The sequence below is a fragment of the Variovorax sp. 05N34 genome, from assembly GCF_056397405.1.
The window spans coordinates 223,256-335,266 of the sequence record NZ_JBFTNI010000001.1 but is presented as its reverse complement, the minus strand read 5'-3'; the positions used below and the strand labels follow the sequence as shown (position 1 = coordinate 335,266).

Sequence of the window (112,011 nt, the reverse complement as noted above, 5' to 3'; positions counted from 1 at the left end):
CCAATCGCAAGCACCAGCAGAAGAAAGCATGAGGCTGTGGTCCGGTGCGTGCGGCTTCCCGGTGAGCTGTAAGGCAATTGAATCCTCTGAAACCTCAGGTCGAGGGATCGTCGGCGCATCCTAGCCAACTTTCGCGTCCCGGTCTTGCGCATCGGCGCGACTGCGAACGGCTTGACAGGGACTGTGCACAGAGCCCGCCCTCCGCAGCGTACCTCCTTCGACCGCGTACGCCCTTCGAATTACCGCGCATGGCCGATAGGCAAGCAGCCGGCCCCCCACCACACTGCGCCTCACGTCGAACCCGGAGACGCAGGAGAAATGGCAATGATCCGAGCTTGCTGGCGCGCGGCAGCGTTGTGGCTCTTGCTCGCTTGCGCCTTGCTGGCGGCTTGCTCCAAGGGACCGCAGCCGGGCGAAGTCCTCGACGAGGCGCGGCTCGCCGGCAGGGACGCGGCTTCGTTTCCCCAGGCCGGCGAGGACTACTTCCATGACATGGACGGCGGCATCTCGCTGACGCCGGAAGAGATCAAGGGACGCAACATGTGGCTGGTCTGGAGCGGCGGAAACGACCGCTTCTGGAGCCAGATGACCGACTACACCTTCGGCGCGTTCGACCTGCTGAAGATCATCAGCTCGCATCCGAGCCAAGGCTATTCGCGCGCCAACCGGTGGAAGTACTTCGGGCTTGTGAACGAACCCTGCTTCGAGAACGCCGCCGGCCCCGACAAGGACCGGCGCGGCCTGTGGCTCGACGTCCGCAGCAAGGGCTGCGCGCCCGATCCATTCGAGAACGAAAGCAAGTACCCGGGCGTGGCCGTCGGATCGCGCGGCAAATCGCTCGGCGATGGCACGACGCAGCCTGTCGGTTCCTACTACGGATGGGCGACGGGCATTGCGGGTCTGCGTCTTTTTCCCAATCCGGCGTTCGATGAGAAGGCGGCCAAGGAGTGGGATGCGGAGAAGTACTACACCGACCCGAACTACTACAACCGCAAGGATCTCGTGCGGCCGTACCGCGTCGGCATGTCGTGCGGCTTCTGCCATCTGGGGCCGAGCCCCGTCAAGCCGCCGGCGGACCCGAACAACCCAAAGTTCGAGAACCTGAGTTCATCGGTCGGCGCGCAGTACATGTGGGTGGACCGACTCTTCATCCACAACTCGAACAAGCCGGAAGGGCGGACAAACTACATGTTCCAACTGGCCCATACGTACCGGCCGGGCACCATGGACACATCGCTGGTGTCCACCGACAGCATCAACAATCCTCGCACCATGAATGCGGTGTATGAATTCATGCCTCGCATGGGACTCGCCAGCCGCCTCGGGCAGGAAAAGCTCAGCGGCGGCGAACTCAATAACAGGCAGTTCAACGATTTCGTGACTGAAGGGCCGTTGACGGACTTCTTCTCCAAGGCCAACGACAGCGTCCACACGCCGCGCGTTCTCAAGGACGGTGCCGATTCGGTGGGCCTTCTGGGTGCGCTCAATCGGGTGTACCTCAACATCGGCCTTTTCAGCGAGGAATGGCTGCTTCATTTCAATCCGGTCGCCGGCGGCAAGACCATCACGCCGATCAAGATCGCCTCCGCGCAGAAGAACTCGAGCTACTGGCAGGCGACGGAAGCGGGTACCTTCGACACCGCCTTGTTCTTCCTGAAGGCAGCGCGGCCCGATCACCTGAAGGACGCACCGGGCGGAGACAAGTACCTCACCGCCGACACCGCCACGGTGGACCGCGGCAAGATCGCCTTTGCCGACACCTGCGCGCGATGCCACTCCAGCAAGGGACCGCCGCCACCGGCATCGCTCGACCTGACGCCTGCGCGTTGCGCGGGGCCCGGCTATGTCGAATGCTTCAAGCGCTACTGGGGCTGGACACAGACGGACGACTACAAGGCGCAGATGCGAAAGATCGTCCAGACGCCGGACTTTCTCGATGGCAACTATCTCTCGTCCGACCAGCGCGTGCCCGTGACACTGCTGAGGACCAACGCCTGCAGCCCGCTCGCCACCAATGCGCTGCAGGGGAATATCTGGGACAACTTCTCGTCGCAGACCTACAAGAGCCTGCCGTCCGTGGGCACCATCACCGTGAGCGACCCTTTCACCGGCGAGCCCAGGCCCTATGTCATGCCCGCGGGCGGCCGCGGCTTCACACGCGTACCTTCGCTGATCAGTATCTGGTCGACCGCGCCTTTCCTGCTCAACAACACAGTGGGTGAAGCCGATGCGGAGAACAATCCATCGGTCGAGGTCCGCATGAAGGTCTTCGACCAATCGATCGAGCAGATGCTGTGGCCGGAGAAGCGCAAGGGCGATTCGGTGCTGGGCGCGAAGGTGCTGGGCACGATCGACCGCACGACCGAACGCAGCACGCTCACGATCCCGGCCGGCTTTGTGCCGGAGCCGCTGCAGCCCATGCAGGGATCGCTGCATCGCTGGCTACCGTGGCTCTTCAAGGAGGGGGGCGACATCGAGCTCGGCCCCATTCCACAGGGCGTGCCGGTGAACTTGCTTGCGAATATCAAGCTGCGCGCCGAGGCCGACACTGTTGGCGAGACTGCCGGACACGTGAAAGACGCGGGTGAGCTGCTCGTTGCCCTCAAGCAGACACTCGCGACGGCACCTGCGGGCGCCACCGACGAAGAGCTCCGCAAGCACTTCGCGGCCGTCAAGGAGCCGATGCTCGCGTTGAGCAAGTGCCCCGACTTCGTCGTCAACCGGGGGCACTATTTCGGCACGGCGCAGTTCAATCGCCAGGACGGCTTGAGCGCCGACGAAAAAGTTTTCGGCCATGAACCGGAACTGAGCGACGAAGACAAGCACGCGCTGATCTCGTTCCTGAAGACCTTCTGATCGCCGTCCGCCGATCGCGTCCATGCCCGGAGCCGAAACGAACGACTGGGACTATGTCATCGTCGGATCGGGTGCGGGTGGCGGCACGTTGGCGGCACGGCTTGCCGAAGCCGGCATGCGCGTCTTCGTGATCGAGGCCGGCGGTGATCCGCGCAGCGGCGATGAGCGCCTTCCGGATGACTACGATGTGCCGGGCTTTCATGCTTTCGCGTGCGAGAACGCAGCCATGAGCTGGAACTTTCATGTTCGGCACTACGCGGACGACATCCAGCAGGCCAAGGACTGGAAATATTCGCCGGGGCAGGGCGTTCTTTATCCGCGCGCGGCGGGCCTTGGCGGCTGCACGTCGCACAACGCGATGATCTTCATGCTGCCGCACGCTTCGGACTGGAACCACATCGCCAAGCTGACGGGCGACTTGTCCTGGCGAGCATCTTCGATGCGGCGGTATGCCTGGCGCGTCGAGGACTGCCGGCATCGCCCCGTCTGGCGTGCGTTGCGGCACCTGGGGCTCGATCCCACCGGGCACGGCTGGCAGGGGTGGCTCCGCACCGAGAAGGCCATTCCCATGACCGTGCTCGGCGATGACGGCCTTGTGCGCGTGTTGCGCGACACGGCGCACGCCTTCGCGAGCAGCCTGCCGAGCCCATTGCTGAGTACCCTCCGATGGGTTCGCGGCGGCCTGGGCGACCCCAACTCGCGGCGCCTGCGCGGCGGCAGCTTCGAAGGCATCTGCTACACCCCGCTCGCAACTTCCAACCATCGGCGCGTGGGCGTGCGGGAGCGGCTTCTCGGCGTGGCGCAAAGGCATCCCGACCGGCTGCACCTCGAACTCGGCGCGCTGGCGACACGAATCCTCTTTGATGCGGACGGCGGCGCTCGCGGCGTGGAATACCTGAAGGGCGATCGGCTGTATCGCGCGCATGCCAAGCCGAGCGAAGAAGCCGGCGAGCGGCGGGAGGTGATGGCGCGGCGCGAAGTGATCCTCTGCGGCGGCGCTTTCAACACGCCGCAACTGCTCATGCTGTCGGGCATTGGGCCGGCGTCGGAACTGACGGTGCATGGCATCGAGGTGCGCGTCGACCTGCCCGGCGTCGGGCGCAATCTGCAGGACCGGTACGAAGTCGCCATCACCCATCGCATGCGCGATCCCTGGGAAGTGCTGAAGGGCGCCCGCTTCGATCGGGACGACACCTTGTGGCGGCACTGGAACCAGGGCGACTCGGGCATGTACGCATCGAACGGCATCGCACTGGGGGTGGTTCAGCGGTCGAAGGGCGCAAAGGGCAGGGGGCATGAACCGGACCTCTTCTGCATGGCGTTGCTGGCGCGCTTCGAAGGCTATTTCAGCGGCTTCTCGAATTGGATTCGCGACAACCACGACTGTCTGACCTGGGCGGTGTTGAAGGCACATACGCGCAATCGCGCAGGCACCGTGCACCTTCGCTCGGCCGATGCGCGCGACACGCCTCTGGTTGACTTCCACTACTTCGACAAAAGCAGCGACGAAGCCGGCGAAGACCTGAAGGCCATGCTGGAGGCGATCCGCTTCGTGCGGCGCATGACGGAGCCATTGCTCAAGAGCGGATGGATCGCGGAAGAGATCGCGCCGGGGCCGGACGTGCAGAGCGACGAGGTGCTGTCCAACTACGTGCGCAATACCGCGTGGGGACACCACGCCTCCTGCTCATGCCCCATTGGCCCGGAAAGCGAAGGCGGTGTCGTGGACAGTGCCTTCGCAGTGCATGGCGTGAAGCGGCTGCGCGTTGTCGATGCGTCTGTGTTCCCACGCATACCGGGCTTCTTCGTCGTGGCCGCCGTCTACATGGTCGCCGAAAAGGCTGCGGACGCGCTGTTACATCAAGCAGCGCGCACACCCCTTTCGGCAAATTGACGACCCTGGACGATTGGCTGACACTTTCTGAACAGAGGGGCTTCCCCGGAGGAGAACGCGCATGGCTTATGACGCCCAGCAACTGCTCGATATGTCGCAGCAGCAACTCGACGATCTCTTTCGCGAGAGCCCGGCGGGCGACATTCCGACGGGCGAGGCGGAGGGCACAGCGATCATTGCCCCGGGTACCGACGTTTCGGAGCTGATCGCGAAGATCATCAACTTCTTCACCTGGCAGGGCAAAGTGTTCGACCCGGACAAGGGCGAACTGATCAACAAGGTCACGGCCTTCGGCCTGGAAGCCGTCGTCGCCAAGGTGTCAAAAGGCGACAGCTGGCTCGATGGCAAGGAGTGCATAGTCATCGATTACTCGCACACCTCACTGGTGGCGCACTGGATCCGCGACGAGATCAGGCTGATCTCACCGAACTTTTATCTCGGCAAGGTCTACTGGGACAAGAACAGGTTGTTCGACTTCTGTCTTCAGTTCTGATGCGGTGACTCCCCAATCGCACTTCATGGTGATCGCGCCGCTCGCGGCAGGTCGAGAGTCCGAGTTGAAGGCATTGCTGGAGAGCATGAACGCGTTGCCCGGCATGGCGGACCCTGCGAACACCCTGGTGCCATTCGGCGGCTTCGAGCGCTTGCACTTCGCGCGATTTGCGCTGCTCGACAACACGACGATGGCGGACCTCGAAGTCTTCGGGCTTGAGCGGCCGGGCGTGCCGAACTACCTGGTCTTCCTTGGCGAATGCGATGGCCCTGCGCAAGCGCAACTCGCCGAATTCGCTGTCATCGCGGGCGACGGGTTGCGCCGCATCTTCGCCCACTGTGCAGATTTCGATCCCGGCCGAGATCTCTTGACATGGCTCTTGGCACACGATGTGCCCGTGGCCGCAAGCTATGTGAACCGCATCGGCCGCACCGTGCAGCAGATTCATCAGAACAGCGCATTGCAACGCGCGTTGTCCGCGCAGGTGCCGCGCGACGGCACTGCCCAAACCGATCCGCAAGGCACGCGACGGGCATTGCTGGCCTATGTGCAAGAGGAACAACTGGAGGGCCGCATTCTGCTGAACTCCGCCGAGCGAACGCCATTCGACTGGCAACTTCGCAACTGCATCCACGCCATCGGCATCCCGTTGGTCGGGCTCATTCTGCTGCCGCTGGTGCTCGTGCTGTCGCCCTTTGTGATCGTGATGCTGCGCCGCGCAGAGAAGGCTGATCCCGAGTTCTGCCCGCGCCCTGACAGGGCAGCCGTGCTTGAAATGCAGGCGCTCGAAGACCATGACCTCACCAACAGCTTCACGGCCCTCGGGCCGGTCAAGCCCGGATGGTTCCGGCGCTGGCTGACGCAACTCGTGCTGCTGTTGATCAACTACGCCTGCCGGCACATCTTCGGGCGAGGCCATCTGGCACGCGTGCAAACGATCCATTTCGCGCGCTGGGTGTTCATCGACGACAAGCGGCGCGTGCTGTTCGCGAGCAACTACGACGGCAGCCACGAGAGCTACATGGACGACTTCATCAACAAGGCGGCATGGGGACTCAACCTGATCTTCAGCAACGGATTCGGCTGGCCGCGCACCGACTGGCTGGTGATGGGCGGCGCGCGGCACGAACTTCGCTTCAAGTACTACCAGCGCCGGCACCAGTTGCCGACACAGGTCTGGTACAAGGCCTACCCCGGGCTCACTCTCACTGATCTCGACCGCAACCAGCGCATTCGCGACGGCTTCGAAATGACGACCATGAGCGACGCGCAAGCGCTCGCATGGCTGAGGCTTCTATGACGGCGCGCCCTGCAAGATCGGTCGACTACGGCGATGTCCAGGGCCTTGTGCGGTTTGGCTATGGACGCCTCACGCAGGCGTGTTTTCTGCTGCTGCGCGTGACGAACGCCGAGGCCGCGCGCGCATGGCTGGCCGCCGCGCCCGTCACCAGTGCGACGCGACGCGATTCGCCGCCGGAGACGGCGCTGCAGATCGCATTCACCAGTGCCGGCTTGCGTGCACTCGGTGTGGGCGAAGACATCATCGAAGGCTTCTCGTCCGAGTTCATCGTCGGCATGAACAGCGATTCCAGCCGCGCGCGCCGCCTCGGCGATGTCGGTGCGAATGATCCGGCGCACTGGCATTGGGGCGGCACCGACGACACGATGCCGCATGTGATGGTGATGCTCTACGCATTGCCTGGCGGGCTGATCGACTGGGGCGGCATCGCCATGGCTGGCGCGGAGGAAGGCTTCGAGCAGTTGGCCATCCTCGACACCTCCGACATGGACGGCGTCGAGCCCTTCGGATTTGTCGACGGTATCTCGGAACCCACGGTCGATTGGCAACGCGAGCGTGCGCCACGCGACCACGAGCGCCAGGACTACACCAATCTCTCGTGCCTCGGCGAATACCTGCTCGGCTATCCAAATGAGTACGGGAGCTTCACCGATCGGCCTTTGCTCGACGCACAGCGCGACCCCGACGCGGTGCTCGCGCGCGCCGAAGACGATCCGGACAAGGCGGACCTCGGCCTCAACGGCAGCTACCTGGTGCTTCGCCAACTGGAGCAAGACGTCGGCGGCTTCTGGCGTTTCATCGACCGCGAAGCGCAAGGCGATCCTGTAGCGCGCAAGCAGTTGGCCGAAGCGATGGTGGGACGAACGATGGAAGGCGAGCCGCTGATGGGCCGCCCCGATGAAGCCATCGACGGCGAGAGCGATCCTCTCAATACCTTCACCTACCGCGATGACATCAGGGGCGTGCGCTGTCCGGTCGGTGCGCACATCCGGCGCAGCAATCCCCGCAACGCCGATCTTCCGCCGGGAGAGCCGGGATTCATTTCGTGGGCGGTGCGCACGCTCGGCTTCGATGCCGACGCGCTTGCCAACGACCTCGTGTCGTCGACGCGTTTTCATCGGCTGCTGCGCCGCGGCCGCGAGTACGGCCCTGGCATGACGCTGGACGATGCCCTCGCGGGCCGCAGTGCGGGTGAGGGCATCGGCCTGCACTTCATCTGCCTTGGCGCGAACATCGCACGTCAGTTCGAGTTCGTGCAGTCCGCATGGTTGTCGGGCGTCCGGTTCGACGGCCTTGCCGACGAGAGCGATCCGCTCATCGGAAGCCATCTGCCGCGCGTTGACGGCACCGCCGCCGGCAGCTTTTCCATGCCAGTGCCTTCCGGCCCATCGCGGCGGGTGTGCGGACTGCCGCAGTTCGTCACCGTGCTCGGCGGCGCCTACTTCTTCCTGCCGGGACTGCGCGCGCTGCGGTACATCTCGAGGATCGAACCATGAACTCGAACGTGAGCCGCCCCACGCCTCGGGCCAATACGGGGTCCGCCTGGCGCAATCTGGTGAGCGATGCGGGCATGGCGATGATCCGCATCGAACGCCGCTTCGATCCCTTTGTGCGGCCGGCCTTCGATGCGCTCCTGCGTGACCCGCTCGCGCGCTTGGCCACCTCCCTGATCAACAGCCGTCGCACGGACGAAGGGCTCCAGATTGCGGAAGAACGGCTGTTGCCGGACGAGGAGAGCTTCACGGATTCGATCGTCAAGAGCTTCACGCGGCAAATGACCGACCTCTGGAAACCCGGCGGCTTCGAGCGCGGCGGCAACACCAAGACGCAAGGCATCGTGCGCGGCGAATTCATCGTGCACGACGACATACCGGAGCACATGAAGCGCGGCATCTACGCAAATGCGCAGACGTTTCCTGCGTGGGTGCGCTTTTCAGGGCCCGGCCCCTACATCACGCCGGACATCGACGACGTGGGCTTCATGAGCATCAGTATCAAGCTGATGGGCGTCCCCGGACCGAAGCTGATGGACGACGAGAAGCACACGCTGGACATGTTCGCGGTCTCGACCCCGACCTTTGTCACGCCCGACGCCAGGTGCAATGCGGCATTGCAGATCGAGAGCGTGAAGAACGCGCAGATCTTCTATTTCGTCAACTTGCGTGAGTCGCACATGCTCGATCTGATCATGCAGTCGCTGTTCATCAAGACCCAGAGCAGTCCCTTCGAGGCGCCGTATTTCAGTTGCGTGCCTTACCTGATGGGCGAAGGGCAGGCGATGCAGTATTCGATATGGCCGAAGACCCCAAAGCGCACGCCCATACCGCGCCTGCCGTTTCGCCCGCCCGACGACTATCTGCGCAAGGCCATGGTGGCTTCGCTCACGGAAGGCGACGTCGAACTCGATGTCCGCGTGCAGATGCAGACCGATCCGCACCTCATGCCGATCGAGAACGCCGGCGTGCTGTGGCCCGAGAAGCTGTCTCCGCGCGTCAGCGTCGCGACGCTGCGGCTGCCGCGCCAGAAGTTCGACTCGCGCGCGCAGATGGAATTCGCCAAACGGCTGTCATACAACCCATGGCACACCATTCCCGACCATCGCCCGCTTGGCAACCAGAGCCGGGCGCGAAAGCGGATGTACTGGGCGTTGTCGACACTGCGGCACAACATGAACGCGATGCCGCACTATGAGCCTGACGGGGACGAGGTGTTCGATTAAAGGAACGCGCGCAGGGACCCTCAGCCGAGCTTGAAGATACGCTGCGCGTTGCCCGAGCGCACCGCGGCGGTCTGCTCGGCCGGCAGCCTTGCCGTGTTGGCGAATGCGCCCTTGGTGTCGTGCACCTGATGCGGCCAATCGGTACCGAACATCACGTGTTCGGCGCCGACCACCGAGATCAGGTACTGCAGCGCGCCCAGGTTGTAGGTGATGCTGTCGTAGTAGATGTGGCGCAGGTAGTCGGTCGGTTTGCGCTTCATCTGGCGACGGCTTGGGATCTCGACCTCGTCGCCCTTCTCGAAGCGGCCGACGAGGTAGGGCAGGGTGCCGCCACCGTGCGAAGCGATGATCTTCAGATTGGGATACTGGTCGAAGAAGCCTTCGAAGATCATGCGCGTGATCGCCAGCGTGGTGTCGAACATGAAGCCTACCGACCAGCTCAGGTCGAACTTGGTCATGTCCATCATGTCGACGCCGGGCGGGTCCGTCGGGTGCACGAGCACCGGCAGGCCACGCTTGTCGATCTCGGCCCATATGGGTGCGAAGAGCGGATCGGTCAGGCTTCGGCCCGCGATGTTCGCCAGAACCATGACGCCGACGGCGCCGGCCGTGCGGTTGTCGCAAGTGCGCTGCAGCTCTTCGATGGCACGCTGTGGATATTCCCAAGGCAGCGACGTGAACCAGCGGATGCGATCGGGGTACGTGGTCTGCGCCTCGGCCATCGTGTCGTTCGACTCCACCGCTGCCCGGCAGCTGATCTCTTCGTTGCCCCAATAGACATTGGGGCAGGTGAGCGACACCACCGACACGTCGATGCCTGCCGCATCCATGTGCTTGATGCGCAGGTCATAGTCGAAGTGCCCGCGCTGCGGAAGCACGACCGGGGTGTCGCCTCGGAAGATCTCCTGCTGGCCATCGGGCCGCATCTTGATGTTGTAGATCCCGCCCTCTTTCTTGAGCAGTTCGAGCCACCGGGTGGTGAACATGTGGGTGTGAACGTCGATGACTGTCATGGTCTTGTATCTCCAGTGTTCAGGAAGGCCCGCAGGCGCGGGCTTTGTGGTCGGTCGAAAAAATCGTTGGGCGGTGCGGTCTCGATGATCTGGCCTTGGTCCATGAAGATCAGGCGGTCGGCGACGCGGCGCGCGAAGCCCATCTCGTGCGTGACGATCAGCATCGTCATGCCTTCACTCGCCAGGCCCTCCATGGTTTGCAAGACTTCGTTCACCATCTCGGGGTCGAGTGAAGCGGTGGGCTCGTCGAAGAGCACCACCTGAGGCTTCGTGCACAGCGTGCGTGCAATGGCAACGCGCTGCTGCTGCCCGCCGGAGAGCTGTGCCGGATGCTTGTGCGCATGGTCGCGCAGACCGACGCGTTCAAGGTAGTGCATGGCGCGCGCATGCGCCTCCTTGCGGCTGACACCCATGCCCCACACAGGGCCGACCGTGAGATTCTGGAGGGCGGTCATGTGCGGGAAGAGATTGAACTGCTGGAACACCATCCCCACGCGCCGGTTCACGGCAAGCCGCGCGCTGCGCGTGATCTCGTCGGCGCCGACCTCGACACCGCAAACATGCAGATGCCCTTCCTGGAACGGCTCCAGCAGGTTGATGGTGCGCACCAGCGTCGACTTACCCGAGCCCGATGGGCCGCAGATCACGATGCGTTCGCCGGCCATCACTTGCAGGTCGATGTCGCGCAGCGCGTGGTAGTCGCCGTACCACTTGTTGATGCCCGTCATCCTCACCATGGCGGTGGCGGTTGCTTCGCTGGAGGCTCTGGAAGGCGCGGGTGGCATGTTCGTCATCGAGGATTCAATCGCTGTCAGCGCGAGCCTTCGAGGCGTTGGCTGTAGCGCGAGAGGCCCCAGCAGACGGCAAGATAGGCGAGCGCGAGAAAGACATGGCCCGAAGTCAGGATGTTGGCGTCGCCCACCCAACCGGGTGACTTGGCACCGGTCTCGACCGCGCCGAGCAGATCGTTGACGCCGATCACCGACAGAAGCGTGGTCTCCTTGATGATCGCAATCATGATGTTGACCAGCGCCGGCACCACCGCCGTCACCGCCTGGGGCAGCACGATGAGGCGCAACGCCATGAAGTCGCTGAGACCCACGGTCGTCGCTGCTTCGAACTGCCCGCGTCCGATCGATTGCAGCCCGCCGCGAAAGACTTCCGCCGCCATCGCTGCATTGAACAGCGCGAAAGCGGCGAGGGCGCGCGAGAAAAGATCGACGTCCAGGCCTCTGGGCAAGAACATCGGCAGCAATGTCGCCGCGATGAACAGCACGACCAGCAAGGGCACTGAGCGCATGGATTCGACGAACGCCGCACAGAGCCATCGAACCACGGGCAATCGGGAGCGGCGGCCGAGCGCGAGCGCGAGCCCCATTGGCAGGGCAGTGGCAAAGGTGGCGAGCGTCACGACCAAAGTGAGCAGCAGGCCGCCCCAGCGCGTCGGCGGCACGAAGGGCAGAACGCCGCCGCCGAGCAACAGCAAGAAGAAGATCACCGGCAGCAACACGAAGCCGATCAACACGCGCTGCAGGCTGGCACCGCGCGCGCGACGGATCACCCAGGTCCAGAACAAAGCGAACCCTGCGAAGCAGGCCCACGCGCGCCAAAGCTGGTCCGACGGATAGTCGCCCACCAGCCAGGGCTTCCATCGCGCAGTCACGAAGGCCCAGCAGGCGCCGCGGCTGTCGGGGCAAGCGTCGCTCGAAGTGCCTGTCCAATGGGCATTCACCACGGCCCAGTCAAGAAAGCGCCATGCCATGAGGATGACCCCCAATAGCAACAGCAGCGAGATCAATCCCATGGCCGGCCCCGGAAACCAGATCCTGCGCCATCGCATGAGCGCGGTCGTCGTGGCCGCCGGAAGCGGCCGCGCGGCGATCAGTGCGCCACGCACATAGCGGCTCGTGTCAACGTGCATGGCGTTTCATCAAGCGGCGGTTTGCCAGGTTCACCAGAAAGGCAATGGCGAGATTGATGGCCGCATACAGAAGGACCACCAGCGCCATTGCCTCGAGCGCTTGGCCGGTCTGGCTCAGCACCGTTCCGCCGACGATCTGCATGACGTCCGGATAGCCGATGGCGGCGGCGAGCGACGATGCCTTCGCGAGCGTCTGGTATTGCCCGGCAGCCGGAGGCAGTGCCACGCGCAACGCTTGCGGCAGAACCACCAGCAAGGCGGCACGCGCGCCGCTCAGTCCCACCGTGGCAGCGGCCTCCGATTGCCCGCGCGGGACCGACAGGATGCCCGCACGAAAGATTTCCGCAAGAAAAGTGCTGTTGTAGATCGACAGGCCCAGCGTCAGCGCGATGAGTTCGGGCAAGAGCGCAAAGCCGCCGCTGACGTTGAAGCCCTCCACCACGGGCATGTCCCAGCTCAACCCGTTCGCGCCCGACATCATCAGGTGCGGCAGGAACAGTCCGCGGTTGTTCAGCAATGCAGGGCCGAGGTGCAGGCTCTCGCCCACGTCCGGCAGCAGCGCAATCGCCGAGAAGTACCAGAAGAAGATCTGCAGCAGCATCGGGATGTTGCGAAACACCTCGACGTAAGTTGTCGAAGTCCCGCGCACCAGCGGATGCGTGCTGAGCCGTCCGAATGCAATGAAGAGTGCGATGAGCGTGCTGAACACGATGGCCAGCGTCACGACCAGCAGCGTGTTGAGCGTCGCCACCAGGATGGCGTGGCCGTAGGTCGATGCCGGCCCGAACGGGACGAGCGCCTGCGCAATCTCGAAGCCCGCTTCGGTGCGCAGGAAGCCCCAGCCGATCGAGACGCCGAGCGTGTGCGCATTGGTGAGGAAGTTCGAGACGCCGCGCCACGCCAGCCATCCGATCACGGCCAGCAACGAAAGCTGCAGGACATACCCCGGCAGCCGTTCGATGAGAACGGCGCGGGACATCTTGCGAGCTTGTCTCTTCAACGGACTGGAATCGCCATCATCAGGCCGCCGTTGGCGACCAGTGCATTGCGGCCACGGTCAAGGCGCAGGGCGGTTTTCGGGCCGACGTTGCGATCCCACACGTCACCGTAGTTGCCCACGGCCTTGATCGCCTTGTAGGCCCAGTCCGGGTTCACGCCGAGCTTGACGCCGAAGTCGCCCGTCGTGCCCAGAAGGCGCTGAACGTCCGGGCTTTGCGAGTTGCGCTGCTCGTCGACGTTGGCTTGCGTGATGCCGAGTTCTTCCGCCGCCACCAGCGCATTCATGGTGAAGCGCACGAGGGCTTCCCACCGCGGCTGTCCTTGCGCCACGATCGGCCCGATGGGCTCGTTGGAAACGGTCTCGGCCAGCACCTTGAACTCATCGCGATTCGGCAGCTTGGCGAGCCGCGCCGCCAGGCCCGAGCGGTCGTTGATGGCCGCGTCGCAGCGCTTGCCGACGAAAGCGTCCCACGCCTGCTCCTGCGAGGCGAAGGTCACGATCTTGTACTTGAGCTTGTGCGCGCGGAAGTAGTCCGCCACGATGAGTTCCGACGTGCTGCCCTGCGCCGTGCAGATCGTGGCGTTGTTCAGGTCGGCGATCTTGCTGGCCTTGGACTTGGTCGTGACGGCAAAGCCCTGGCCGTCGAAGAACATCACCTTCGGGAACTTGAGGCCACTCACGTCGCGGCTTTGCGTCCATGTAAAGCGGTGCGTGAGCACGTCGACAGCACCGGTGGGCAGTCCGGCAAAGGCCGTCTTGAGGTCCATCGGCACGAGCTGGATCTTCGTGTCGTCGCCCAGCGTCGCGGCGGCGATGGCCTTGCACAGGTCGACGTCGAAGCCTTCGCGCTTGCCGGCGTTGTCTTCGGCCGAGAAACCCGGCGCGGCCAGCGTGACGCCGCACTTGACGACGCCATGCGCCTTCACGTCGTCGAGCACGTCGGCCCGCGCGATGCCTGTGAGCGCCCCCAGCGCGGCGAGGGCGAGCAATGTCTTTCGTGCAGTCGAGAGGGATCTTGGCTTGCGCATGTGTCTCTGTGGTTGTTTGGATCGCGGTGCAGCGTATCACCGGTCGTCGATGTATCCGACCCACAGAAACCCTGCCGGAGCAGACCGGAGACCCTCCACATTCGCATCGGCGAGGTCCTACGCGGCTCGCCGCGGCGCGTGTCTAGACTGCGAGGCCACATTCACGCAAAGCCAGAGGCGAAAGACATGCACGCGCTGACAGTGGGGGGAATCGACCTGCTTTCCTTCCTGGGCCCCGACACGCTGGTCGGGGCCTTGATCTATCTTGTTCTGTTCATGGTGGGCGCGTCGATCCTGTCGCGCGGACTGACGCTGGCCGTGCACAAGGCGATGACGCGGCGCGAATACATCGACCGCACCACGATCAACTTCGTGCAGCAATTGGCAACTGCGCTGATCTGGGTGCTGGCACTGATCCTGTATGCGCATCTCATTCCTGCGCTGCGGGCCATGGGCACTGCGCTGCTGGCCGGTGCCAGCGTGGCTTCCGTCGTCATCGGCCTGGCCGCACAAAGCACGCTGGGAAACCTGGTGGCGGGCGTCGCCATCACCATCTACCGCCCGTTTCGTCTGGGTGACACGCTGCAGGTCACCGCGCCGAGCGGCACCGAGGTCGGCGAGGTGGAGATCATCTCGCTGGGCTACACCACGCTGAGGACTTGGGACGGACGGATGGTGGTGCTTCCGAACAGCGTCGCCGCGAGCCAAGTGACGATCAACCTGACGGCCAACACCCCGCATTTTCCGATGAAGGTTGAGATCGGAATCGGCCGCGATGCGGACATCGACGCGGCCTGCACGCGGGCGCTTGCGGTTGCGACCGACACACTCGGGCCCGATGCGGTGGGCTCCTGCGTACTGACCCGCATCGACGGCACCACCGCGCAACTCGAACTGCGCTTTCGCACGGACGACGACAAGAGCATCGCCGCGACGCGATCGAAGCTGTTGACCCGTCTCGCGGGGAGCTTCGGCAGCGATCCTGCGTGGGGTCCGGCGCCGGGGCCGACCTTCTCCTGAGCCGCGCCTCGACGCGAGAGCTCAGGCGCTTGCCGGAAAGCGGATGCCGGGCTCGCCGGCGCGCCACTGCGGATACTTTTGCATCACCCGCGCAAAGATCGGCGCGTTCAACCGTGCCGCAAGCCACTCGCGCAGAGGCGGCCAGGGCTGTGCGTCGAACCACGCCAGATCGACTTGCGCGAACTGACGCACGAAAGGTGCGATCGCGATGTCCGCCAAGCCGGGTTGCTCGCCATGCAGGCAGCGCGACGTCTGCAAGCGCACATCGAGCCGCATTAGAAAAGCAGTGCCTTGCATGCGGTGCGTCTCGGCATCGCCGCCCGGCTGCCGCTGCGGATACTTGTAGCCATCCAGATGCCGCTTGAAATCGCCGTCGCATTCGGCGATGAGACTCAGCGTGGCCTCGAGCGCCTCTGCGCTTTCCGGCAACCATCCTTGCGGATCGTTTCGCCGCAAGGCCCAGAGCATGATGTCCAGGCTTTGGTCGATGACACGGCCATCCACATCGACCAGCACCGGCACCGTTCCCTTGGGCGAAGCCGCGAGCAACTCGGAAGGCTTGTCGCGCAGTACCACTTCGCGCAGCTCGCACGTTTGGCCGCTTGCCGCGATGGCCATGCGCGCACGCATGGCATAGGGGCAGCGGCGGAACGAGTACAGGACGGGGAGGGCCGCGCGAGGTGGCGCGTCCCCGGCGTTCAGATCAACCGGCGAATCGTCTTCTTGCGCCATACGAAGCGGTAGTAGCAAGCCTGCATCGTCAGCATCGCCGTGAAGGCGGCCGGATATGCGATCCAGATGCCGTTAAGGCCGAATCGATGGCTCATCCACCATGCCACCGGAACCTCGATCAGCGCGATGCAGAAGATCGAGATGCTCGTCGGCACAAGCACCGAGCCGCTTGCCCGCATGATCCCCGACAGCGCGGAGCCCATGCCGAAGATCACCGTGCTCCAAAGCATGATGTGCAGCAGCGTCTGCGCCACCTCGATCACCGGTTCGCTGGTGATGAAGAAGCCCATCAGCGGGCGCGAGAACAGATAGCCGAGCACCACCAGCGATCCCGTGAGCACGAGATTCATCTGCAGCGCCGTACGCGTGATGGCTCCGAGGCGATTGACCTGCCCCGCGCCGATAGCTTGCGCGCCGAGGATGGACGCAGTGATCGCGATCGATATCGCCGGAAACTGCACGTACGCCACCACCTGGTTCACCGCACCATAGGCCGCCGTTGCATGCGAGCCGTACGAATTGACGAAGGAAAGCAGGGCGATCTCGGCCAGCGACACGACGATCATCTGCACTCCCGTCGGCACGCCGACCTTGAGCACAGCCTTGAGCAGCGCAGGCCGCACGCGCAGGTGACGCATGAAGTCGGCATCGGGCGCAAGCGGACTCTTCTTGCGCCGCAAGTGAAAAGCGAGCCATGCCGTCGCGACCACGAACGAGATCACCGTGGCACACGCGCCGCTCGCCACGCCAAGCTGGGGCAGACCGAACCAGCCGCGGATGAGCGCGGGGGTGATCACCAGGCCGAGCAAGGTCGAGATCATCAGCGTATAGAGCGGCGTCACCGTGTCGCCCACGCCGCGCAGCATGGCGGTCGACAGCAGGAACACGAAGAGCCCGGGCATCGCGATCAGGATGATTCGCGCGTAGCTGGTGGCGTCGGCGAGGATGTCGGGCGGCGTGCCCAGCAGGCGCAGCATCGGCTCGGTGAACGCGCCGCCGAACAGGGCCACGCAAAGGCCGAACAGCACGCCCACGGTGAGCGTCGTGCCAGCCACGGCCCGAGCCTTGTCGGGCTCGCGCGCGCCCCAGGCTTGGCCGATCAGCACCGACGCACCAGCGCCCAGGCCGATGGTGAAGGCGATGAAGAAGAACATCACCGGAAAGAAGCCCGACACCGCCGCGAGCGCGCCGACGCCGATCATCTGTCCGAGATAGACGTTATTCAGCGTACCCGACAGAGATTGCAGGATGTTGCTCAACAACATCGGCGCAAGAAAGATCAGGAAAGTCTTCCACAGCGGGCGCGACGCCATGGCGGCCGCCCGTGGATTGGCATGCGATGCGATCGGCGGCGGCACCGGATCGGACACCGACGCGGGAGGCGCGGCGATTTCGCCGGCGTGCTGGATGTCGTCCGCATCCATGGCAGTGGTTCCGGCGGTCTGGATCGGCGGCTTCATGGGGCGCTCCATGCCGCGGCGGCGAGTTTGTTCAGGTGCGTTCGCAAATCGCCGGGCCAGGGGTCGATGAGCTCGTCGAATCGCTCGCGCTCGCCCGCAAAGAGCGCGCGGGTGGCTTCCTCGAAGCCGGGCAGGTCGCCTGCGATGGCGGTCATGAATCGATAGGTGGCTTCGCGCGCGGCGCGCGTCGCATCGCGATCGGCGTGGACGTGGCGCGCCTCGTCCACGAGACGGCGCAGGGCCACCGAGGCTCCGCCGGGTTGGCGCGCGAGCCAGTCCCAATGGCGCGGCAACAGCGTGACTTCGCGTGCCACCACGCCGAGCTTTGGCCGGCCGACGCTGCGTGCGGACTGCTCGTCTGCCGAGGACGTTTGTGAACCAACCACGGCTTCGTCGCGCAGATCGAGGTCCAGGCGTTCGCCCGTGGCGTCATCGAAAACAAAGGGCGGCGTCGAGTCTGCGCGCTTGTTCTGTTTGCGCAACTGGGCAATGACCTGCGAGCGCGGGCCGGAGGCGACGCACCGGAAACCCGCAAAAGCCGTGAGATGGGATTCAGGGGGAGATTCGGAAGCGGATGATTTCATGGGCGCGAATAATACCCGGGCAAAAAAGATCCTGCAATCTACCCGGATGAAACCTTACAAGTCAGGGCGCGCGCCGCACGTTGCGCCACCAGCGGCGCGTGTCGTTCCTCACGCGCCGGCCCGCCCGCCAAGGCGCGCTTTGCCGCACGAGCGAAAGCAGGTTGTCCTTCCATGTCTTCCAGCGCGGATACCAGCGCGCGAACCAAGGAATGCGCATCAGCGCCGGTTCGACCAACTGAAACAGCCGAGCCAGGATCGCGGTCCCCGTTACCTTGGCGGCAAGCAGCAGAAGCAGCGCACTCTTGGCGTGCCCCTCGGCCAGCAGGAACAAGCCCAGCAGCTTGACCGGGAACAGCAGCAGCATCGGCGAAAAGAAAACCAGCACCGCACCCCATGGCGGCAATCGCCGCACCGAGTTTTCCGCGCGCGCCCAGATCGGCAGCCGAGCGAACTGCGCCACAAGCCTTGCGAGCGGATCCCAGCCCCATTCCTCGAACAGTAGCACCGGCACGAGCACGATGATGAGGAGCGTCTGCGGGAGATTTTTGAGGAAGCGCATTGCGGACCATTTTGGCCGCGCACCTGCCGCCGAACAACAACTACTGAGAGCCCGCCCACGCCTTTCGGACCCTCTGCCAGCGCGTAAACTTCTGCCCTTTATTCGCAAGGCGCCCGATGGCGGTGCCGGACTCGGGGACGTTCTTCAGACATGCAAAAGATCATTCGCCAGCTCGCGGCCGAGATCAAGGTTGGTGAGCACCAGGTGAAGGCTGCCGTCGACCTGCTCGACGGTGGCGCCACCGTGCCTTTCATCGCGCGCTACCGCAAGGAGGCCACGGACGGCCTCGACGACATCCAGCTGCGTGAACTGGAGGTGCGCCTTTCCTACCTGCGCGAACTCGAAGACCGACGTGCCGCGGTGTTGAAGAGCATCGACGAACAGGGCAAGCTCACGCCCGAATTGCGCGCCGCGATCGATGCCGTACCGACCAAGCAGGAGCTCGAAGATCTGTATCTTCCCTTCAAGCCCAAGCGCCGCACCAAGGGGCAGATGGCGCGCGAAGCAGGCATCGAGCCGCTGGCGGACAAGCTCTTTGCCGATCCGGCCTTGAATCCGGCCGAAGAGGCCGCTGCATTCGTGAAGCCGGCCGCCGACGGCCTCGATTTCTCGACGGTGCAACTGGTGCTCGATGGGGTCCGAGACATCCTGTCCGAGCGCTGGGCCGAAGATGCGGTGCTTGTGCAACGCCTGCGCGAGTGGCTCTGGTCCGAAGGTCTCTTCAAGTCGAGCCTGATGGCGGGCAAGGACGAGAGCAACGCGGACATCGCCAAGTTTCGCGATTACTTCGACTACGACGAGCCGATCGGCCGCGTGCCGTCGCACCGCGCGCTGGCGGTGTTCCGTGGACGCACACAAGAAATTCTGGACGCAAAGCTCGTGCTGCCGGTCGAGCCCGAGCCCGGCAAGCCTTCGATTGCGGAAGGCAAGATCGCGCTGCATCTGGGCTGGAGCCATGCGGGCCGTCCGGCCGATGACCTGATCCGCAAGTGCGTTGCGTGGACCTGGCGCGTCAAGCTCGCGCTGTCGACCGAGCGCGACCTGTTCACCCGGCTGCGTGAAGAAGCCGAAAAGGTGGCCATCAAGGTCTTTGCCGACAACCTGCGCGACCTGCTGCTTGCCGCGCCGGCCGGCCAGCGCGTAGTGATGGGGCTCGATCCGGGCATCCGCACCGGCGTCAAGGTTGCGGTGGTCGACGCCACCGGCAAGCTCGTGGAGACGGCGACAGTGTTTCCGCACGAGCCGCGCAAGGACTGGGAAGGCTCGCTGCATACGCTGGGCAAACTGTGTGCCAAGCACAGCGTCAATCTCATCGCCATCGGCAACGGCACCGCAAGCCGCGAAACCGACAAGCTCGCCGCCGATCTCATCAAGCTGCTCGCGAAGATGAGTGCACAAGCCGGCGTCGAGCCGCAGAACGTCGAAAAGGTGGTGGTGAGCGAAGCCGGCGCCTCGGTCTATTCGGCCAGCGAATTCGCGTCGCTGGAAATGCCGGACGTCGACGTGAGCCTGCGCGGCGCGGCCAGCATTGCACGGCGCTTGCAGGACCCCTTGGCCGAACTGGTGAAGATCGATCCCAAGTCCATCGGTGTGGGCCAGTACCAGCACGATGTGAACCAGAGCGAACTCGCGCGCACGCTGCACGCGGTCGTCGAAGATTGCGTGAACTCGGTCGGCGTCGACCTGAACACCGCCAGCGTGCCTCTGCTGTCGCGTGTGTCCGGCCTGTCGGGGAGCGTCGCCAAGGCAGTGGTGCGCTGGCGCGAGGCCAACGGCGCATTCGCGAGCCGTCAGCAACTGCTGGACGTGAGTGGCTTTGGCGCCAAGACCTTCGAACAAAGCGCGGGCTTCCTGCGCATTCGCGGCGGCGCGAATCCGCTGGACATGACCGGCGTGCATCCGGAAACCTATGCGGTGGTCGAGAAGATGATCGAGAAGACAGGCAAGCCTGTGGCCGAATTGATGGGCCGCGCGGAGATGCTGAAGACGCTCAAGCCGGAGCTTTTCGCGAACGAGAAATTCGGCGTCATCACGGTCAAGGACATCCTCGGCGAACTCGAGAAGCCAGGCCGCGACCCGCGCCCGGACTTCAAGGTGGCGCGCTTCAATGACGGCGTCGAGGACATCAAGGATCTGGTCGAAGGCATGGTGCTCGAAGGCACCGTGAGCAACGTGGCGCAGTTTGGTGCCTTCGTGGACCTGGGTGTGCACCAGGATGGGCTTGTGCACGTCAGCCAGCTTTCGCACAAGTTCGTGAACGACGCGCGCGAGGTCGTGAAGACGGGCGACATCGTCAAGGTCAAGGTGATGGAGGTCGACGTGGCCCGCAAGCGCATCGGGCTTTCGATGAAGCTCGATGCGGCGCCTGCGCGGCGCGATGGTCCGCGCGAAAACCGCTTTGAAGGCGCTGGGCGAGGGCAACAAGGTCCGCGCCGCGACAACTCGCCGCAGCCGGCGGGGCAGATGGCGTCGGCCTTTGCCAAGCTGCAAGGCCTTCGCAAGTAGGCCTCATGTCGCCAATGCTTGCGGGCGCACGATTCTTGCCAGTGCACGGATCATGAAAGCGCTTCGCATCTATGCAGGACCGGCCGCCCGCGAACACATCACGGCGCACGGACTGCGGGCGAAGGATGTGCGAACCATTCCCGGCGCGGCGGGCGGACCCAAGGGCCTCATCCTGGGGCCCATCGATCGTTTCCTTTTCGGCGATTGGCTCTCGAAGTCCACGCAGCCGATCGATCTGGTCGGGGCGTCGATCGGCGCCTGGAGGCTCGCCAATGCGTGCCTCACCGATGCGAAGACAGCGTTCGAGCAGTTCGAGCACGGCTACATCCATCAGCATTTCGAAGTGCCCGAGGGCGAAAAGCGATTGAGCGCCAAGCAGATCAGCGCGCTCTTCGGCGAGGGTCTGCGCGGCTTCTATGGCGGTCGCGCCCACGAGGTGCTGGGCCACTCGCGCTACAGCCTGCACGTGATCACTTCACGAGGACGGCACATCCTTGGCCGGGAGGGGCCCGCGCGCACCCCTGTCGGGTACCTGGGCGCATTCATCACCAACAGCGTGCGACGCAAGAGCCTGGGCGCATGGCTGGAGCGCGTGGTGTTCTCCACGCCGGGCGCCAAGCTGCCTTTTGCAACGCAGGATTTCCGCACGCGCCAGGTCGACCTGATCGAAGACAACTTCGAATTGGCGCTGCAGGCCTCGTGCTCGATCCCGTTCATGCTCGAAGCAGTGCACGACATTCCGGGTGCGCCGCCCGGCGCTTATTGGGATGGCGGCATCACCGATTACCACCTGCATCTGAACTACGCGAACGCGGATGGCGTGGTGTTGTATCCGCATTTCCAGAAGGCGGTGGTTCCGGGCTGGCTCGACAAGGGACTCAAGTGGCGCCACAAGGCCACCGGCTTTCTCGATCGCACGGTGGTGCTTGCGCCCGCACCTGAATGGGTCCGGTCGCTGCCGAACGGAAAGTTGCCGGATCGCAACGATTTCGTGCGCTACGGCAATGATGCGGCCGGCCGAATCGAAGCCTGGAGCACTGCGGCCAAGGAATCGCAGCGGCTGGCGGATGAGCTTGCCGAGTGGCTGCACGCGGACAGCGCAGGCGAGGTTCTGCCCCTTTAGGTTGTGCCGCTTTCGCTTTGATAGGCAGGGCCGCGCGACGGGGCTAAAGTGCCGGAACACCGGAGACACACCCTATGACCGTGACCCGAATTGTCGGATTGATCCTGATCGTTGCGGGCATCGCCGCGCTGGGCATAGACCGGTTCAGCTTCACCAGGGAAACCCATCAACTCAAGCTCGGTCCGCTCCAGTTGTCGGTAAAGGAAAAGCAGGAAGTCGAATTCCCGATCTGGGTTGGCGTGGGTGCCGTCGTGCTCGGGGGCGTGCTGCTGGTTTTCGGCGGCAAGAAACCCTGATCCGCCAGCTAGCCGAAATCCTGTTCGCGCAATTCAATCGGCTGGCCGTGCGGCGTGCGGTCGGCGGCGTGGTCCCAGGCGTCGCGGTAACGCGCCAGTTCGCCCGGCGAACTCGCGCCCTTGCTCGCTACCAATGTCTCCAGCGCCGCGAGCCAGTGGTGGTAGTAGGTGTCGCCCACGTCTGCATCGCCAGCGGCCTGAGCGGCGCTGATCTGGCTTGCCAGCACATCGGCCCACTCGGGCCAGGTGAACAGGCCGCGCTGATGGAGCGACACCGCCATCGCGAAGGCGTGCGCCTCCCACGGTTCGCGGAACACCGGCTCGATGCCATCCTTCGTCGGCATTCCCGGCAATAGCTGCGCTGCCGTGTTCATTCGGCGGCCTCTGGATCTAGATAGCTTTCCCATGCATCCACGGAAACGCTGAGCCCGGGTGCCGCCTTCGGGCCCCAGAGCGTGTGTCCATTGAAGACCACGGTGTAGAGCCATTGCGGCTGCTCGCCCAGACCTTGCGCGTGCGCATCCGCGAAGACATGCATGCCGTGCAGATGTTCGATGGTGCCGACCTTGCCCTGCGCATAGCCGGGCAAGCGGGTGTGATGCTCGACATGGCCGGCGCGCGTCCGAACCCGTTGGCCGATGGAGAAGCGCGCAGGCGCACTGGCGGGGCGCTCTGCCGATGTGCCTCGCGCCAGCGCGGCCGGGACATCGGCGGCCTGCAGCACGCGCTTGACGGGTTGCGGCGGGTGCAGCATGCGCCCACTGGAGAGTTCGTCAGGCAGTACCTGCGACCGCTCGGCCATGAGCTTTTCGAGCGCTTCCAGCCATATCTGGTAGTAGCTCAACCGGGCGTAGTTCGGCAGCGTTTCGCGAGCGCTGCGGCTCGCGTCGATGTTCCATGAACCCGTGCCGCCCATCGCCAGCGTCAGCGCCAGCACGCGCGCTTCCCAGTCCGCGTGGAAGATTTCGTCCTCGGGTTCGGGCACGATCGCGCCCGGCATGTCGCGGCCGCCGATGTCTGCGTGACTGATGTAGGTCATCGTGCGGCCTCCGGCGTGCGCGCCAAGCCGGTGCCGATCATCGAGTCTCGCGTCACCAGTTCGGCCAATGCCTCTTCGCTCCAGCCGTCGGTGCCCGGGGGGCGTTGCGGAACCACGAGATAGCGCACCTCCGCGGTCGAATCCCACACGCGGATGGTCGTCGACTCGGGCAGATGGACACCGAACTCCGACAGCACGCCACGAGGATCCTTGACCGCACGCGATCGATAGGGCGCGCTCTTGTACCAGGTCGGCGGCAGACCGAGCACGGGCCATGGATAGCAACTGCACAGCGTGCAAACCACCATGTGATGACGGTCGTCCGTATTGGCCACCGCGACCATGTGCTCGCCTTGCCGCCCCGTGTAGCCGAGCGAGGCGATCGCGGCGGTGGCGTCTTTCAGCAGCCAGTCGTGGAAGGCTGGATCGCTCCAGGCTTTTGCGACGACACGGGCGCCGTTGCGCGGGCCAATCCGGGTCTTGTAGGTGTCGATGAGCACATCGAGCGCATTGGGATCGATGTAGCCCTTTTGCGTGAGCACGGACTCGAGCGCGCGCACCCGAAGGTCCATCTCGCCCAATTCGCTGTGGTCGCCGTCGTGATCATGCGTGTGATCATGCGTGTGATCGTGCGTGTGATCGGGGTGGTGGTCGTGTGCCATGGCCGCATGCTAGCGCCACACGGCCGTGGGTGCTCTACATCGACTCTTCCAGCATCTGCCGATAGTCCTCTCGCGTGGCGAGCCGCGGGTTGGTCTTGTGGCAGTGGTCCGCCATGGCGCCGTCGATCACCTGCTCGAAGATCGCGGGGGTCACCCCGACTTCGGCCAGCCCTTTGGGCAGTTCGAGCCGCCCGCACATGTCGCGGATCGCCTCGCCCAGGTCGCCGGCTGAATCCAGGTGCATGGCCTGCGCCATGCGCAGCAGACGCTGGTCCTTCTGCACCGAATCGGCGCCGGCATTGAAGTGGATCACTGCGGGGAGGAAGAGGGCGTTCAGCGTTCCATGGTGCAGGCGCGGGTCGATACCGCCGAGGCTGTGGCTCAGCGAATGCACGCAGCCCAGGCCCTTCTGGAAGGCCATGGCGCCTTGCATCGACGCGCTCATCAGGTTCAGGCGCGCTTCGCGATCGCTGCCGTCCTTGGTGGCCCGTTCGATATGGCCCCAGGCGCGCTCGAGCCCGTCGAGCGCAATCCCGTCTGCCGGCGGATTGAAGGCGGCCGACATGAAAGTCTCCATGCAGTGCGCGATGGCGTCCATGCCCGTGGCGGCGGTCAGCCTTGGCGGCAGCCCCAGCGTGAGTTCGGGGTCGCAGATGGCCGCCTTCGGCATCAGGAACCAGCTGTGGAAGCCCAGCTTGCGGTGATCGTCGACGATCACGATGGCGCCGCGCGCCACTTCGCTGCCGGTGCCGCTGGTCGTGGGGATGGCGATCAGCGGCGCAACGCGATCGGTGATCCTGGCCGAGCCGCCTTCGATGGTGGCGTAGGTCTTGAGCGGGCCTTCATGCGTGGCGGCGATGGCGACGCCCTTCGCGCAATCGATGGCGGAACCGCCTCCGACAGCGATCAAGCCATCGCAGTTGTGGGCGCGATATTGCGCCGCGGCGGCGCGCACCGCGGCTTCCGTCGGGTTGGAAGGCGTCTGGTCGAACACGGTGGCAGGCAAGTCGCCGAGCGCATCGAGCGCCTTCTGTAGGATGCCGGCCGCGCGCACGCCGGCGTCGGTCACCACCAGCGGGCGTTGGATGCCGATGCGCTCGCATTCGCTGCGAAGCAGGCGGACGGCGCCGAATTCGAACTGGATCTGGGTGAGGTACTGGATGAGGGCCATGGGACTTCGGTGTAGTGCAGGCGGTGCGGACAGTGCGGACGGTACGATGCGAGCCCTCGAATCTATCAAGCACATCGCACCTTGCACACTCAAAAAACCCTTGCGCTTGACGCGACCGGGACAGTCGGCGGGCATTGACCGGATGATTGCGCTCACTCCCAAGATGGCCAGCGTGGTCGACCGCATGGCGCGCGCCGGCCGGCCGCCGCTGCACGCCTTGATACCGGCGGAGGCCAAGGCCGTCTACGAAAAAGGCGCTGGCGTGCTCGAAGTACCCAAGCCGCAGCTTGCGCGCGTCGACGATTTCACCATGCCCGCACGCGACGGCTATGCCTTGCCGGCACGCCTGTATGCGCCGTCGGACGCGGTATTGCCGGTGCTGCTGTTCTTTCATGGCGGCGGTTTCACCGTCGGCAGCATTGCCACGCATGACACCTTGTGCCGCGTGTTGAGCCAGAAAAGCGGCTGCGCCGTCGTTTCGGTCGACTACCGCCTGGCGCCGGAACACAAGTTTCCGATTGCATCGAACGACGCGTGGGACGCGCTCGCGCATCTCGCAAACAACGCGGTGCAGTGGGGTCTCGACGGCGCTCGCATCGCGGTCGGCGGCGACAGCGCAGGCGGCACGCTGGCGGCGGTGTGCGCCATTCTTGCGCGCGACGCGGGGATCCCGCTCGCACTGCAATTGCTTTTCTACCCCGGCACGGCCGCGCATCAGGACACGCCGTCGCACAAGAAATACGCTCAAGGCCCGTTGTTGGGCGAGGCACTCATCAGCTATTTCTTCAGCCAGTACGTCAATTCGCCCGCCGATCGCGACGACTGGCGCTTCGCACCGCTGAACGCCGAAGACGTCGAAGGCGTGGCGCCTGCGTGGATCGGTCTGGCCGAATACGATCCGGTCGTCGATGAAGGCGTTGCCTACGCCGACAAACTGCGCGCAGCCGGTGTGCCCGTCGACCTGGAAATCTATCGCGGCGTCATCCACGAATTCGTCAAGATGGGCCGCGCCATCCCCGAAGCGCTGCAGGCGCATGCCGACGCAGCGCGCGCCCTCAAAGAAGCCTTGCAACCATGACCCAAGCAGAACACCTCAAGAAATCCGACTTTCGTTTCTTCCACCGCCTGCGCGTTCGCTGGGCCGAGGTGGACATGCAGAAAATCGTCTTCAACGCGCACTACCTGATGTACTTCGACACCGCCATTGCGGACTATTGGCGTGCGATGGCCTTGCCGTATGAAGAGGCGATGCAATCGCTCGGCGGCGACCTCTACGTGCGCAAGGCAACGGTCGAGTTCAACGCCTCGGCGCGCGTGGACGATCTGCTCGACGTCGGCATGAAGTGCGTTCGCGTGGGCAATTCGTCAATCCTGTTCGCCGGCGGGCTCTTCCGGGGCGACGAACTGCTGGTGACTTGCGAGTTGGTCTATGTCTATGCCGACCCTGCCACGCAGACTTCGAAGCCGGTGCCGCCCCTGCTGCGCGAAATTCTCATGGGCTTCGAGGCGGGCGAGCCGATGCGCGAGGTTGCAACCGGCAACTGGGATGCGGTCGGGGAGGGCGCGGGCAAGGTCCGGCGCGAAGTCTTCATCGAGGAGCAGCGCATTCCGAAGGAGCTCGAATGGGATGAGCACGACGCCAGCGCGGTGCACGCCGTAGCGCGCAATCGGCTCGGCCAGACAATCGCGACCGGGCGCCTCGTGTCGGAGTCACCCGGCGTAGGCCGCATCGGCCGCATGGCGGTGCACCGCACGCTTCGGGGCGGCGGACACGGTGAGGCCGTGCTGCGCGCGCTCGAAGCCGCCGCGGCAGCGCGAGGTGAACGTGAGGTGGCCCTGCATGCGCAGCGCAGTGCGGAAGGCTTCTACGTGCGCCTGGGCTATGCGCCGTCGGGAGAGCCCTTCGAAGAGGCCGGCATCGCGCACATCGAGATGCGACGCAAGCTCTGAGCCTCGCCCGGTTCGCTGCAATTCGCTGCGATTCGCTGTGACTCGCCGGGATTACCCGATGGCCCGCGCCGCGGGCGCCGCTCAAGATGGCCGCTCCTCATCTACCCGGAGACACAGCGATGGCCAACTTTGTTCTCGTCCACGGCGCCTGGCACGGCGGTTGGTGCTACCGGCAAACGGCGGATGCACTTCGCGCGGCCGGACACGCGGTCTTCACGCCCACGCACACCGGCGTCGGTGAGCGGACGCACCAGTCAGCGGAAAACATCACGCTGGAGACTCACATCCGCGACGTTTGCGGCTGCATCGAGTGGGAAGAGTTGAGCGACGTCATCCTCGTCGGCCACTCATATGGCGGCATGGTCATCACGGGTGTGGCGGACCGCATGAGCGAGAAGATCCGATCTCTCGTCTACCTCGATGCCTTCGTGCCCGAGCATGGCGACTCCTTGACCGGCCTTCTGAGCAAGGCATTGGCGCCCGAGGTTGCCGGGCTGTTTCTGGGGTCCTTCCGCGGCACCGCTTTGCAGCACCACAGCGGACTGATGCAGCCGATTCCTGCCGAAATGTTCAATATTGCCCCCGCAAACCGCGCTCGCGTCGACCGGCTCTGCCGCCCGCAGGCGCTCGCGACTTTCGAGATGCCGCTGCTGCTCACGGGCGGCATCGACACGATCAAGGACCGCCTCTACATCCTCGCGGACAACTGGGACCCGAGTCCCTTCCGCTATTTCGCGGCCAAGACGGAGAAGGCGCCCGGCTGGCGGCTGGTGAAGATGCCGGTCAGCCACGACGTCATGGTCGACATGCCCGAGGAGCTTGCTGCTGAACTGCTCAAGCTTGCCTGAACCGAGTGGCGCACGAGGCCCCGCAAGTGAGTTATCGCTCCTGCAGCATTGTGGAAAAGAGAACGCAGCACGCACCAAGGTGGCGTGCTGCGCCGCATCGGCGCTGCGCACGAAAAGCGTGCTTCTCCCAATGAGGAAAGCGCTTTGTGCACTGCACCAAAAACTGAAAGTCAAGACTTTCTTTTCCCCGCAGCCGGTGCATGACTCTGTGGATAACCCCCTGAGCATCTTTCCGGAGCCGCATCCCGCTTGGCTTCCACTGCGATGCTCATCGAACGGGCAGTTGCTTCCGGGGCTGAAGTTTTTTTCTGTCGCGAGGGGATTGGCAGAAGGGCCGGCTGTGGTAATGCGGCGGCCGGGGCAAGGCGCTAAATGTCTTCGACCAGCGGATAGGGCAGCGGCTCGACGGTAAGCGCCGGCCCCTCGGCCGAGCGTGCATGCAGGCCGCCGGCGTCGATGGCGGCGATCTGGATCGAGATCAGCCCGGCCCACCCGCCATCTGGCGCGGGCGCGGCCTGCGCCACAGTGCCGACGGGTTGCTCCGCGTCGCTGGCGGCGAAGACTTCCTGGCCGGCAGCAATCTCGTCGCTGGCCTGCACGAGATAAGTGCGCCGCTTCAATGTGCCGCGAAACTGGCTGCGCGCCACCACTTCCTGCCCCGGATAGCAGCCCTTCTTGAAGTTCACGCCGCCGACCGACTCATAGTTGATCATCTGCGGCACGAACGCTTCGACCACGGGCGCGGTGAGGGTCACGATGCCGCTTCGCACTTCGCTCCACTGCCAGAGCGCGGGATCGAGCACGGCGCCTTGAGGCGCGGCCTGGCCGGCCGGCGCGATCCACAGCGCGCGCGGAACGCCATCGGAGGGGTAGAGGGTGACGGCATGCGCCTCGCCGACGGCAACGGACCGTCCCGGAAGCCCGGCCGGATCCACGCCGTTCGCGGTCAAGGCGGTGCCGGCAAGGCCGTAAAGCGCGTAGTCGCCGGTCGCGTCCGTCAGCTTTGCCTTGGCGCGCAGCACGAACATCGACAGCCGCTTGAGCGTCGCGGCGAGGATGTCGCGGCTGCATATCAGCAGGACGCGCTCGGGTTGCGGCCGGATGCCGATGAAGCTCGCGATGGCGCGGCCCTTGGCCGTGCAAAGTGCCGCAAGACGCGCCTCCGAGGCATCGAGCAAGGCGAAGTCCTGGGTGAGCTGGCCATGCAGGAAGCTGGCGGCATCGGGGCCCTCGGCGCGGATCACACCAAGGTGAGAAAGGGCGGTGGCGCCATTCAAAACGACTGAGGTCATCGCTGAATTATCATGGCCGGCTCCGTTCCGTTCGGTCCGCAGGGCTTCCTCTTATTTCTGTCTGATCGCTTCCTTCGTCGGAATCCGTGCGTCGCTTCTTTCTCACCATTTTTCTGCTGGCATCCTTTGTCGCGCTGGGTCTCGGCGCGGCGGGGCTTTGGTGGCTCAATCAGCCGCTGCGTTTGCCGGCGCCGAGCGTCGATCTGTCGATCGAGCCTGGCACCACGCCCAAGGGCATCGCCCAAGCCGTCGTCGATACGGGCGTCGACGTACCGCCCCAACTGCTCTATTTGTGGTTTCGCTTTTCCGGTCAAGACCGGCAAATGCGCGCCGGCAGCTACGAATTGGACCGGGGCATCACGCCCCGAACGCTGCTCAGCGTGCTCGTGCGCGGCGAAGAGGCAACGCGAAGCCTTGTGCTCGTCGAAGGCTGGAACTTCCGTCAGGTACGCGCTGCATTGGCAAAGGCGGACCAGTTGAAGCCCGACACGCTGGGTCAATCCGACGAGGAAATCATGGCGCGCCTCGGCAGGGCGGGGATGCACCCGGAGGGGCGCTTCTTCCCTGACACCTACACCTATTCCAAAGGATCGACGGACTTCGCGTTGCTCCAGAGGGCCATGCGCGCGATGGACAAGAAGCTCGACGCCGCGTGGGCCGCTCGTTCACCGAATATCTCCGTCAAAACGCCCGATGAGGCGCTGATCCTCGCCAGCATTGTCGAAAAGGAGACAGGCAAGGCCCAGGACCGCGCCGAGGTTGCCGCGGTCTTTCACAACCGGCTGCGCATCGGAATGCCGCTGCAGACCGATCCCACCGTCATCTATGGCATGGGCACGCGCTTCGACGGCAATCTGCGCAAGAAGGATTTGCAGACGGACACCCCGTGGAACACCTACACGCACAACGGCCTGCCGCCGACCCCGATCGCAATGCCGGGCAAGGCTGCTTTGCTTGCCGCGGTACAGCCGGCGCAGAGCAAGTCGCTGTATTTCGTTTCCCGCGGGGACGGAACCAGCCAGTTCAGCGGCTCACTCGATGAGCACAACAGGGCGGTGAACCGCTATCAGCGCGGCGCTACCGATCCGAACCAGCGGAGTGGTCAATGAAGGGGCTTTTCCTCACACTCGAAGGCATCGACGGTGCCGGCAAATCGAGCCACATCGATGCGCTCGAAGCGCTCTTCAAGGCGCAGGGGCGGCAGGTCACTCGCACGCGCGAGCCCGGCGGCACCCCATTGGCCGAAACGCTGCGCACGCAGATCCTCGATCAGCCGATGGATGCGCTGACCGAAACGCTGCTGGTGTTCGCGGCGCGGCGCGACCATGTCGTGCGAGTCATCGTGCCGGCTCTGGCGCGAGGCGACGTGGTGCTTTGCGATCGCTTCACCGATGCGACATTCGCCTACCAGGGGGCCGGGCGAGGGTTTGATCCGCTCGTGCTTTCAGTCCTTGAAGAATGGGTGCAGTCGCAGCCCGCGTCCCTAGACGGCGCGCTGCTTCAGCCCGACATCACGCTGTGGTTCGACCTGGCGCCTGAAACCGCCGCCGAGCGCCTGGCCGGAGCACGCGTGCCGGACAAGTTCGAGTCGCAGCCGGTCGAGTTCTTTCGCCGTGTGGCGGCTGGCTACGCCGAACGCGCAGAGCGTGCGCCGCGCTTCGCCCGCATCGATGCCGCGCAACCCCGTGAACGCGTGTGGCAGCAGATCGAGCAGGAACTGGCACGGCGTGGTCTTGTCAGCCCACCGATCGAAAGTGCGCCTTGAACGCGGACACCCTGTCTCCCTGGTTGCGCAAACCCTTGGCCGAACTGCTGCGCCAACGCGGACATGCGTGGCTGCTGCAAGGTCCGTCGGGCCTCGGCCAATATGAACTGGGCCTCGCGCTGGCTGCCGCATGGCTGTGCGAGAACCCGGACGAAACGCACGGACGCGGCGCCTGCGGCCATTGCCCAAGCTGCCACGCCATTCAGGTTCGAACGCACGCCGACCTGTGCATGCTCATGCCCGAGGTCGCCATGCAGGAACTCGGCTGGCCGCTCGATGAAAAGGCGCAGTCCGACATCGACGACAAGAAGCGAAAGCCAAGCCGCGAGATTCGCGTCGAAGCCATGCGCGATGCCGTCGGCTTTGCGCAGCGCACGAGTGCGCGGGGCCGCGGAAAGGTCGTGTTCGTGTATCCGGCCGAGCGCATGAACACCATCACCGCCAACGCGCTGCTGAAAACCCTGGAAGAGCCTGTCGGCGATGTGCGCTTCGTGCTCGCGAGCGAGGCGGCCTGGCAGCTGCTGCCGACCATCCGCAGCCGCTGCCTCGGCTTCACGCTGCCGTGGCCGGAAGAGGGCGAGGCGCGGGACTGGCTGGTCGAGCAGGGCATACCCGCGGGCGACGCCGTCGCGTTACTGCGCGCTGCAGGCGGCCGCCCGAGCGATGCCTTGCGACTGGCGAGCCAGGGGCAGTCGCCCCAGGCCTGGGGGATGTTGCCGAAGGCCATGTCGCGCGGAGATGTCAGCGCCCTGGCCGACCGCGCACCGGCGCAAGCCATTGGGGCGCTCCAAAAACTCTGCCATGACCTGATGGCTGCGGACAGTGGTGCCGCACCGCGGTTTTTCGACGCGGCAGACTTGCCGCTGCCGCCGTCGCGGATGGCTTTGGCCCGCTGGTCGAGGTCGCTCGCGAATGCGGCAAAAACCGCAGAACATCCTTTCAATGCGGGACTCATGATCGAGGCGCTTGTGAGCGAGGCGCGAACCACCCTAAACTCGGCACGCCGCCGCCCATGAACACACCAGCCACACCCGCCCCGTCCGCGCCTGTCAGGCCCAGCGTCATCCAGCTCGCCATCAAGGAAAAAGGGGCGCTCTACGCGGCCTACATTCCCTTGTTCGCTGAAGGCGGGATCTTCATTCCGACGTCGCGGGAATACCGGCTCGGCGACGACGTCTATGTGCTCCTCACGCTGCCCGACGATCCGCAGCGCTATCCGATTGCAGGCAAAGTGGCGTGGATCACCCCGGCCCGTGCCGCCGGAAACCGGGCGCCGGGCGTGGGCATCCGTTTTCCGTCGGATGAGAAGTCGCGACAGTTGAAGTTGCGCATCGAAGAGGCGCTCGGCGGCACGATGGCATCCGACCGGCCAACCCAAACCATCTGATCCGGGCCCCGCTCTTTCCCGACGCGGACAGCGGACCGTACGCGGCGCCCCACGCGCCGCAATCCAACATTCCGATTCCGCGATGTTTACCGATTCCCACTGCCACCTCACCTTTCCCGAATTCGCGGACCAGATGCCGCAGATCCGCGCCGCCATGGCTGCCGCGCAGGTCGATCGGGCGCTCTGCATCTGCACCACGCTCGAAGAATTCGACGACGTGCAGGCCCTCGCGGCTGGTTATGACAACTTCTGGGCGTCCGTAGGCGTCCATCCGGACAACGAAGACATCGCCGAGCCCACGGTCGAGGATCTCGTGCGGCGATCGGCGCTGCCGAAAGTCGTCGCCATCGGCGAAACCGGACTCGACTACTACCAGATGGAAGAACGCAAGGGTGGCCGCAGCATTGCCGATCTCGAATGGCAGCGCGACCGGTTCCGCGTGCACATTCGCGCTGCCCAGCAGACGCGCAAGCCACTCATCATCCACACGCGCGAAGCGTCGGCGGACACTTTGGCCATCCTGAAGGAAGAGGGCGAGGATGGCGGCGCCAAGGCCGCGGGCGGTGTCTTCCATTGCTTTACCGAAACCGCAGAAGTGGCTCGTGCTGCGCTCGACCTCGGCTTCTACATTTCCTTCTCGGGCATCCTGACCTTCAAGAAGGCGCAGGACCTGCGGGACGTGGCGGCCTTCGTGCCGCTCGACCGCATGCTGATCGAAACCGACAGCCCGTATCTCGCGCCCGTGCCGTACCGCGGCAAGACCAACAACCCCTCGTATGTGCCCTATGTGGCGCAACAAATCGCTGAACTGCGCAAGCTGCCTGTCGAGGCCATTGCCAAGGCCACCAGCGACAACTTCGAGACCCTGTTTGCCGGGGTAAAAACATGAAGAAATACTTCAAGAATCTCATCTATCTCATTGTCATTGCTATATCTTTTTCTTCTCATGCTGATTCGTTCAGCGATTTTTTCAGAGCCGTCCGCTCTGACAACGCGGGCGGCGTCAAGAGCTTGCTGAACAGGGGTTTCGATCCGAACACGCGTGACGAGCACGGTCAGACCGGCCTTTTGATCGCGATGCGCGAGCCTTCACCCAAGGTGATCCAGGTGCTGCTGGAGTGGCCCAAGACCGACGTCGAAGCACGCAATTCAAAGGACGAAAGCCCTTTGATGCTGGCCGCTATCAAGGGCCAACAAGATGTGGTCATGAAGCTGATCGAGCGAGACGCGGACATCAACAAGCCTGGTTGGACGCCTCTGCACTACGCAGCGACCAACGGGCACGTCGAAATCATGAAGCTGCTGCTGGACAAGGATGCCTTCATCAATGCGCAGTCGCCGAATGGCACCACGCCGCTGATGATGGCTTCGATGTATGGCTCGGCTGCGGCGGTCAAACTGCTGCTCGACGAGGGCGCCGACCCGCTGATGAAAAACGAGCAAGGCATGACGGCGGCCGATTTCGCAAAGAAGGCCAACCGGACTGACGCCCTGCAGATGCTGTCCGCGGCCACGCAGCCGAAGAAGCCTGCTGACGGCAAATGGTGAGCGCTGCGCGCTCCTATGCTTTTCGCTCCTCTCGTCGCGCCAGTCAACTGGAGCAGGCGAGGCAGATGCGCCGCCATCGCCGTGCTGATGAACCACGTCGCGGCGAAGACGAATGCCAGCAGCCAACCGATGAATCGTGCGTTGGACTTTCCGCTGTCCTCAGTCCGAGTCGGATTCAGTTGGGGCGTCTCGTGTTCAGGCTGGGCCACGCTCGCCCTGGGCACTTTCGGCAAACAAGCATCGAGCGGCACGCCCACTACCAGGTGCAGCGCGGCCCAGGCAAGACAGGCTCCTCGCCAGCCGAACTGTGTCTCCAGGAAAGCCGTGAGCGGCCAACCAACGGTGCTGGCGAAGCCTGCCAGCAGGGTGATGCCTGTGATTGCGCCGCGCGAATCATGTCCGTAGGTGCGCACGAGCGCGGCAAACCCGGCCCAGATCCCGAGCCATGGGCGCGGCGAGCATCGCCAAGAGGTAATAGGAGGATGCCCAAGCCAGCGTCTGAGCGGTCCCGAGGGCCGCAACGATCCGGCGCTGTGTCATTTCGGCCATCTCTCCGGAGACCTCTCCACGTTAGATGGCCCGTTGATTGACCCTTTTGGAAAGCTCTTCCGCGCTTTCCTTGCGCTCGCTGTACCGGTCCACCAGATAGGGGCCGATATCGCGCGTGAGCAGCGTGAACTTGAAAAGCTCCTCCATCACGTCGACCACGCGATCGTAGTAGCTGGAGGGCTTCATGCGGCCCGACTCGTCGAATTCGAGAAAAGCCTTGGCCACGGACGACTGATTCGGGATGGTCAGCATGCGCATCCATCTGCCGAGCACGCGCATCTGGTTGACCGCGTTGAAGGACTGGGAGCCGCCCGAGACTTGCATTACCGCGAGCGTCTTGCCTTGCGTGGGCCTCACCGCGCCCATTGCGAGCGGGATCCAGTCGATCTGCGACTTCATGATGCCGGTCATTGCACCGTGCCGCTCGGGTGAGGTCCAGACCATTCCCTCGGCCCACTCAGCAAGTTTGCGCAGCTCTTGCACCTTCGGATCCGTGTCGGGAGCACCGTCAGGAAGGGGCAGGCCCATGGGGTTGAACACTTTCACTTCGCCGCCCATGGCCTCGAGCAGGCGCGCGGCCTCGTAGGTCAGCAAGCGGCTGTACGAGCGTTCGCGCAAGGAGCCGTAGAGCAAAAGAAATCGCGGCCGATGCAGCGATGGTTCATGCGCTTTCAGGCGGTCTGGTGTGGGAACGTCGAACAGTTCGGTGCGGAGCGCGGGGAAGGTGGGAGGGTTTTCAAACACGGTGCATGTGGTCGTCGGCGACGAGTATTTCGTCGGGGGTGGTGATGGTTGGCTTTTCAGCTTCACGAAAGCTCAGCGCGCCGTGAATCGCGACGCCGATGCTGGCGCCTACGAGTTCGGCGGCCACGAAAGCAGGCACGCTGGACGGCGCGATTCCGGCAAAGCTGTTGCTGAACATCCGGCCGAACGCCGCTGCGGGATTGGCAAACGAAGTCGATGCCGTGAACCAGTACGCCGCACCGATGTAGCAGGCCACCATGGCCGCCACCCGGCTCGGCGGCGCGCGCAGGATCACCAGCAGCAACCCCGCGGTCGCGACCGCTTCGGCAATCCACTGGCCCGTGCCGCTGCGGACCTTGGTCGACAACTGAAAAATGCTGGCGTCGAACATGGCGTGCGCAAGCCACGCGCCGAGCATCGCGCCAAGAAGTTGGACGACGATGTAGGGCATGACGAGGCCGCGCCGCATTGCGCCGCGGCCTGCCATCACCAGGGACACCGCCGGGTTGAAATGGGCACCGCTCACGGGACCGAACACCTCGATGAGGATGTAGAGGCCGCCGACGGTGGCGAGAGTGTTCGCCAGCAGTGCAATGGCAAGATTGCCGCCTGCCAGCCGCTCGGCCATTATTCCCGAGCCGATGACAACGGTCAGCAGAAGGGCAGTGCCGAGGGCTTCGGCCAGCAGTTTGCGCAAGACTTCGCTCACGTCGGGCCCTAAGTCCTTGAGATCATTTCGAGGGCTTTCTGCAACTCGACGTTGCTCATGTCGTCGAGTGGCAGTTGCAGCAATTGCAGCATGCGATAGCCGATGGCTTGGCGCGTGAGTTCAAAAGCCATGCGCTTGCCCTCGTCGCCGCCCGCTGCGTTCGAAGGATCCGGGTATCCCCAGTGCATCTTGACGGGGCTGCCCGGCCAGTAGGGACAAGTCTCCGCCGCGGCGCTGTCGCACACGGTGATGACGATGCGCATCTTTGGCGCGTCTGGCGCCGTGAACTCGTCCCAGCTTTTGCTTCGGTAGCCTGCGGTGTCGACGCCCGCCTTGCCCAACACCTCCAGTGCGAACGGATTGAGTTGGCCGCTCGGCGCACTGCCGGCGCTGAATGCGCGAACGTCCTTGTTCAAGGCTTGGGCCCATTGATTGAGCATGCCTTCGCTCAATACGCTCCGAGCGGAGTTGTGCGTGCAGAGGATGAGAACGTGCGTCGTCATGAAGCGCTCAGCACTTGCAGGCGTCGGCCGCCGTCTCGACCGCGCAATCTTGTCCCTGGCAGCAGTTTTCGGTGAGGTAGGCAAGCAGCGCGTTCATGTTCTCGTACGCTGCGCGATAGACGACGTTGCGGCTTGCGCGTTCCTGCGTCGCAAGGCCTGAATTCGCCAGTTCCTTGAGATGAAACGACAAGGTCGCGGGCGGCACGTCGAGCGCCGCCTGGATGACTCCCGGCGTGAGGCCGCCGTGACCCGCAGCCACCAAGGCGCGAAAAACTTCCAGGCGCACCGGATGTGCGAGGGCGGCAAGGGCGCGGACGACTTCATTCGATTCCATTATTCGAGAATACTGGAATCGTCATCTTCTGGTCAAGGCCTACTTGCGCGCGACCAAGACAAAATGGACACCTCCGGCGCATACTCAAAACCAGTTTCCTGGCATGAAAGGAGTTCTTCCGTGATCACAACTGAAGTTCATTTGCCCGAACTCGCCCTGTTGGCAGGGACCCGCGGGGCATTGGGAGCCGGGGTCGGCCTGCTGCTTTCCGACAAGCTCAATGAAGAGCAGCGCAAAAGCATCGGATGGACGCTGGTGGCCGTCGGATTGCTGACCACCATCCCTCTTGCGGCGATGCTGCTGGGTCGTCGCCGATGAATCGACGCGTGACTTGAAAGAGCCGGACAACCATGCAGAGCAACGCCACGTCACGCCGTGGATTCGTCACTGGCAATCTGGCGTTTGCGCTTGGTGCGCTGTCACGGCTGAGTTCGAGTGTTGCTGCCGAAAACTCCAAGAACGATGAGGATTGGGGCGAACCAAAGGGAGGCGCAGTCATCGATCGGGCAGCCCTTCAGAAAGTCTTGGCCGATGCTCGCTCGGTCGCCGCCCTCAGGAGCGTTGTCGTTGTCAAGAACGGGGCTCTTGTTGCGGAGCAATACCTTGGCGGCGTGACCGCTGCAGACTTGCAGGGGGTGAACTCGGTCACCAAGAGCGTCGCTTCGATGCTCGTCGGAATCGCGATTCACCAGGGAAGGATCAAGGGTCTTTCGGAGACGGTCGCGACTCTCCTGCCTTCAGCAGCAGCGAAAGCGCCGGGCGCGCCTGCGCTCTCGATCACGCTCGAACAAATTCTCACCGGCACCTCCGGTCTGGTTTACGACTATCGAACCGCAATACGTGCCTTGGACACGGCAGACGACCCCGTCGCCTTTGCATTGAGCCTTCCATTCGATCCGCAAACGGTAGGAAAGTGGGTCTACAACGATGCTGCGGTTTCCTTGCTGTCCCCAATCCTTGTTCAAGCGCAAGGCATGCCGGTGGACCAGTTTGCGCAGCGCGATCTGTTCGGTCCGTTGGGCATCGAGCGGGTTGGGGCAGCGCGCGACAGAGCCGGAAACTTCATGAGCTACCGAGGCCTGCGCTTGCGAGCACGCGATCTTGCAAAAATTGGATGGGTGATGGCCAATGACGGGCGATGGGGCGACAAGCAGATCGTGCCCTCAGACTGGGTCAAGACCAGCACGACCTTTCAAGTTTCCACCACATGGAGTGCGAGGCCCATACAGAAGGCCGGCTACGGCTGTCTGTGGTTTACGGGCAATCTGAGCGGTCGCCCGGTTGCGTGGGCCTGGGGCTATGGCGCTCAGTTTGCGCTTGTCGTACCTTCTCTTCGACTCGCCGTGATGACCACGGCGAGCAATCCCCCTCCCGGTGAACTGAGCGCGCAAACCAATGCCGTCATGGCTGTCGTCGCCCAGATCGTGGCCGTCGCCGGATGAAGCGAGCTACTTGGCTGCTGGCATGCCGGGGGTGTTGGGCGGAGCAGGATATTGGGCAGCGTTGTCCTTTGAATTCTTCTTCATGCGGGTATTGGCCTTTGTCTGTCCGGCCGCTGCTGCCTTGCCCGAGCCCAAGTCGTCGTTCTCGGCCGAGTTGATTTCGTCGCCGCCGATCTTCTTGTCGCCGCCGTGCTTTTTTGCATTGTCCTTCGCCTGCGCGCGTTGCTGCGGCTTGCTGTTGGTGATGACCTGCTCCTGCGATGAAGCGCCCGGCGGGTTCTGGGCGTACGCACCACCGGTCGCCGCAAACGCGGCGAGCATGATTGCAAGAGTTTTGTTCATTGCGTGCTCCTTGATGAATGTTGACTGGACCAGACTCTCGCCGCGACCGCGCCAATGTTCGATCACAAGCGAGTCCATTCTTCATCCGCCCTCATGGCGGGTAAATCCCGGCCACCACCTAGCAACACGTACGTGCCCGCAGGGATAGCCCGGCCGGCGCTTCTTTTCGACAATCGACACGCCTCGTGCCTGACAACAAGGTAGTTTCCTTTGGTCCCAGGCGAGCTGGGGCTTTCGGCCGCCTTGGGGTGGCCGACTTTTTGCCAGACTCCCAATGGGACAAACGCGCTACTAGCTGCCGGGCTTGCCCGCCGCTTCGTCGTCGATCGCCTTCTGCACGGCCTTGTAGAAGGCTTCGCGCGCGGCGCTCTCGGCGCGGCTTGTCGCGACCGGCCAGTCACCGTTGGACGCAATCACCAGTCTGCGCTTCGGGTCGACGAAGATCCCCTGGCCGAAGATGCCGCGCGCCGCGAAGCTGCCGTCGTCGTAGGTCCACCACTGGAAGCCATAGCCGCGGCCGGGCTGGCCGATGTCCGCGCGGCGTGTGGTCGCTTCGGCCAGCCAGCCGTCCGCGACCACCGGCTGCCCGTTGACACGCGCACCATCGAGGATGAACTGGCCGAAGCGCGCGAAGTCGCGCGTCGCCGCCTGGATGCAGCAACCGCTGATTTCCTGCCCGGTGCTGCTCAGAAGCCATGTCGCCTTTTGCTCCATGCCGGCCGGCACCCAGATTTTTTCCGAGAGATAGCTAGCCAGCGGCTTGCCAATGGCCCGGGCCAGCAGCACGCCCACGAGGTTGGTTTCGCCCGTGCTGTAGTTCCAATGGGTGCCGGGCGGCGCGGCACGCGGCAGTCGGCGCAGGTAGCTCACGAGCGCATCGACGCCGGGCTCGGGCTTGTGGTTGTTGAAGCGCGCGACGTCGGAGTCCGGATCGGCGTAGTCTTCGTTCCAGCGAACGCCGGAGGTCATCGTCAGCAATTGGCGGATGCTGACGACGTCATACGCCGAACCCTTCATCTCCTGGATGTAGTCGCTGACCTTGTCATCGAGGCTGCGGATCTTGCCCTCACGGACTGCGGCGCCGAGCAGGGTGGAGGTGATCGATTTGGCAACCGAGAAGCTCGTCCATCGTCCCTCGCGGTCGAAGCCCAGTCCGTAGCGCTCCAGGCGAAGTTTGCCGTCGTGCAGGATGACGACCGCAGCGCTCCTTTGCTCCGCCATGAAGGCATTGACGTCGAGCGGCAGCGTCAGTGGCGCGCCTGGCGGAAGAGGCGAGGGCGTGGGGCCGGCGTCCACGACGTGTGCCTTGGCGAGCACCGGCAGACGGTCGAGCGCACGGAATGCAGCATCGCGCTGCGGCTGGCTCCAGAACAGCAGGTCGCGGTCGGTCGGCATCGTGGCGATCAACGCGCGGGTTTCCTTGTCGAGGCTGAACCAGCCCGCTGCACCGGCGACGGCAACCACGGCCACTGTTCCGAGGACGATCCTTCCAAACTTCATGCTGCAAATCCCTTGTTGATGCGTCGAGCCTGCGCATTGAACACCCAAACACAATCCGAATCACCTTTTCCGAAGTTCTCGTGATGGAAAATGTCGGCTTTCTCAACCGATGCCATGCCGATTCCTATGCCGAAGCTCGACGATCCTCTCCACGACGCCGAGATCGGCTCCCGCGACAGCACCATTGACACCACGCGCATCGACGACGTGCGCATCGGCGCCGTGCGTCCGCTGATGACGCCCGCGCTTCTGCAGGAGAGGGTGCCGGTGCTGGACGAGACGCTTGCGCTGGTGGAGGACAGCCGGTCGGCCATCGCCGACATCCTGCATGGACGCGACGACAGGTTGATCGTCGTGGTCGGACCCTGCTCGATCCATGACCATGACCAGGCCATCGAATACGCCCACCACTTGAAGAAGGCGGCCGACGATCTTGAAGACGATCTCTTGATTGTCATGCGCACGTATTTCGAGAAGCCGCGAACCACCGTCGGCTGGAAGGGTTACATCAACGACCCGCATCTGGATGGCAGCTTCGCGATCAACGAGGGCCTGGAGCGCGCGCGGCGCCTGCTGCGTGAACTGACGCTGCTGGGGCTGCCGACCGGCACCGAGTTTCTCGACCTGTTGAGCCCTCAATTCATCGCCGATCTCATCGCTTGGGGCGCCATCGGCGCTCGCACCACCGAAAGCCAGAGCCACCGCCAGCTCGCCTCGGGGCTCAGTTGCCCGGTCGGCTTCAAGAACGGAACCGACGGCAGCATCAAGGTGGCCGCCGACGCCATCCTCGCTGCAAGGGCGCCGCATGCCTTCATGGGCATGACCAAGATGGGAATGGCGGCGATTTTCGAGACGCGCGGCAACGACGACTGCCATGTGATCCTGCGCGGCGGCAAATCGCCGAACTATTCGGCCGCCGACGTGGCTGCGAGCTGCGAGGCGCTGCGCGCCAGTGGTCTGAGGGAGCAGGTCATGATCGACGTGTCTCACGGCAACAGCAGCAAGCAGCATCAGCGCCAGATCGTCGTGACGCAAGACGTAGCGCAGCAGATCTCCGAAGGCGATCGGCGCATCACCGGCATCATGATCGAAAGCAATCTGGAGGAAGGGCGGCAGGACCTCGTCACCGGCGTCCCGCTCAAGCATGGCGTCTCGATCACCGATGCCTGCATCAGCTTCGCGCAGACCGTTCCGGTGCTGGACCAACTGGCAAGCGCGGTCCGCAGCCGACGACTCACGTCGAGGTGACGTCTTCGAGTGTCGAGAAAAGCACCTGGAAGATTTCCCGGGTGGTCACCGAACCCTGTGCGTCTTTCTTGAGCTGGATGAGCTGCTGGGCGTCGGGCAATCCGGCGGGTATGACCATTGTTCCGCCGGGCTTCAGTTGATAGATGAGGGCCGGCGGAATCAGCTCAGGGGCCGCCGTCACCATGATCTTGTCGAAGGGCGCGCGCTCGGGCCAGCCCTGGCATCCATTTCCGATCCTGATCTGGACGTTGTCGTAGCCTTCGTCGGCGAGCCGTTGTTCCGCTTGTTCGGCCAGTTCCTCGATGATTTCAACAGAGTAAACCCGGTGCGCCAGTTCCGCCAAGATGGCCGATTGGTAGCCCAGGCCAGTGCCGATTTCGAGCACGGTGTCGGTCGGTTGTACGCCGAGCAGGTCGGTCATCACCGCGACGATGAACGGTTGCGAAATCGTCTTGTGAAAGCCGATCGGCAAAGGGGAGTCGACGTAGGCGTAAGGCTGAAGCTCAATGGGCACGAAGGCGTGGCGCGGCACCGTTGCCAAGGCCTTCATGACTCGCGGTGCCAGCGCAGCCTTGCCCAGGTACGTGGTCGAGAAGATCGTCTTGGCGGCGATCTCGGCCATCATTCGCTGCCGCAGCATCGTGAAGTCCGTCTCGCTCATGATCCCGTCATTTGAGCAAAGCACTTCGGCAACTTCAACCCGGAAACCCTGATGCACGCATGCCTTCGCGCGTGCATCGGGCCGACCTCGGCCGGCCGCGGCCGATGAATCGGCGAATGCCGCCGCCTTCAGGCCACGGGTTTGCCCGAGACAGCCGCGCTGTCGACCGGGTTCATGGTCTCGGCCGTTTGGCCCTGGCCCAGTTCCGCACCCGTGGTGGGGTCGCCATCTCTCTGCGACTGCGTGCGCGCGGCCATCTGCTGCACCGTCGACATTTCCTCCTCGCCCAGCGAGACCGTCGCCATGCCATCGCCGCCGTCTACCGGCGAGGATTCCTGCGTCATCGGCACGTAGTTCCACTGCCCGCCCTGGTTCCAGGGACCGCGCATGCCATCGCCGCCGTTCGACATGCGGTAGTACACGCTGGTGAAGCGCGGATCGCCCGGCAGCTTGCCCGGCGGGAAGTTGGGTTCGATGGAATAGAGCGCTTTTTCGAACGACTTCTGGTGCGCGATTTCGCGCGTCATCAGGAAGGTGAGGGCGTCGCGCACGCCAGGGTCATCGGTGAGATTGATGAGGCGCTCGTACACGATCTTGGCGCGTGCCTCGGCGGCGATGTTCGAACGCAGGTCCGCGGTTGGTTCGCCGATGGTGTCGATGTAGGCGGCCGTCCACGGAACGCCTGCAGAGTTGACCAGCGGCGGGCCACCGCCATAGAGCACCTGCGTCACGTGGCTGTCATTGCCGTTTGCGGTGATGGTGCGGTAGAGCTCGCCTTGCTCTTCGACTCCCTCTGCCAGTTGGCCCTTTGCGCCCTTGTTGAGCATGCCGACGATGGTGCCGATGATTTCGAGGTGGCTCAGCTCCTCGGTGGAGATATCGAAGAGCATGTCCTTGCGGCCTGGATCGCCATCGCCCAATGCCTGCGTGAAATAGCGGCACGCCGCAGCCAATTCGCCTTGCGGCCCGCCGAACTGCTCCAGCATGAGGTTGGCGAGACCGGGATTGCTCTCGCTCACTCGAACCGTGTATTGCAGTCGCTTGTTGTGTGAAAACATGAAAGCTCCTTGCTTTGGAGGGGGTGGAAAAAACGTTTGATGCCGGACCGCTTTCGAGAGCAGGCGAGCGATCGGCGGCGGACTGTCAGGGCTTGGCACTGCCGCCGTCGCGGCTCATGCTCTGGGCGTGCTGAAGATGGCCGTCGACCACCGGCAGCATCTTCTCGGCGAGGTTCTTCACGTCGCTGTCTTTCGCGTTCTTGCTGATTTTTTCAAGCTGGTCATGCACTTTGCGGTGATCGGAGACGCCGGCCTTCTTCATGTATTGCCGGTCGAACTCCGCGCCATGCAGGCTCGACATCGCCTTGGACTCCGTCTTGTGGATCACGTCCGGCCCATCGGGCAGCTTCACGCCCTTGGTTTCAGCTACCTGCTGGACTTCTTTCAGGCCGGTGGTGTGGTCGTCGATCATCATTTGCGCGAACTGCTTGACTTGCGGGCTCTGCGCGTTCTGCAAGGCGACCTTGCCGGCCGCGACTTCGTTGATGTTGGCTTGCGCCATATCTTTGAGCGCGTTGGTGTCCGTGCGCGAAAGCTTGTTGGAGGACAACGACGATGACGCGTCGGATGAGCGCGCGGGCTGCGCATGGATGGGTTGTGGAGCCAAGGCCGCTTGCGCGACGAAGGCCGTGATCAAGGCGAGAGCCGCTGGTCGAATCATGGTGAGCACTCCAATGGTTGGCAGGCGAAGTGGCGCCTTGTTTGGTGGATGGGAACTGCCGGTGTGCAACGAGCGTGCCATCCGCCAAAACGCGCCTGGTCGCTGGAGAGAGGCTCCAGGAGCCCATCGGACAGCGATGTCTTCGCAAGGAATGCCGCAAATCTTGCGGGCAGCTGTGCATGAAATGCCGGTGTCTCTGAAGCTGTCTCCACGCTGAAATTCGATAGCCGCTGCGTTCGCCGGTGGCGCTGCGGGTTCGTCTCCTACGTGCTGGGTGATTGCATCGAAGCAAGGTCTGCAAGTGCTGTGGACCAAAGGACTTGCCATGCCTGAAGATGCGGAGATCCCGATCCCTGAGAACGCGGAGTCGTTGCGCGCGCAGTTGCAAGCGCTGGCCGAACGCGTGGGTGTCCTTGTGCCTGGCGCGCCGCTTTCGGACGAACTCGTCGCGTTTGCGGAAGGCGCGATTGCACTGGAACGACAGAGGTCGGGCCGGACAACGCAGCGCAATGGGCATTGATGGCTCTGGTGAGTCGCCGTCGATTCGAAGAATGCAATGTATATTATGTAAACTCAAACCGGCGTGATTCAACGTGTCCAAACGGCTCATCATCCAGAGCCTGAAGACTCCTTCTCCAAGACTCCCTTCTCCGCAACACCGCAGATAGCCGGCCACGCTTCAGCGCGCAACATGTCACCGCGTGTGGAATCGCGGCCGCGCTGAATGTGAGTCTCTGAAGGATTCAAGCCAGAGCAACACCGTCGCCGTAATCCAGCCTGCGAGCGACCAAAGCACAAAGGCCAGCAGAATCGACACGAGCAGCAACTGCGAGTCAACCAGCTCGTAAGGAATCAGCCTTGCGGTGGTAGCGTTGCTCGGCACCGGCGCGTAAGGCGCGACGGGCGCTGGATACAAGAGCGGCACGCCGAACAAGACCAGCGCGAGACCGGCCCCGACCATGAAGGCACGCCTGAAAAACCGCTGATAGCGCCGACGTCGTCTATGCACAAGCTCTCGCGCATCCATTTGCTGCTCCTTATCGGAGGCATTCCGCCGAACAGCCAATTTCGAGTCGACAGTCAGAGCCTGTGTGTAAGACGCATCCTCACGATGCCGTCCGCCAACCTACACTGGAGCACGCGCGCTGGCGACAAGCGCTCAGCAGATCGAGCGTCGTTTGATCGATATCCGTCTCCGGCACTTCGATGGTTACTGTGAGCGGCCCGGCAACGCCGAACTCCTCTGCCCCGAAGTCGAGTTTTCCCAGGACGTGGACAGCGCCACTGAGCGTCTGCCCGTCGTGCCCGTAGAAGATCGTGAGATCCGGCCCGGGAGCCCAGCAGATCAGGTCGCCGACTTCATAGCCTTGGTCGGTGCGCATGCCGGTCCCCGAGATGGCGCCTGGCAACGGCCCGAATTTCTCTCGCTTGAACAGATCGTGCATCGTGATCGTCAGGGGCAGCATGGCGACGAACTCCTCGGCCGTCTTGTTGTCCGCCAACGTGGCCGGAATCACCTTGTCGTTCAGCTTCAGATGAATCTTCATGATTGACCTCTTCGAATTGAATGGGCGCGTCGATGGACGAACGCCCTTCTGCGGCACACCGCTTCGGGTGCGCCACTGACATTTGCAAGCCGTGGGAACGGTTTTGCGGCCTCTGCCGCGCTCGTCAAACGCTTCAGCTGGTCACGCGCCCCAACTGAAGCTCACGCAGGCGCTTGATGTCGCGTGCAGGCGGCAAGCCGAAGAAACGGCTGTATTCGCGATTGAACTGCGACTGGCTTTCATACCCCACCCGGTGCCCTGCCGTGGCGGCGTCCACGTCTTCGCTGATCATGATTCGTCGCGACTCCTGCAGGCGCAGCTGCTTCTGGAACTGCAGCGGGCTCATCGCGGTCACCGCCTTGAAATGCTGATGCAGCGATGACACGCTCATGTGGACTTCGTCCGCGAGGTCTTCCACGCGAAGCGGCTCCTGGAAGCGACGCGAGAGCACGCCGATCGCCTGGGCGATGCGCTGGCTGTGGCCGTCGACGACCGCCATCTGGGCCAGCCGCCAGCCATCCGGCGATTTCATCACCCGGTACAAGATTTCCCGCGTGATGAGCGGCGCCAACGCGGGGATGTCTTCGGGAGAGTCGAGCAGCCTGGTCAGCCGCAGCACCGGGTCCAGCAGCGTGGTCGACAACTCGCCAGTGAAGATGCCTCGCTGGGACGCCCGCTTCGGAAGCGCCTCACCCAGCCTCATCTCCAGCGCGAGCGCTGCGATGTCCTTGACGTCAAAGCTCAGGCGCAGGCCCAGGTACGGTGCTTCGGGCGATGCATCGACCACCTGCCCTGCCACCGGCAGGTTCTGCGCCACGACGAGATATTGGCTGCTGTCGTAGACGTAGACCTCGTCGCTCAGCAAAACGCGCTTGCTACCTTGCGCCAGAACGCAAAACGCCGGCTCGTGCATGGAGTGAACGGGATGCTGCACTTGCGACGCCCGGCCCAGCATCAGGCGCGGTATGGCCGTTTGATGGCCGCCGTCAGTGACCGTGATGCGGTCGATCATGGCGGCAAGTTCGGCCCTCATCACGGTGGTTTGCAGTTGATCGTCAGGCCGATCGCTGCGCAATGCATTGTGGGTGGATGTCAGCATGGACCGAAGCTTAGGCATCTTGACGGCGCTTGTCTCCACTTGCAGGAGTCAGCCGGAGAATCGGGCAAACATCTTCAATAATTCTGCAAGGCGGGCTTGCATCACGGCACCTTCCGGTATGAGACTGGACGACTCACACGGAGGACTGCCATGACCAACCCCACCGCACTCCAGGCCACCGTCGAAGCGATCGCCCAGAAGGGCAAAGGCATTCTTGCCGCCGACGAAAGCGGCCCGACGATTGCCAAGCGTTTCAAGACGATCGGCGTCGATTCAACCGAGGAGAACCGGCGTGCATACCGAAGCCTGCTCCTTTCGACGCCGGGACTCGGCCAGTACATCAGCGGCGTCATCCTCTATGAGGAAACGCTGACCCAGCTTTCAGACGATAGCGAGCCGCTGCCTCGGCTTGCGGCGAGACAAGGCATCGTGCCCGGGATCAAGGTCGACGCGGGCAAGATCCCGCTCGCGCTTTCGCCCGGCGACGAGATCACCCAAGGGCTGGACGGGCTCGCCGAACGCCTCGAAAGCTACAAGCAACATGGCGCACGATTCGCAAAGTGGCGCGCCGTCTACAACATCAGCGACACCCTCCCCGGCCGCGCAGCCGTCAAAGCCAATGCCGAGGCTCTGGCGCGCTATGCGGCGGTCTGCCAGGAGCTCGATGTGGTGCCGATCGTCGAACCCGAAGTGCTGATCGACGGCAGTCACACCCTGGCGCGCTGCGCCGAGGTCACGCAAACGGTTCTGCGCGAAGTCTTCCATGCGCTGGATCGCCATGGCGTGGCGCTCGAACACATGTTCCTCAAGCCGAGCATGGTGATTCCGGGCAAGTCCCAGGCGCGGCAATCGAAGTGCGACGAAGTCGCGGCGCACACCCTGCGCGTACTGCGGCGCACCGTGCCGGCCGCGGTGCCGACCATCAACTTCCTGTCCGGCGGACAATCTCCCGCCGAGGCGACAGCAAATCTCGACGCGCTGAATCGACTGGGGCCGCACCCGTGGCTCCTGAGCTATTCGTACGGACGCGCATTGCAGGACCCGGCGCTCCAGGCGTGGCAGGGCCGCCCTGCCAATGTCGGCGCGGCACAGCAGGCATTGCTCAAGCGCGCACGGCTGAATTCCGCCGCGAGCCAGGGGGCATACAGCGCAGATATGGAAGATGCAGCCGGCGCGCCAGCGCATCGTTGAATCTTTACCGTTGACCATTTGATCGTCGATTGCGATTGCGATTGCGGTTGCGATCTACCAAGACATGTCTTAGCATCCGGCAGCCGGAAAACTACGACGCGTCTTGGTACCTTGCATGAGCAGAACCCAACCTCCTCCCGATTCAGCACACTGCGCCATCCGCCTGCGTGGGGCCGTCACCCTTCTGGCCCGGCGCTTGCGCCCTTCGCCGCAGCAAGGCGGCCTCAGCGCGGCAAAGCTGAGTGCAATTGGCCAGCTCTACCGCGCCGGCGCAATGACGCCGACCGATCTCGCAGCGCGTGAAGGCGTCAAGCTTCAATCTCTCACGAGGCTGCTGGCAGAGCTCGAAGAAGACGGCTGGATCGCCCGCAAGGCTCATGCATCCGACGGGCGCCAATCGCTGCTGAGCCTGACCCGGACGGGCTCGAAGCGACTCGCAGCCGCCGTGCACGCGGGCGAAGCTTCGCTGGCCAAGGTCATCGGCACCACGCTCGGAGATCACGAACGCGCCGTGCTGCTGGAGGCTTGCACGTTGATCGAAAGCATCTCCGAGGTGCTCGCCGCTGAGACACACGACGCGGAGGCCGCATGAGCTGGTTTTCGATGGACGCCGAAAAGCGCCACCATGGGCTGCAGCTCGCCGCCGCGGTCGTGCTCGCCTATTTCGTTTCGAGCCTGGCCGGTCTGCCCGAGCACTTCTGGGCAGTCATGAGCACGCTCATCGTGATGCGGCCGAATTCGGCATCCACATTCGACGCCGGCTGGGATCGCGCCAAGGGCACGCTGATCGGTGTGACTGGCGGGCTGATTGGTGTCTACCTGCAGCACATGGGCGCCCATGCGCTGGCGACGACGCTCACGGTGGTCGTGCTGCTGTCTTTCGCCAGTGCCGCGAGCCCTGGGCTGCGCAGCGCTCCAGTCGCCGCGTTGATCATTCTTGCGGCGGGAGGCCTGCCGGGCCATTCGCCGTTGCAAGTGGCATTGCTGCGGGTGGCGCAGATTCTCATCGGCGTGGCCGTCGCGATGGCGATCGCCATGGCCTCTTCGAGGTACCGTGCCGGCGACCGTCTTCGAGCAGGTTGCGCGACGTTGCTTCGACGCTTGGCGCATCTCCTGCAGCAAGCGGATGCGCGCGCGGCGCGCAACGAGTCCGACGCGGAGAAAGCAGGCGCGGCTGTTCGCGCGGCGCTCGATCGGCTGACGACACTTGCAGCTAGCGCCGATCGGGCATCACGGTTCTTCAAACGCGCGGATGTTGCGGCCGACGGGCGGCACCACAGGAACATCGTCGGCTTGACCGGCCGCATCGTGCAGGACATCTCGCTGCTCAACCGCGTGCTGCGCGTCAAGGGTGAGCAGCAGCCGCTTCGTTGCGCGGGCGAAGCGGCGCAGGCCGTCAGCGCCGGGCTCGCAAGCGTCGCGGACGTTCTCGCCGGGCGCGGCCAGCCCGATCTGGCCGCCTTGCGCGCTACGACCCGCGCGCGCGGCGAAGATGCTCCCGACGCATTGCTCGCCGCCCCGTTGCGTCTTCTGCTCGAAGATATGCAACGTCTCGCCCGAGTGGCCGAGCAGCAACAGACCTGACCCGCTGCGTGCGGGCTGCCCCCGCCGGAGTTGTGCCGCCATTCTGTGGATAACACTGTGTGAAGTCGCGGGAGTCGCCTACGGGTCGCGTGTATCCACGCGGGTTCCCACCGCATTGCCTCCTGAATGAGCAGCGGGACAACAGGAGATTGGCAAGGCGTCGTCAGTTTGATCGCTAAGCTACATCCGTGCACCAGATCGCGCAAATCGCGCAAAAAACCAACCCCGATTTCCTGCCATGTCCAGCCCTCTTCCCGTTCTTTCGCTTCTTGAAACCCGTGTGCTTGGCGTGCTCGCTGAAAAGCAGCGGACGGTGCCCGACAGCTATCCGCTCACCCTCAACGCGCTGGTCGCGGGCTGCAACCAGAAGACCAGTCGCAACCCAATCCTCGAGATCACGGATTCGGACGCCCAGAGTGCGATCGAAAGCCTGAAGGGCCTTAGCCTCGTGCAGGAAACCAGCGGCGGCCGCGTGTTTCGCTACGCGCACAACATCGATGGCGTGTTGAGGATTCCATCGCAATCGATCATCCTGCTGGCCGTGCTGATGCTGCGCGGACCGCAGACCGCGGGAGAGCTTCGCATCGCCTCAGACCGCATGCACAACTTTGCCGACATCTCGTCCGTTGAAGGCTTCCTGGATGAAATGGCCGAGCGGCCTGCTGGCAGTCTTGTCGTGAAATTGCCGCGCCTGCCCGGCTCGCGCGAAAGCCGCTGGACCCATCTCCTCGGCGGCGAGCCTGCGGATGTCTTGGCCTCGCCAGCAGCTTCCACGGGCGCCGACGAGATCTCGTTGAGCGAAGTCGCCGCGCTCAAGGCCCATGTCGCGCGGCTGGAGACCGAGCTCTCGAAAATGAAAACCGTGGTGACGCGGATATGTTCGGAATTGGGCATGTCGGAAATGCCCGATATGCCCCATATGCCCCATATGCCCGATACGCCCCATACACCTGATGCCTCTTGAGGCACCACGGCAGCTTCAACGTACGTCGCGTCGCGCCAGCAGTACGTTTCCGCCCGTGGTGTTGAACGAGATGGTCGGCGCGCTGAAGTCACTCAGCGGCGCCCCCAGGCCTATTTCGCCGCTGCCATGCAACACGCATTCGTCGCGCCGCAGTGCGATCTCGCCGCTGGCGCCAGCCGTGCCATGAAAGCGCACCCAGGTGCCGTACGTGCTGACATCCACGAGCACGCAGCTGCCATTGCGCGATTCGATGCGTGCATGCAGGCGTGAAACGCGGGGATCGTTGACCACGAATTGCGCCTCGTCGACCCGGCCCAGGTGAATGGGCAACTCTTCGGCCCGAAACATCGAGCGCACGTCGAGCCAAGCCAGCTCGATCTGCCCGAAGGATGAATCGGCGGCTCGCGCCGACTGAACCAGCGAAGCCGGCATCGTCAGGAACTCGGAGACCTCGTCCTGCCAGTCGATCCTGTGAACGATCGGCATCTCGTTCTTGCCGCGAATGTTGATGGGGCCGAGGCTGCGATGACGGACTTCGCCGCCATGGAATTGATCGATGACGGATTCGGTCGCCCAGATCTGGCCGGGGCCTGCGAGATCGCTCAGGCGCGATGCCAGGTTGACGGCGTCGCCATAGCAATCGCCATCGACCTGCACGATTTCCCCGCTCGCGACGCCGATCTGAAGCTCCATGCGCAGAGGCGCAGGCCAGGTTTGCAGCCGCTTCTGATGATTGCGCTGCATTTCAAGCGCGGCACGGGTGGCCGTGATCCCGTTTCCGAACACGGCCAGCACGCCGTCGCCGAGCGTCTTCACGACCCGGCCACTGTGGGATTCACACACACCGCCAATCCATTGGGTCAGCCGAGTCACCGTCTCGGTCGCGCGCGCGTTTCCCATGGCCTCGAAGACCCGGGTACTCCCCGTCAAGTCAGCAAATACGACAGTGGATTCGGCGCCCATGTGTGCAGTTTTTGGTAGCTCTCGCTTCCGGATTATGGCAAAGGAGCAAAAAAAGACGGCCTTCCGGAGCCAAATCGCGCGACTTCAGCTTGAACCTGTTGCTTTTTCATTTTGGCGGGCCCTGGTTGCAACTGTTGCATTTAGACAAGTAACACTTCCGTACTCTTATTGGACCAAAGCTTGAAGTGAATCGTGAAGTATGTTGTTTTTAAACGCGAAATGTCGTTTCGCCTCTTGTGCGTGAAAGGGGGCCGCCGTAACGTACTCACTCATCAAGGCTCTCGGCACCCGCCTTTACGCAATGGTCTCCCTCAGCAGGTTCTTCCGCATTCTGTCTCTCCCAGGTTTCGGCTCGCGTCGTTCCGCGGACCGTCAGATGGGTCGGATTCGCACCGCCATGCTGTCGCTCCTGCAGGTTCACGGGGGGCACTCGGTGCAACGTGTTGCACAGCGCGTGCGCTTCGCGGGCGACCTCGAGGCGCTTTGGTATCTGCGCCAGGATGTGCTGACGGCGCTGAGCGCGGTCGACGGTGAAGTCGCAGCGCGACGCCAGATGCGCCAGATCAATCGCCTGTTCAAGGGCGGCCTCCCGCACACGATGGGTCCGAGGACCCACCAGCGCATCACCACCTGAGCCGAGCGACGCCCAGCGCTCGAGGTTCAACGTCAACGCTCAATGAGCGTGGCGATGTCCCCAGACCATGAAGACATCGCGCCCGTCGGCGGCAATTTCCACCTCTGCGCCGACCGGCAGCAGAACCTTGGTCGGCACGTGACCAAAAGGTAGCCCGGTCAACACCGGCGCCTTGATCAACTCCCGCAATCTCGCCGTCACGGTCTGCATGCCGAAGCCGCGATCGTGCGGCACCTTTCGGACGCCCGTGAACTGTCCAAGGATCACCGCTTTCTGGCGCGCGAGAACGCCGGCGTGGCGCAACTGATCGAGCATGCGTTCGATGCGATAAGGATGCTCGTTGACGTCTTCCAGGAACAGCACGCCCTTGTCGATCGTCGGGAAATATGGCGTTCCGAGCAGGCTGGTCAGCACGCAGAGATTGCCTCCCCACAGCACCGCGCCGTGAATGCCGCGAAACGAGCCCACGTCGGCCGCGTCGCGCGCCGGCATCCGCCAGCCGGTGCCTTCGCCCTGGCCGCACAGCAGATCGTCGAAGCAGGCTTCCATGATGTCGTCCGCGCCTGCTTCCGCGCCGAAATCTTCGCCGATTGCCGGGCCGGCCCAGGTCACGCTGCCGGTCTTCGCCAGCAGCGCGCTCTGGAAGGCAGTGAAATCGCTGAGTCCGACGAACTCGGTGCCTCGGTGAATGGCCCTGGCAACGGCCTTGTACGGAATCGCGTCGAGGATGCGTGTCAGCCCATACCCGCCACGTGAGATGAGCGCCACGTCGGCGCCGCTGGCCGCAGCACGCGAGATGGAGGCCAGCCGAACGGTATCGTCGCCGGCAAAGCGCTGATGGGTGGCAAGCGCGGCTTCGTCGATCTCGACCTCGTGGCCCAATGCCTGGAGGCGCTTGACGCCCCGCTTGAAAGCGGCCTTGTCGCGCACCACACTGGACGGCGAATAGATATAGATGTGTTTTTTCACGGGGCGAAGTATCCCATCGCATCCTTGGCGATTTGTGCCGCCTGCGCTGCCGAAGGGCCCGAGACACGTCTTTGAACGGCCCCCAGCGCTCGGAGGCCGGCCTCATAGCCGCGGTCAGCGAACGGTGCTCGCCATGCATCGGCGGCCTGGGCGCCTTCGTCGGGCGCGCAAAGCACCTTGGCAAAACGCCCGGGAGCCGCATCGACGAGAAGCGAGGCCAGCCCGGACGCGCCCGCGCTATGCACCAGCACGAGCGGTCTGGCGTCGAGTTGGTCGATCCATTCGAGCAGCACATCGCGGTGCCACTCCAGCCGATGGATCGCCTCGCGCTTGGGCTTGTCGCTCTTGCCGAAGCCGATGAGATCCGGCGCCAGGACGCGAAGCTGACCGAGACTGGCAAGGTGCCGAAAGAAGTAGCTCCATTCACCCGGCCCGTGCAGGCACAGGAGCGCGAATGGTCCCTCGGTGGGGCCTTCGTCGAGGTAGTGCATCCTCCATCCCTGCAGGCTCGGGAGGTCGCACACGTAGTGCGATTCGAAGGGGTAGTCAGCCAGCGCGCTGAAACGTTCGGCTGGCGTGCGCAAGGCGTCGTCGCGCAACGGTTCGGCTGCTTCGCGCAGCGCGCCGCGGCGACCGCGAAAAAACCCTTGCAGAAGCTCCTGGCATTGCGCCGCCATCACCCCGCCTTTGACGGCAGTGTGGTGATTCAGTTGCGATTGCGCGAACAGATCAAGCACCGAGCCCGCCGCGCCGGTCTTCGGATCGCTCGCGCCGAACACGACACGCTTCAGCCTCGCATGCAACATGGCGCCGGCGCACATCGCGCAGGGCTCGAGCGTCACGAAGAGCTCGCAGCCATCGAGGCGATAGTTTCCGAGCGCCTCCCCTGCCGCGCGCAGCGCATTGATTTCAGCGTGCGCGCTGGGGTCGTGCAGCGCGACGGGGGCGTTGCGTCCGCTGGCGATGAGCACGCCGTCCTTGATCACCACCGCGCCGACCGGTACTTCGCCGGCGTCCGCGGCCTGCCTCGCCTCCGCGAGCGCCGATTCCATCCAATGCGCGTCAGTTGTCATCCGGCATGGAACGCGGCTGCTGCGCCGCTTCGATGGATTGCTTGATCTGCTGCTGAATCTGCTGGCTCTGGGCACGAACGTCGCCGGTCGGCGCGGCCCCAGTCGCCGCGGCGGCGCCGGCCGGCAAAACGGGAGCGGCGACCACGTTCAACTGCTTTTTCACGAGCACCCCGGCAATGAGCAGCGCCATCAGAAGTCCGATGAGTCCAAGGGCGCGCATCTCAGATCTCCTCCGCCTTCATTCCGTCGGCCACGGCCATGCCGAGACGCTTCATCCATCCGGCGAGCGCCCTTTCGTCGGACGAGCCCACGCTGTATTGCGCGTGCATGGCCGGATGCGACTCCTTGCGATGCTGATTGAGCTTGAGCTTGCACTGGAGCGCAGTCACGCGCAGTTCGAACCCCACGATGCCGTTGAGCATCTTGTTCTGGAACTCCTCGCCCAGGTCGCGCCACTGCTGCGCATACGCCGGCTCGTGCTGGCCGATCAGGCGCTTGAGGAGCGCATCCTTTTCGGCAGGTAACTCGATCAGGCTTGCCTCGACCGTGCAGTGCACGGCCAGGTAGTTCCAGGTCGGAACTCGCGCAAGGTCGGGATACACAGAAGGCGACATGTAGGCGTGCGGGCCGAGGAAAGTCACCACGGCCCTGGGCCTTTCATGCAGGTAGCGCCAGTGCGGGTTGGGCTTGGCGCAATGCCCCAGCAGCACCAGTTCGCCGGAGGGTCTTTCGTCCGCCACCAGCGGCAGATGGCTGACAAAGGGCAATCCTTCGTCGTCGGTCGAAATCAGGCTGGCAAAGGCGTGCGCGCGCATCAACTCCAAGGCGATTGCGCGATCGGTGGCATTGAACTGCGGAGGCATGTACATGGTTCGGACCCTGCGGAAGCGGAGAAAGGAACGCCCGATTGTCCCCGAGCAGCCTCGTTGCGCGCACCATCCGCGAAAATGGTCGCCATGAGTGTTTGCAGATTTCCGGCAGCGGCCGCCCTCCTCCTCTTTTTCGCGGCTGGCATCACAGGCTGTTCCACCACGGTCCATCAATCGCTTGGCGAAGCGCGCATCGAATCGCTGATCGCCCGCATGACCGTCGAAGAAAAAGTCGGCCAGCTCAGCCTCTACGCGCCCGCCGGCGTGGACATCGTGGCCAACCCGCAAGCCGCAAAACAAAGCGTCGACCAGCAACTGGCCGACATCCGCGCCGGCCGCGTGACGGGCCTCTTCAACGACGAAGGCCTTGAAGGCAAACGGCAAGCGCAGCAAGCTGCCGTCAATGAATCGCGCCTGGGCATTCCGCTGATCTTCGGCGCGGACATCATCCATGGCTTTCGCACCGTGTTTCCGGTCCCGCTGGCCGAATCGGCGAGCTGGGAGCCGGCGCTGGCAGAGCGCACGGCGCGGGCTTCGGCGCAAGAAGCCAGTGCCGATGGCTTCCGATGGACTTTTGCACCGATGGTCGACATCGCGCGCGACGCGCGCTGGGGCCGCGGCGTCGAAGGCGCTGGCGAAGACGTTTACCTCGGCCGCCAGTTCGCGGCATCGCGGGTGCATGGCTTTCAGGGTGCCGATCTGTCGCGCGCGGACTCGATGCTCGCCACGCCCAAGCATTTCGCCGGCTACGGCGCCGCCGAGGGTGGACTGGACTACAACACCGTCGACCTGTCGGACCGAACATTGCGCGAGGTCTATCTGCCGCCTTTTCGGGCGGCCATCGACGCCGGCGCGCTGTCGATCATGAGCGCCTTCAACGAGATCGGCGGCATTCCGTCGAACGCCAATCCATCCTTGCTGACGGGCGTGCTGCGCGACGAATGGCGTTTTCAGGGCTTCGTCGTGTCGGACTACACGGCCGACGAAGAGCTCATCGCGCATGGCTTTGCCGCGGATGGGCGGGAAGCGGCGCGGCGCGCATTCCTCGCCGGCACCGACGTCAGCATGCAGAGCGGCTTGTACATGAAGTACCTCCCGGCGCTCGTGGCGGCGGGCGAGGTGCCGAAGTCGCGGCTGGACGAAGCAGTCCGCCGTGTGCTGCGCGTCAAGACGAAGCTCGGATTGTTCGACCAGCCCTTCCGTGGCCTGGACGACAAACCGACAGGCCCCCGCTTCGACATGGCTGCACATCAGGCGTTGGCGCGCGAAGCGGCGACCCGCTCCATCGTGATGCTCAAGAACGAGGGCGATCTGCTGCCGCTGCCCAAATCCGGCAAGAAGATCGCCTTGATCGGGCCCTTCGCCGGCACGTCGGACCTGTTCGGCCCATGGCGCATTTTTCCGGATCAGGCGCCGCCGGTCGGCATTGAAGATGCACTGCGCAGCCGCCTGTCTTCGCCCGATTCGCTGACGGTGGTGCGAGGTTCGGACGTGGACGCGCCCCTCGAAGGCGGCATTGCCGCGGCAGTGGCAGCCGCCAAGGATGCGGATGTCGTCGTGCTGTCGATTGGTGAAAACGAACAAATGTCCGGCGAATCGCGGTCACGGTCGGACATCGAAATCCCCAAGGCCCAGCAGGATCTCGCGGATGCCGTGGCTGCGACAGGCAAGCCCGTGGTGATCCTCCTGCGCAATGGCCGGGCACTCGCACTCGAAGGCGCTGTGCGGGGCGCCAATGCGATCGTCGTCACCTGGTTCCTGGGCTCCCAGACCGGACCCGCCATCGCTGACGTGCTCTTCGGCGATGCAAATCCGTCCGGCCGCCTGCCCGTGAGCTTTCCGCAGACACCGGGCCAGGTGCCCTACTACTACAGCCACAAGCGCACTGGCCGGCCGCAGCTCGCCAACGCGCCAGCGCAGATGTACAAGGCTCGCTACCTGGACGCCACCAACGACGCGCTCTACCCCTTTGGCTATGGGCTGGGCTATGCGCGAGTGCGCTATGACTCGCTCGAACTCAAATCAGGGCGCATGAATTGGAATGGCAAGCTCGATCTGCGCGCGCGCGTGACGAACACCGGCGCACGCGACGCGGACGAAGTCGTGCAGCTCTACATTGGCGCCCGGGCCGCGAGCGTGACGCGACCTGTGCGCGAACTCAAGGGTTTTCGCAAGGTGCGGATCAAGCCCGGTCAAACGGTCGATGTGGATTTCACTTTGTCTCGCGCCGACTTGATGTTCATCGGTCAGGACCTGAAGCCGACCGTCGAGTCCGGTTCATTCGACTTGTGGGTGGGCCCCTCGGCCACCCAGGGCCTCAAGAGCAGCTTCGCGCTGGCTCCGGACCCGGAATCTCAATCGCAATGGCAGTCCCAAGTGGAATCAGATTGATCTCGGCGAGCACGCGGTTGGCTGCCACCTGATCACCGATCGCCACGTGCAGGGCCGCAAGTCTCCCGCTCGCCGGAGCGATATGGACGTGCTCCATCTTCATCGCCTCCAGCGTCACGATCGCCTGGCCGGCCTTGACCTGCTGCCCCGCCTCGGCCGATATCGCCACCACGCGACCATTCATCGATGCCCGCAGCTTGCCGTCTCCGCCGGCGTCGCCCTGCCGGACCGAGGCGGCGCGCGTCTTGTCTTCGATACGGAACGACAGACCGCGATAGCCGATCAGGAGCGCCGGTCCGCCTCGATGGTAAGCAACACCTTCGACCACGCCATCGCAGATGAAGCGCACGGCCTCATCGCTGAGAGACATGAGTTCGACCTCGTAGCTTTTTTCGTTGAAGGTGACTTCGAAGCGCTGTTGAGAGCCGACCAAGCTCGCATTGCAAGGTTTTCCGTCGATCTCGAAGCGCAAAGAATTTGGCAGGCTGTGCCACATGCGACGTTCATTCGACGGGGGACGATGCTCCACGCTTGTCTCACAAAGCAGCACGGCAGCAAGCGCAGGGGCGCGCTCGCGCGCGACAGCGTCGATGGCAAGCAATTCTTCAATGTGCTGGCCGATGAACGCCGTCGTGGCTTGGCCGCTCGCGAATGCCGGATGGGAAATGCAACGCCGCAAAAAGGCCTGGTTGGTCGTCACACCGAGCGCCACCATGTCTTCCAGACCCGACGCAAGCTTGCGTCGCGCCTCATCGCGCGTGCGGCCGTGGCTGATGATCTTCGCGATCATGGAGTCGTAGAACGGCGGTATCTCGACGCCGTCATGCAATGCGTCTTCGACACGCAACCGCTTCGGCGTTCTCCAGAGAGCGACCGTCCCGCTTTGCGGCATGAAGCCTTTGTCGGCGTCTTCCGCGCACAGCCGCACTTCGATGGCATGGCCGTCGAATCGGACTTGCTCTTGCGAAATCGGCAGTGCCTCGCCCGCAGCGATGCGCAGCTGCAATTCCACCAGATCGAGTCCGGTCACGGCCTCGGTCACGCGGTGCTCGACCTGTAGCCGCGTGTTCATCTCCATGAAGTAGAAATTGCTTTCGCGGTCAAGCAGGAATTCAAGCGTGCCTGCGCCTTCGTAGCCGATCGCCTTTACCGCTGCCAGTGCAGCCGCACCCATGCGTTCGCGAAGCTCGGCGTCCACCGCGGGTGACGGCGCTTCTTCGATCAATTTCTGATGACGGCGCTGCACGGAACAATCGCGTTCGCCAAGATGAATCGCATTGCCGTGGCGATCCGCAAGAACCTGGATTTCGATGTGGCGCGGCTCGACAATGGCGCGCTCAAGGAGCACATCCGCATTACCGAAGGCGCTCTGCGCTTCCGACCGCGCGCTGCGCAGCAGGCCTGAAAACTCGTCCGCGGACGGGACGAGCCTCATGCCCCGACCTCCCCCGCCCGCCACTGCCTTGATCATGACGGGAAAGCCGATGCGTGCCGCTTCCCGTCCGAGGCAATCTTCGCCCTGATCATCGCCCTGGTAGCCCGTGATGCACGGCACGCCGGCTGCCTGCATCAACGCCTTGGCGGCGGCCTTGTTGCCCATCGAGGCGATCACCTCGGCCGATGGGCCGATGAACACCAGCCCTGCATCCTTGCAAGCTTGCGCAAAGTCTTCGTTCTCCGCAAGAAATCCGTAGCCCGGATGCACCGCATCGGCACCCGTGCGTTTCGCGGCTTCGATGATGGAAGGAATGTTCAGGTAGGACTGCGCCGGAAGCGGCTCGCCAATGCAGACGGCCTGGTCAGCCTCTCGCACGTGGCGAGCGAGCCTGTCTGCGGTCGAATAGACCGCCACCGTGCGATAGCCGAGAGCGCGAGCGCTTCGAATCACGCGCAATGCAATTTCGCCTCGATTGGCGATGAGCACCTTGTGGAAAGGCGTGGCGTGCGAAATGGATGCGGGTGCTGTCATGAATGGTTTCAGGACTCAGCCTGCTCAAGGACGGGCCACGGAAAACTGCATCTGTTGCGGCTGGCGCAATTCGGCTTCACGGCAGATTGAAAGCACCGTCGACAGCACGGCCCGCGTATCGCGGGGGTCGATCACGCCATCGTCGAGCACACGCGCGCTGGTCGTGAAGACGCTCATCTGGCTGTCGAAGCGCTCGATGATGCGGCGCTCTAGATCATCCAGCTTTGCCTGGTCGACTTCGCCCTTGCGCTTCATCGCCGCCTCGGTGACGATGACCATCGTCCGCGCTGCCTGCTCGCCGCCCATCACTGCAGTCTTGGCATTCGGCCACGAAAAGCAGAACCGCGGATGAAAGCCGCGCCCGCACATGCCGTAGTTGCCGGCGCCAAAGGAAGCGCCGCAATAGATGGTGATCTGCGGCACCGTCGCGTTGGTCACGGCCTGGATCATCTTCGAGCCGTGCTTGATCATGCCGCCCTCTTCATAGTCCTTGCCCACCATGAAGCCGGTCGTGTTGTTGAGATAGAGGATCGGCGTCTTGGACTGGCAGCAAGCCTGAATGAAGTGGGTTGCCTTCGTCGCGCCGGCCAGATCGATCGGGCCGTTGTTGGTCACGACACCCAATGGAACGCCCTCGATCTTGATGTGCCCGACGACCGTAGCGCTGCCATAGTTCTCGCCGAATTCGAGAAAGTCCGAATCGTCCGCGATGCGCGAAATCACCTGCTTCATGTCGACGGGCCGCTTCGGGTCCATCGGCATGATGCCGAGCAGTTCTTCGGGGTCATGGCGTGGCGGCTTGAAGCGTCGCGGCGGCTCCTGCGGCAAATCGCGGTTCCAGTCGATGTTGGCGAGGATTTCGCGTGCAATGCGGATGGCGTCGCGGTCGTCCTCCGCAAGGTAGTCGCCAAGGCCGGAAATCGAGGTGTGCATCACCGCGCCGCCGAGTTCTTCCTCGGTCGCGATTTCGCCCGTGGCGGCTTTGAGCAACGGCGGCCCGGCCAGAAAAGCCCGCGAACGGTCGCGCACCATCACGATGTAGTCGGACAAGCCTGTTTGGTAGGCGCCTCCCGCCGTCGAAGATCCGTGCGTCACGGTGATCACGGGCAAGCCTGCTGCAGACATGCGCGCGAGATTGCGAAACAGGCTTCCGCCGGTGATGAATTCCTCGACCTTGTAGGTCATCAGATTGGCGCCCGCGCTTTCCACGAGTTGAACGTATGGAAGCTTGTTTTCGAGTGCGAGTTCCTGCACGCGCAACTGCTTCGGTATGCCCATCGGCTGCAGCGCACCGGCGTCGATGCCCGAATCCGACGCATTGACCATGACACGCACGCCCGACACCCAGCCGATGCCCGCGATCACGCCGCCGCCCGCGACACTTTTCTCCAGATCGGCGTTGTCCAGCCCCAGGCCCGCGAGCGATGAAATCTCGAGAAACGGCGTGCCCGGATCGAGCAGAAGGGAGAGCCGTTCGCGTGGCAGCAACTGACCGCGCTTTTCGAAGCGCTCGCGGGACTTCGCCGATGCGGCGATGGTGCGCTGCTCGCAGGCACGCACGCGCTCGATCAGCGCCTTCATGCCCTCGGCATTCGCCTTGAAGGACCCGCTGCCGCACGCAATGGTGGATTCAATGGTGGCCATTCGCCAAGCTTAGGCAACGGCACCTGCCCAGTCTTGTGCGAATTGGCTGCATCAGCTTCAAGCGCGCAAACGGACCGGAGCTTGGAGATCAATGCCACCCGGCCAGCGCCTTCATCGTGCCGGTCGATACCAGCGCGGATAGAACTGCGCCACGCGCGGCCCGTCGGTCGCCAATGCGTGGCAGCCGTCGAGCTGAAATGGCTTCTCCGTGTCCGAAACGGCGAGGGTGTTTCCCGCGAGGGTCTGCACCACCCCGGTCGCCATGGTCCGAAGCAATTCCGACATGTGCGTGCAGCCGCGAATGCCCCCGAAGAGCTTGGAGATGTGACGGTTGAATCCAGCGCCGACGCGCACGCCGATCAGATCTGCATAGTGGGGCGCGATGTCGCCGCAGGCGTCGGGAAACGGCGAATCTTCGGTTGCCGCCACGGCGTCGACAATGAGCGCCGAATCGTCGACCGTCAGCCGCAGCCACATCGAGTGGATCGCCTCGCCGCCGGGTCGTTCGCCGCCCGGAAACTTGAAACTCTGATCGCGAACGTCGCGAAGATGGCCTTCGATGTCCCATAGGCCGTCGTTGCGGCGATACCCACGGATGGTGATAGTGCGGCCGTGGGCGGGAAGGCGCTCGGCGGTAGGTGGAGGCAATGACATGGCAAAAACAAGAATAGCGGCGAACCAAGGCCGGGTCATCATGCCGCAGTGCCTCGCTGGGTGTTTTCGCGCCGGGTGCTTGCCCCCACGCAGCGACTTGGCGCAAGCGTCTGCCGCGCTCCTCGCCTAAGCTTGTTCCTTTCGCAGCCACAGAGTCGCTCGCCACCCATGACCGCGTCCACGCCCATGCCCACGTCACCTCCTGTGCAGAAGACTGTTCGCATCGGAGGCGCCTCCGGCTTCTGGGGGGACAGCATGGTGGCTGCGCCCCAACTGGTGAAACTCGGCCGGCTCGACTATCTGGTCTTCGACTATCTCGCCGAGACCACGATGGCGATCCTCGCCGCGGCGCGCGCCAACAAGCCAGAATTGGGCTATGCGACGGATTTCCTCGACATCGCGATGAAGTCGGTGCTGAAGGACGTCAAGCGCCAAGGTATCAAGGTCGTGAGCAACGCCGGCGGCATCAATCCGCACGGCTGCGCGACTGCACTCCAGGCGCTGGCGGAAGCCGAAGGCGTGACGCTGCGCATCGCGGTGATCGAGGGCGACGACGTGAGCGCACGGATGCCGGAGGTGCGCGACGCCGGCACCAAAGACATGTTCACTGATGAATCGCTGCCCGAGAAAGCATTGAGCGCCAATGCCTATTTGGGCGCACTTCCGATCGCCGCCGCGCTGGCAGCCGGTGCCGACGTGGTCATCACCGGGCGCTGCGTCGACAGTGCCGTCACGTTGGGCCCGCTCATGCACGAGTTCGGCTGGCGCGCGGACGACTACAACCTGCTCGCTTCGGGAAGCCTCGCGGGCCACATCATCGAATGCGGCTGCCAGGCAACCGGCGGACTTCACACCGATTGGAAAGACATTCCGGATTGGGCCCACATCGGCTATCCCATCGCCGAATGCCATGCCGACGGAAGCTTTGTCGTGACGAAGCCGGAAGGCACCGGCGGCAAGGTGATCCGTGCTTGTGTGGCTGAGCAGTTGCTGTACGAGATTGGTGACCCGGGCGAATACATGCTGCCTGACGTGACTTGCGACTTCCGCGAAGTGACTATCGAGCAGCAAGGCGCCGACCGCGTGTACGTGAGCCCGGCACGCGGCCGTGCACCATCTCCCCACTACAAAGTGTCGGCCACACAACTCGATGGCTTCCGCTGCGCCGCAAGCATGGTGATCATCGGTATCGACGCCGAGAAGAAGGCGGTGCGCACCGCTGAATCCTTCATCGAACGAACCAGCGAAATCCTCGTCGACATGGGCCTGCCGCCGTTCACGTCGACGTATATCGAAGTGATCGGTGCCGAGTCGCTCTACGGGCCGCACGCACGCACTCGCCACGTGCGCGAAGTCATGATGCGGGTGGTCGCGAACCATCCCCAGAAGGCGGCGCTGGCCATGTTCGCGCGCGAAATTGCGCCATCGGGCACATCGTGGTCACCCGGCACCACAGGCCCCGGAGGCGGCCGACCGGCGGTGTCGCCGTTGATCAAGCCCTTTGCTTTCTTGCTCGCCAAGAAGGCAGTGCCGGTATCTTTCGTGCTGGACGGTCAGTCGTACTCGGTAACGGTACCGATGAATACGGACGATGTGGGCGCGACTGCCACTTGCGAGCCTCCGCCCTTCGAGGGCGACGGTGGCCAGCAAGTCGAAGTGCGATTGATTGAGCTCGCCTGGGCGCGCAGCGGCGACAAGGGCAACCTGTCGAACATCGGGCTCGTGGCGCGCCGGCCCGAATGGTTGCCCCTCATCTGGTGCCGCATCACGCCTGAGGCGGTGAGCGCGTATTTTGCGCATCTGGTGCATGGAAAAATCGAGCGTTTCTATCTGCCGGGCATCGCCGGGATGAACTTGCTGCTCCACGATGCGCTCGACGGCGGCGGCCCTTCATCGATGCGGATGGACCCGCTGGGGAAGGGTATGGCGCAGATGTTGTTGGACATGACTGTGCCCATACCGATCAGTGAGGCTGGCAAGCTGGTCTGAGCACGGTGACATCAGCCTAGTAGACCCAGTCTGTCGCCGCTTGCTCAGTGCAAGGTGCCAGGTCGTAGCTGCGACCGTGGTCAAGCTGGGTATCAACTGTGTCTCGGCTTCGGCTCACTCCCACTCAATCGTCGCCGGCGGCTTGCTGCTCACGTCATAGGTCACGCGATTAATCCCGCGCACCTCGTTGATGATCCGCCCCGACACCTTCTTCAGCAGCGCATAGGGCAGCTCCGCCCAGTCCGCCGTCATGAAGTCGCTGGTCTGCACAGCGCGCAGCGCCACGACGTAGTCGTAGGTGCGGCCGTCGCCCATCACACCCACACTCTTCACCGGCAGGAAGACAGTGAAAGCCTGGCTCGTGAGGTCATACCAGCTCTTGCCGCTGCTCGGGTCCGTGAAATTGCGCAGTTCTTCGATGAAGATCGCGTCGGCACGGCGGAGCAGGTCCGCGTATTCCTTCTTCACCTCGCCCAGAATACGCACGCCCAAGCCAGGCCCCGGGAAGGGGTGGCGATAGACCATTTCAGGCGGCAGGCCGAGCGCCACTCCAAGCTCGCGCACTTCGTCCTTGAACAGATCGCGCAAAGGTTCCAGCAGCTTCAGCCCCAATTGCTCCGGCAGGCCCCCTACGTTGTGGTGGCTCTTGATCGTCACGGCCTTCTTGCTCTTGGCGCCGCCGGACTCGATCACATCCGGATAGATGGTGCCTTGTGCCAGCCACTTGGCGCCTTTCGCGCCGGCGCTTGTGAGCTTGGCGGCTTCCTGCTTGAAGACGGTGACGAACTCGCCGCCGATGATCTTGCGCTTGGCTTCGGGATCGCTGACGCCCTTCAGCTTGCCCAGGAAGAGCTCACTCGCGTCCACGCGAAGCACCTTGGCGTGCAGTTTGCCGACGAACATGTCCATCACCATGTCGCCTTCGTTCAGCCGCAAGAGGCCATGGTCGACGAAGACGCAGGTGAGCTGGTCGCCGATCGCGCGGTGAATCAGCGCAGCCGCCACTGACGAATCGACGCCGCCTGAAAGCCCGAGGATGACCTCCTCGTCGCCCACCTGCTTGCGAATGGCTTCGACAGCTTCGGCGATGTGATCGCGCATGACCCAGTCAGGTTTGGCGCCGCAGATGCCGAGCACGAAGCGATCGAGGATCGCCTTTCCCTGTTGGGTGTGCGTGACTTCGGGATGGAACTGCAAGGCGTAGAAATGCCGGTCTTCGTCAGCCATGCCGGCGATCGGGCAGCTTTCGGTCGACGCCATCAGCTTGAAGCCGGGCGGCAGCTCGGTGACCTTGTCGCCGTGGCTCATCCAGACGTTGAGCATGCCGTGCCCTTCGTCGGTCGTGAAGTCGGCGATGTTCTCGAGCAGCTCGGTATGGCCGCGCGCACGAACGGCCGCAAAGCCGAATTCGCGTTTGTGGCCGCCCTCGACCTTGCCACCCAACTGATGCGCCATGGTTTGCATGCCGTAGCAGATGCCCAGCACCGGCACGCCGAGTTCAAACACTGCCTGCGGGGCCTTGTCCGTCGTCTCTTCGTAGACGCTGGCGTGGCTGCCCGAAAGAATGATGCCCTTCAGGCTGCCGTCCTTGGCGTAGTCGCGAATCCATTCGTCGGAGACGTCGCATGGATGAACTTCGCTCAGCACGTGGGCCTCGCGCACGCGACGGGCAATCAGCTGAGTGACTTGCGAGCCGAAATCGAGGATCAGGATCTTCTGGTGTTGCATGGCTGACCGATCACTCGGCGCGGTAGTTGGGCGCTTCCTTCGTGATCTGCACGTCGTGTACGTGGCTCTCGCGAATGCCTGCGGTGGTGATTTCGACGAACTCGGCCTTGCTCTTCATTTCCTCGATGGTGGCGCAGCCGCAATAGCCCATGCTCGCGCGCAATCCGCCGGACATCTGATAAACGATGGAGACCATCGAGCCCTTGTAAGGAACGCGTCCCTCGATGCCTTCGGGCACGAGCTTGTCCGCGTTGGGGTTGCCGGTGCTCGACTCCTGGAAGTACCGGTCGGCGCTGCCCTGCTGCATTGCGCCGATCGAGCCCATTCCCCGGTAGCTCTTGTAGCTGCGGCCCTGGAACAACACGATCTCGCCAGGAGCTTCCTCGGTGCCGGCGAACACGCCGCCCATCATGACCGTGCTCGCGCCGGCAGCGATGGCCTTTGCGATGTCGCCCGAATAGCGGATGCCGCCATCGGCGATCAGCGGAATGCCGGTTCCTTGCAGTGCCGTCGCGACGCTGTCCACGGCCATGATCTGCGGCACGCCCACCCCGGCCACGATCCGCGTGGTGCAGATGGACCCTGGGCCGATCCCGACCTTGACCGCATCGGCGCCGGCGTCAGCCAGCGCGCGAGCTGCGTCGCCCGTCGCGATATTGCCGCCGATCACGTCGACCTGCGGATAGTTCTTCTTGACCCAGCGCACGCGCTCGATCACCCCCGCGCTGTGGCCGTGGGCCGTGTCGACGACGATCGCATCGACACCGGCCTTGACGAGCGCTTCGACACGCTCCTCGGTCCCTGCCCCCACGCCGACGGCCGCGCCAACCCGCAAGCGGCCGCTGGCGTCGCGCGCCGCGTTCGGGAAGCTGGTTTGCTTGGTGATGTCCTTGACGGTGATCAGGCCCTTAAGCTCCCAGGAGTCATTGATCACGAGCAGGCGTTCAAGCTTGTACTTGTTGAGCAGCGCCTTGGCGTCGGCAAGCGTGGTGCCGTCGGGCACCGTGATGAGCTTGTCGCGCCGCGTCATGATTTCGCTGACGGGAGCGTCGTACCGGTTCTCGAAGCGCAGATCGCGTCCGGTCACGATGCCGACCACCTTGCCTGCATCGCACACCGGGAATCCGGAAATTCCGAGTTGTTCCGACAGCGCCATAACCTGGCGCACGGTGTGGCTCGGCGTGATCACCACCGGGTCGCGCAGCACGCCCGATTCATAGCGCTTCACCTTCGCGACCTGCGCGGCCTGTTCCGCAGCGGTGAAGTTCTTGTGGACGATGCCGATGCCCCCTTCTTGCGCCATGGCGATCGCGAGGCGAGCCTCCGTCACGGTGTCCATTGCAGCGGAAACCAGGGGGAGATTGAGGGTGATGTTTCGGGAGAGCCGGGTGGCGAGGGAAGTGTCCTTGGGCAGGACCTGGGAGAACGCTGGCACCAGCAACACGTCGTCGAAGGTGAGCGCTTTGCCGAGAAGGCGCATGGGTGAAGCTCCAAAAGACGGATTGTAACGATGGCTCGGCGACCCCGATGACGTGGGGAAATGCGCTTTCCCGCACGCATTGAGGGCAGAAAAGAAGTCGCAAGCGCCATCTATGTTGCTAAAACGCCAGCTTCAAGGTTGCAAAACGTAAGGCAGCGCTAAACTGCCCGCCATGAAATTCGCGCACCTCGTCGTCCTAGGCTCGATCTTCCTTCTGCCAGTGGGTGCCCAGGCCCAATGGCAATGGATCGACAAGGACAACAAGAAGGTCTTCAGCGACCAGCCGCCCCCGATCGACATCCCCGAAAAGAACATCCTTCACAAGCCGAACGTGCCGTCGAAGCGCGCAAATGCGGCTGCGCCGGCAACGCCAGTCGAAGCCCCCGCTGCAAGCGCATCCGTGCCGGCCGCCAGCGCGAAGCCATCGGGCATCGACAAGGATCTTGAAGAAAAAACGCGCAAGGCCGAAGAGGCCGAAAAGGCCAAGCAAGCGGCGGAGATGCAGAGGATTGCGCAGGCCAAGGCTGAAAACTGCAATCGGGCGCGGCAGGGCAAGGCAACGATGGACAGCGGTATCCGCGTGGCGCGGGTCAATGCTCAGGGCGAGCGCGAAATCATGGACGACAGAGCGCGCGCGGCCGAACAACAGCGCCTGCAATCCGTCATTGAATCGGACTGCAAGTAGCGGTTTCTGTTTCTCGTTTCTACGCTTCTACGTTTCTAGTAGCCCGCTTTGCCACCCTTGCGACGGCGAGCAAAGAGGCCTGTTCCGCGTGCGCCCTGCTGCTTGAAGCGCTCGCGCCGCGCGATCTTGGGATCGACGGTCAGCGGACGGCACAGCTCGACGCGATCGAGGTTTGCCAGGACTTGGGTCCATTCCGCTTGCCGGCCCCAGATCCCCGGAGTGGCCGCCTTCCAGTCGAATTGCGGAAACGCGGCGGAAAGGCCGGTTGCAAGCACCGCATCTTCGATCGAGGACCCTTCAGGAACGCTCACAACCTCTTCGAACACCTCGCGCGGAGCGGGCGAACAAACTACCGTGACTTGCAGCGGCATCAGGCGGTGCCGTAGATGTGTTCGGCGCGCTTCACAAAGGCTTCCACGAGGTTGGAGGCAATCTTGTCGAACACGGGTCCCACCAAAGCCTGCAGCGCAAAGTTGTTGAAGCCATAGCTGAGGTTGAGTTCGACGCGGCATGCGCGCTCGCCCTCTTCGCCGACAGGTGTGAATTTCCAGACGCCGTCGAGATTGGAGAATGGCCCGTCCACGAGTTTCAGATGCACTTCCCGGCCCGGCACGTGAGTGTTGCGGGTCGTGAAGTTTTGGTGAAATCCACTGAACGCGAGGCCAACCTGGGCAGTCATGCCGAACTCGTCCTGCTCCATGACTTTCGAGCGATCGCACCACGGTAGAAACTCCGGATACTTCGCGACGTCGGTGACCAGGGCGTACATCTCGTCGGCGCTGTACCAGATCAGAACGGACTTGTGGACTGTTTTCATAGAATCGGCACAGCGTGCGCGACGGATTGTATTGAAGCCATGCAGACCTCACTTGATTCACCATGGCCACCAAGAAAAAGCAAGACACATCTTCCCGCATCGCGGACAACAAGAAAGCTGCCTACAACTACTTCTTCGAGGAGCGCTTCGAAGCAGGAATGGTGCTCGAAGGATGGGAAGTCAAGTCGCTGCGCGAAGGCAAGGTGCAATTGACCGACGGCTATGTCGTGATTCGCGATGGCGAACTCTTCGTGATCGGCTGCCAGATCAATCCCCTGCGCTCGGCTTCGACGCACGTCACGCCCGACTCGGTCCGTACCAAGAAGCTCCTGTTGCACAAGGAACAGATCCGCCGCCTGATTGGCAAAGTCGAGCAAAAGGGCTATACGCTTGTGCCGCTCAACCTCCACTGGAAAGCCGGCAAGGTGAAATGTGAAATCGCACTGGCCAAAGGCAAGGCCGAACATGACAAGCGCGACACCATCAAGGACCGCGAAGGCAAACGCGAGGTCGAACGCGCCATGAAGAGCCGAAGCCGCTGAAGGAACCCGCATGGCGATCCAACCCCTCGATGCTTCGCGTGTCAATCCGCTTGAAGGCGGCCCGAGCTTTTCACTGGGCAACCGGATATCGCGCGCCATCTGGAATCTGACTTGGGCAGTGCTTGCATCGTGGACGCCGCCGCAGATGCGCTTCTGGCGGCGCTTTTTGCTGAAGCTCTTTGGCGCCCGGTTGGGCGAACTCTCCGACGTGCGGGGCAGCGCGCGGGTCTGGTACCCCCCTCACCTGCATCTTGCGGACCGCGCGCTCCTGGCTGAACGGGTGACTTGCTACAACATGGCTCCCATTTCGCTCGGCGTTGGAGCGCTGGTCTCGCAAGGCGCACATCTTTGCGCCGGCAGCCATGACATCACTTCGGAAAATTTTCAGCTGACGGCCCAGCCGATCACCATCGGCGCGCGGGCTTGGATTGCAGCCGAAGCCTTCGTCGGACCCGGTGTGGAGGTGGGTGAAGGCGCGGTCCTGGGGGCTCGCAGCGTTGCATTCCGGTCGTTGGATCCATGGACCGTCTATGGCGGAAATCCGGCCAAGGCGATCAAACGGCGCGTCATGCGCGACGGCACTGGCGGCGATCCTGGCGGCACCCCCTGATCTCGTTCATTTATTTTGAGGCGGTTGGAATAAACACGACCGCGGCGGCGTTCATGAGGCAATCGACCACGATCGGTTGAGTCGCCTCCAGGAAACATTCCATGCCGCCAATCAATTTGCCGCTTGCTGTGCTGGTTGCCTACGTCACGCTGATGAGCGGCTACCTGGCTGTCCAGAGTCCGGACCGTGTGGCTCCGATCTGCCGCGCGATTCAGCACTGAACGCCTGTCGTCATGGATTCCAGCGCCATCGTCGAACAGATCCCGAGCCTGCGTCGATATGCGCGTGCGCTAACCGGCGACGGCTGGGCGGCCGACGACCTGGTGCAGGACACGCTCGAGCGCGCTTGCAGCAAGTGGCGCTTGTGGATCGTCGGAACCGACTTGCGCGCCTGGCTCTTCACGATCATGCATAACGTATTCGCGAGCCAGATCCGACGCGCACCGCCTCGCGCTTCGGTCGATGTCGACGAGCTTGTTCACGAATTGCGCGGCGCTGAGTCGCACCGCGACCAGGCCCTCGATCTCCAGCGTTGTCTGCTGTTGCTTCCGGAGGACCAGCGCGCTGTGCTTCTGCTCGTGGCGCTCGAAGATCTTTCCTATGCGCAGGTGGCCAAAGTGCTTGGCGTTCCGGTCGGCACCGTCATGTCGCGCCTTTCACGCGCACGCAGTCGCCTGCAGGATCTGATGGATGGGACGTCGACACCAGCCAATCGCCCGGGCCTGCGCCGCCTCAAGTAACCGGCCATTGCCATGAAAACGCCTACTCCGCCCGTCGACGATGATCTGCACGCCTGGGAAGCTCAGCGCGAAGCGTTGCGCCAGTTGCATCGCGAGGTTCTCGACGAACCGGTGCCGCCGGCCTTGCTGGCAGCGGCCGGCCTTGCTGCCCGGCATCACGCCCGTCAGAACCGCTGGATGCAATGGGGCGGGATGGCCGCCGGGATCGCCCTCGCCTTTGCCGCGGGTTGGCTGGCCAACAATCAATGGACATCGCCGACCGGCGCGCCGTTGGCTCGGGGGCCGGCGACGCGGGAATTCGTCCACGCGGCCGCTGTGGCTCATGCTGTCTACACGCCCGAAAAACGTCACCCAGTCGAAGTGGCCGCTGCGGACCAGCAGCACCTCGCGCAATGGCTTTCGAAGCGCCTGGATCGGCCCATCAAGGTACCGGATCTGTCGGCAGAGGGCTATACGCTCGTGGGTGGACGCCTGTTGCCGGGCAACGAAGGCGCGCGAGCGCAGTTCATGTTCGAACGAGCCACGGGGGAGCGAATCACGCTCTACATCGGCAGTCTCGCCACCTCATCCAAGGCCGCGCGCTCGGACGAGACTGCATTCCGATATTCGGCGGATGGTCCGGTGCCCAGCTTCTACTGGATCGACCATGGGTTTGGCTACGCGCTGACCGGACCGCTGTCCCACGATGCATTGCTCGGTATCGCCACGGTGGTCTACCAGCAATTGGAAAAGGCCGGCGGATAGACTGTCCACTCGAACTCGTTTTTTTTAACCGAAGGAGAAAACTCTATGAAACTGCTCAGCGCCTCGATCCTCGCCGTTGCCCTGCTCGCCGGATGCGGGAGCATGTCGCCGGCACCGGACACGCCGACACGCACTGCCGACGGAGTGCTGATCGGCCCGACCGGCATGACGCTGTACACCTTCGACCGAGATGCCGTCGGGAGCGGCAAATCCGCCTGCAACGGCCCATGCGCCACAGCCTGGCCGCCGCTCCCCGTCGCAGAAAATGCCAAGCCGATCGGCCCCTACACGATCATCGTGCGCGATGACGGCAAGAAGCAGTGGGCCTACAAGGGCGCGCCGCTGTACTACTGGTCCAAGGACACGAAGGCTGGAGACAAGACGGGCGACGGTTTCAACAAAGTCTGGAAAGTGGCTCGCCCGTAATCCGAGCGACCCAATAGAAAAAGCCGGCCTGAAGCGCCGGCTTTTTTGCTTTTCGATTCAGGCCGCAGCGCGATCAGCAGCGGCCCTTCTTTGCTTGACCCGGTGGGCAGTGATACGCGTCATCGTAGCGGTCGTGATCATGACCACGATCGTGTTCGTGATCATGGTGCCCGTGGTCACGGTCCTTCTTGTACTTGACGGGTTTCCAGTTCGGCTCGACCCAGCGCCATCCACCATCCGCACGCACCCAGCGGCCCGGCGCATAGTCGTAGTCGGCGCGTGCCGGTTGCCAATACCCCTGGTGCCACGCGTAGGCATTCTCGCGATACTGCCAATTGCCAGGCACCCAGATATACCCCGCACGTGGCGGCGGCAGGGGCTCCATGCGGGGCGGCGGCGGCGCGACTGCCACGAGTCCCGGAATGTTGATGTTGATGGAAACCTGCGCCGACGCGCAGAACGGCACGGCGACGAGGGCGCAAGAAAGAAGAGTTGCTGAAAAGCGCATCTGTAGTGAGGTCCTTTGAAAGTTTCAGGAAGTCCCGGGCAGCGTGGCCGCGGGCACGCGACGCTCGCGCATGCCAAGAAGTTCATTGAACACGAGCGCGCCAATGACCAGGACACCGCCTGCAAGCACGCTCGACTCTGGCTCTTCTCCGGCGCCGACCCATGCAAGCGCGATACCGAAGATCACCTCCAGGAGGCCCAGAAGCGAGACCTCCGGTGCCTTCAGGACACGCGCGCAAAGCACGGAAAGGACGCACGGAATCGCAAGCTGAAAGAGCCCAAGGAAGGCCAGAAGCCCGAGGTCGTGCGCGTTGGCCTTCAATGGCCACGCCAGCGGTAACGTGACGAGGACGGAAATCATGGCTCCGATCAGCACGGCCGGAACGAGATCGACATCGTGGCCCTTCGCGTGAGCATGCTGAACCACCGTCCAGTTGCACGCTGCGGCAAGCGGAACGCCTAGCGCCACCAGTGTGCCGAGCAGCGAACCCTCTCCGACCTGCGCTCCGTACATCCATCCGATGCCGATGCCGCCCAGGACGATGGCGCCCCAGGTGCGCGCTGCGAGTTTGTGGCCGATGAAAATCCGCGCGCCCAGCGCCGTCAGCAGGGGCCCAAGCGCCATGGTGACCAGAACGTTGGCAACACTCGTCAAGGTGAGCGCGACCATGAAGGCCGTGAACATCACGCTCCAGCAGACGCCGGAGATCCACAGTTCATGCCCCGCGTGCCGAATCCGCGTGAAAACCGCCCTGCCCCTCCAAAGCGGAAGGATCACGAGCAGAGAAACCACCGTGAAGAAGCTTCTCCAGAACGTCACCTCGAAGCTGCGCGCGTGCTCGAGGTGGCGGGTGACGACTCCCGCCGTGGCCCACATGAGGGTCACCACGACCATCAGACAGGCTGCGCGGCCGTGCGTCAGTCCACGACGTCCGCCGGCGGAATGCATCAGGCGCTCTCGCGGGAAGCGCGCTTGCGCTCGTGTTCCTTGAGGTAGCGCTTGCGCAGCCGCACGCTCTTGGGCGTGATTTCGACGAGCTCGTCGTCCTCGATGAATTCCACGCCGTATTCGAGCGTGAGTTCGATCGGCGGCGTGATCTTGATCGCATCTTCCTTGCCGGACACGCGGAAGTTCGTCAGCTGCTTGGTGCGCGTGGCATTGACCACCAGATCGTTGTCTCGGCTGTGGATGCCGACGATCATGCCTTCGTAGACGGGGTCGTTCGCACGCACGAACATGCGGCCGCGGTCGTCCAGCTTGCCCAAGGCGTAGGTGAAGATCTCGCCGTCATCCATCGAAATCAATACGCCGTTCTTGCGGCTGCCGATCTCGCCCTTGTGTGGCTCATAGCTGTCGAAGATGTTCGAGATCAGGCCCGATCCACGCGTCAGATTCAGGAACTCGTTGGTGAAACCGATCAAGCCTCGCGCCGGAATGCGGTATTCGAGGCGCACGCGGCCGCGACCGTCCGGCTCCATGTTGACGAGTTCGCCTTTGCGCTCGCCCAGCGCTTGCATCACGCCGCCCTGGTGCTGCTCTTCGATGTCGGCGGTCACCAGTTCGATCGGCTCGTGCCGCTCGCCATCGATGTCCCGGAACACCACGCGCGGCTTCGACACTGCCATTTCGTAGCCTTCGCGACGCATGTTTTCCAGCAGGATCGTCAGGTGCAGTTCGCCGCGGCCCATGACTTCGAAGACACCTTCTTCGTCCGTTTCCTTGACGCGCAGGGCCACGTTGTGTTGCAACTCTTTCTGCAGGCGGTCCCAGATCTGGCGACTGGTGACGAACTTGCCTTCGCGGCCGGCGAGCGGGCTCGTGTTGACGCAGAAGTTCATCGTCAGGGTCGGCTCATCGACCTTGAGCATCGGGAGTGGCGTCGGATTGACGGGATCGGTCACCGTCACGCCGATTCCGATATCGGCAATGCCGTTGATCAGAACGATTTCACCTGGACCTGCCTCTGCGGCCTGGACGCGCTCCAGACCCTGGAAGGTCAGCACCTGATTGACGCGGCCCTTGACGGCCTTGCCGTCCGGTCCTTCCATCACGACGACATCCATCATCGGTTTGATGGTGCCGGCGTTGATGCGGCCAACGCCGATCCGGCCCACAAAAGTCGAGAAGTCGATGGCCGAAATCTGGAGCTGCAGTGGCGCTTCGGGGTCGCCATCGTGCGCAGGTACGTGCTTGAGGATGGTGTCGAACAACGCCGACATGTCGGGGCCCCACTGTTCACCGTGCTCGCCCTCTTCCAGCGACGACCAGCCGTTGATGCCGGACGCATAGACGACAGGGAAGTCGAGTTGTTCGTCGGTGGCGCCGAGCTTGTCGAACAGGTCGAAGGCGGCGTTGACCACGTGGTCGGGGCGTGCGCCGGGCTTGTCGACCTTGTTCACCACCAGAATGGGCTTCAGGCCGAGAGCCAAAGCCTTTTTGGTCACGAAGCGCGTCTGTGGCATCGGGCCTTCTTGAGCGTCGATCAACAGCACGACGCCGTCCACCATGCTCAGCGCACGTTCGACTTCACCGCCGAAGTCGGCGTGGCCTGGGGTGTCGACGATGTTGATGTGCATACCCTTCCACGTCACGGCACAGTTCTTGGCGAGGATCGTGATACCCCGCTCTTTTTCGATGGCGTTGTTGTCCATCACTGTGTCGACCACTTTCTCGTGCTCGGCAAAGGTGCCGGACTGGCGCAGCAATTGGTCGACCATGGTGGTCTTGCCATGGTCCACGTGGGCGATGATGGCGATGTTGCGGATCTGGTTGGTGCTCATGGTGTCGCTTCGGTCAAAAGTGTCTGCTGGATTTCGATGGGGTTCAGCAAGCGCCCCGGGATCAGTTCGCCGGCCGCGACATGGGCAGTGCCCAGGAAGGCGTGCGGCTCGCGGCCAAATACGGCCACATGCGATGCGTCGGGCCAATTCCCGCGACGGCGCAGGCCCGACAGGAACCTCGCCGCATCTTCCGGCCCGAGCGTGACGGTCGTATGGCCGGTCACCAGCGATTCAGCCGGCAGAAGTTGCGCTAGACGCTCTTCTTCGCCCATGGCTTCGAACGCTTCGAGGGTCACGCACTGCGAGATGTCGAAGCCGCCTGTCGCGATTCGGCGCAGGAAAGTCAGATGTGCGCCGCAGCCGAGCGCTTCGCCGATGTCTTCGCCGAGCACCCGAATGTAGGTGCCCTTGCTGACCGCGGCGCGGATGTGAATGGTGTCGGCCGTGTCGGCCTTCAGCGTGAGTTCATGAACCACGACACTGCGAACCGCGCGTTCGACCTCGATGCCCTCGCGCGCGTATTCGTAGAGCGCCTTGCCGTCCTTCTTCAGGGCGCTGTGCATCGGCGGCACCTGGGCGATCGGCCCGGTGAACTTCGCTTCGGCCCGCGCAAGATCGTCCGCCGTGACGGACACCGGCCGTTCGGCCACGACTTCGCCCTCGGCATCTCCCGTGGAGGTCTTTATGCCGAGCCTGGCGCGAGCTTCATAGGTCTTGTCGGCTTCGAGATGAAGTTGACTGAACTTCGTGGCGGCGCCAAAGCACAGCGGCAACACACCCGTCGCGAGCGGATCGAGCGTGCCGGTGTGTCCCGCTTTTTCAGCGCGCAGCAACCATTTGGCCTTCTGCAAGGCCTGATTGCTGGAGAGACCCAGCGGCTTGTCGAGCAACAACACCCCATGCACAGGGCGCCGCTGCACCCGTGTGCGTGGCGCGTTCATCGTCAATCGTCTTTCGAGCGCGACGCGACCGCCTGGGCGATCAGCGCATTCATGTCCGCGGCGCGTTCGGTCGTGCGATCGAACTGGAAGTGGAGGGTCGGAACCGTGTGGATGTGCAGGCGCTTGAACAAGCCATTGCGCAGGAAGCCCGCAGCCTGGTTCAAGGCCTCGGTCGTCTCGACCGGATCGCCCACGAGAAGGCTGAAGAAAACCTTCGCGTGCGCGTAGTCCGGCGTGACCTCGACGGCCTGGATCGTCACCATGCCGACGCGCGGGTCCTTCAACTCGCGCGCGATCAGCTCGGTCAGATCGCGCTGGATCTGATCGGCCACCTTGAAGGCGCGGTTGGGGGTAGCGGTCTTTCTTTTGGGCATGGCCGAGGTCGATCCAGGTGCTTACAGCGTCCGGGCGATTTCCTTGATCTCGAAGAACTCCAGCTGATCACCTTCCTTGATGTCGTTGTAGTTCTTGAGCTTGATACCGCACTCGAAGCCTTCGCGGACTTCGCGGACGTCGTCCTTCAGGCGCTTGATCGAGTCGACTTCGCCAGTGTAGATCACCACGTTGTCGCGCAGCAGGCGGAAATGTGCCGTGCGGTTGACCGACCCGGAGGTGACCATACAACCCGCGACCGTGCCGATCTTGGATGCCACGAACACGGTACGGATCTCGGCGGAGCCGATGATCTCTTCGCGGCGCTCGGGCGCCAACATGCCGGCCATCGCCGTCTTCAACTCGTCCACAGCGTCATAGATGATGCTGTAGTAGTGAATGCCGACGTTGTTGCCTTCGGCGAGCTTGCGCGCACCTGCGTCGGCACGCACGTTGAAGCCGATGACCATCGCCTTCGAAGCGATCGCAAGATTGATGTCCGACTCGCTGATGCCGCCGACTGCCGCGTACACCACCTGCACCTTGACCTCTTCGTTCGAGAGCTTGAGCAGCGATTGGGCCAGGGCTTCCTGCGAACCCTGCACGTCGGCCTTGATGATGATCGGCACCATCTTGACTTCGCCCGCGGTCAGGTCGGAGAACATGTTCTCCATCTTGGCCGCCTGCATCTTTGCCAGCTTGGTGTTGCGGAACTTGCCCGCACGGTATGTCGCGATTTCGCGCGCACGGCGTTCGTCGCCCATCACCATGAACTCGTCGCCAGCTTGCGGGACTTCGGTCAGGCCCTGGATCTCGACCGGGATGGACGGGCCAGCCGTCTTGATGGTCTTGCCATCTTCATCGATCATGGCGCGCACGCGGCCGTAGGTCGAACCGGCCAGCACCACGTCCCCGGTCTTGAGGGTGCCGGACTGAACCAGCACCGTAGCGACCGGTCCGCGGCCCTTGTCGAGTTGCGCCTCGATCACGAGACCCTTGGCAGCAGCATCCACCGGCGCCTTGAGTTCCAGCACTTCGGCCTGCAACAGAACCTGCTCCAGGAGATCGTCCACGCCCTGCCCGGTCTTCGCGGACACGGGTACGAACGGCGTATCGCCGCCGTATTCTTCGGGCACGACTTCTTCCGCAACCAGCTCTTGCTTGACGCGGTCGAGGTTGGCATCGGGCTTGTCGATCTTGTTGATCGCCACCACGATCGGCACCTTCGCAGCCTTGGCGTGCTTGATGGCTTCCTTGGTCTGCGGCATGACGCCGTCGTCCGCGGCAACCACCAGGATCACGATGTCGGTCGCTTGCGCGCCGCGGGCACGCATGGCAGTAAACGCCTCGTGGCCCGGGGTATCGAGGAAGGACACCATGCCACGAGCGGTCTGCACGTGATAGGCGCCGATGTGCTGGGTGATGCCGCCGGCTTCGCCCGCGGCGACCTTGGCGCGGCGGATGTAGTCCAGCAGCGAGGTCTTGCCGTGGTCAACGTGACCCATCACGGTCACGACCGGTGCGCGAGGCAAGGCTTCGGCCTGCTGCGCCGACACGTCCTCATCGGTGAAGGCTTCGGGATCGTCCAGTGCGGCGACGACCGCGCTGTGGCCCATTTCCTCCACGATGATCATCGCGGTGTCCTGGTCTAGCGACTGGTTGATGGTCGCCATCTGGCCTAGCTTCATCAATTGCTTGATGACTTCCGAGGCCTTGACCGCCATCTTGTGCGCGAGCTCCGACACCGTGATGGTTTCGGGAACATGGACTTCGATCACGCGAGCCTCGACCGGTGCCGCGGGTGCGCGCTCCTCTTGCCCGTTGCGGTCGTTGCCCCGACGACCACGAGGGCCTCCGCGCCAATTGCCGCGACCGACGCCGCCGCTCGCATCGCCGCGGGTCTTGATTTCCTTCTTCTTGGCGGTGTCACCGGCCCAGCTCGACGAGAGCTTGGCGGATTTCACTTCCTTACCAGCACCGGCACCCGCTGCGGGCGCGGCAGCTCCGGGCGCTCCTGGCGCGCCGGCACGTGCTGCGGGCGCCGTCGGTTTATGCAACGTACCCTTCACGCCACCCTTGGCGGCGTCGGGGGCGGGCTTTTCAGGAGCCTTGTGCGGCACCAGCACCCGAGCCGGCGCGTTCATCATGGCGCGGATGGCTTCGGCCTCGGCGAGCGCCTTGCGACGGCGTTCGTCCAGATCCCTGGCGCGAGCGGCTTCCTCGTCCGCGCGCGCTTTCGACTCGGCAGCGGCCTTTGCCTTGGCGTCGTCCTTGGCTTGCGCGGCTGCCGCCTCGGCAGCAGCCTTGCGGTCAGTGGCGGCAGGCGTTTCTTCCGGAGCCTCCGGAGCGCCTTCAGTCACTGTCGCCGCCGCAGCGGCTTCGGCCGCCTTCTTCTTGGCGGCTGCCTTGGCTTCCTGCTCGGCTCGTTCGGCTTGTTCGGCCTGCGCACGCTCACGCGACTCGGCTTCTTCACGCAAGCGACGCTTTTCGACCAGCTCTTCTTCCTGGCGCCGGATCAGTTCGGCCTGGCGACGGGCTTCCTCCTCACGGCGGGTGAGTTCGGCTTCGTCGATCTGAGGGGCAGCGGCCGGTGCGGCGACGGGCGCTTCGGCCTGCGGCGCAGCATCGGCAGTCGCCGGATGGCCTTCATCGCGCTGGATGAAAGTGCGCTTCTTTCGCACTTCGACCTGGATCGTGCGGGCACGTCCGGTCGCATCCGCCTGCTTGATCTCGCTGGTCGACTTCTTCGTCAGCGTGATCTTCTTGCGTTCGGGCTCGACCGTGCCGTGGCTGGCCTTCAGGAAGCCGAGCAATCGCTGCTTGTCCGCCTCAGTGAGGGCGTCGGTCGGCGCCTGCTTGGGCACCCCGGCGCTCTTGAGCTGGTCAAGCAAGGTTTCGGGAGTCTTCTTGAGTTCGTTCGCGAACTCGGCGACAGTGGTACTGGACATATTGGTTTCGTGCCTCCATGACCATCACTCTTGGCCGGCGAACCAATGTTCGCGGGCTTTCAAGATGAGGTTCTTGGCGTCATCGGCGCTCTGGCCGGTGATCTCGGTGAGTTCATCGACCGCAAGGTCGGCGAGGTCGTCGCGGGTATGTACACCCGCCTCGGCCAACTTCGGAATAAGTGCCGGATCCAGCCCGGCAAGGTCGCGCAGATCCTGCGAAACGCCCTCCACATTCTCTTCGCGGGCGATTTCCATGGTCAACAGCGCATCCTTGGCGCGCGACCGCAATTCGTTGATCGTATCTTCGTCGAAGCTTTCGATCTCGAGCAATTCGGAAATCGGGACATAAGCGACTTCTTCCAGGCTGGTGAAGCCTTCGGAAATCAGGATGTCGGCGATTTCCTCGTCCACATCCAGCTTTTCCATGAAAAGCTTGCGGCTGGCATCGGTTTCGGTCGCCTGCTTCTGGGCCGACTCGTTGGCATCCATGATGTTGATCTTCCAGCCGGTCAGGTCGGAAGCCAGACGCACGTTCTGCCCGCCACGGCCGATCGCGATTGCGAGGTTTTCCTCGTCGACCACAACGTCCATTGCATGCTTCTCTTCGTCGACCACGATGGAGCTGACGTTCGCAGGTGCGAGGGCACCGATCACGAATTGAGCCGGGTCTTCGCTCCAGAGCACGATGTCGACGCGCTCGCCGGCGAGTTCGTTCGTCACGGCATTGACGCGCGTGCCGCGCACACCGACGCAGGTGCCGATCGGATCGACGCGCTTGTCGTGCGAAAGCACAGCGATCTTGGCCCGTGAACCCGGGTCCCGGGCACAGCTCTTGATTTCGAGCAAGCCCTGTTCAATTTCGGGGACTTCCTGGCGGAAGAGCTCGATCATGAATGCCGGCGCTGCACGAGACAGGATGATTGGTGCGCCACGCAGGGTCAGGTCGACTTCCATGATCATGGCGCGTACGCGATCACCATTGCGGAGGTTTTCCTTGGCGATCATCTCGCTGCGGCGGAGGCGCCCTTCGACCCGGCCGGCCTCGACGATGATGTCGCCCTTGTCCAGCCGCTTGACGGTGCCAGTGAAGATCTTCTCGCCACGCGACATGAAGTCGTTGAGCAGCATTTCGCGCTCGGCGTCTCGGATCTTTTGAAGAATGACCTGCTTGGCAGCCATCGCGCCGATACGGCCGATCGGCACCGAATCGACGGCCTCTTCGATGTATTCGTCGACCTCGATGTCCGGCATCTCTTCCTTGGCTTCGAAGAGCAGGATTTCCTGGTCGGGCAATTGCAGGCCGGCCTCATCGGGAACGACGTGCCAACGACGGAAGGTCTCGTAGTCGCCGCTGTCGCGGTCCACGGCGACGCGAATGTCCACATCGCCCTGATAGAGCTTCTTGGTAGCTTGCGCCAAGGCGGACTCGACCGCACCGAAGACGACGTCGCGCTCGACGTTCTTCTCGCGCGAGATCGCATCCACCAACATCAACATTTCGCGATTCATGCCACCACTCTCCTCGTTCAGTCCGACACTACCGTGCCAGGTTTGGGCCTGCGCCCCTTGAAATCCACTATCGGGGCGAGCCGCGCCTCACGCAACTCGTCCAAGGCAAAACCCAGCGCCTGCATCGGAGCAGGCGCGCGCTTTTTGCTGATCTTCTGGCCAGGCTTTGGCACCGAGCGGCCTTCGGGCTCCTGGCTCCAGACGATCTGCCAGCCCTGCGAACCGTCGGCCATCGCAACCCGCTCCAACGTGCCCCGAAATTTCTTGCGATTGGCCGCCACTTGGCCGCTTGCCGCCGCACCCATCGGTGCCTTGAGCGTGATGTCGACGACTTCGCCCACAAAACGCTCGAAATCCTGCTCATTGCGTAACGGGCGGTCGATGCCTGGAGATGACACTTCGAGCCGCTTGTATTCGGCGCCATCGACTTCGAGTGCGAACTGCAACTGTCGCGTGACCTTTTCGCAATCCTCGACCGTCAGGACGGGCTCCGGCACCCCAGGCGACACAGCGACAGAATTTGGGCCATTCCACGGCAAATCAATCGTGACGCGCAGCAATCCCCCGGCCGACCGCTCGATCTCGACCAGGTCGTAGCCGAGTCCGGCCACGGTTTGTTCCACTGTCTGCTGCAATGCCACGTGTCTGTTTGCGCCCTTGATGTGCCCGATGCCGCCGCCCGCTTTTGCAGCACCAGGAAAAATGCTTCGACCAATAAAAAACGGGCGGTAAGTACCCGCCCGTTTGGTCGTGAGCCTCGAATTATATGCCAAACGCGTTACGAATTCATCGTTTCCCAAGGTCCAGGCAAGCGGATGCGGTACCAGTCTTATTGTCATCAGTCCGACACAGCCGCTACAGCTTCGCGGCGGCGTGAGGCCCGGCCCTTGCCGATACGCAACATTTCCTGCATCCATGACTCGCCTATTCAGCCAAGGCGGCGGCGACTAGTTTCTGGGTGTAAGGATGCTCCGGCGCGTCGAGCACGCGCTCGACCCGGCCGGATTCGAGAATCGCACCGTCTTTCATGACGATGACCTGGTGCGCCATCGCGCGGATCACCTCCACGTCATGTGTAATCAATAAGTAACTTAGGCCGCGCTCGCGCTGCAAGCGCTGCAGCAATCCCAGGACCTGCTTCTGGATGGTCACGTCGAGCGCGCTCGTCGGCTCGTCAAGTACCAGCAGACTGGGATCGACGATCAGTGCGCGAGCGATCGCGAGGCGTTGTCGTTGCCCGCCGGAGAACTCATGCGGGTAGCGGTCCAGAAGCGCGGGGAACTGCGATTCGGTCAGCCCGACGTCGGCCAGCGCCGCCAAGGCGCGCGTTCGGCGCTCCGCCGAACCGAGTTCGGGTGCGTGAACGGTCAGGCCCTCGGCGACGATCTGTTCGACGGTCATCCGCGGCGAGAGCGACGAAAACGGGTCCTGGAAGACCACCTGCATGACGCGCCGCAGCGCACGGTTGCTGGCCCGTCCCGCGTCCCAGCGGTGGCCGGAGACGTCCAGTTCCCCCTGGTGCTTCAGCAAGCCGAGCGCAGCCAACGCCAGAGTGGATTTCCCCGAACCCGACTCGCCCACGACGCCCAGGGTCTCTCCAGGGCCGATGCTGAAGTCGGCGCCTTGAACGGCAATGAACTCGCCTTTGCGAAACCAGCCTCTCACTCCGGGCCTCGAGACCGGATAGCTCACGCGCAGCCCCTTCGCGGCCAGTACCGGCGCAGCGCCACCGGCGGGGGCAGGATCCACATCCCGTGTCGGCCGGCTGTCGATCAACTTGCGTGTGTAGGGATGCCGCGGCGCGCCGAAGACGGTCGACACGGCACCATGCTCGACGACGTGACCGTTTTCCATGACCGCCACGCGATCTGCGAACCGGTGCACCAAATTGAGGTCATGGGTGATGAGCAGCACGGCCATGCCGTACTTGCGCTGCAGGTCCGCCAGCAGTTCGAGGATCTGCGAGCGCACCGTCACGTCGAGCGCGGTGGTCGGCTCGTCCGCCAGCAGCAGGCGCGGCCTGCAAGCCAGCGCCATCGCGATCATCGCCCGCTGGCGCTGTCCGCCCGACAACTGATGCGGAAACGCCCTCGCCCGCCGCGCCGGTTCGGGAATGCCGGTGTCCGCCAGCAGTTGCACCGACGCTTCGTGCGCCGCCCTGGAAGACAGCGCCTGATGAAGTTCCAGCACTTCGGCGATCTGGTCGCCGACGGTGTAGAGCGCATTCAGAGCGGTCATCGGCTCCTGGAAGATCATCGCGATCTCCTTGCCCCGGATGCCGCGCAGCTTCGATTCAGGCAGTGACAACAAATCGCGGCGCGCACCCGTCGATTCGTCTCCAGCAAATTCGGCGACGCCGAAAACGTCCGCGTTCTGAACCAGTCGAAGCAGGCTCAGCGCGGTGACTGTCTTGCCTGAGCCCGACTCGCCGACCAACGCCAGCTTTTCGCCTTGTGCGATGCTGAAGTCGATGCCGTGCACCACTTCCTTGTCGCCGAAGGCAACCCTGAGCCCCTGGACATTCAACAAGGGTGTCATCTGTCAGCCTTTCGCGGATCGAGCGCGTCGCGCAGCGCGTCGCCCATGAATGTCAGCAGCATCAGCGTGAGGACGAGCACGCCAAAGGTAGACAAGGAAATCCACCAGGCATCGATGTTCGCCTTGCCTTGGCTCAGGAGTTCGCCAAGCGAAGGCGTACCAGGCGGAACGCCCAGGCCGAGGAAGTCGAGCGAAGTCAACGCCAGGATCGCAGCGCTCATGCGAAACGGAAGAAACGTCACCACCGGCGTCATGCTGTTGGGCAGAATGTGCCGCCACATGATCTGCAGATTGCCCACGCCCAACGCTCGCGCGGCCCGCACGTAGTCCATTTGGCGATTGCGAAGGAACTCGGCGCGAACATAGTCGGAAAGCCCCATCCAGCCGAAGAGACTCAGGAGGATCAACAACAGCGCGACGCTCGGCGCAAACACGGCGCTGAAGATGATGAGCAAATAAAGCTCGGGCATTGAACCCCAGATCTCGATGAAACGCTGGAACGCGAGGTCGGTCTTGCCCGCGAAGTAGCCCTGCACCGCGCCCGCCGCCACGCCCAGCACGGTACCGATGGCCGTGAGGGCCAGGCCGAACAGTACGCTCACCCGAAAGCCGTAGATCAGTTGCGCCAGCAGGTCGCGACCTCGATCGTCCGTGCCCAGCCAGTTGTCGCGGGTTGGCGCCGCCGGACTCGGAGACCTTGCGAAGTAGTTGAGCGTCTTGGGGCCGTACGGGTTCGGTGCGTAGATTGCCCAGTTGCCGCCTTGCGTGATGCGCTCGCGAATGAACGGATCGAGATAGTCCGTCGGTGTCTCGAAGTCGCCGCCAAAGGTTTTTTCTGAATAGTCGCGCAAAACGGGAAAGTAGATCTTTCCCTCGTAGCGCATGACCAGCGGCCGGTCGGTCGACAGCACTTCGGCAAAGAGGCTCGTGACGACCATCACCACGAACAGCACCAGGCTCCAATACCCCAGCCGATTGCGCTTGAAGCGCAGCCACGCGCGGCGTCCCGGGCTCAGCGACACGGGCTTGGCGACGGCGCTAGTCAAACTTCACCCTCGGATCGACCCATACGTAGCAGAGGTCTGAAATAAGCTTGGTCACCAAGCCGATCAGCGTAAAGAGATAAAGCGTGCCGAGCACGACCGGATAGTCGCGCCGGATCACGCTCTCGTAGCCCAGCAAGCCAAGCCCGTCGAGCGAAAAGAGCGTCTCGATGAGCAGCGAGCCCGTGAAAAACGCACCGATGAAAGCCGCCGGCAGGCCGGTGACGATCGGAATCAACGCGTTGCGAAATACGTGCTTCCAAAGCACCTGCCGTTCGCCCAGGCCCTTGGCGCGAGCCGTCAGCACGTATTGCTTGCGGATCTCCTCCAGGAAGGCGTTCTTGGTCAGCATGGAGGTCACCGCAAAGCTCCCCAGCACCATCGCTGTCACCGGCAAGGTGATGTGCCAGAGGTAATCGACGATGCGCGCACCCCAGCTGAGTTCGTCCCAGTTGGCCGAGGTCAGGCCGCGCAACGGAAACCATTGCAGTTGCCCACCAAAGATCACCAGCAGTGCCACGCCGAGGACAAAACCCGGAATCGCATAGCCGACGAGGATCAGCAAGGTGGTGACGAGGTCGAAGCGCGTGCCTGCGCGCACGGCCTTGGCGACGCCCAGCGGCACCGCAACCCCGTAGCTGATGAAGAAGGTCCAGAGCCCGAGACTGATCGAGACGGGGAGCTTCTCCAGGATCAGCGTCCACACATCCTTGTTCTGGAAGAAGCTTCGGCCCAGGTCGAAGCGGGCGAACTGCCCCAGCATCTGAAAGAGCCGCTCGTGCGCCGGTTTGTCGAAACCGTAGAGCGCCTTGATTTCCGCCAGCCGCTTCGGATCGACTCCCTGGTTGCCGCGATAGTTGGAGCCACCCGATTCGATGCCGCCGCGCGTGGCCGCCTTCGCTTCGGCGAGGTACTGCTCCACAGGACCGCCCGGCACGAACTGAATCACGAAAAAGGTCACCAGCAGCACGCCAAGCAAGGTGGGGATGAACAGCAACAGCCGCTTGAGGACATAGGAAAACATCGGGTCTTCGTTTCCTTTGCTGGCTCTGCCCTATTTGGCCCACCAGGTCGTCATGACCCAGTCTTCGGCCGATGCATAAGGCGGCATCGGCGATTTGTAGGCCAGGCGCCAGGCGTTGTAGGCGATCCGGTGCGACGTCAAGGTCCACTGCGGGATCAGGTAGTGGCTGTGCATGATGACCCGGTCGAGCGCCCGGCAGGCCGGAAGGAGTTCAGCCTTGCTCTCGGCCCGCACGATGTCGTTCACCAATGCATCGACCGCCGGACTGCTCACGCCCATGTAGTTGCCCGAACTCTCCGTCGTGGCCGCCTTGCTCCCGAAGATGTCCGCCAGTTGCTGGCCAGGATTGTTTGTGCCTGGAAAGTTGATGGTCGTGATGTCGAACTCGAACTTGTCCAGGCGCTGCTGGTAGAGCGCGAAATCAACCGAAGCGAACTTCAGCGTGATGCCCAGCTTCTCGAGATTGCGCATCCACGGTGACACGGTTCGGGCACCGCCCTCCTTGCTGTCGAGATATTCGAGTTGCATCGGCTCGCCTCGGGCATTGCGCAGCGCGCCATCGCGATATTCCCAGCCAGCCTGCTTCAGGAGATCACGGGCCTTGCGCAAGTTGTCTCGCAGCGAGTGCCCTGGGCCCTCGGTGGTCGGCGGCTCGTACATCGGTCCGAACACCTCGTCGGGAATCTTTCCGCGCCAAGGCTCCAGCAGCCTGAGCTCTTGCTCGGATGGCGTGCCTTCGGCCGCGCAATCGGTATTGCCGAACAGGTCCCTCACGCGCGGATAGCCGCCGTAGAACATCTGCCGATTCATCCACTCATAGTCGAGCGCGAGGCCGAGCGCTTGCCGCACGCGCCGATCCTGCAGCAGCGGACGCCTGCTGTTGAGCACGAAGCTCTGGAAGCCCGACGGCAGCCGATGGGCGAATTCGCGCTTGACCAGTTCCCCGGTATTGAACCGCTTTCCCGTCACGCGGCGCGCCCAGTCGCCCGCCGAATAGAAGCTCATCATGTCGAACTCGCCGGCCTTGAATGCTTCCAGGCGCGCCGTGTTGTCCTGGTAAATCTTGATCGTGATGCGGTCGAAGTTGTTCGTGCCGCGCCGAACGGCAAGGTCCCGCGCCCAGTAATTCGGATCGCGCACGTAGGTGATGTCCTTGCCGAAACGCACAGGGCCGATCTTGTAAGGGCCGCTGCCGATCGGGATGTCCATCACCACCTGGTCGAAAGGCTTGGCCTTGCCGTTCTCCATGCCCCATCGGCGGCTGAAGACGGGCAAGCCGCCGACAGTCAGCGGAAGTTCGCGATTCGGCTTCTTGAACTTGAAGCGAATGGTCCGCGCGTCGATCACCTCGGCGCCTTCGACATCTTCGAGCAGAGTCTTGTAGCCGGGCGACACATACGGACCGATCAACGTGTCGTAGCTGTGCTTGACGTCCGCGGCCTCGACGGGCGTGCCATCGTGAAAGCGCGCCTCAGGGCGAAGCTTGAAGGTCGCGCTGAGCCGATCGGGCGAGACCACCACGTCCTCGGCCAGGAGTCCGTAGCCCGATGCCGTCTCGTCCATCGACCCGGCCAGCAGCGAATCGAACATCAGGTTGGCCAAGTACGCGGGCGGGGCCCCCTTGATGGTGAAAGGGTTGTACTTGTCGAAGGTCGAATAGCGCTGATTGCTGACCAAGCGCAACTCGCCACGCTTGGGCGCATCGACGTTGACGTAGTCGAAAGCCTTGAAGCCTGCCGGGTACTTCAGGTCGTCCCACATGGCGTAACCATGCGCCGCCCAAGCGGGAACCGCACACACCAGCAAGCAACAGAACCAAAGAACCCGCATGCGAGAATTCTGCCCAAGATTTTCACAAGGTCGATCCATGGGCTTTCTTTCCGGCAAAAAACTTCTGATCACCGGCGTGCTGAGCAACCGCTCCATCGCCTATGGCATCGCCAAGGCTTGCCACCAGCAAGGGGCCGAACTGGCTTTCAGCTACGTGGGCGAGCGATTCAAGGACCGCATTACCGAATTCGCCGCGGACTTCGATTCAAAGCTGGTTTTCGACTGCGATGTCGGAGACGACGCGCAGATCGACAAGCTCTTTGCCGATCTTTCGCGGACCTGGCCCAAGTTCGACGGTTTCGTGCACAGCATCGGCTTTGCGCCGCGCGAGGCCATCGCCGGCGATTTCCTCGAAGGGCTTTCGCGCGAGGCATTCAAGATCGCGCACGACATCAGCGCCTACAGCTTCCCGGCAATGGCCAAGGCGGCCCTGCCCTACCTCAATGACAAATCGGCGCTGCTGACACTGACCTACCTCGGTTCGATCCGCGCGCTGCCCAACTACAACACCATGGGCCTTGCGAAGGCTTCGCTCGAGGCCTCGGTGCGTTATCTGGCTGAATCGCTCGGCCCCAAGGGGATGCGCGTCAACGGCATCAGCGCCGGTCCGATCAAGACGCTGGCTGCCAGCGGCATCAAGGACTTCGGCAAGCTCCTCTCTGCAATCTCGAAGGTCGCGCCGATGCGGCGCAACGTCACCATCGAAGAAGTCGGCAACGTCGCAGCCTTCCTGCTGAGCGATCTTGCAAGCGGCGTCACCGCGGAGATCACCTATGTGGACGGCGGTTTCAGCAACGTCGTCGGGGGCATCTCAGAATCCGTCTGAAGCGGCACATAGCCGCATTTCATAATCCCGGCATACCAAAAATGTCAGGGAGTTGATCGTGAGTTTTTCTTTTTGCAAACGCCGCAAGAGTGGCACCGGCGGAGCCACGTCCGTGGCGCTTTCCCGCCGAACGTTGTTGCTGGCCGCTGCCGGAATGGCCATTGGCCTTTCGAGGCAAGGCGAAGCCCTCGCACAGGGCGCCCCGAAGGCGCCCCCGCCTCTCATCATGGCCGAGGTCTACCGCCGCGGCATGTCACTCAACGATTACTGGGTCAGCGAAAAATACGATGGCGTGCGCGCCTACTGGGACGGCCATCAACTGAAAACACGCAGTGGCGAACCTATCGCCGCACCCGCCTGGTTCGTGGAGGCATTGCCTACGATGCCGCTGGACGGTGAACTGTGGGCCGGCCGAGGCCATTTCTCCCGCGCAGTGTCGACGGTGCGCAGCCAGACGCCGTCGGATACTGCATGGCGGGAGATTCACTTCATGGTGTTCGATCTTCCTGCCGAGCCGGGTGATTTCACGGCGCGGCTCGCGCGCTTGCGCAAGTTGTTTCCCATCACCACCGTCCCCTGGGCGGTCGCCGTGCCGCAACAGCGTGCCACGACCGCCGACGAACTCGACGCTCTGCTCGACAAGACCATCAGGATGGGCGGCGAAGGGCTGATGCTCCATCGGGGCTCATCGCTTTATCGAGCCGATCGCAGCACCGACCTTCTCAAGGTCAAGGCCTACGACGATGCAGAAGCACGCGTCGTCGCCCACATCGGCGGACGTGGCAAGCATGCGAAGCGGATGGGCGCGCTGCTGGTCGAAACGCCGGACGGCAAGCGCTTCAAGCTAGGCGGTGGCTTCAGCGATGCGGAGCGCGAGAAGCCGCCAGCCATCGGCACCTGGGTGACCTATCGCTACAACGGCAAGACCTCCTCCGGCTTGCCGAGATTCGCGCGTTTCGTACGCGGACGCGACGACGCCGACTTCTGAAGCGGTCGAACCCAGAACGGCGGCGCCCCGGGGCTATGCCCCTCGCACGCAATCGGCGTAGTAGCGCTTCTTGCCCGAGTCGTCGATCCGCGCAACCAGTCCGTGGATGTCGGTCTCGAAGCCCGGGCATTGCGTATTGAATTCGCGCGCGAACTTCAGGTAATCGACGATCTTCTTGTTGAAGACTTCACCCGGAATCAGCAGCGGAATGCCCGGCGGATAGGGCGTGATCAGGCTCGTCGTGATGCGCCCTTCGAGCTCGTCGATCTCGACCCGCTCCGTCTTGCGATGGGCAATGTGCGCGAAGGCGTCGCTCGGCTTCATCGCGGGCGTCAGGTCGCTGAGGTACATCTCCGTGGTCAGCCGCGCCACGTCGAAGCGCGCATAGAGCTGATGGATGTGCTGGCACAAGTCTCTGAGCCCAAGGCGCTCGTATCCAGGCTGCTGCTGGCAGAACTCCGGCATGATCCTCCACATCGGCTGATTGCGCGCGTAGTCGTCCTTGAACTGCTGCAGCGCCGTGAGCAGCGTGTTCCAGCGGCCCTTGGTGATGCCGATGGTGAACATGATGAAGAAGCTGTAGAGGCCGGTCTTCTCGACGATCACACCGTGCTCCGCGAGGAACTTCGTAACCACGGCGGCTGGAATGCCGGTCGGCGCGAACTTGCCGTTCAGGTCGAGGCCCGGCGTCACGATGGTCGACTTGATCGGATCGAGCATGTTGAAGCCGTCGGCCAGCTTGCCGAAGCCGTGCCACTTGGCCGTGCGCGATTCGCCTTTGATGATCCAGTCGTCGGCGCGCCCGATGCCCTCGTCGACCAGCTTTTCAGGCCCCCAGACCTTGAACCACCACTCGTCCTTGCCGAACTCTTCCTCGACCTTGCGCATCGCACGACGGAAGTCCAGTGCTTCGAGGATGCTCTCCTCCACCAGCGCGGTGCCGCCGGGCGGCTCCATCATGGCGGCCGCGACGTCGCAACTGGCGATGATCGCGTACTGCGGGCTGGTCGACGAATGCATCAGGTACGCCTCGTTGAACAGATCGCGGTCCAGTGCGCGGTTCTGCGAATCCTGGACCAGCACATGGCTCGCCTGGCTGATGCCTGCCAGCAGCTTGTGTGTCGATTGGGTCGCAAACACCAGCGAATCCTTGGGGCGCACGCGGCGCTTGCCCATGGCGTGATAGGCGCCGTAGAACGGGTGGAACGCGGCATGCGGCAACCATGCTTCATCGAAGTGCAGCGTATCGACGTAGCCGTCGAGCATGCCCTTGATGGTTTCGGTGTTGTAGATCACGCCGTCATAGGTCGACTGCGTCAGCGTCATCACGCGCGGCTTGACCGTGTCGGCGTTCACGTGCGCCAGCAGCGGATTGGCGCGAATCTTTTCCTTGATGGCCGCCGGCTCGAATTCGCTCTTGGGAATCGGACCAATGATGCCGAAGTGATTGCGCGTCGGCTTCATGAACACGGGGATTGCGCCCGTCATGATGATCGCGTGCAGGATCGACTTGTGGCAGTTGCGGTCGACCACCACGACGTCGTCCGGTGCCACCGTGTGGTGCCACACCATCTTGTTGCTCGTGCTGGTGCCGTTGGTGACAAAGAAGCAGTGGTCGGCGTTGAAGATCCGCGCCGCGTTGCGCTCGCTCGCCGCGACGGGACCCGTGTGGTCGAGCAACTGGCCGAGTTCCTCGACCGCATTGCACACGTCCGCGCGCAGCATGTTCTCGCCGAAGAACTGATGGAACATCTGTCCCACCGGGCTCTTCAGGAACGCCACGCCACCCGAGTGGCCCGGACAGTGCCATGAGTAGGAGCCGTCTTCCGCATAATCGATCAGCGCCTTGAAGAACGGCGGCTGCACGCCTTCAAGGTAGCTCTTCGCCTCGCGGATGATGTGGCGGGCGACGAACTCCGGCGTGTCCTCGAACATGTGGATGAACCCATGGAGCTCACGCAGGATGTCATTCGGTATGTGCCGCGAGGTCTTTGTTTCGCCGTAGATGTAGATCGGCACGTCGGCATTCTTGCGCCGCACTTCGCCGATGAAATTGCGCAGGTTGAGCACGGCTGGGTCCAGATCGGGGCCGACGGTGAATTCCTCGTCATCGATCGAGAGGATGAACGCGCTGGCGCGGCTTTGTTGCTGGGCGAATTGGCTCAGATCGCCATAGCTCGTGACCCCCAGCACTTCGAAACCTTCGTTCTCGAAGGCGTGCGCCAGCGCGCGGATGCCGAGCCCCGAGGTGTTCTCGGAGCGGAAGTCCTCGTCGATGATGACGATCGGAAAGCGAAATTTCATGAAGAGGCTCCGGACGGGCAAATAGGCGCGAAGTGTACGGAATTCAGATGAAGCTGCGTTCCAGCTTTGACACAATCCCCTGCACCTAAAACAAAGAGAGGAAACGTCATGGCGAGTTCCACCATTTGGTGGCTGATTGCAGGTGCGGCCATCGTCCTCGAGTTGCTTTCCGGGACCGGCACGCTCTACCTCCTGCTGATGGGAGTCGGCTTCGCCGCCGCGGCGATCTCGGCGCACGCAGGCGCCGGATTCGACACGCAACTGATCGTCGCAGCGGTGGTCAGCGTCTCATCCGTGATCGCATGGCACGCGATCCGTCGCAAACGCCCGCCGGAGCCGCCCACCGGCGCCAACCCCAACGTCAACCTCGACGTCGGCGAGCACGTCCACGTCGATGCCTGGAACGACGACGGCACCGCCACCGTCCGCTACCGCGGCGCGCAATGGACCGTGATCGCCCGGCCCGGCAGCGTGCCATCGGCCGGCGAGCACAAGGTCACGCAGGTGATCGGCAGCCGCCTCGTCGTCGAAAAAGTCTGAATCGAACCTACAAAGAGCAAAGAAAGAGTTCAATGGAATACGCAGCCGTCCCCCTCGTCATCCTGGTCATCGCGATCATCGTCATCACCCAATCGGTCAAGTTCGTGCCGCAACAGAACGCCTGGGTGCGCGAGCGCCTCGGCAAGTACCACGGGACCATGACGCCCGGCCCCAATTTTCTGATTCCTTTCATCGACCGCGTCGCCTACAAGCACAGCCTGAAGGAAATCCCCCTCGACGTGCCGAGCCAAGTCTGCATTACGCGCGACAACACGCAGCTGCAAGTCGACGGCATCCTCTATTTCCAGGTGACGGATCCGATGCGCGCAAGCTACGGCTCGTCCAACTACATCATGGCCGTGACGCAGCTTGCACAGACTTCACTGCGCAGCGTCATCGGCAAGCTCGAACTCGACAAGACCTTCGAGGAGCGCGACATCATCAACTCGCAGATCGTCTCGGCCATTGACGAAGCGGCCCTCAATTGGGGGGTGAAGGTGCTGCGTTACGAAATCAAGGACCTCACGCCGCCCAACGAGATCCTTCACGCGATGCAGCGCCAGATCACGGCAGAGCGCGAAAAGCGCGCACTGATTGCCGCTTCCGAAGGCCGGCGCCAGGAGCAGATCAACATCGCGACCGGCGAGCGCGAGGCTTTCATCGCGCGCTCCGAAGGCGAAAAGCAGGCGCAGATCAACAACGCGCAGGGTCAGGCGGCAGCCATCACTGCCGTAGCCGAGGCGACAGCCGGTGCGATCGAGCGGGTGGCGGCGGCGATTCGCCAGCCCGGCGGCGAACAGGCCGTCCAACTCAAGGTTGCCGAGCGCGCGGTCGACGCCTATGGCAAGGTCGCGGCCGACGCTACGACGACGTTGATCGTGCCCAGCAACATGAACGAAACGGCCGCGCTCATCGCCTCCGCGATGCGGATGATGCAAGCGGGCAAAGCGCAGGGCGGCAGCTGACATCAAATGGCGCGTGACGCCCGAAACGGCGCCTGCGCACTGCTACAATCGCGGGCTTCGGAGCGGTGGATGAGCGGTTTAAGTCGCACGCCTGGAAAGCGTGTGAGGGTTAATAGCCCTCCGCGGGTTCGAATCCCGCCTGCTCCGCCAAAAAATCGCTTCCGGCAGTCTCCACCTGCCACTTGGAATCGTCCTGAAAGCCCCGCTTGCCGGGGCTTTTTTGCGGGCACTCTCCACATTCCCCACTGCACTCGGTAATGCATGCAGCCACAAAAAAAGGGCCCGAAGGCCCTTTCTTTCCGACGTGGCGTGTGAGCCCTTAGCTCGCTCCGCGCACCACGGCGATCTGGGTACGGGCACCATTCTTGTAGGTGTACAGCGTCAGCGCACCGTTCTTGATGTCGCCCTTTTCGTCGAACGCGATCGGGCCGGTCAGGCCCTTGTATTCGACCTTGCTGACTTCAGGCAGGTACTTCTCCGGATCGGCGGAGCCGGCCTTTTCCATCGCGGCGGCCAGCACGTTCACGGCGTCGTAGACGTACGGTGCATAGATCTGCACTTCGACGCCGTTCTTTTCCTTGAACTTGGTCTTCCAGGCTTCGAGCGGTGCCTTGAAATCACCTTCGACGCCGCCAGCCTCGGCACACACGACCATGTCTTCGCCGATTGCGTCGCCGGCCAACTTGGCGAGTTCTGCGGTGCACAGGCCATCGCCACCCATGAACTTCACGGTCATGCCGAGCTGCTTGACTTGCTTGAGCATCGGGCCGCCCACGGCGTCCATGCCGCCGAAGAACAGCACGTCGGGGTTGGCGCCCTTCAGCTTGGTCAGGATGGCGTTGAAGTCGGTCGACTTGTCGGTGGTGAATTCGTGGCCGACGATCGTGCCGCCGGCGGCCTTTGCGGCCTTCTCGAATTCTTCAGCGACACCTTGGCCGTAGGCAGTGCGGTCGTCGATCACGGCAATGTTCTTGCCCTTGAGCGTTTCGACTGCGTACTTGCCCAGCGTGCCGCCGAGTTGCGTGTCGTCAGCCACCACGCGGAAGGTGGTCTTGAAGCCTTGACGCGTGTACTTGGGGTTGGTCGCCGACGGCGAGATCTGGGGAATGCCAGCGTCGCTGTAGAGCTTGGAGGCGGGGATGGTCGTGCCGGAATTCAGGTGGCCGACAACGCCGTTGACCTTGCTGTCGACGAGCTTCTGGGCCACTGCAGTGCCTTGCTTCGGATCGGCTGCATCGTCTTCGGCGAGCAGTTCGAACTTGGCAACTTTGTCGCCGATCTTCACACCCTTGGCGTTCAGGTCTTCGATGGCCATGCGCGCGCCCATTTCGTTGTCCTTGCCCAGGTGCGCAATGGCGCCGCTGGTCGGCGCGACATGGCCGATCTTCACGACGAGCGCATCAGCCGGAGGTGCTGCCGGGGCAGGTGCTGCTGCAGTCGGCGCAGGCGTGGCGGCCGGAGCGGCAGCTTCTTCCTTCTTGCCACAGGCCACAAGCGCGATGGCAGCCAGAGCGACCGCGGTCCATTTCATTTGCATGGGAACCTCCAGAACTTAATAAATAGAGTTGAAAACCGGTCTTTGGATCCGGGCGCTTTAACTCAGCAAGTATCGCGCCGCGAAGCTCGGCGCCCGTGCGCTTTTCGACCTGGCGCGCAGTTTAGCCCAAGGAATGAGGCCCGAATGTTGGCGTAGACCCGGGGTTTTCCGAAAGCTCGCGCGACAGCGATTCGCTCACCAGCGCGCGCAATACCGCCTCGATTTCCTTGCGCAGACCGGGGATCATGGTGTCGAGATGGTGCTGAACGGCAGCTGACACGACATCGCTCAATCGCTCCTCCATCTGCAGGTCCACACGCTGCAGCACGCGATGCAGCAACTGCTCTTCGAGCCGGAAAGCGTGGGCCTCGGAGAGTCTCGCTTCGGGACCCAGGGCAACGGCTTGCGAAGCCTCTGCCGATGCGGGCGCCTCGGCTTGCGCAGGCGCCGCTGTTTCAATGGGAGGCTCGGGCTGCGAAGGTTCCTCGACCACTGTCGTCAAGGTTGGCACGAATCGCGGCGGCGTGCGCTGGGTGGATGCCATCAGTTGGCGCTCCCCGCATAGGGAAAGGTGCGGATCGCATAGCCGCGATCCTTGTAGTGCCGCCAGCGGGCGCGCCCTGCCTGCTTGTCGGATTCGTCGCTGCCAACGATGTCGATCAACCGCTCGAACCGCTCGAACCGCACCGGCAAGTCAGCGCCCAGGTTCACGAGAATGGGCCGGTCCGGCAGCGACTCCGACCCGCTTTCGGCCAGCACCACCGGCGACCGCATGACCTTATGCGCTTCATCGTCACAACGGCAGTGGGCGATGAATTCGCTTGGCTGCAGTGTCCACAGCGACTGGTCGATCGCGTCCAGCGTCTGCGAATCTGCCATGACCACCAGGCGGGCGCCATGGGCGCTGACGGCCTTCCGCAGCAGGCGGCAGGCGTAGCTCACCTTGTCCGGCATGTTGTAGTGGCCGTCGATTTCCGTCACTTCTTTGCCCGATCCTTGGAGGCGGTCTTCGAAGCGCTCTTCGAGACGTTTTTCGTGGTCTTTCGCGGCGCGGCCTCGGCGTTATCACGGCTCCGGGTCATCAGGTAGTTCAGAAGCAGGCCGACCGGTCGACCGCTCGCGCCCTTGGCCGCCCCACCCTTCCAAGCCGTGCCGGCAATGTCGAGATGAGCCCACGGGAAGTCGGTGGTGAATCGCTGGAGGAACTTGGCGGCGGTGATTGCACCGCCCGCTCGACCGGCAATGTTGGCCACGTCGGCAAAGTTGCTCTTGAGTCCTTCTGCGTAATCCTCGTCGATCGGCATGCGCCAGCAGCGGTCCAGCGATGCCTCGCCAGCGGCGCCGAGCGCCGTCGCCAACGCGTCGTCGTTCGAGAACAAGCCGCTGCGCACGCCGCCCAAGGCGATCACGCAGGCGCCCGTGAGGGTGGCGATATCGATCACCGCTGCCGGCTCGAAACGCTTGGCGTAGTTCAGGGCGTCGCACAGGATCAACCGGCCTTCAGCGTCCGTGTTGAGCACTTCAATGGTCTGGCCGGCCATGCTGGTCACGACGTCGCCAGGTTTGACCGCGCGGCCGTCGTTCATGTTCTCGCATGAAGGAATAAGACCGACGACGTTGATCGCCGGCTGCAGATCGCCCAGTGCACGGAACACGCCCAACACGCTCGCGGCCCCGCACATGTCGAACTTCATTTCGTCCATTTCGGCAGCCGGCTTGAGCGAGACGCCGCCCGTGTCGAAGGTGATGCCCTTGCCGACCAGCACCACCGGCGCCTGCTGCCTGGGCGCTCCGTTGTAGCGCAGGACGATGAAGCGCAGCGGCTCCGCAGAGCCTTGGGCAACCGCCGAGAATGCGCCCATCCCGAGCTTCTCGACTTCCTTGGGACCCAGCACTTCGCACTTCACGTTCGGCAGCTTGGCGAGCTCTTGTGCGGCACCGGCCAGCATGGTTGGCGTGCAGTAGTTGGCCGGCCGATTGGCCCATTCCTTGGCCAGCTCGATGCCCACAACGGCAGCGGCAGCCTCATCGAAGCTCTGGCGCAGTGGCGCAGCGTCGCTCACGCCGAAGGTCAATTGGCGGATCGTGCGTGGCTCGGCCTTGGACTTCGTCGTGCCATAGACATAGCTGGCGTCCGCTGCCGCAATGACGGCGCTGGCGAGCGCGGCCGCGTCGATGGCTTGCGCTGCAACGATGGACACCCGCTTCGGGTTGGACCCCTTGGCCGCACCGATCGCCGCGCTCACCGCGGTGCGAACCGATGCCGGCTTGCCGTCGCCGATCGAGACCAGCAGCACGCGGGGAGCGGAAACCGCCTCGGGCCGATAGAGCGCGAGCAGCTTGCCCGCCTTGTCGGGCAGATCGCCTGCCTTCCGGGCGCTGGCGATCAGCGTGGAGAGTGCGTCCTTGGAGGTGCCGATTGCGGAAGCCACGAGGACGACGAGAACGTCGGTTTTGTCGGTGACTGCCTGAGCGATGGAGAGGGTCTTGAGTTGAAAGTCCATAATCCTTTTTTTCCCTCGACGATGTTATTCCATTCCTCTCTACGCAAGGAGCTGTCGCGCAGCTTCGGTGCCACCCTCGTGGTGCTGGTCACCATCGTGATGACCATGATGCTGATCCGCACGCTCGGATTGGCCGCCAAAGGCAGCGTGAATCCCTCCGAGGTCTTCCTCGTGATGACCTATACGGTGCTCGGCTACATGCCCACCATCCTGAGTCTCTGCCTCTTCATCTCGATCGTCGGCACGCTGTCACGTATGTATCGCGACAGCGAAATGGTGATCTGGTTTTCGAGCGGCCGCGGGCTGGCGGACTTTCTACGTCCGCTCTTCGGCTTTGCATGGCCGATCCTCTTGCTGGTTGCGCTGTTCGCGCTGGTCGGCTGGCCGTGGGCCAATTCACAGACCGAGGGCATGCGCCAGCGCTACGAGAGCCGCAGCGACATCGAGCGCGTGGCGCCCGGCGAATTCCGCGAGTCCGCGGGTCGGCTGCGCGTGTTCTTCATCGACAAGGACGCGCCTGACAGCGCCACGGCGAACAACGTCTTCATTTCTTCCATCGAGCGCAACCTGCACATCATCACGTCAGCACGCCATGGACACATTGAAGATATCGACGGCAAGCGCTTTCTGCTGCTGAGTAACGGTCAACGCCTCGAACGCCCGCTCACGCCGACCGAGGGCATCAAGATCAGCGAGTTCGAAACCTATGGCGCCAAGGTCGGCGGCAGTGGCAGCGACTCGTCGGACGCTTCGCCCGTGCGCACTCGCACGACACTGACGCTGCTGCGCGATCCGACCCTCGTCAACCGTGGCGAACTGGCCTGGCGCGTCGGCATGCTGTTTGGCGCTGCGAATTTCGTGATTCTTGCGCTGGCACTCTCCAGCGTGAACCCGAGAGTCGGCCGCAGCGGCAACTACCTGTTCGCGCTGTTCGCCTTCGTCCTTTACTACAACATGCTCAACCTGGGGCAGAACTGGGTCAGTTCAGGCAAGTACGGCATGGCAGGCTTCATGCTCGCGCTCCATGGCGGGGCGCTGGTGATCGGCCTTCTGTGGCTTGCGAAACGTCATTTCAATTGGGGCTTCACGGCAAGCCGCGCCCGACCCGCAACGACCCCCAACGCGTGAAAACAATCCGTCGCCTGATCTATGTCGAGGTGATGAAGTCCGTGGGCTTTGTGGCCCTGGGCTTCCTCAGCCTGTTCTTCTTCTTCGATTTTGTCGATGAGCTGCAGTCCATCGGAAAACCTGAATCGCTAGGCTATGGGGCAGGCCAGGCCCTCGCGTACGTCGCGATGCTCATCCCCAGCCACCTGTATGAATTGCTGCCGATCGCTGTGCTGATCGGCACCATCTTCGTCATGGCCAGGCTTGCGCAGAGCTCGGAATTCACCATCCTGCGGACCAGCGGTCTCGGCCCATGGCGCGCGTTGCGGACGCTGCTTTTGCTGGGGCTGGGTTTCGTGATCCTGACATTCGCGATCGGGGACTATGTCGCACCCTTCACCGACCGGACAGCCCAGTTGCTCAAGGCGCGCTTCCAGAACGCCTACTCGCTCGTAGGCAACACCGGCGCATGGCTCAAGGAGCGGCAAGGCGACGCCTCGTTTGCGGTCAACGTCGCCACGATGGAGCGCAACGGCACGCTCAAGGACCCGCGCATCTTCGAGTTCGACGGCAAGGGATTCATCACGTCGCAGGTGTCCGCGGCCTCTGCCCGCGCCGAAGATGGACACTGGACGCTCGTCGACGTGGAGCGACAGGAATACCAGACGCGCAGCGCCGACCAGGCTCACATCATCACCACGAAGATCCCGATGGTCGAATGGAAGACTTCGCTCACGCCTGAGATGGTGTCGGTCGCCCTGCTCCGGCCGGAGCGCATGCGCACGCTCGACCTGTTCGACTACATCCGCCATCTCGATGCAAACGGGCAGACGGCACAGCGCTATGAAATCGAGTTCTGGCGCAAGGTGTTCTATCCGCTGTCGTGCCTGGTGATGATCGTGCTGGCCCTGCCGTTTGCCTATCTGCACTTCCGCCAGGCCGGGATCGCGACGTATGTGTTCGTCGGCGTGATGATCGGCATCAGCTTCTTCTTGCTGAACAACGTCTTCGGGTACTTGGGCAACCTCGGGAACTGGCTGCCCTGGATGACGGCAGCCGCGCCGGGGCTGATCTATTCAGTGATGTCGCTCGCCGCCTTCACGTGGCTGGTGTTGAGACGCTAGCGGCGCTGCGGCAATGATCGAGTCAGGCCGCGCCGTCATTCTCTTCGCGCACGGTTCGCGCGATGAGCGCTGGCGGGCGCCGATCGAGGCTGTGGCTCGGCGCGTCGCGGCGCTTGACCCGTCGGTCGGCGTGGCATGCGCCTACCTCGAACTGGTCGCCCCTGACCTGCTGACCGCCACTGCGGCGCTCGTGGGCGACGGAGCCCGATCCATTCGGGTGGTCCCGCTTTTCCTCGGAATGGGCAAGCACGTGCGAGAAGACCTGCCCCGCTTGCTGGAGGGAATGCGCATGCGGCACCCGCAGGTCACCTTCACACTCGCCGGCGCGGTGGGCGAGGAGCCGGAAGTGATCGAACTGCTCGCGCGCAAGGCATTGGATTGCTGATGTCCGAATCCTGATTTCGGGCTGATTTCGAGCTGATTCCCGGCTGATTTTTATAGATTGCGAAGGCATAATAAATTCCTAAATAAGACGGAATTCGTTATGAATCTTCACCAGTTCAAGTTTGTTCAAGAGGCGGTGCGGCGCAACCTCAATCTGACGGAAGCCGCCAAAGCGCTGCATACCTCGCAGCCCGGCGTGTCCAAAGCCATCATCGAACTCGAAGAAGAATTGGGCGTTGAGATCTTTGCACGGCACGGCAAGCGCCTGAAGCGCGTCACCGAACCAGGGCAGCATGTTCTCGCCAGCATCGAGCTGATCATGCGCGAGGTTGGCAACCTCAAGCGCATCGGCGAACAGTTCAGCGCCCAAGACAGCGGCACGCTGTCGATCGCAACCACCCATACGCAGGCGCGCTATGTACTGCCCGTGCCGGTCGCCAAGCTCCGCGAGGCCTACCCCAAGGTAAACGTCAGTCTGCATCAAGGCTCGCCCGATCAGGTGGCGCGCATGGTGATCGACGAGATCGCCGAGATCGGAATCGCAACAGAGTCGCTCTCCGACTACACCGACCTGGTGACGATGCCCTGCTATGAATGGCAGCACGTACTGGTGCTGCCCAAGGGGCATCCGTTGGCCGACAGGGAACGCATTTCGCTGGAGGACCTGGCGACCGAACCGATCATCACCTATCACCCTTCCTTCACCGGCCGCACGCGCATCGACCATGCCTTCGCCCAGAAGAAGCTGACGCCCCGCATCGCACTCGAAGCCATCGACTCGGACGTGATCAAGACCTATGTGCGGCTCGGCCTCGGCGTCGGAATCGTCGCCGAGATGGCAGTACGCGATGATTCCAACGCGGACCTCGTGGTGCGCCCCATGGGCCACATCTTTGGCACCAACATCGCGCGCGTGGCGTTCAAGCGCAGCGCCTATCTGCGCAACTTCGTCTTCAAATTCGCCGAGCTGCTTTCGGACCGGCTCGATCGCAACCTGATCGCCAAGGCCTTGAGCGGTCATCATCAAGACTACGAACTGTGAGCACCCGTACCGTGACTGCCCGTACACCCCAAGTCGAGACCAAGCTGCCCGCCGTCGGCACGACCATCTTCACCGTCATGTCGGCGCTCGCTTCCGAGAAGAACGCGGTGAATCTCGGGCAGGGCTTTCCGGACTTCGGCTGCGATCCGAAGCTGCTCCAGGCCGTCACGGATGCAATGGGCGCCGGCCACAACCAGTACCCGCCGATGCCCGGCATCCCGGCGTTGCGCGAGGCGATCGCGTCGAAGATTGCGGCCTTGTATGGCCACAACTACAACGCGCAGACCGAGATCACGATCACGGCGGGCGCGACGCAGGCGATCATCACGGCAATCCTCGCTGTCGTGCGGCCGGGCGATGAAGTCATCGTGCTGGAGCCCTGCTATGACAGCTACGTGCCCAACATCGAACTTGCAGGCGGCACCGTGGTGCGCGTGCCGCTCACGCCGGGGACCTTCCGCCCCGACTTCGACAAAATCGCCGCCGCCATTTCGCCGCGCACTCGCGCCATCATCGTCAACACGCCGCACAACCCGAGTGCAACCGTGTGGACCGAAGAGGAAATGCGCCGCCTCGAAGAACTGCTCGCATCGACCGATGTCCTGGTGATCAGCGACGAGGTGTACGAGCACATGGTCTATGCCGGTGCGCGCCATGAAAGCGCGGCGCGCTTCCCGGACCTTGCCGCGCGGACCTTCATCGTGAGCAGCTTCGGCAAGACCTATCACGTCACAGGCTGGAAAGTCGGCTATGTCGCGGCGCCGGCGTCGCTGACGGCTGAGTTCCGCAAGGTGCATCAGTTCAACGTGTTCACCGTGAACACGCCGATGCAACACGCGCTCGCCAGCTACATGGCCGACCCTGCGCCGTACCTTGAACTCCCCGCCTTCTATCAGCGCAAGCGCGACCTGTTCGCCGCGGGGCTGGCAAAGACACGCTTCAAGCTGCTGCCGAGCGCTGGCACGTACTTCCAGTGTGTCGACATCAGCGCGGTGAGCGACCTGAACGAATCGGATTTCTGCCTTTGGCTGACCAGCGAAATCGGCGTCGCGGCAATCCCTCTGTCGGCCTTCTACGGCGATGCGTTCGACCAGCGCGTGGTGCGCTTCTGTTTCGCCAAGAAGGACGAAACGCTCCACAGCGCCCTGGATCGACTGGCGCGGCTCTGACAGGAACGGTAGGAGAGTCCTGACCGCCGGAGGGGGTGCCTTCCGGCGATGAGATCGCACTCCTTCGATGACCATGGTCTCCTACAAACATTTCGCCCTAGGAGAAGTCCATGTCCCTGTCACTCATTCTGCTGATCATCCTGATCCTGCTGCTCATTGGCGCACTGCCGAGCTGGGGGTACAGCCGCAGTTGGGGCTACGGGCCTAGCGGCGGCCTCGGGCTGGTGGTTCTGGTGGTCATCGTGCTGCTCCTCATGGGGCGGATATAGCAACAAAGACACGCTCACCGCGTGACCGAACAAGCCCGCCTCTCGGCGGGCTTTTTTTCAGCTTTCGAGTTGCGCCCAGAGCTTGTCGAGCCGCTTCACGCTCACGGGTTGTGGTGTGCGCAGTTCCTGCGCGAAGAAGCTCACGCGCAGTTCTTCAAGCAGCCAGCGGAATTCGCCCATTCGCTCGTCTACCGCGCCTTTACGGTCGGCGAAAAGACGCCAATAGCGTTGCTCCTGAGGCCGCAATTCGGCCAGGCGCTGCGCGTCGCGCGCCGGGTCGCCGCGCAGCTTGTCCAGCCGCAGCGTGATGGCCTTGAGATAGCGCGCGAAATGCTGCAGTCGCGGCCAGGGCGTATCGACGATGAAGCGCTTGCCGACCAGCCTCTGCAATTGCTGCGCGGCATCGGCAGTCGCTGCGGGCTGACTCTTCGTGTCCTTGATCTTGCGGACCGCGACCGCGTATTCGGTCAGGATGACGCCAGCCAGCCGAGCGACTTCATTCGCAATCAGCGTCAGTCGCCCTCGCCCCTCTTCCACACGTCGCTTGAAGCTGGCTTCATCGGTTGGCAAGGGGTCCTGCAGGAATGCGCGGTCCAGCGCCACGTCGATGATCTGCGCGCGCAGCTCTTCGGACGTTCCCAGCGACATGAACGCGACCGCCATCTTCTGCAGGTCGGGGATGTTCTTCTCGAGGTACTTGAGCGCATCCTTAATCTGCAATGCAAAGAGGCGGCGCAGTCCGCTCCGGTGCTTGGCGGCTGCAATGGCAGGTTCGTCGAAGACCTCGATCATCACCGCGTCGCCATCATCGACCAGCGCCGGGAAGCCGATCAGCGATTGCGAACCTCGCCGCACCTCCATCAATTCGGGCAGCTCGCCGAAAGTCCAGGCGGCATAGCGCTGGCCGGCTGGCAGTGCGGGCGCTGCCGGGGGCGCTTCGATCTTGCGTGAATCGTTCGTTCGGCCTTCGTTCGGCGCCCGTTCATCAGCCGCTGGTGCAACCTTGACGTTGAGCCCAGCCAGCGCCTGGAAGGCACCTCGGGCCTGGGTGCCCCACTCTGCTTTCAGGGCGCCCAGATTGCGGCCCATGCCAAGCTGGCGCCCATGTTCGTCCACCACGCGCAGGTTCATGAACAGATGCGGCGGCAGCATGTCCAGCTTGAAGTCGGCCCGCTTCACGTCGAGGCTGGTCTGGTCGCGCACGCGCTTGAGCAGGACGTCCGTCAGCGATCCATGGCCGAAGATCTCGGGCGCGGAGAGTTCTTCGGCCAGACGCGCAGCCGATTCGGGCAGCGGCACCAATCGGGCGCGCGGCTTCTGGGGCAGGCTCTTGAGCAGCGCCTGGATCTTGTCCTTCAGCATGCCGGTCACCAGCCATTCGCAACGCTCTTCGCTCACCTGGTTCAACACGAACAGCGGCACCGTGACGGTGAGCCCATCCCGGGTGTCGCCCGGCTCGTGCAGATAGGTCGCGGCACAGTCCACACCGCCGAGCCGCAAAGTCGGCGGAAACGACTGCGTGGTGATGCCTGCCGCCTGGTGCCGCATCAACTCATCGCGCGTCAGGTGCAGCAGTCGCGGTTGGGCCTTCGACTGCGCTCGATACCAGTTCTCGAAGGTCATGCCGCTCGACACATCAGGCGGCACCTGCGCGTCGTAGAACGCAAAGATCAGTTCGTCGTCGACAAGCACGTCTTGCCGCCGCGACTTGTGCTCCAGCCCTTCGACTTCTCGAACCAGCTTTCGATTGGCCGCAAGAAAGGGCAGCTTGCTTTCCCATTGCCCACCTACCAGCGCCTCGCGAATGAAGATCTCGCGCGCGGCGACAGGGTCGACCTTGCTGAAATCGACACGCCGGCCGCTGTAAACCACCAGGCCATACAACGTGGCACGTTCCAACGCCGCAACCTGCGCGCCCTTCTTTTCCCAATGCGGATCGAGCAGTTGCTTCTTGAGCAGATGGCCGGCCACTTGTTCGAGCCACTGCGGCTCGATGTTTGCGATGCCGCGCCCGAAGAGGCGCGTGGTCTCGACGAGCTCGGCGCAGACGATCCACCGACCGGGCTTCTTCTTCAGATGCGCACCGGGATGCCGGTAGAACTTGATGCCCCGCGCGCCCAGATAAGCCTCGTCATCCTCGAGCTTCCAGCCGACGTTTCCGAGCAGCCCAGAGAGCATTGAGAGGTGCAGCCCTTCATAGCCAGCAGGCTGTGCGTTGATGCGCCATTTGTGCTCCGTCACCACCGTGAGCAACTGCGAATGGATGTCGCGCCATTCGCGCACACGACGCACGTTGATGAAGTTCTGGCGCAGCAGTTGCTCGTACTGCCGGTTGCTCAATTTGTGCGTGTCGCCGTGGCCGCCTCGCGCGTCGTGGATCCACTTCCACAGCCGCAGGTAGCCGCTGAACTCGCTCTTCTCGTCGTCGAACTTGGCATGGGCCTGGTCGGCCTGCTGCTGGGCATCCATGGGACGATCGCGAACGTCCTGCACCGACAACGCACTCGCAATGACCAGCACTTCTTCGAGCGCACCGCGCGCACGCGCCTCCAGGATCATTCGCCCGACTCGCGGGTCGAGCGGCAGCTTGGAAAGCTCGGCACCCGTGGCCGTCAGTTCGTTGGCATCATCGACGGCACCCAATTCATTGAGCAACTGGTAGCCGTCCGCGATCGCCCGCCGCTGCGGCGCTTCGAGAAACGGAAAGCGCTCGACGTCGCCCAGATGCAGCGACTTCATGCGCAGGATCACGCCGGCCAGCGACGAGCGCAGGATTTCCGGATCGGTGAAGCGTGGCCGTCCCTCGAAGTCCTTTTCGTCGTACAGCCGAATGCAGATGCCGTTCGCCACCCGCCCACAGCGCCCCGCGCGCTGGTTTGCCGCGGCTTGGCTGATCGGCTCGACCAGCAGTTGTTCGACCTTGCTGCGGAAGCTGTAGCGCTTGACGCGCGCGGTGCCCGTGTCGATCACATAGCGAATGCCCGGCACCGTCAGCGAGGTTTCGGCGACGTTCGTCGCCAGCACGATGCGACGACCGGTATGGCCATCGAAGATCCGGTCCTGCTCCGCCTGAGAAAGTCGGGCGAACAGCGGCAGGACCTCGGCGTTGCGCAGCACCGGCTGGTGGCTCAGGTGCTTGCGAAGATGGTCGGCCGCCTCCCGGATTTCCCGTTCGCCAGGCAGAAAGACCAGGATATCGCCCGCATTGTGCGGGTCACGCCACAGCTCATCCACGCCGTCGGCGATAGCATCGTTGAGGTCGTAGTCACGCGATTCCTCGAAGGGCCGATAGCGCTGCTCCACCGGAAAAGTGCGCCCGGAGACCATGATGGTCGGTGCGGGCCCCTTCACTGATGAGAAATGCTGCGCAAAACGGTCCGCATCGATGGTGGCCGAAGTCACGATGACCTTGAGGTCCGGACGGCGCGGCAGGATCTCGCGCAAGTAGCCCAACAGGAAGTCGATGTTGAGCGAACGCTCATGCGCCTCGTCGATGATGAGCGTGTCGTAGGCTTTCAGCAGCGGGTCGGTCTGCGTTTCGGCCAGCAGGATGCCGTCCGTCATCAGCTTGACTGAAGCATCGCGCGACAGGCGGTCCTGAAACCGCACCTTGAAGCCGACCACATCGCCGAGCGGCGTCTTCAACTCTTCCGCAATGCGCTTGGCGACGGACGAGGCGGCGATCCGGCGCGGCTGCGTATGGCCGATCAGCCGGCCCTTGCCGGGCGGGGCGTTGAGCTTGCCCCGACCGAGCGCCAGCGCGATCTTGGGCAATTGCGTGGTTTTGCCCGAACCGGTCTCGCCGCAGACGATCACGACCTGGTGCGCCTCGATGGCGGCCATGATTTCGTCGCGCCGGGCCGACACCGGCAGGGATTCAGGGAACTCGATTCGAAGAGGAGACGAAGACAAGGCGAGCAGTTCGGGGAAAATCGACGATTATCTTGCGCCCCGCCTTTTCGCCCCCTTCTACCCGCCAATGTCCACCGTCTTCAACTTCACTTTCGTGCCCTGGTTTCGCTCGGTGGCGCCCTACATCCACATGCACCGCGGCAAGACCTTCGTGGTCGCCATGGCCGGCGAGGCGATCGCCGCCGGCAAGCTGGCGAACATCGCGCAAGATTTGGCCCTGATCCAGAGCATGGGCGTCAAGGTGGTGCTGGTTCACGGCTTCAGGCCTCAGGTGAACGAACAACTGCGCGCCAAGGGCCACCAGGCGAGGTACTCGCACGGCATTCGCATCACCGATGAGGTCGCCCTGGACTGCGCGCAAGAGGCCGCCGGCCAACTGCGCTATGAGATCGAAGCGGCTTTTAGCCAAGGCCTGCCGAACACGCCCATGGCGGGCTCCACCATTCGCATGATTTCGGGCAACTTCATTACTGCGCGCCCTGTGGGCGTTGTCGATGGCGTCGATTTCCAGCATTCGGGCCTGGTGCGCAAAGTCGACGCGGCGGGTATCCGCCAGGCGCTGGCTTTCGGCGCCATGGTGCTGATGTCGCCTTTCGGCTTCTCGCCCACCGGCGAAGCTTTCAACCTGACCATGGAAGAAGTTGCGACCAGCGTCGCCATCTCTATCCAGGCGGACAAGCTGATCTTCCTGACCGAGGTTCCAGGCATTGCACTCGACACGACCCAACCCGTCAGCGAGGACAACCCGATCGACACCGAATTGCCGCTCGATGCCGCCAAGAAACTCCTGGCGACGCTGCCGCCGGCGCAACGGCCGACGGATACGGCCTTCTATCTCCAGCATTGCGTGAAGGCTTGCGAGGCCGGGGTCGAGCGCAATCACATCCTGCCTTTCAGCGTCGATGGCTCGCTCTTGCTTGAGGTGTACGTGCACGACGGCATCGGCACCATGGTGATCGATGAAAAGCTCGAATCGCTGCGCGAAGCCACTGCGGATGACATCGGCGGCATCCTGCAGCTCATCGAGCCGTTCGAGCGCGACGGCACGCTGGTGAAGCGCAGCCGCACCGAGATTGAACGCGACGTCGGCCAATATTCGGTCATCGAGCACGACGGCGTGATCTTCGGGTGCGCGGCGCTGTACCCCTACCCGGAAGCAAAGACGGCTGAAATGGCGGCGCTGACGGTGTCGCCCCAATCACAGGCGCAGGGCGACGGAGAACGCATCCTCAAGCGCATCGAACAGCGCGCAAAGGCGCAGGGGCTCGAAAGCATCTTCGTGCTGACGACGCGCACCATGCACTGGTTCCTGAAGCGGGGCTTCCAGCAAGTCAACCCCGACTGGCTGCCCGAGGCCCGCAAGCGCAAGTACAACTGGGACCGCAAGAGCCAGGTGCTGGTGAAGAAGCTCTGAAGGCCCCCCGGATAATTCCGACCATGAATCCCCTGCTCGCCAAACTGCAGCCTTACCCTTTCGAGCGGCTGCGCCAACTCTTCGCGGGCGTCACGCCCAACCCTGATTTCGCGCCGATCAGCCTCGGCATCGGCGAGCCAAAGCATCCGACGCCGCACTTCATCAAGGAGACGCTCTCCAGCAGCCTGGGCGCCCTCGCGGTCTACCCGGCGACGGCGGGAGAACTGAAGCTGCGGCAATCCTTCACCGGCTGGCTGAAGCGGCGGTATGGGCTCGAACTGGACCCCGCCACGCAGGTGCTTCCGGTGAATGGATCGCGCGAGGCGCTTTTCGCGTTGGCGCAGACCGTGGTCGATGCAACGCGATCGCCAGCGCCTGTGGTGCTTTCGCCCAACCCGTTCTATCAAATCTACGAAGGCGCCGCCTTCCTGTCGGGCGCCGAGCCGTACTACGTGCCCAGCGTGCCCTCACGCAACTTCGCTGTCGACTGGGACAGCGTGCCCGCGGACGTCTGGGCGCGCACGCAGCTCGTGTTCGTCTGCTCGCCCGGCAATCCGACCGGCGCAGTGATGCCGCTGGACGAATGGCAGAAGCTCTTTGCCCTCTCTGACCGCTACGGCTTCGTGATCGCCGCGGACGAGTGCTACAGCGAAATCTATTTTCGGGACGAAGCTCCGCTGGGCGGGCTCGAAGCGGCGGCGAAGCTGGGCCGCAATGATTTCCGCAACCTCATCGCGCTCACCTCGCTTTCAAAGCGCAGCAACGTGCCGGGCCTTCGCAGCGGTTTCGTGGCCGGTGACGCCTCGATCATCAAATCCTTCCTTCTCTATCGCACCTACCACGGCAGCGCAATGAGCGGCACGGTCGCAGCGGCGAGCATCGCGGCCTGGAACGACGAAGCCCACGTGATCGAGAACCGCGCCCAATACCGCGCCAAGTTCGCGGCCGTGACGCCGCTGCTCGAGCCGGTGCTCGACGTTCGCCTGCCCGACGCGAGCTTCTATCTCTGGGCGGCCATCCCCGCCGCGTGGCAAGGCGACGACGAAGCCTTCGCCCGCGCGCTCTACGCTCAATACAATGTGACGGTGCTGCCCGGCAGCTATCTCGCCCGAGACGTGGCCGGCTCGAATCCCGGCCGCGGGCGCATTCGAATGGCGCTGGTAGCCGACACCGCCGAGTGCACGGAGGCCGCCGAGCGCATCGTGAAATTCATCCAGAACCGAGCTTTTCCATGACCCAACAACTCCAGCAGATCATCGACGCCGCGTGGGAAGACCGCGCCAATATTTCCGCCACCAGCGCGCCGAAGGAAGTCCGCGATGCCGTCGAGCACGTGATTGCCGATCTCAACAACGGCTCCCTGCGCGTCGCGACCCGCGAAAGCGTCGGCCAGTGGACGGTGCACCAGTGGATCAAGAAAGCCGTGCTACTGTCGTTCCGCCTGCGCGACAACGAGCAGATGCAGGCCGGCTCGCTGGGCTTCTATGACAAGGTGCCGACCAAGTTCTCGCACCTGTCGGCCGGCGAACTGAAGGAAGCCGGCGTGCGCATCGTGCCGCCGGCCGTCGCGCGTCGCGGCAGCTTCATCGCCAAGGGCGCGATCCTGATGCCTTCGTACGTCAACATCGGCGCCTACGTCGGCGAAGGCACGATGGTCGATACCTGGGCCACGGTGGGCTCCTGCGCACAGATCGGCGCCAACGTGCACCTTTCCGGCGGCGTCGGCATCGGCGGCGTGCTGGAGCCGTTGCAGGCCGGCCCGACCATCATCGAAGATAACTGCTTCATCGGCGCGCGCTCCGAAGTGGTCGAGGGCGTGGTGATCGAAGAAAACTCCGTGCTTTCGATGGGCGTCTACATCGGCCAGAGCACGCCCATCTATGACCGCACGACCGGCGAAACCAGCTACGGTCGCGTGCCAGCCGGTTCGGTCGTCATCAGCGGCACCTTGCCCAAGGACAACGGCAGATACAGCCTCTATGCCGCCATCATCGTCAAGCGCGTGGACGCGCAGACCCGCGCGAAGACTTCGCTGAACGACCTGCTGCGCGACTGAATGAAACCCCTGCCCCCGGCTGCGCGCAGCGCGCCCGTCCCAAGGCCGCCGCGGAACCGGCTTTGCCGGGCCGCTGGCGGCGCCCCCGGCAGGGGGTGGGCGGCTACACGAAGTGAGCAAGCCTGGGGGCGAGCAACTACACCTAGGAGAGAGAGCCGATGAACACGATGGAGAGAATTCTTCGTTTGATGGCCGAGCGCAAGGCGTCCGACATCTACCTTTCGGCCAACTCCCCGGCGCTGATCCGGATCAACGGCAATTGCATGCCGATCAACGCGCAAGTGCTCCCGCCCGAGGCGCCCCTCAGCCTGCTGGCCGAAGTCGTCCACGAAAGCCGCGTCGCCGAACTTGAACGCACCGGCGAACTCAACATGGCAATCGCCCTGGACGGCGCCGGCAACTTCCGCATCAGCGCCATGCGCCAGCGCGGCAGTTACGCAGTCGTGGTGCGGCACATCGCCTCGGTCATTCCGTCCTTCGATGAGCTGAATCTTCCGGAAATCCTGAAGACGCTCGTGATGGAGAAGCGCGGACTCATCCTGATGGTTGGCTCGACCGGCGCGGGCAAGAGCACGACCCTCGCCTCGATGCTCGACTATCGCAACGAGAACGCGACCGGGCACATCCTGACCGTCGAAGAGCCGATCGAATTCACCTTCACCAACAAGAAGTCGATGGTGAACCAGCGCGATGTCGGCAGCGACACGCAATCGCTGCAGATCGCGCTGAAGAACGCGCTGCGCCAGGCGCCCGACGTGATCCAGATCGGTGAAATCCGCGACCGCGAGACGATGACGGCTGCCATCGCCTACGCGCAGTCGGGCCACCTTTGCGTCGCCACGCTGCACGCCAACAACAGCTATCGGGCGCTGAACCGCATCCTGAGCTTCTACCCGGTGGAAGTGCGGGCGACGTTGCTGGGTGACCTCAGCGGCGCCTTGCGTGCAGTGGTCGCCCAGCGTTTGCTGCGCACGCCGAACGGCGCGCGTGTGCCGGCGCTCGAAGTGCTGCTGAATACCGCCCTGGTGGCCGAGCACATCACCAAGGGCGACTTCTCCGCGGTCAAGGAAGCGATGGAGCAATCGATGGCCGAAGGGTCGCAAACCTTCGAAGAAGACATCGCCCGCCTGATCACCGAAAATCTCGTCACTCGCGAGGAAGGTCTGGCGCAGGCCGATTCGCCCACCAACCTCATGTGGCGCCTGCAGAACCGCAAGGCACCTGCCGCGCGGCACGAAGAACGCTCCATCCTCGAGCAGGTCGAGGAACCCACATTCACGGACATCACGCTCGACGTGCGTCTGTGAGCCCAATTTCGCAATTTCGATGTCCCGAACGCTCCAGCTTGCCGAACAACTGATTTCACGTCCTTCAGTCACTCCCGATGACGCGGGGTGCCAAGGCCTGATCGGCGAACGGCTGGCGCGGCTCGGATTCCGGCTCGAAACCATCGAAAGCGGCCCTGCGGACTTCCGTGTGACCAACCTTTGGGCGATGCGGCCGGGTGCCTTGGGCCAGGCGTCGCGCACCATCGCCTTCGCAGGCCATACCGATGTGGTGCCGACGGGCCCGCTCGAACAATGGACCAGCCATCCTTTCACTCCCACGCACCGGGACGGCAAGCTCTACGGCCGCGGCGCATGCGACATGAAGACATCGCTCTCGGCCTTCGTCGTGGCCATCGAGGAATTTCTCGCCACCACGCCCGATCCTCGGCTGTCGCTCGCCCTGCTGCTGACGAGCGATGAGGAAGGCCCGGCCACGGACGGTACGGTCGTGGTTTGCAATGCGCTGGCTGAGCGCGGCGAGCGCATCGACTACTGCATCGTCGGCGAACCGACAGGCGTCGAGCGCTGCGGCGACATGATCAAGAACGGCCGCCGCGGCACCATGAGCGGCAAGCTGACGATCAAGGGCGTGCAAGGCCATATCGCCTACCCACATCTCGCAAAGAATCCCGTCCATGCGTTCGCACCCGCGTTGGCCGAACTGGTCGCCATCAATCAGGCCGGTGGCTGGGATGCCGGCAACGCCTACTTTCAGCCGACCAGCTGGCAAATCAGCAACATCCACGCGGGCACCGGTGCCAGCAATGTGATTCCCGGCGCAGCGGTGGTGGACTTCAACTTCCGCTTTTCGACCGAATCCACACCCGATTCACTTCAGAAGCGGGTCCAAGCGGTGCTGGATGCGCACGGGCTTGACTACACGCTGGCCTGGACCGTTGGCGGCTTGCCCTTTCTCACGACGCCAGGCGAACTGGTCGCGGCCGTGCAGCAGGCCATCCGCGACGAGACAGGCATCGAGACCGAACTGTCGACCAGCGGCGGCACCAGCGATGCGCGCTTCATCGCCAATATCTGCAAGCAGGTGGTGGAACTCGGGCCCACGAACGCGAGCATCCACAAGATCGACGAGCACATCGCGGTCGCCGAAATCGAGCCGCTGAAGAACATCTATCGCCGCACATTGGACAGGCTCGAAGCACTGCTTCACGCATGAGCACCGTGCTTGAACTGATCGAGGCCGGCGCCAGACAGCTGGCCGATGCGGGCGTTTCGTTCGGCCACGGTACGAGCAACGCTTTCGACGAAGCCGCGTGGCTCGTGCTCTGGAGACTGAGCCTTCCGCTCGACGAACTGGACAGCGTGGCCGATCGCCCTGTGGCGCCCGCCGACGCGGCGCGCGTCGCGGCGCTCTTTGCCCAGCGTATCGAGACGCGCAAGCCCGCCGCGTATCTGACGAAAGAAGCCTGGCTTCAAGGCGTACCCTTCTACGTCGACGAACGCGCGATCGTGCCCCGCAGCTTTATTGCCGAACTGCTGGCGGATGGCAGCATCGACCCTTGGCTTGGCGAACATACGCGGAACGTGCTCGACCTTTGCACCGGCAATGGCAGCCTGGCCGTGCTGGCGGCGATGACCTATCCGGACATCACCGTCGATGCGGCTGATCTGTCCACGACGGCGCTCGAAGTCGCTGCAATCAACGTGACGCGGCACCAGCTCGATGCGCGCATCGCGCTGATCGAGTCCGATGGATTGGCGAGCGTGCGCGGGCCGTACGACCTGATTCTCTGCAATCCGCCGTACGTCAACGCGCAGAGCATGACCGCGCTGCCGGCCGAATACCGTGCCGAGCCCGAATTG

Annotated in this window: 109 protein-coding genes, 1 tRNA gene and 1 pseudogene (2 of these 111 only partly in view); 53 read left to right on the top strand and 58 right to left on the bottom strand. The window is 63.5% G+C overall.

Going from position 1 to position 112,011, the window contains the following annotated elements:
- Positions 1-77, bottom strand: the 5' portion of a protein-coding gene (locus AC1DMA_RS01695) for an efflux RND transporter periplasmic adaptor subunit (protein ID WP_478143030.1). 751 nt of this gene lie to the left of the window's left edge; only the first 77 of its 828 coding nucleotides appear in the window; the start codon lies at positions 75-77; its stop codon lies beyond the left edge, outside the window.
- A 241-nt stretch (positions 78-318) separates the two neighbouring features.
- Between AC1DMA_RS01695 and AC1DMA_RS01690 the strand changes: the two genes are divergently transcribed.
- The 6 genes from AC1DMA_RS01690 (at position 319) to AC1DMA_RS01665 (ending at position 9,262) form a co-directional block, all read left to right on the top strand.
- Positions 319-2,856 carry a hypothetical protein gene (locus tag AC1DMA_RS01690; RefSeq protein ID WP_478143029.1) on the top strand — a complete coding sequence of 846 codons (2,538 nt, stop codon included), beginning with the start codon at positions 319-321 and terminating at the stop codon, positions 2,854-2,856.
- A gap of 22 nt (positions 2,857-2,878) precedes the next feature.
- Entirely contained in the window at positions 2,879-4,750 is a 1,872-nt protein-coding gene (locus tag AC1DMA_RS01685; RefSeq protein ID WP_478123217.1) for a GMC family oxidoreductase, read from the top strand.
- 61 nt (positions 4,751-4,811) lie between these two features.
- On the top strand, positions 4,812-5,243 hold the full coding sequence (locus tag AC1DMA_RS01680; protein WP_478123218.1) for a hypothetical protein: 432 nt from the start codon (positions 4,812-4,814) through the stop codon (positions 5,241-5,243).
- Positions 5,244-5,247: 4 nt separating this feature from the next.
- Complete coding sequence (locus AC1DMA_RS01675) at positions 5,248-6,543, top strand: hypothetical protein (protein ID WP_478123219.1); 1,296 nt, start codon at positions 5,248-5,250, stop codon at positions 6,541-6,543.
- On the top strand, positions 6,525-8,039 hold the full coding sequence (locus AC1DMA_RS01670; protein ID WP_478143028.1) for a Dyp-type peroxidase: 1,515 nt from the start codon (positions 6,525-6,527) through the stop codon (positions 8,037-8,039). Before AC1DMA_RS01675 ends, AC1DMA_RS01670 begins: the two co-directional genes overlap by 19 nt.
- Complete coding sequence (locus AC1DMA_RS01665; protein ID WP_478123221.1) at positions 8,036-9,262, top strand: catalase family protein; 1,227 nt, start codon at positions 8,036-8,038, stop codon at positions 9,260-9,262. Before AC1DMA_RS01670 ends, AC1DMA_RS01665 begins: the two co-directional genes overlap by 4 nt.
- 20 nt (positions 9,263-9,282) lie before the next feature.
- Here the strand turns inward: AC1DMA_RS01665 and AC1DMA_RS01660 are convergent, their stop codons facing one another.
- Genes AC1DMA_RS01660 through AC1DMA_RS01640 form a run of 5 tightly spaced genes read right to left on the bottom strand, consistent with a single transcriptional unit; the run spans position 9,283 to position 14,224 of the window.
- Complete coding sequence (locus tag AC1DMA_RS01660; RefSeq protein WP_478123222.1) at positions 9,283-10,275, bottom strand: amidohydrolase family protein; 993 nt, start codon at positions 10,273-10,275, stop codon at positions 9,283-9,285.
- Positions 10,272-11,069, bottom strand: coding sequence for an amino acid ABC transporter ATP-binding protein (locus AC1DMA_RS01655; protein ID WP_478123223.1), 798 nt, complete (start codon positions 11,067-11,069; stop codon positions 10,272-10,274). The genes AC1DMA_RS01660 and AC1DMA_RS01655 overlap by 4 nt, the downstream gene beginning before the upstream one ends.
- A gap of 17 nt (positions 11,070-11,086) precedes the next feature.
- Complete coding sequence (locus AC1DMA_RS01650) at positions 11,087-12,196, bottom strand: amino acid ABC transporter permease (protein WP_478123224.1); 1,110 nt, start codon at positions 12,194-12,196, stop codon at positions 11,087-11,089.
- Positions 12,186-13,175, bottom strand: coding sequence for an ABC transporter permease subunit (locus tag AC1DMA_RS01645; protein ID WP_478123225.1), 990 nt, complete (start codon positions 13,173-13,175; stop codon positions 12,186-12,188). Before AC1DMA_RS01645 ends, AC1DMA_RS01650 begins: the two co-directional genes overlap by 11 nt.
- Positions 13,176-13,192: 17 nt before the next feature.
- Positions 13,193-14,224 carry an amino acid ABC transporter substrate-binding protein gene (locus tag AC1DMA_RS01640; RefSeq protein WP_478123226.1) on the bottom strand — a complete coding sequence of 344 codons (1,032 nt, stop codon included), beginning with the start codon at positions 14,222-14,224 and terminating at the stop codon, positions 13,193-13,195.
- 186 nt (positions 14,225-14,410) lie between these two features.
- Here AC1DMA_RS01640 and AC1DMA_RS01635 point away from each other — a divergent pair, with 186 nt between their 5' ends.
- Positions 14,411-15,244: a mechanosensitive ion channel family protein gene (locus AC1DMA_RS01635; protein WP_478143027.1), complete on the top strand. Its 834-nt coding sequence runs from the start codon at positions 14,411-14,413 to the stop codon at positions 15,242-15,244.
- A gap of 21 nt (positions 15,245-15,265) precedes the next feature.
- On the opposite strand, the gene AC1DMA_RS01630 is transcribed toward AC1DMA_RS01635, so the two are convergent.
- The 4 genes from AC1DMA_RS01630 to AC1DMA_RS01615 all read right to left on the bottom strand — a co-directional run bounded on the left by AC1DMA_RS01630 (position 15,266) and on the right by AC1DMA_RS01615 (position 18,579).
- Complete coding sequence (locus AC1DMA_RS01630; protein ID WP_478123228.1) at positions 15,266-15,976, bottom strand: glutathione S-transferase; 711 nt, start codon at positions 15,974-15,976, stop codon at positions 15,266-15,268.
- Complete coding sequence (locus AC1DMA_RS01625) at positions 15,943-17,289, bottom strand: MATE family efflux transporter (protein ID WP_478123956.1); 1,347 nt, start codon at positions 17,287-17,289, stop codon at positions 15,943-15,945. Before AC1DMA_RS01625 ends, AC1DMA_RS01630 begins: the two co-directional genes overlap by 34 nt.
- Positions 17,290-17,432: 143 nt before the next feature.
- Positions 17,433-18,020 carry a DUF2239 family protein gene (locus AC1DMA_RS01620; protein WP_478123229.1) on the bottom strand — a complete coding sequence of 196 codons (588 nt, stop codon included), beginning with the start codon at positions 18,018-18,020 and terminating at the stop codon, positions 17,433-17,435.
- Between the two features lie 61 nt (positions 18,021-18,081).
- On the bottom strand, positions 18,082-18,579 hold the full coding sequence (locus AC1DMA_RS01615) for a hypothetical protein (RefSeq protein WP_478123230.1): 498 nt from the start codon (positions 18,577-18,579) through the stop codon (positions 18,082-18,084).
- Positions 18,580-18,729: 150 nt separating this feature from the next.
- On the opposite strand from AC1DMA_RS01615, the gene AC1DMA_RS01610 reads away from it, so the two are divergent.
- From AC1DMA_RS01610 to AC1DMA_RS01600, 3 genes are all read left to right on the top strand, one after another.
- Complete coding sequence (locus AC1DMA_RS01610) at positions 18,730-21,084, top strand: Tex family protein (protein WP_478143026.1); 2,355 nt, start codon at positions 18,730-18,732, stop codon at positions 21,082-21,084.
- 52 nt (positions 21,085-21,136) lie between these two features.
- On the top strand, positions 21,137-22,207 hold the full coding sequence (locus AC1DMA_RS01605; protein WP_478143025.1) for a patatin-like phospholipase domain-containing protein: 1,071 nt from the start codon (positions 21,137-21,139) through the stop codon (positions 22,205-22,207).
- A gap of 74 nt (positions 22,208-22,281) precedes the next feature.
- Entirely contained in the window at positions 22,282-22,503 is a 222-nt protein-coding gene (locus tag AC1DMA_RS01600) for a hypothetical protein (protein ID WP_478143024.1), read from the top strand.
- Positions 22,504-22,511: 8 nt separating this feature from the next.
- Here the strand turns inward: AC1DMA_RS01600 and AC1DMA_RS01595 are convergent, their stop codons facing one another.
- Genes AC1DMA_RS01595 through AC1DMA_RS01580 form a run of 4 tightly spaced genes read right to left on the bottom strand, consistent with a single transcriptional unit; the run spans position 22,512 to position 25,375 of the window.
- A complete protein-coding gene (locus tag AC1DMA_RS01595) occupies positions 22,512-22,877 on the bottom strand; it encodes a nitrile hydratase accessory protein (RefSeq protein WP_478143023.1) in 366 nt (121 codons plus the stop codon).
- Positions 22,874-23,542 (bottom strand): nitrile hydratase subunit beta, encoded by a 669-nt coding sequence (nthB, locus tag AC1DMA_RS01590; RefSeq protein WP_478143022.1) that lies wholly within the window; start codon positions 23,540-23,542, stop codon positions 22,874-22,876. Before nthB ends, AC1DMA_RS01595 begins: the two co-directional genes overlap by 4 nt.
- A complete protein-coding gene (gene nthA, locus AC1DMA_RS01585) occupies positions 23,539-24,204 on the bottom strand; it encodes a nitrile hydratase subunit alpha (protein ID WP_478143021.1) in 666 nt (221 codons plus the stop codon). Before nthA ends, nthB begins: the two co-directional genes overlap by 4 nt.
- A gap of 34 nt (positions 24,205-24,238) precedes the next feature.
- A complete protein-coding gene (locus AC1DMA_RS01580; protein ID WP_478143020.1) occupies positions 24,239-25,375 on the bottom strand; it encodes an iron-containing alcohol dehydrogenase in 1,137 nt (378 codons plus the stop codon).
- Between the two features lie 142 nt (positions 25,376-25,517).
- Between AC1DMA_RS01580 and AC1DMA_RS01575 the strand changes: the two genes are divergently transcribed.
- The 3 genes from AC1DMA_RS01575 to AC1DMA_RS01565 all read left to right on the top strand — a co-directional run bounded on the left by AC1DMA_RS01575 (position 25,518) and on the right by AC1DMA_RS01565 (position 28,173).
- Complete coding sequence (locus tag AC1DMA_RS01575) at positions 25,518-26,453, top strand: alpha/beta hydrolase (protein ID WP_478143019.1); 936 nt, start codon at positions 25,518-25,520, stop codon at positions 26,451-26,453.
- Positions 26,450-27,325, top strand: a complete 876-nt coding sequence (locus AC1DMA_RS01570; RefSeq protein WP_478143018.1) for a YbgC/FadM family acyl-CoA thioesterase — start codon at positions 26,450-26,452, stop codon at positions 27,323-27,325. The genes AC1DMA_RS01575 and AC1DMA_RS01570 overlap by 4 nt, the downstream gene beginning before the upstream one ends.
- 119 nt (positions 27,326-27,444) lie before the next feature.
- Positions 27,445-28,173 (top strand): alpha/beta fold hydrolase, encoded by a 729-nt coding sequence (locus AC1DMA_RS01565; RefSeq protein ID WP_478143017.1) that lies wholly within the window; start codon positions 27,445-27,447, stop codon positions 28,171-28,173.
- Between the two features lie 368 nt (positions 28,174-28,541).
- Here the strand turns inward: AC1DMA_RS01565 and ygfZ are convergent, their stop codons facing one another.
- Positions 28,542-29,465 carry a CAF17-like 4Fe-4S cluster assembly/insertion protein YgfZ gene (ygfZ, locus tag AC1DMA_RS01560; RefSeq protein WP_478123240.1) on the bottom strand — a complete coding sequence of 308 codons (924 nt, stop codon included), beginning with the start codon at positions 29,463-29,465 and terminating at the stop codon, positions 28,542-28,544.
- A gap of 86 nt (positions 29,466-29,551) precedes the next feature.
- Here ygfZ and mltG point away from each other — a divergent pair, with 86 nt between their 5' ends.
- The 6 genes from mltG to AC1DMA_RS01530 all read left to right on the top strand — a co-directional run bounded on the left by mltG (position 29,552) and on the right by AC1DMA_RS01530 (position 34,165).
- Positions 29,552-30,574 carry an endolytic transglycosylase MltG gene (gene mltG / locus AC1DMA_RS01555; protein ID WP_478123241.1) on the top strand — a complete coding sequence of 341 codons (1,023 nt, stop codon included), beginning with the start codon at positions 29,552-29,554 and terminating at the stop codon, positions 30,572-30,574.
- On the top strand, positions 30,571-31,230 hold the full coding sequence (gene tmk, locus AC1DMA_RS01550; protein WP_478143016.1) for a dTMP kinase: 660 nt from the start codon (positions 30,571-30,573) through the stop codon (positions 31,228-31,230). Before mltG ends, tmk begins: the two co-directional genes overlap by 4 nt.
- Complete coding sequence (locus tag AC1DMA_RS01545) at positions 31,227-32,246, top strand: DNA polymerase III subunit delta' (protein ID WP_478143015.1); 1,020 nt, start codon at positions 31,227-31,229, stop codon at positions 32,244-32,246. The genes tmk and AC1DMA_RS01545 overlap by 4 nt, the downstream gene beginning before the upstream one ends.
- A complete protein-coding gene (locus AC1DMA_RS01540; protein ID WP_478123244.1) occupies positions 32,243-32,617 on the top strand; it encodes a PilZ domain-containing protein in 375 nt (124 codons plus the stop codon). The genes AC1DMA_RS01545 and AC1DMA_RS01540 overlap by 4 nt, the downstream gene beginning before the upstream one ends.
- Before the next feature lie 82 nt (positions 32,618-32,699).
- Positions 32,700-33,506, top strand: coding sequence for a TatD family hydrolase (locus AC1DMA_RS01535; protein WP_478123245.1), 807 nt, complete (start codon positions 32,700-32,702; stop codon positions 33,504-33,506).
- Positions 33,503-34,165 carry an ankyrin repeat domain-containing protein gene (locus tag AC1DMA_RS01530; RefSeq protein WP_478123246.1) on the top strand — a complete coding sequence of 221 codons (663 nt, stop codon included), beginning with the start codon at positions 33,503-33,505 and terminating at the stop codon, positions 34,163-34,165. The genes AC1DMA_RS01535 and AC1DMA_RS01530 overlap by 4 nt, the downstream gene beginning before the upstream one ends.
- 8 nt (positions 34,166-34,173) lie before the next feature.
- Here the strand turns inward: AC1DMA_RS01530 and AC1DMA_RS01525 are convergent.
- The 5 genes and pseudogenes from AC1DMA_RS01525 to AC1DMA_RS01505 form a co-directional block, all read right to left on the bottom strand.
- Positions 34,174-34,714: pseudogene (locus tag AC1DMA_RS01525) on the bottom strand (MFS transporter); the annotation flags it as partial.
- 21 nt (positions 34,715-34,735) lie between these two features.
- A complete protein-coding gene (arsH, locus tag AC1DMA_RS01520; RefSeq protein WP_478123247.1) occupies positions 34,736-35,458 on the bottom strand; it encodes an arsenical resistance protein ArsH in 723 nt (240 codons plus the stop codon).
- The gene (locus AC1DMA_RS01515) at positions 35,451-36,167 is read right to left on the bottom strand and encodes an aquaporin (protein ID WP_478123248.1); all 717 of its coding nucleotides are present in this window, start codon (positions 36,165-36,167) and stop codon (positions 35,451-35,453) included. The genes arsH and AC1DMA_RS01515 overlap by 8 nt, the downstream gene beginning before the upstream one ends.
- 8 nt (positions 36,168-36,175) lie before the next feature.
- Positions 36,176-36,670, bottom strand: a complete 495-nt coding sequence (locus tag AC1DMA_RS01510) for an arsenate reductase ArsC (protein ID WP_478123249.1) — start codon at positions 36,668-36,670, stop codon at positions 36,176-36,178.
- 7 nt (positions 36,671-36,677) lie between these two features.
- On the bottom strand, positions 36,678-37,004 hold the full coding sequence (locus AC1DMA_RS01505) for an ArsR/SmtB family transcription factor (protein ID WP_478123250.1): 327 nt from the start codon (positions 37,002-37,004) through the stop codon (positions 36,678-36,680).
- A 120-nt stretch (positions 37,005-37,124) separates the two neighbouring features.
- Between AC1DMA_RS01505 and AC1DMA_RS01500 the strand changes: the two genes are divergently transcribed.
- Both AC1DMA_RS01500 and AC1DMA_RS01495 read left to right on the top strand, forming a co-directional pair.
- Entirely contained in the window at positions 37,125-37,322 is a 198-nt protein-coding gene (locus AC1DMA_RS01500; RefSeq protein WP_478123251.1) for a hypothetical protein, read from the top strand.
- A 32-nt stretch (positions 37,323-37,354) separates the two neighbouring features.
- Positions 37,355-38,446: a serine hydrolase domain-containing protein gene (locus AC1DMA_RS01495; RefSeq protein ID WP_478123252.1), complete on the top strand. Its 1,092-nt coding sequence runs from the start codon at positions 37,355-37,357 to the stop codon at positions 38,444-38,446.
- A 6-nt stretch (positions 38,447-38,452) separates the two neighbouring features.
- Here the strand turns inward: AC1DMA_RS01495 and AC1DMA_RS01490 are convergent, their stop codons facing one another.
- Both AC1DMA_RS01490 and AC1DMA_RS01485 read right to left on the bottom strand, forming a co-directional pair.
- Positions 38,453-38,788 (bottom strand): cell envelope biogenesis protein TolA, encoded by a 336-nt coding sequence (locus AC1DMA_RS01490; RefSeq protein WP_478123253.1) that lies wholly within the window; start codon positions 38,786-38,788, stop codon positions 38,453-38,455.
- Positions 38,789-39,079: 291 nt separating this feature from the next.
- Positions 39,080-40,288, bottom strand: coding sequence for a serine hydrolase domain-containing protein (locus AC1DMA_RS01485; RefSeq protein ID WP_478143014.1), 1,209 nt, complete (start codon positions 40,286-40,288; stop codon positions 39,080-39,082).
- A gap of 126 nt (positions 40,289-40,414) precedes the next feature.
- Here AC1DMA_RS01485 and AC1DMA_RS01480 point away from each other — a divergent pair, with 126 nt between their 5' ends.
- A complete protein-coding gene (locus AC1DMA_RS01480) occupies positions 40,415-41,536 on the top strand; it encodes a 3-deoxy-7-phosphoheptulonate synthase (protein WP_478143341.1) in 1,122 nt (373 codons plus the stop codon).
- Here the strand turns inward: AC1DMA_RS01480 and AC1DMA_RS01475 are convergent.
- The 3 genes from AC1DMA_RS01475 to AC1DMA_RS01465 form a co-directional block, all read right to left on the bottom strand.
- Positions 41,523-42,197 (bottom strand): protein-L-isoaspartate(D-aspartate) O-methyltransferase, encoded by a 675-nt coding sequence (locus AC1DMA_RS01475; RefSeq protein WP_478143013.1) that lies wholly within the window; start codon positions 42,195-42,197, stop codon positions 41,523-41,525. The two genes, AC1DMA_RS01480 and AC1DMA_RS01475, sit on opposite strands and share 14 nt — an antisense overlap.
- 128 nt (positions 42,198-42,325) lie before the next feature.
- On the bottom strand, positions 42,326-43,255 hold the full coding sequence (locus AC1DMA_RS01470) for a manganese catalase family protein (protein ID WP_478143012.1): 930 nt from the start codon (positions 43,253-43,255) through the stop codon (positions 42,326-42,328).
- Positions 43,256-43,340: 85 nt separating this feature from the next.
- The gene (locus AC1DMA_RS01465) at positions 43,341-43,916 is read right to left on the bottom strand and encodes a DUF4142 domain-containing protein (protein ID WP_478123257.1); all 576 of its coding nucleotides are present in this window, start codon (positions 43,914-43,916) and stop codon (positions 43,341-43,343) included.
- Between the two features lie 325 nt (positions 43,917-44,241).
- Here AC1DMA_RS01465 and AC1DMA_RS01460 point away from each other — a divergent pair, with 325 nt between their 5' ends.
- Complete coding sequence (locus tag AC1DMA_RS01460; RefSeq protein WP_478123258.1) at positions 44,242-44,436, top strand: aminoglycoside phosphotransferase; 195 nt, start codon at positions 44,242-44,244, stop codon at positions 44,434-44,436.
- A gap of 174 nt (positions 44,437-44,610) precedes the next feature.
- Here AC1DMA_RS01460 and AC1DMA_RS01455 read toward each other — a convergent pair whose 3' ends face one another.
- The 3 genes from AC1DMA_RS01455 to AC1DMA_RS01445 form a co-directional block, all read right to left on the bottom strand.
- Positions 44,611-44,943 (bottom strand): hypothetical protein, encoded by a 333-nt coding sequence (locus AC1DMA_RS01455; protein WP_478143011.1) that lies wholly within the window; start codon positions 44,941-44,943, stop codon positions 44,611-44,613.
- A 79-nt stretch (positions 44,944-45,022) separates the two neighbouring features.
- Positions 45,023-45,463 carry a cyclophilin-like fold protein gene (locus AC1DMA_RS01450; RefSeq protein WP_478143010.1) on the bottom strand — a complete coding sequence of 147 codons (441 nt, stop codon included), beginning with the start codon at positions 45,461-45,463 and terminating at the stop codon, positions 45,023-45,025.
- A gap of 133 nt (positions 45,464-45,596) precedes the next feature.
- Positions 45,597-46,562 carry an AraC family transcriptional regulator gene (locus tag AC1DMA_RS01445; RefSeq protein WP_478143009.1) on the bottom strand — a complete coding sequence of 322 codons (966 nt, stop codon included), beginning with the start codon at positions 46,560-46,562 and terminating at the stop codon, positions 45,597-45,599.
- A 150-nt stretch (positions 46,563-46,712) separates the two neighbouring features.
- On the opposite strand from AC1DMA_RS01445, the gene AC1DMA_RS01440 reads away from it, so the two are divergent.
- The 4 genes from AC1DMA_RS01440 (at position 46,713) to AC1DMA_RS01425 (ending at position 50,301) form a co-directional block, all read left to right on the top strand.
- Entirely contained in the window at positions 46,713-47,753 is a 1,041-nt protein-coding gene (locus tag AC1DMA_RS01440; protein WP_478143008.1) for a class I fructose-bisphosphate aldolase, read from the top strand.
- Between the two features lie 115 nt (positions 47,754-47,868).
- Positions 47,869-48,345, top strand: coding sequence for a MarR family winged helix-turn-helix transcriptional regulator (locus AC1DMA_RS01435; protein ID WP_478123263.1), 477 nt, complete (start codon positions 47,869-47,871; stop codon positions 48,343-48,345).
- Positions 48,342-49,337 carry an FUSC family protein gene (locus tag AC1DMA_RS01430; RefSeq protein ID WP_478143007.1) on the top strand — a complete coding sequence of 332 codons (996 nt, stop codon included), beginning with the start codon at positions 48,342-48,344 and terminating at the stop codon, positions 49,335-49,337. The genes AC1DMA_RS01435 and AC1DMA_RS01430 overlap by 4 nt, the downstream gene beginning before the upstream one ends.
- Before the next feature lie 238 nt (positions 49,338-49,575).
- On the top strand, positions 49,576-50,301 hold the full coding sequence (locus tag AC1DMA_RS01425; protein ID WP_478143006.1) for a YceH family protein: 726 nt from the start codon (positions 49,576-49,578) through the stop codon (positions 50,299-50,301).
- A gap of 15 nt (positions 50,302-50,316) precedes the next feature.
- Here AC1DMA_RS01425 and AC1DMA_RS01420 read toward each other — a convergent pair whose 3' ends face one another.
- Positions 50,317-51,264: an adenylate/guanylate cyclase domain-containing protein gene (locus tag AC1DMA_RS01420; RefSeq protein WP_478123266.1), complete on the bottom strand. Its 948-nt coding sequence runs from the start codon at positions 51,262-51,264 to the stop codon at positions 50,317-50,319.
- A 376-nt stretch (positions 51,265-51,640) separates the two neighbouring features.
- Here AC1DMA_RS01420 and AC1DMA_RS01415 point away from each other — a divergent pair, with 376 nt between their 5' ends.
- Complete coding sequence (locus AC1DMA_RS01415; protein ID WP_478123267.1) at positions 51,641-51,898, top strand: hypothetical protein; 258 nt, start codon at positions 51,641-51,643, stop codon at positions 51,896-51,898.
- A 39-nt stretch (positions 51,899-51,937) separates the two neighbouring features.
- Here the strand turns inward: AC1DMA_RS01415 and AC1DMA_RS01410 are convergent, their stop codons facing one another.
- From AC1DMA_RS01410 to AC1DMA_RS01395, 4 genes are read right to left on the bottom strand one after another with little or no spacing between them, the layout of a single operon-like run.
- Complete coding sequence (locus AC1DMA_RS01410; protein WP_478143005.1) at positions 51,938-52,867, bottom strand: LD-carboxypeptidase; 930 nt, start codon at positions 52,865-52,867, stop codon at positions 51,938-51,940.
- Positions 52,864-53,919, bottom strand: a complete 1,056-nt coding sequence (gene tadA / locus AC1DMA_RS01405; protein ID WP_478143004.1) for a tRNA adenosine(34) deaminase TadA — start codon at positions 53,917-53,919, stop codon at positions 52,864-52,866. The genes AC1DMA_RS01410 and tadA overlap by 4 nt, the downstream gene beginning before the upstream one ends.
- A 10-nt stretch (positions 53,920-53,929) precedes the next feature.
- A complete protein-coding gene (locus tag AC1DMA_RS01400; protein ID WP_478123270.1) occupies positions 53,930-54,130 on the bottom strand; it encodes a hypothetical protein in 201 nt (66 codons plus the stop codon).
- A 31-nt stretch (positions 54,131-54,161) separates the two neighbouring features.
- On the bottom strand, positions 54,162-54,809 hold the full coding sequence (locus AC1DMA_RS01395) for an FMN-binding negative transcriptional regulator (protein ID WP_478143003.1): 648 nt from the start codon (positions 54,807-54,809) through the stop codon (positions 54,162-54,164).
- An 87-nt stretch (positions 54,810-54,896) separates the two neighbouring features.
- Between AC1DMA_RS01395 and AC1DMA_RS01390 the strand changes: the two genes are divergently transcribed.
- Positions 54,897-57,200 (top strand): glycoside hydrolase family 3 N-terminal domain-containing protein, encoded by a 2,304-nt coding sequence (locus tag AC1DMA_RS01390; RefSeq protein ID WP_478143002.1) that lies wholly within the window; start codon positions 54,897-54,899, stop codon positions 57,198-57,200.
- Here AC1DMA_RS01390 and AC1DMA_RS01385 read toward each other — a convergent pair.
- From AC1DMA_RS01385 to AC1DMA_RS01375, 3 genes are all read right to left on the bottom strand, one after another.
- The gene (locus AC1DMA_RS01385; protein ID WP_478143001.1) at positions 57,127-59,169 is read right to left on the bottom strand and encodes an acetyl/propionyl/methylcrotonyl-CoA carboxylase subunit alpha; all 2,043 of its coding nucleotides are present in this window, start codon (positions 59,167-59,169) and stop codon (positions 57,127-57,129) included. The genes AC1DMA_RS01390 and AC1DMA_RS01385 overlap by 74 nt on opposite strands.
- Positions 59,170-59,193: 24 nt before the next feature.
- A complete protein-coding gene (locus AC1DMA_RS01380) occupies positions 59,194-60,813 on the bottom strand; it encodes an acyl-CoA carboxylase subunit beta (protein ID WP_478143000.1) in 1,620 nt (539 codons plus the stop codon).
- A 111-nt stretch (positions 60,814-60,924) separates the two neighbouring features.
- The gene (locus tag AC1DMA_RS01375; RefSeq protein WP_478123275.1) at positions 60,925-61,467 is read right to left on the bottom strand and encodes a DUF2889 domain-containing protein; all 543 of its coding nucleotides are present in this window, start codon (positions 61,465-61,467) and stop codon (positions 60,925-60,927) included.
- A gap of 168 nt (positions 61,468-61,635) precedes the next feature.
- Here AC1DMA_RS01375 and AC1DMA_RS01370 point away from each other — a divergent pair, with 168 nt between their 5' ends.
- Positions 61,636-63,456 carry an acyclic terpene utilization AtuA family protein gene (locus AC1DMA_RS01370; RefSeq protein WP_478142999.1) on the top strand — a complete coding sequence of 607 codons (1,821 nt, stop codon included), beginning with the start codon at positions 61,636-61,638 and terminating at the stop codon, positions 63,454-63,456.
- A 114-nt stretch (positions 63,457-63,570) separates the two neighbouring features.
- Here AC1DMA_RS01370 and guaA read toward each other — a convergent pair whose 3' ends face one another.
- Together guaA and guaB are read right to left on the bottom strand one after the other, a co-directional pair.
- A complete protein-coding gene (gene guaA / locus AC1DMA_RS01365; RefSeq protein ID WP_478142998.1) occupies positions 63,571-65,184 on the bottom strand; it encodes a glutamine-hydrolyzing GMP synthase in 1,614 nt (537 codons plus the stop codon).
- A gap of 10 nt (positions 65,185-65,194) precedes the next feature.
- Positions 65,195-66,664: an IMP dehydrogenase gene (gene guaB, locus AC1DMA_RS01360; RefSeq protein WP_478142997.1), complete on the bottom strand. Its 1,470-nt coding sequence runs from the start codon at positions 66,662-66,664 to the stop codon at positions 65,195-65,197.
- Between the two features lie 172 nt (positions 66,665-66,836).
- Here guaB and AC1DMA_RS01355 point away from each other — a divergent pair, with 172 nt between their 5' ends.
- A complete protein-coding gene (locus AC1DMA_RS01355) occupies positions 66,837-67,349 on the top strand; it encodes a DUF4124 domain-containing protein (protein WP_478142996.1) in 513 nt (170 codons plus the stop codon).
- Positions 67,350-67,384: 35 nt separating this feature from the next.
- On the opposite strand, the gene AC1DMA_RS01350 is transcribed toward AC1DMA_RS01355, so the two are convergent.
- Together AC1DMA_RS01350 and AC1DMA_RS01345 are read right to left on the bottom strand one after the other, a co-directional pair.
- Complete coding sequence (locus tag AC1DMA_RS01350) at positions 67,385-67,720, bottom strand: RnfH family protein (RefSeq protein WP_478123280.1); 336 nt, start codon at positions 67,718-67,720, stop codon at positions 67,385-67,387.
- Positions 67,720-68,166: a type II toxin-antitoxin system RatA family toxin gene (locus tag AC1DMA_RS01345; RefSeq protein WP_478123281.1), complete on the bottom strand. Its 447-nt coding sequence runs from the start codon at positions 68,164-68,166 to the stop codon at positions 67,720-67,722. The genes AC1DMA_RS01350 and AC1DMA_RS01345 overlap by 1 nt, the downstream gene beginning before the upstream one ends.
- 62 nt (positions 68,167-68,228) lie before the next feature.
- On the opposite strand from AC1DMA_RS01345, the gene smpB reads away from it, so the two are divergent.
- From smpB to AC1DMA_RS01320, 5 genes are all read left to right on the top strand, one after another.
- Complete coding sequence (gene smpB / locus AC1DMA_RS01340; protein WP_478102927.1) at positions 68,229-68,708, top strand: SsrA-binding protein SmpB; 480 nt, start codon at positions 68,229-68,231, stop codon at positions 68,706-68,708.
- Positions 68,709-68,718: 10 nt separating this feature from the next.
- Complete coding sequence (locus AC1DMA_RS01335) at positions 68,719-69,318, top strand: LbetaH domain-containing protein (protein ID WP_478123282.1); 600 nt, start codon at positions 68,719-68,721, stop codon at positions 69,316-69,318.
- 233 nt (positions 69,319-69,551) lie between these two features.
- Positions 69,552-70,058 carry a sigma-70 family RNA polymerase sigma factor gene (locus tag AC1DMA_RS01330; protein WP_478123283.1) on the top strand — a complete coding sequence of 169 codons (507 nt, stop codon included), beginning with the start codon at positions 69,552-69,554 and terminating at the stop codon, positions 70,056-70,058.
- Between the two features lie 12 nt (positions 70,059-70,070).
- Positions 70,071-70,802, top strand: coding sequence for an anti-sigma factor family protein (locus AC1DMA_RS01325; RefSeq protein WP_478123284.1), 732 nt, complete (start codon positions 70,071-70,073; stop codon positions 70,800-70,802).
- A 45-nt stretch (positions 70,803-70,847) separates the two neighbouring features.
- Positions 70,848-71,228 carry a COG4315 family predicted lipoprotein gene (locus tag AC1DMA_RS01320; protein WP_478123285.1) on the top strand — a complete coding sequence of 127 codons (381 nt, stop codon included), beginning with the start codon at positions 70,848-70,850 and terminating at the stop codon, positions 71,226-71,228.
- Positions 71,229-71,301: 73 nt separating this feature from the next.
- Here AC1DMA_RS01320 and AC1DMA_RS01315 read toward each other — a convergent pair whose 3' ends face one another.
- From AC1DMA_RS01315 to AC1DMA_RS01260, 12 genes are all read right to left on the bottom strand, one after another.
- The gene (locus AC1DMA_RS01315) at positions 71,302-71,736 is read right to left on the bottom strand and encodes a hypothetical protein (protein WP_478123286.1); all 435 of its coding nucleotides are present in this window, start codon (positions 71,734-71,736) and stop codon (positions 71,302-71,304) included.
- Between the two features lie 24 nt (positions 71,737-71,760).
- Positions 71,761-72,684, bottom strand: a complete 924-nt coding sequence (locus AC1DMA_RS01310; protein WP_478123287.1) for a DMT family transporter — start codon at positions 72,682-72,684, stop codon at positions 71,761-71,763.
- Positions 72,684-74,516: a translational GTPase TypA gene (typA, locus tag AC1DMA_RS01305; protein WP_478123288.1), complete on the bottom strand. Its 1,833-nt coding sequence runs from the start codon at positions 74,514-74,516 to the stop codon at positions 72,684-72,686. The genes AC1DMA_RS01310 and typA overlap by 1 nt, the downstream gene beginning before the upstream one ends.
- On the bottom strand, positions 74,513-75,457 hold the full coding sequence (truB, locus tag AC1DMA_RS01300) for a tRNA pseudouridine(55) synthase TruB (RefSeq protein ID WP_478142995.1): 945 nt from the start codon (positions 75,455-75,457) through the stop codon (positions 74,513-74,515). Before truB ends, typA begins: the two co-directional genes overlap by 4 nt.
- A gap of 2 nt (positions 75,458-75,459) precedes the next feature.
- A complete protein-coding gene (rbfA, locus tag AC1DMA_RS01295) occupies positions 75,460-75,831 on the bottom strand; it encodes a 30S ribosome-binding factor RbfA (protein WP_478102915.1) in 372 nt (123 codons plus the stop codon).
- 21 nt (positions 75,832-75,852) lie between these two features.
- Positions 75,853-78,777: a translation initiation factor IF-2 gene (gene infB / locus AC1DMA_RS01290; RefSeq protein ID WP_478142994.1), complete on the bottom strand. Its 2,925-nt coding sequence runs from the start codon at positions 78,775-78,777 to the stop codon at positions 75,853-75,855.
- A 24-nt stretch (positions 78,778-78,801) separates the two neighbouring features.
- Complete coding sequence (gene nusA / locus AC1DMA_RS01285) at positions 78,802-80,286, bottom strand: transcription termination factor NusA (RefSeq protein WP_478123291.1); 1,485 nt, start codon at positions 80,284-80,286, stop codon at positions 78,802-78,804.
- Between the two features lie 17 nt (positions 80,287-80,303).
- A complete protein-coding gene (gene rimP / locus AC1DMA_RS01280; RefSeq protein ID WP_478143340.1) occupies positions 80,304-80,927 on the bottom strand; it encodes a ribosome maturation factor RimP in 624 nt (207 codons plus the stop codon).
- Between the two features lie 283 nt (positions 80,928-81,210).
- Positions 81,211-82,824: an ABC transporter ATP-binding protein gene (locus AC1DMA_RS01275; RefSeq protein ID WP_478142993.1), complete on the bottom strand. Its 1,614-nt coding sequence runs from the start codon at positions 82,822-82,824 to the stop codon at positions 81,211-81,213.
- On the bottom strand, positions 82,821-83,870 hold the full coding sequence (locus AC1DMA_RS01270) for an ABC transporter permease (RefSeq protein ID WP_478142992.1): 1,050 nt from the start codon (positions 83,868-83,870) through the stop codon (positions 82,821-82,823). The genes AC1DMA_RS01275 and AC1DMA_RS01270 overlap by 4 nt, the downstream gene beginning before the upstream one ends.
- Positions 83,863-84,891, bottom strand: a complete 1,029-nt coding sequence (locus AC1DMA_RS01265) for a microcin C ABC transporter permease YejB (RefSeq protein ID WP_478123294.1) — start codon at positions 84,889-84,891, stop codon at positions 83,863-83,865. Before AC1DMA_RS01265 ends, AC1DMA_RS01270 begins: the two co-directional genes overlap by 8 nt.
- 30 nt (positions 84,892-84,921) lie before the next feature.
- A complete protein-coding gene (locus AC1DMA_RS01260) occupies positions 84,922-86,721 on the bottom strand; it encodes an extracellular solute-binding protein (protein WP_478142991.1) in 1,800 nt (599 codons plus the stop codon).
- 37 nt (positions 86,722-86,758) lie between these two features.
- Here AC1DMA_RS01260 and fabI point away from each other — a divergent pair, with 37 nt between their 5' ends.
- Complete coding sequence (fabI, locus tag AC1DMA_RS01255) at positions 86,759-87,547, top strand: enoyl-ACP reductase FabI (RefSeq protein ID WP_478142990.1); 789 nt, start codon at positions 86,759-86,761, stop codon at positions 87,545-87,547.
- 154 nt (positions 87,548-87,701) lie between these two features.
- Complete coding sequence (locus AC1DMA_RS01250) at positions 87,702-88,535, top strand: DNA ligase (RefSeq protein WP_478143339.1); 834 nt, start codon at positions 87,702-87,704, stop codon at positions 88,533-88,535.
- 33 nt (positions 88,536-88,568) lie between these two features.
- Here the strand turns inward: AC1DMA_RS01250 and AC1DMA_RS01245 are convergent, their stop codons facing one another.
- Positions 88,569-90,839: an Orn/Lys/Arg family decarboxylase gene (locus AC1DMA_RS01245; protein WP_478142989.1), complete on the bottom strand. Its 2,271-nt coding sequence runs from the start codon at positions 90,837-90,839 to the stop codon at positions 88,569-88,571.
- Positions 90,840-90,947: 108 nt separating this feature from the next.
- On the opposite strand from AC1DMA_RS01245, the gene AC1DMA_RS01240 reads away from it, so the two are divergent.
- From AC1DMA_RS01240 to AC1DMA_RS01230, 3 genes are all read left to right on the top strand, one after another.
- Positions 90,948-91,379 carry an NfeD family protein gene (locus AC1DMA_RS01240; protein WP_478123298.1) on the top strand — a complete coding sequence of 144 codons (432 nt, stop codon included), beginning with the start codon at positions 90,948-90,950 and terminating at the stop codon, positions 91,377-91,379.
- Positions 91,380-91,411: 32 nt separating this feature from the next.
- Positions 91,412-92,344 carry an SPFH domain-containing protein gene (locus AC1DMA_RS01235; protein WP_478123299.1) on the top strand — a complete coding sequence of 311 codons (933 nt, stop codon included), beginning with the start codon at positions 91,412-91,414 and terminating at the stop codon, positions 92,342-92,344.
- Between the two features lie 59 nt (positions 92,345-92,403).
- A tRNA-Ser gene (locus AC1DMA_RS01230) sits at positions 92,404-92,494 on the top strand.
- A gap of 169 nt (positions 92,495-92,663) precedes the next feature.
- Here the strand turns inward: AC1DMA_RS01230 and AC1DMA_RS01225 are convergent.
- The 4 genes from AC1DMA_RS01225 to AC1DMA_RS01210 all read right to left on the bottom strand — a co-directional run bounded on the left by AC1DMA_RS01225 (position 92,664) and on the right by AC1DMA_RS01210 (position 96,385).
- Positions 92,664-93,881, bottom strand: coding sequence for a branched-chain amino acid ABC transporter substrate-binding protein (locus AC1DMA_RS01225; protein WP_478123300.1), 1,218 nt, complete (start codon positions 93,879-93,881; stop codon positions 92,664-92,666).
- A gap of 121 nt (positions 93,882-94,002) precedes the next feature.
- Complete coding sequence (locus AC1DMA_RS01220) at positions 94,003-94,425, bottom strand: hypothetical protein (RefSeq protein ID WP_478123301.1); 423 nt, start codon at positions 94,423-94,425, stop codon at positions 94,003-94,005.
- Entirely contained in the window at positions 94,425-94,862 is a 438-nt protein-coding gene (locus AC1DMA_RS01215) for a DNA polymerase III subunit chi (RefSeq protein WP_478142988.1), read from the bottom strand. The genes AC1DMA_RS01220 and AC1DMA_RS01215 overlap by 1 nt, the downstream gene beginning before the upstream one ends.
- The gene (locus AC1DMA_RS01210; RefSeq protein WP_478142987.1) at positions 94,859-96,385 is read right to left on the bottom strand and encodes a leucyl aminopeptidase; all 1,527 of its coding nucleotides are present in this window, start codon (positions 96,383-96,385) and stop codon (positions 94,859-94,861) included. Before AC1DMA_RS01210 ends, AC1DMA_RS01215 begins: the two co-directional genes overlap by 4 nt.
- Before the next feature lie 21 nt (positions 96,386-96,406).
- On the opposite strand from AC1DMA_RS01210, the gene lptF reads away from it, so the two are divergent.
- From lptF to AC1DMA_RS01180, 6 genes are all read left to right on the top strand, one after another.
- Positions 96,407-97,513 carry an LPS export ABC transporter permease LptF gene (gene lptF / locus AC1DMA_RS01205; RefSeq protein ID WP_478142986.1) on the top strand — a complete coding sequence of 369 codons (1,107 nt, stop codon included), beginning with the start codon at positions 96,407-96,409 and terminating at the stop codon, positions 97,511-97,513.
- Entirely contained in the window at positions 97,510-98,616 is a 1,107-nt protein-coding gene (lptG, locus tag AC1DMA_RS01200; protein WP_478123305.1) for an LPS export ABC transporter permease LptG, read from the top strand. Before lptF ends, lptG begins: the two co-directional genes overlap by 4 nt.
- A 13-nt stretch (positions 98,617-98,629) precedes the next feature.
- Positions 98,630-99,001: a sirohydrochlorin chelatase gene (locus tag AC1DMA_RS01195; protein WP_478142985.1), complete on the top strand. Its 372-nt coding sequence runs from the start codon at positions 98,630-98,632 to the stop codon at positions 98,999-99,001.
- A gap of 99 nt (positions 99,002-99,100) precedes the next feature.
- Positions 99,101-100,042 (top strand): CysB family HTH-type transcriptional regulator, encoded by a 942-nt coding sequence (locus AC1DMA_RS01190; RefSeq protein ID WP_478123307.1) that lies wholly within the window; start codon positions 99,101-99,103, stop codon positions 100,040-100,042.
- Complete coding sequence (locus AC1DMA_RS01185) at positions 100,039-101,211, top strand: pyridoxal phosphate-dependent aminotransferase (RefSeq protein ID WP_478142984.1); 1,173 nt, start codon at positions 100,039-100,041, stop codon at positions 101,209-101,211. The genes AC1DMA_RS01190 and AC1DMA_RS01185 overlap by 4 nt, the downstream gene beginning before the upstream one ends.
- A 110-nt stretch (positions 101,212-101,321) precedes the next feature.
- Positions 101,322-101,480: a DUF3309 family protein gene (locus tag AC1DMA_RS01180; protein WP_478123309.1), complete on the top strand. Its 159-nt coding sequence runs from the start codon at positions 101,322-101,324 to the stop codon at positions 101,478-101,480.
- A gap of 57 nt (positions 101,481-101,537) precedes the next feature.
- On the opposite strand, the gene hrpA is transcribed toward AC1DMA_RS01180, so the two are convergent.
- The gene (gene hrpA, locus AC1DMA_RS01175) at positions 101,538-105,323 is read right to left on the bottom strand and encodes an ATP-dependent RNA helicase HrpA (RefSeq protein ID WP_478123961.1); all 3,786 of its coding nucleotides are present in this window, start codon (positions 105,321-105,323) and stop codon (positions 101,538-101,540) included.
- A 136-nt stretch (positions 105,324-105,459) separates the two neighbouring features.
- Between hrpA and argA the strand changes: the two genes are divergently transcribed.
- From argA to prmB, 6 genes are all read left to right on the top strand, one after another.
- Positions 105,460-106,806: an amino-acid N-acetyltransferase gene (argA, locus tag AC1DMA_RS01170; RefSeq protein WP_478123310.1), complete on the top strand. Its 1,347-nt coding sequence runs from the start codon at positions 105,460-105,462 to the stop codon at positions 106,804-106,806.
- Positions 106,807-106,829: 23 nt separating this feature from the next.
- Positions 106,830-108,041 (top strand): succinyldiaminopimelate transaminase, encoded by a 1,212-nt coding sequence (gene dapC / locus AC1DMA_RS01165; protein ID WP_478142983.1) that lies wholly within the window; start codon positions 106,830-106,832, stop codon positions 108,039-108,041.
- Positions 108,038-108,862, top strand: a complete 825-nt coding sequence (gene dapD, locus AC1DMA_RS01160) for a 2,3,4,5-tetrahydropyridine-2,6-dicarboxylate N-succinyltransferase (protein ID WP_478123312.1) — start codon at positions 108,038-108,040, stop codon at positions 108,860-108,862. Before dapC ends, dapD begins: the two co-directional genes overlap by 4 nt.
- Before the next feature lie 158 nt (positions 108,863-109,020).
- Positions 109,021-110,169, top strand: a complete 1,149-nt coding sequence (locus AC1DMA_RS01155; RefSeq protein ID WP_478123313.1) for a PilT/PilU family type 4a pilus ATPase — start codon at positions 109,021-109,023, stop codon at positions 110,167-110,169.
- Between the two features lie 19 nt (positions 110,170-110,188).
- The gene (gene dapE, locus AC1DMA_RS01150; protein ID WP_478142982.1) at positions 110,189-111,364 is read left to right on the top strand and encodes a succinyl-diaminopimelate desuccinylase; all 1,176 of its coding nucleotides are present in this window, start codon (positions 110,189-110,191) and stop codon (positions 111,362-111,364) included.
- On the top strand, positions 111,361-112,011 hold the 5' portion of the coding sequence (prmB, locus tag AC1DMA_RS01145; protein ID WP_478142981.1) for a 50S ribosomal protein L3 N(5)-glutamine methyltransferase. The gene runs 213 nt beyond the window's last position; the window shows 651 of its 864 coding nt (coding positions 1-651); the start codon lies at positions 111,361-111,363; the stop codon falls past the right edge of the window. Before dapE ends, prmB begins: the two co-directional genes overlap by 4 nt.

Coding starts and splice junctions, on each gene's coding strand:
- AC1DMA_RS01235 (WP_478123299.1), top strand. CDS start 91,412: ATGGAATACGCAGCCGTCCCCCTCGTCATCCTGGTCATCGCGATCATC.
- AC1DMA_RS01465 (WP_478123257.1), bottom strand. CDS start 43,916: ATGATTCGACCAGCGGCTCTCGCCTTGATCACGGCCTTCGTCGCGCAA.
- AC1DMA_RS01650 (WP_478123224.1), bottom strand. CDS start 12,196: ATGCACGTTGACACGAGCCGCTATGTGCGTGGCGCACTGATCGCCGCG.
- AC1DMA_RS01345 (WP_478123281.1), bottom strand. CDS start 68,166: ATGAAAACAGTCCACAAGTCCGTTCTGATCTGGTACAGCGCCGACGAG.
- AC1DMA_RS01620 (WP_478123229.1), bottom strand. CDS start 18,020: ATGAAATCATCCGCTTCCGAATCTCCCCCTGAATCCCATCTCACGGCT.
- AC1DMA_RS01625 (WP_478123956.1), bottom strand. CDS start 17,289: ATGGCGTCGCGCCCGCTGTGGAAGACTTTCCTGATCTTTCTTGCGCCG.
- AC1DMA_RS01440 (WP_478143008.1), top strand. CDS start 46,713: ATGACCAACCCCACCGCACTCCAGGCCACCGTCGAAGCGATCGCCCAG.
- AC1DMA_RS01685 (WP_478123217.1), top strand. CDS start 2,879: ATGCCCGGAGCCGAAACGAACGACTGGGACTATGTCATCGTCGGATCG.
- hrpA (WP_478123961.1), bottom strand. CDS start 105,323: ATGGCCGCCATCGAGGCGCACCAGGTCGTGATCGTCTGCGGCGAGACC.
- AC1DMA_RS01535 (WP_478123245.1), top strand. CDS start 32,700: ATGTTTACCGATTCCCACTGCCACCTCACCTTTCCCGAATTCGCGGAC.
- truB (WP_478142995.1), bottom strand. CDS start 75,457: ATGAACGCGCCACGCACACGGGTGCAGCGGCGCCCTGTGCATGGGGTG.
- ygfZ (WP_478123240.1), bottom strand. CDS start 29,465: ATGACCTCAGTCGTTTTGAATGGCGCCACCGCCCTTTCTCACCTTGGT.
- AC1DMA_RS01390 (WP_478143002.1), top strand. CDS start 54,897: ATGAGTGTTTGCAGATTTCCGGCAGCGGCCGCCCTCCTCCTCTTTTTC.
- AC1DMA_RS01315 (WP_478123286.1), bottom strand. CDS start 71,736: ATGCGCTTTTCAGCAACTCTTCTTTCTTGCGCCCTCGTCGCCGTGCCG.
- AC1DMA_RS01485 (WP_478143014.1), bottom strand. CDS start 40,288: ATGAAGTTTGGAAGGATCGTCCTCGGAACAGTGGCCGTGGTTGCCGTC.
- AC1DMA_RS01480 (WP_478143341.1), top strand. CDS start 40,415: ATGCCGAAGCTCGACGATCCTCTCCACGACGCCGAGATCGGCTCCCGC.
- argA (WP_478123310.1), top strand. CDS start 105,460: ATGTCCACCGTCTTCAACTTCACTTTCGTGCCCTGGTTTCGCTCGGTG.
- lptF (WP_478142986.1), top strand. CDS start 96,407: ATGTTATTCCATTCCTCTCTACGCAAGGAGCTGTCGCGCAGCTTCGGT.
- AC1DMA_RS01575 (WP_478143019.1), top strand. CDS start 25,518: ATGATTGCGCTCACTCCCAAGATGGCCAGCGTGGTCGACCGCATGGCG.
- AC1DMA_RS01265 (WP_478123294.1), bottom strand. CDS start 84,891: ATGTTTTCCTATGTCCTCAAGCGGCTGTTGCTGTTCATCCCCACCTTG.
- smpB (WP_478102927.1), top strand. CDS start 68,229: ATGGCCACCAAGAAAAAGCAAGACACATCTTCCCGCATCGCGGACAAC.
- fabI (WP_478142990.1), top strand. CDS start 86,759: ATGGGCTTTCTTTCCGGCAAAAAACTTCTGATCACCGGCGTGCTGAGC.
- AC1DMA_RS01660 (WP_478123222.1), bottom strand. CDS start 10,275: ATGACAGTCATCGACGTTCACACCCACATGTTCACCACCCGGTGGCTC.
- AC1DMA_RS01195 (WP_478142985.1), top strand. CDS start 98,630: ATGATCGAGTCAGGCCGCGCCGTCATTCTCTTCGCGCACGGTTCGCGC.
- infB (WP_478142994.1), bottom strand. CDS start 78,777: ATGTCCAGTACCACTGTCGCCGAGTTCGCGAACGAACTCAAGAAGACT.
- rbfA (WP_478102915.1), bottom strand. CDS start 75,831: ATGCCCAAAAGAAAGACCGCTACCCCCAACCGCGCCTTCAAGGTGGCC.
- AC1DMA_RS01375 (WP_478123275.1), bottom strand. CDS start 61,467: ATGTCATTGCCTCCACCTACCGCCGAGCGCCTTCCCGCCCACGGCCGC.
- AC1DMA_RS01630 (WP_478123228.1), bottom strand. CDS start 15,976: ATGGCGCAAGAAGACGATTCGCCGGTTGATCTGAACGCCGGGGACGCG.
- AC1DMA_RS01435 (WP_478123263.1), top strand. CDS start 47,869: ATGAGCAGAACCCAACCTCCTCCCGATTCAGCACACTGCGCCATCCGC.
- AC1DMA_RS01580 (WP_478143020.1), bottom strand. CDS start 25,375: ATGGCCCTCATCCAGTACCTCACCCAGATCCAGTTCGAATTCGGCGCC.
- AC1DMA_RS01595 (WP_478143023.1), bottom strand. CDS start 22,877: ATGAACACGGCAGCGCAGCTATTGCCGGGAATGCCGACGAAGGATGGC.
- AC1DMA_RS01455 (WP_478143011.1), bottom strand. CDS start 44,943: ATGGATGCGCGAGAGCTTGTGCATAGACGACGTCGGCGCTATCAGCGG.
- AC1DMA_RS01510 (WP_478123249.1), bottom strand. CDS start 36,670: ATGACGACGCACGTTCTCATCCTCTGCACGCACAACTCCGCTCGGAGC.
- AC1DMA_RS01355 (WP_478142996.1), top strand. CDS start 66,837: ATGAAATTCGCGCACCTCGTCGTCCTAGGCTCGATCTTCCTTCTGCCA.
- nusA (WP_478123291.1), bottom strand. CDS start 80,286: ATGAATCGCGAAATGTTGATGTTGGTGGATGCGATCTCGCGCGAGAAG.
- AC1DMA_RS01430 (WP_478143007.1), top strand. CDS start 48,342: ATGAGCTGGTTTTCGATGGACGCCGAAAAGCGCCACCATGGGCTGCAG.
- AC1DMA_RS01325 (WP_478123284.1), top strand. CDS start 70,071: ATGAAAACGCCTACTCCGCCCGTCGACGATGATCTGCACGCCTGGGAA.
- AC1DMA_RS01425 (WP_478143006.1), top strand. CDS start 49,576: ATGTCCAGCCCTCTTCCCGTTCTTTCGCTTCTTGAAACCCGTGTGCTT.
- AC1DMA_RS01260 (WP_478142991.1), bottom strand. CDS start 86,721: ATGCGGGTTCTTTGGTTCTGTTGCTTGCTGGTGTGTGCGGTTCCCGCT.
- AC1DMA_RS01400 (WP_478123270.1), bottom strand. CDS start 54,130: ATGGCGCTGCTCATTGCCGGGGTGCTCGTGAAAAAGCAGTTGAACGTG.
- AC1DMA_RS01225 (WP_478123300.1), bottom strand. CDS start 93,881: ATGCAAATGAAATGGACCGCGGTCGCTCTGGCTGCCATCGCGCTTGTG.
- AC1DMA_RS01665 (WP_478123221.1), top strand. CDS start 8,036: ATGAACTCGAACGTGAGCCGCCCCACGCCTCGGGCCAATACGGGGTCC.
- AC1DMA_RS01475 (WP_478143013.1), bottom strand. CDS start 42,197: ATGAGCGAGACGGACTTCACGATGCTGCGGCAGCGAATGATGGCCGAG.
- AC1DMA_RS01445 (WP_478143009.1), bottom strand. CDS start 46,562: ATGCTGACATCCACCCACAATGCATTGCGCAGCGATCGGCCTGACGAT.
- AC1DMA_RS01600 (WP_478143024.1), top strand. CDS start 22,282: ATGACCGTGACCCGAATTGTCGGATTGATCCTGATCGTTGCGGGCATC.
- AC1DMA_RS01565 (WP_478143017.1), top strand. CDS start 27,445: ATGGCCAACTTTGTTCTCGTCCACGGCGCCTGGCACGGCGGTTGGTGC.
- AC1DMA_RS01155 (WP_478123313.1), top strand. CDS start 109,021: ATGAACACGATGGAGAGAATTCTTCGTTTGATGGCCGAGCGCAAGGCG.
- dapD (WP_478123312.1), top strand. CDS start 108,038: ATGACCCAACAACTCCAGCAGATCATCGACGCCGCGTGGGAAGACCGC.
- AC1DMA_RS01335 (WP_478123282.1), top strand. CDS start 68,719: ATGGCGATCCAACCCCTCGATGCTTCGCGTGTCAATCCGCTTGAAGGC.
- AC1DMA_RS01395 (WP_478143003.1), bottom strand. CDS start 54,809: ATGTACATGCCTCCGCAGTTCAATGCCACCGATCGCGCAATCGCCTTG.
- AC1DMA_RS01605 (WP_478143025.1), top strand. CDS start 21,137: ATGAAAGCGCTTCGCATCTATGCAGGACCGGCCGCCCGCGAACACATC.
- AC1DMA_RS01610 (WP_478143026.1), top strand. CDS start 18,730: ATGCAAAAGATCATTCGCCAGCTCGCGGCCGAGATCAAGGTTGGTGAG.
- AC1DMA_RS01615 (WP_478123230.1), bottom strand. CDS start 18,579: ATGCGCTTCCTCAAAAATCTCCCGCAGACGCTCCTCATCATCGTGCTC.
- AC1DMA_RS01670 (WP_478143028.1), top strand. CDS start 6,525: ATGGCTGAGGCTTCTATGACGGCGCGCCCTGCAAGATCGGTCGACTAC.
- AC1DMA_RS01310 (WP_478123287.1), bottom strand. CDS start 72,684: ATGCATTCCGCCGGCGGACGTCGTGGACTGACGCACGGCCGCGCAGCC.
- AC1DMA_RS01385 (WP_478143001.1), bottom strand. CDS start 59,169: ATGACAGCACCCGCATCCATTTCGCACGCCACGCCTTTCCACAAGGTG.
- AC1DMA_RS01570 (WP_478143018.1), top strand. CDS start 26,450: ATGACCCAAGCAGAACACCTCAAGAAATCCGACTTTCGTTTCTTCCAC.
- AC1DMA_RS01210 (WP_478142987.1), bottom strand. CDS start 96,385: ATGGACTTTCAACTCAAGACCCTCTCCATCGCTCAGGCAGTCACCGAC.
- nthB (WP_478143022.1), bottom strand. CDS start 23,542: ATGACCTACATCAGTCACGCAGACATCGGCGGCCGCGACATGCCGGGC.
- AC1DMA_RS01540 (WP_478123244.1), top strand. CDS start 32,243: ATGAACACACCAGCCACACCCGCCCCGTCCGCGCCTGTCAGGCCCAGC.
- AC1DMA_RS01275 (WP_478142993.1), bottom strand. CDS start 82,824: ATGACACCCTTGTTGAATGTCCAGGGGCTCAGGGTTGCCTTCGGCGAC.
- tmk (WP_478143016.1), top strand. CDS start 30,571: ATGAAGGGGCTTTTCCTCACACTCGAAGGCATCGACGGTGCCGGCAAA.
- nthA (WP_478143021.1), bottom strand. CDS start 24,204: ATGGCACACGACCACCACCCCGATCACACGCACGATCACACGCATGAT.
- AC1DMA_RS01180 (WP_478123309.1), top strand. CDS start 101,322: ATGTCCCTGTCACTCATTCTGCTGATCATCCTGATCCTGCTGCTCATT.
- AC1DMA_RS01250 (WP_478143339.1), top strand. CDS start 87,702: ATGGCCATTGGCCTTTCGAGGCAAGGCGAAGCCCTCGCACAGGGCGCC.
- dapE (WP_478142982.1), top strand. CDS start 110,189: ATGTCCCGAACGCTCCAGCTTGCCGAACAACTGATTTCACGTCCTTCA.
- AC1DMA_RS01370 (WP_478142999.1), top strand. CDS start 61,636: ATGACCGCGTCCACGCCCATGCCCACGTCACCTCCTGTGCAGAAGACT.
- dapC (WP_478142983.1), top strand. CDS start 106,830: ATGAATCCCCTGCTCGCCAAACTGCAGCCTTACCCTTTCGAGCGGCTG.
- AC1DMA_RS01220 (WP_478123301.1), bottom strand. CDS start 94,425: ATGGCATCCACCCAGCGCACGCCGCCGCGATTCGTGCCAACCTTGACG.
- AC1DMA_RS01690 (WP_478143029.1), top strand. CDS start 319: ATGGCAATGATCCGAGCTTGCTGGCGCGCGGCAGCGTTGTGGCTCTTG.
- AC1DMA_RS01460 (WP_478123258.1), top strand. CDS start 44,242: ATGCCTGAAGATGCGGAGATCCCGATCCCTGAGAACGCGGAGTCGTTG.
- AC1DMA_RS01350 (WP_478123280.1), bottom strand. CDS start 67,720: ATGCCGCTGCAAGTCACGGTAGTTTGTTCGCCCGCTCCGCGCGAGGTG.
- AC1DMA_RS01470 (WP_478143012.1), bottom strand. CDS start 43,255: ATGTTTTCACACAACAAGCGACTGCAATACACGGTTCGAGTGAGCGAG.
- AC1DMA_RS01330 (WP_478123283.1), top strand. CDS start 69,552: ATGGATTCCAGCGCCATCGTCGAACAGATCCCGAGCCTGCGTCGATAT.
- AC1DMA_RS01420 (WP_478123266.1), bottom strand. CDS start 51,264: ATGGGCGCCGAATCCACTGTCGTATTTGCTGACTTGACGGGGAGTACC.
- AC1DMA_RS01245 (WP_478142989.1), bottom strand. CDS start 90,839: ATGAAATTTCGCTTTCCGATCGTCATCATCGACGAGGACTTCCGCTCC.
- guaA (WP_478142998.1), bottom strand. CDS start 65,184: ATGCAACACCAGAAGATCCTGATCCTCGATTTCGGCTCGCAAGTCACT.
- AC1DMA_RS01450 (WP_478143010.1), bottom strand. CDS start 45,463: ATGAAGATTCATCTGAAGCTGAACGACAAGGTGATTCCGGCCACGTTG.
- AC1DMA_RS01645 (WP_478123225.1), bottom strand. CDS start 13,175: ATGTCCCGCGCCGTTCTCATCGAACGGCTGCCGGGGTATGTCCTGCAG.
- AC1DMA_RS01490 (WP_478123253.1), bottom strand. CDS start 38,788: ATGAACAAAACTCTTGCAATCATGCTCGCCGCGTTTGCGGCGACCGGT.
- AC1DMA_RS01680 (WP_478123218.1), top strand. CDS start 4,812: ATGGCTTATGACGCCCAGCAACTGCTCGATATGTCGCAGCAGCAACTC.
- AC1DMA_RS01530 (WP_478123246.1), top strand. CDS start 33,503: ATGAAGAAATACTTCAAGAATCTCATCTATCTCATTGTCATTGCTATA.
- AC1DMA_RS01655 (WP_478123223.1), bottom strand. CDS start 11,069: ATGACGAACATGCCACCCGCGCCTTCCAGAGCCTCCAGCGAAGCAACC.
- AC1DMA_RS01415 (WP_478123267.1), top strand. CDS start 51,641: ATGGGTCGGATTCGCACCGCCATGCTGTCGCTCCTGCAGGTTCACGGG.
- tadA (WP_478143004.1), bottom strand. CDS start 53,919: ATGGAATCGGCGCTCGCGGAGGCGAGGCAGGCCGCGGACGCCGGCGAA.
- typA (WP_478123288.1), bottom strand. CDS start 74,516: ATGAGCACCAACCAGATCCGCAACATCGCCATCATCGCCCACGTGGAC.
- AC1DMA_RS01635 (WP_478143027.1), top strand. CDS start 14,411: ATGCACGCGCTGACAGTGGGGGGAATCGACCTGCTTTCCTTCCTGGGC.
- guaB (WP_478142997.1), bottom strand. CDS start 66,664: ATGCGCCTTCTCGGCAAAGCGCTCACCTTCGACGACGTGTTGCTGGTG.
- AC1DMA_RS01190 (WP_478123307.1), top strand. CDS start 99,101: ATGAATCTTCACCAGTTCAAGTTTGTTCAAGAGGCGGTGCGGCGCAAC.
- AC1DMA_RS01320 (WP_478123285.1), top strand. CDS start 70,848: ATGAAACTGCTCAGCGCCTCGATCCTCGCCGTTGCCCTGCTCGCCGGA.
- AC1DMA_RS01505 (WP_478123250.1), bottom strand. CDS start 37,004: ATGGAATCGAATGAAGTCGTCCGCGCCCTTGCCGCCCTCGCACATCCG.
- AC1DMA_RS01495 (WP_478123252.1), top strand. CDS start 37,355: ATGCAGAGCAACGCCACGTCACGCCGTGGATTCGTCACTGGCAATCTG.
- AC1DMA_RS01640 (WP_478123226.1), bottom strand. CDS start 14,224: ATGCGCAAGCCAAGATCCCTCTCGACTGCACGAAAGACATTGCTCGCC.
- AC1DMA_RS01240 (WP_478123298.1), top strand. CDS start 90,948: ATGGCGAGTTCCACCATTTGGTGGCTGATTGCAGGTGCGGCCATCGTC.
- AC1DMA_RS01380 (WP_478143000.1), bottom strand. CDS start 60,813: ATGGCCACCATTGAATCCACCATTGCGTGCGGCAGCGGGTCCTTCAAG.